90 protein-coding genes, 1 tRNA gene and 2 pseudogenes (1 of these 93 cut by a window edge) are annotated in these 115,343 nt (G+C 63.2%); 31 read left to right on the top strand and 62 right to left on the bottom strand.

The features are described from left to right. Nucleotides 1-131: 131 nt before the first annotated feature. The 8 genes from der to ndk form a co-directional block, all read right to left on the bottom strand. The gene (gene der, locus P0D71_RS03495; protein WP_091792934.1) at nt 132-1,469 is read right to left on the bottom strand and encodes a ribosome biogenesis GTPase Der; all 1,338 of its coding nucleotides are present in this window, start codon (nt 1,467-1,469) and stop codon (nt 132-134) included. A gap of 447 nt (nt 1,470-1,916) precedes the next feature. After that, nucleotides 1,917-3,062 carry an outer membrane protein assembly factor BamB gene (bamB, locus tag P0D71_RS03490; RefSeq protein WP_091792932.1) on the bottom strand — a complete coding sequence of 382 codons (1,146 nt, stop codon included), beginning with the start codon at nt 3,060-3,062 and terminating at the stop codon, nt 1,917-1,919. A gap of 86 nt (nt 3,063-3,148) precedes the next feature. Beyond that, a complete protein-coding gene (locus P0D71_RS03485; RefSeq protein WP_408301797.1) occupies nt 3,149-3,778 on the bottom strand; it encodes a YfgM family protein in 630 nt (209 codons plus the stop codon). 78 nt (nt 3,779-3,856) lie between these two features. Further along, nucleotides 3,857-5,197 carry a histidine--tRNA ligase gene (gene hisS / locus P0D71_RS03480; RefSeq protein ID WP_408185450.1) on the bottom strand — a complete coding sequence of 447 codons (1,341 nt, stop codon included), beginning with the start codon at nt 5,195-5,197 and terminating at the stop codon, nt 3,857-3,859. A 21-nt stretch (nt 5,198-5,218) separates the two neighbouring features. Beyond that, the gene (gene ispG / locus P0D71_RS03475) at nt 5,219-6,535 is read right to left on the bottom strand and encodes a flavodoxin-dependent (E)-4-hydroxy-3-methylbut-2-enyl-diphosphate synthase (protein ID WP_091792926.1); all 1,317 of its coding nucleotides are present in this window, start codon (nt 6,533-6,535) and stop codon (nt 5,219-5,221) included. Between the two features lie 86 nt (nt 6,536-6,621). Then, on the bottom strand, nt 6,622-7,734 hold the full coding sequence (locus P0D71_RS03470) for a RodZ domain-containing protein (protein ID WP_408479281.1): 1,113 nt from the start codon (nt 7,732-7,734) through the stop codon (nt 6,622-6,624). 217 nt (nt 7,735-7,951) lie between these two features. Further along, nucleotides 7,952-9,103 carry a dual-specificity RNA methyltransferase RlmN gene (gene rlmN / locus P0D71_RS03465; RefSeq protein WP_091800296.1) on the bottom strand — a complete coding sequence of 384 codons (1,152 nt, stop codon included), beginning with the start codon at nt 9,101-9,103 and terminating at the stop codon, nt 7,952-7,954. 161 nt (nt 9,104-9,264) lie between these two features. Continuing rightward, nucleotides 9,265-9,690, bottom strand: a complete 426-nt coding sequence (gene ndk, locus P0D71_RS03460; RefSeq protein WP_408479280.1) for a nucleoside-diphosphate kinase — start codon at nt 9,688-9,690, stop codon at nt 9,265-9,267. A 299-nt stretch (nt 9,691-9,989) separates the two neighbouring features. Here ndk and P0D71_RS03455 point away from each other — a divergent pair, with 299 nt between their 5' ends. Then, nucleotides 9,990-10,688, top strand: a complete 699-nt coding sequence (locus P0D71_RS03455; RefSeq protein WP_007181342.1) for a Bax inhibitor-1/YccA family protein — start codon at nt 9,990-9,992, stop codon at nt 10,686-10,688. Between the two features lie 145 nt (nt 10,689-10,833). Here the strand turns inward: P0D71_RS03455 and P0D71_RS03450 are convergent, their stop codons facing one another. The 10 genes from P0D71_RS03450 to P0D71_RS03405 form a co-directional block, all read right to left on the bottom strand. Then, nucleotides 10,834-11,607: an MBL fold metallo-hydrolase gene (locus tag P0D71_RS03450; protein ID WP_091792922.1), complete on the bottom strand. Its 774-nt coding sequence runs from the start codon at nt 11,605-11,607 to the stop codon at nt 10,834-10,836. Between the two features lie 7 nt (nt 11,608-11,614). After that, nucleotides 11,615-12,754, bottom strand: coding sequence for an NlpB/DapX family lipoprotein (gene bamC, locus P0D71_RS03445; protein WP_091792920.1), 1,140 nt, complete (start codon nt 12,752-12,754; stop codon nt 11,615-11,617). A gap of 132 nt (nt 12,755-12,886) precedes the next feature. Next, nucleotides 12,887-13,813: a 4-hydroxy-tetrahydrodipicolinate synthase gene (gene dapA, locus P0D71_RS03440; protein WP_408479279.1), complete on the bottom strand. Its 927-nt coding sequence runs from the start codon at nt 13,811-13,813 to the stop codon at nt 12,887-12,889. 43 nt (nt 13,814-13,856) lie between these two features. Further along, nucleotides 13,857-14,456 (bottom strand): class I SAM-dependent methyltransferase, encoded by a 600-nt coding sequence (locus P0D71_RS03435; protein WP_091792916.1) that lies wholly within the window; start codon nt 14,454-14,456, stop codon nt 13,857-13,859. 73 nt (nt 14,457-14,529) lie between these two features. After that, the gene (locus P0D71_RS03430; RefSeq protein ID WP_091792914.1) at nt 14,530-15,732 is read right to left on the bottom strand and encodes a tryptophan--tRNA ligase; all 1,203 of its coding nucleotides are present in this window, start codon (nt 15,730-15,732) and stop codon (nt 14,530-14,532) included. Nucleotides 15,733-15,738: 6 nt separating this feature from the next. After that, entirely contained in the window at nt 15,739-16,401 is a 663-nt protein-coding gene (locus P0D71_RS03425; RefSeq protein ID WP_091792912.1) for a site-2 protease family protein, read from the bottom strand. A gap of 47 nt (nt 16,402-16,448) precedes the next feature. Further along, the gene (locus P0D71_RS03420) at nt 16,449-17,084 is read right to left on the bottom strand and encodes an L-threonylcarbamoyladenylate synthase (RefSeq protein ID WP_408479278.1); all 636 of its coding nucleotides are present in this window, start codon (nt 17,082-17,084) and stop codon (nt 16,449-16,451) included. A gap of 157 nt (nt 17,085-17,241) precedes the next feature. Next, nucleotides 17,242-18,072 carry a 3',5'-nucleoside bisphosphate phosphatase gene (locus P0D71_RS03415; RefSeq protein WP_408479277.1) on the bottom strand — a complete coding sequence of 277 codons (831 nt, stop codon included), beginning with the start codon at nt 18,070-18,072 and terminating at the stop codon, nt 17,242-17,244. 148 nt (nt 18,073-18,220) lie between these two features. Beyond that, nucleotides 18,221-19,105: an alpha/beta fold hydrolase gene (locus P0D71_RS03410; protein ID WP_408347763.1), complete on the bottom strand. Its 885-nt coding sequence runs from the start codon at nt 19,103-19,105 to the stop codon at nt 18,221-18,223. Between the two features lie 83 nt (nt 19,106-19,188). Continuing rightward, nucleotides 19,189-20,127: a ferritin-like domain-containing protein gene (locus tag P0D71_RS03405; protein ID WP_408479276.1), complete on the bottom strand. Its 939-nt coding sequence runs from the start codon at nt 20,125-20,127 to the stop codon at nt 19,189-19,191. Between the two features lie 330 nt (nt 20,128-20,457). On the opposite strand from P0D71_RS03405, the gene P0D71_RS03400 reads away from it, so the two are divergent. The 3 genes from P0D71_RS03400 (at nt 20,458) to P0D71_RS03390 (ending at nt 22,582) form a co-directional block, all read left to right on the top strand. Then, a complete protein-coding gene (locus P0D71_RS03400) occupies nt 20,458-20,982 on the top strand; it encodes a gamma carbonic anhydrase family protein (protein ID WP_408185444.1) in 525 nt (174 codons plus the stop codon). Nucleotides 20,983-21,046: 64 nt separating this feature from the next. Continuing rightward, on the top strand, nt 21,047-21,997 hold the full coding sequence (gene hslO, locus P0D71_RS03395) for an Hsp33 family molecular chaperone HslO (RefSeq protein ID WP_091792907.1): 951 nt from the start codon (nt 21,047-21,049) through the stop codon (nt 21,995-21,997). Between the two features lie 195 nt (nt 21,998-22,192). Next, nucleotides 22,193-22,582 (top strand): hypothetical protein, encoded by a 390-nt coding sequence (locus P0D71_RS03390; RefSeq protein ID WP_408479275.1) that lies wholly within the window; start codon nt 22,193-22,195, stop codon nt 22,580-22,582. A gap of 121 nt (nt 22,583-22,703) precedes the next feature. Here P0D71_RS03390 and ftsB read toward each other — a convergent pair whose 3' ends face one another. The 10 genes from ftsB to P0D71_RS03340 form a co-directional block, all read right to left on the bottom strand. Further along, a complete protein-coding gene (gene ftsB, locus P0D71_RS03385) occupies nt 22,704-23,138 on the bottom strand; it encodes a cell division protein FtsB (protein ID WP_091792905.1) in 435 nt (144 codons plus the stop codon). 107 nt (nt 23,139-23,245) lie between these two features. Next, a complete protein-coding gene (gene eno, locus P0D71_RS03380) occupies nt 23,246-24,529 on the bottom strand; it encodes a phosphopyruvate hydratase (RefSeq protein ID WP_042322785.1) in 1,284 nt (427 codons plus the stop codon). Between the two features lie 165 nt (nt 24,530-24,694). Beyond that, a complete protein-coding gene (kdsA, locus tag P0D71_RS03375) occupies nt 24,695-25,549 on the bottom strand; it encodes a 3-deoxy-8-phosphooctulonate synthase (RefSeq protein ID WP_091792904.1) in 855 nt (284 codons plus the stop codon). Next, nucleotides 25,546-27,219 (bottom strand): CTP synthase, encoded by a 1,674-nt coding sequence (gene pyrG / locus P0D71_RS03370; RefSeq protein WP_408479274.1) that lies wholly within the window; start codon nt 27,217-27,219, stop codon nt 25,546-25,548. Before pyrG ends, kdsA begins: the two co-directional genes overlap by 4 nt. Nucleotides 27,220-27,393: 174 nt before the next feature. Next, nucleotides 27,394-28,197 carry an alpha/beta fold hydrolase gene (locus tag P0D71_RS03365; protein ID WP_408479273.1) on the bottom strand — a complete coding sequence of 268 codons (804 nt, stop codon included), beginning with the start codon at nt 28,195-28,197 and terminating at the stop codon, nt 27,394-27,396. A 143-nt stretch (nt 28,198-28,340) separates the two neighbouring features. Then, complete coding sequence (locus P0D71_RS03360) at nt 28,341-31,085, bottom strand: DNA internalization-related competence protein ComEC/Rec2 (RefSeq protein WP_408479272.1); 2,745 nt, start codon at nt 31,083-31,085, stop codon at nt 28,341-28,343. A gap of 110 nt (nt 31,086-31,195) precedes the next feature. Further along, the gene (locus P0D71_RS03355; RefSeq protein WP_408479271.1) at nt 31,196-31,984 is read right to left on the bottom strand and encodes a TatD family hydrolase; all 789 of its coding nucleotides are present in this window, start codon (nt 31,982-31,984) and stop codon (nt 31,196-31,198) included. Nucleotides 31,985-32,030: 46 nt separating this feature from the next. Next, entirely contained in the window at nt 32,031-32,774 is a 744-nt protein-coding gene (gene lolD, locus P0D71_RS03350) for a lipoprotein-releasing ABC transporter ATP-binding protein LolD (RefSeq protein ID WP_091792899.1), read from the bottom strand. Beyond that, the gene (locus P0D71_RS03345; protein ID WP_408185440.1) at nt 32,767-34,020 is read right to left on the bottom strand and encodes a lipoprotein-releasing ABC transporter permease subunit; all 1,254 of its coding nucleotides are present in this window, start codon (nt 34,018-34,020) and stop codon (nt 32,767-32,769) included. Before P0D71_RS03345 ends, lolD begins: the two co-directional genes overlap by 8 nt. Nucleotides 34,021-34,333: 313 nt before the next feature. Then, a complete protein-coding gene (locus P0D71_RS03340) occupies nt 34,334-34,579 on the bottom strand; it encodes a hypothetical protein (protein WP_091792897.1) in 246 nt (81 codons plus the stop codon). A 169-nt stretch (nt 34,580-34,748) separates the two neighbouring features. On the opposite strand from P0D71_RS03340, the gene P0D71_RS03335 reads away from it, so the two are divergent. The 5 genes from P0D71_RS03335 (at nt 34,749) to P0D71_RS03315 (ending at nt 41,676) form a co-directional block, all read left to right on the top strand. Continuing rightward, nucleotides 34,749-35,933: a regulator gene (locus P0D71_RS03335; RefSeq protein ID WP_408479270.1), complete on the top strand. Its 1,185-nt coding sequence runs from the start codon at nt 34,749-34,751 to the stop codon at nt 35,931-35,933. A gap of 40 nt (nt 35,934-35,973) precedes the next feature. Then, complete coding sequence (gene recJ / locus P0D71_RS03330) at nt 35,974-37,680, top strand: single-stranded-DNA-specific exonuclease RecJ (protein ID WP_408301747.1); 1,707 nt, start codon at nt 35,974-35,976, stop codon at nt 37,678-37,680. Between the two features lie 153 nt (nt 37,681-37,833). Then, a protein-coding gene (gene prfB, locus P0D71_RS03325; RefSeq protein ID WP_143048276.1) for a peptide chain release factor 2 occupies nt 37,834-38,938 on the top strand; the annotation gives its coding sequence in 2 pieces (ribosomal slippage) (nt 37,834-37,914 and nt 37,916-38,938; 1,104 coding nt in all). Between the two features lie 158 nt (nt 38,939-39,096). After that, complete coding sequence (lysS, locus tag P0D71_RS03320) at nt 39,097-40,653, top strand: lysine--tRNA ligase (RefSeq protein WP_408185436.1); 1,557 nt, start codon at nt 39,097-39,099, stop codon at nt 40,651-40,653. A 291-nt stretch (nt 40,654-40,944) separates the two neighbouring features. Continuing rightward, nucleotides 40,945-41,676 carry a glycine zipper 2TM domain-containing protein gene (locus P0D71_RS03315; RefSeq protein ID WP_408479269.1) on the top strand — a complete coding sequence of 244 codons (732 nt, stop codon included), beginning with the start codon at nt 40,945-40,947 and terminating at the stop codon, nt 41,674-41,676. A gap of 122 nt (nt 41,677-41,798) precedes the next feature. Here the strand turns inward: P0D71_RS03315 and iscX are convergent, their stop codons facing one another. The 10 genes from iscX to P0D71_RS03265 form a co-directional block, all read right to left on the bottom strand. Next, entirely contained in the window at nt 41,799-41,996 is a 198-nt protein-coding gene (gene iscX / locus P0D71_RS03310) for a Fe-S cluster assembly protein IscX (protein ID WP_007181290.1), read from the bottom strand. Between the two features lie 15 nt (nt 41,997-42,011). Further along, nucleotides 42,012-42,353, bottom strand: coding sequence for an ISC system 2Fe-2S type ferredoxin (fdx, locus tag P0D71_RS03305; protein ID WP_091792893.1), 342 nt, complete (start codon nt 42,351-42,353; stop codon nt 42,012-42,014). 159 nt (nt 42,354-42,512) lie between these two features. Further along, the gene (gene hscA / locus P0D71_RS03300; RefSeq protein ID WP_408479268.1) at nt 42,513-44,384 is read right to left on the bottom strand and encodes a Fe-S protein assembly chaperone HscA; all 1,872 of its coding nucleotides are present in this window, start codon (nt 44,382-44,384) and stop codon (nt 42,513-42,515) included. A 117-nt stretch (nt 44,385-44,501) separates the two neighbouring features. Continuing rightward, on the bottom strand, nt 44,502-45,029 hold the full coding sequence (hscB, locus tag P0D71_RS03295) for a Fe-S protein assembly co-chaperone HscB (protein WP_408479267.1): 528 nt from the start codon (nt 45,027-45,029) through the stop codon (nt 44,502-44,504). 161 nt (nt 45,030-45,190) lie between these two features. Then, nucleotides 45,191-45,514 carry an iron-sulfur cluster assembly protein IscA gene (iscA, locus tag P0D71_RS03290; protein WP_028199494.1) on the bottom strand — a complete coding sequence of 108 codons (324 nt, stop codon included), beginning with the start codon at nt 45,512-45,514 and terminating at the stop codon, nt 45,191-45,193. Nucleotides 45,515-45,665: 151 nt separating this feature from the next. Further along, the gene (gene iscU, locus P0D71_RS03285; RefSeq protein ID WP_007181285.1) at nt 45,666-46,079 is read right to left on the bottom strand and encodes a Fe-S cluster assembly scaffold IscU; all 414 of its coding nucleotides are present in this window, start codon (nt 46,077-46,079) and stop codon (nt 45,666-45,668) included. Nucleotides 46,080-46,159: 80 nt separating this feature from the next. Further along, entirely contained in the window at nt 46,160-47,383 is a 1,224-nt protein-coding gene (locus P0D71_RS03280) for an IscS subfamily cysteine desulfurase (protein ID WP_091792890.1), read from the bottom strand. A gap of 75 nt (nt 47,384-47,458) precedes the next feature. Beyond that, entirely contained in the window at nt 47,459-47,989 is a 531-nt protein-coding gene (gene iscR / locus P0D71_RS03275) for a Fe-S cluster assembly transcriptional regulator IscR (RefSeq protein ID WP_091792889.1), read from the bottom strand. Between the two features lie 142 nt (nt 47,990-48,131). After that, the gene (locus tag P0D71_RS03270) at nt 48,132-48,629 is read right to left on the bottom strand and encodes a low molecular weight protein-tyrosine-phosphatase (RefSeq protein WP_091792888.1); all 498 of its coding nucleotides are present in this window, start codon (nt 48,627-48,629) and stop codon (nt 48,132-48,134) included. 182 nt (nt 48,630-48,811) lie between these two features. Further along, on the bottom strand, nt 48,812-49,051 hold the full coding sequence (locus tag P0D71_RS03265) for a hypothetical protein (protein WP_091792887.1): 240 nt from the start codon (nt 49,049-49,051) through the stop codon (nt 48,812-48,814). 289 nt (nt 49,052-49,340) lie between these two features. On the opposite strand from P0D71_RS03265, the gene P0D71_RS03260 reads away from it, so the two are divergent. Continuing rightward, a complete protein-coding gene (locus P0D71_RS03260; RefSeq protein WP_091792886.1) occupies nt 49,341-49,904 on the top strand; it encodes a hypothetical protein in 564 nt (187 codons plus the stop codon). Between the two features lie 239 nt (nt 49,905-50,143). Here the strand turns inward: P0D71_RS03260 and P0D71_RS03255 are convergent, their stop codons facing one another. Continuing rightward, nucleotides 50,144-51,559 (bottom strand): lactate utilization protein B, encoded by a 1,416-nt coding sequence (locus P0D71_RS03255; RefSeq protein WP_408479266.1) that lies wholly within the window; start codon nt 51,557-51,559, stop codon nt 50,144-50,146. A gap of 82 nt (nt 51,560-51,641) precedes the next feature. Further along, entirely contained in the window at nt 51,642-52,364 is a 723-nt protein-coding gene (locus tag P0D71_RS03250) for a (Fe-S)-binding protein (protein ID WP_408479265.1), read from the bottom strand. A 180-nt stretch (nt 52,365-52,544) separates the two neighbouring features. On the opposite strand from P0D71_RS03250, the gene P0D71_RS03245 reads away from it, so the two are divergent. Further along, a complete protein-coding gene (locus P0D71_RS03245) occupies nt 52,545-53,351 on the top strand; it encodes an IclR family transcriptional regulator (protein WP_091792884.1) in 807 nt (268 codons plus the stop codon). 93 nt (nt 53,352-53,444) lie between these two features. Here P0D71_RS03245 and pbpG read toward each other — a convergent pair whose 3' ends face one another. Further along, a complete protein-coding gene (gene pbpG, locus P0D71_RS03240) occupies nt 53,445-54,617 on the bottom strand; it encodes a D-alanyl-D-alanine endopeptidase (protein ID WP_091792883.1) in 1,173 nt (390 codons plus the stop codon). A gap of 775 nt (nt 54,618-55,392) precedes the next feature. On the opposite strand from pbpG, the gene P0D71_RS03235 reads away from it, so the two are divergent. Continuing rightward, nucleotides 55,393-55,965: a phasin family protein gene (locus P0D71_RS03235; RefSeq protein ID WP_007181275.1), complete on the top strand. Its 573-nt coding sequence runs from the start codon at nt 55,393-55,395 to the stop codon at nt 55,963-55,965. Between the two features lie 349 nt (nt 55,966-56,314). On the opposite strand, the gene lpdA is transcribed toward P0D71_RS03235, so the two are convergent. The 3 genes from lpdA to aceE form a co-directional block, all read right to left on the bottom strand. Further along, nucleotides 56,315-58,123, bottom strand: coding sequence for a dihydrolipoyl dehydrogenase (gene lpdA, locus P0D71_RS03230; RefSeq protein WP_091792882.1), 1,809 nt, complete (start codon nt 58,121-58,123; stop codon nt 56,315-56,317). A gap of 262 nt (nt 58,124-58,385) precedes the next feature. After that, a complete protein-coding gene (gene aceF / locus P0D71_RS03225) occupies nt 58,386-60,035 on the bottom strand; it encodes a dihydrolipoyllysine-residue acetyltransferase (protein ID WP_408479264.1) in 1,650 nt (549 codons plus the stop codon). 87 nt (nt 60,036-60,122) lie between these two features. Further along, on the bottom strand, nt 60,123-62,819 hold the full coding sequence (gene aceE / locus P0D71_RS03220) for a pyruvate dehydrogenase (acetyl-transferring), homodimeric type (RefSeq protein WP_091792880.1): 2,697 nt from the start codon (nt 62,817-62,819) through the stop codon (nt 60,123-60,125). A gap of 275 nt (nt 62,820-63,094) precedes the next feature. Here aceE and fixL point away from each other — a divergent pair, with 275 nt between their 5' ends. The 5 genes from fixL (at nt 63,095) to folD (ending at nt 70,275) form a co-directional block, all read left to right on the top strand. Next, nucleotides 63,095-65,611, top strand: coding sequence for an oxygen sensor histidine kinase FixL (fixL, locus tag P0D71_RS03215; protein WP_091792879.1), 2,517 nt, complete (start codon nt 63,095-63,097; stop codon nt 65,609-65,611). Beyond that, the gene (gene fixJ, locus P0D71_RS03210) at nt 65,608-66,252 is read left to right on the top strand and encodes an oxygen response regulator transcription factor FixJ (RefSeq protein ID WP_007181270.1); all 645 of its coding nucleotides are present in this window, start codon (nt 65,608-65,610) and stop codon (nt 66,250-66,252) included. The genes fixL and fixJ overlap by 4 nt, the downstream gene beginning before the upstream one ends. Before the next feature lie 570 nt (nt 66,253-66,822). Next, nucleotides 66,823-68,214, top strand: coding sequence for a DUF3300 domain-containing protein (locus P0D71_RS03205; RefSeq protein ID WP_408479263.1), 1,392 nt, complete (start codon nt 66,823-66,825; stop codon nt 68,212-68,214). Nucleotides 68,215-68,232: 18 nt separating this feature from the next. Then, the gene (locus tag P0D71_RS03200; protein WP_408479262.1) at nt 68,233-69,174 is read left to right on the top strand and encodes a DUF2950 domain-containing protein; all 942 of its coding nucleotides are present in this window, start codon (nt 68,233-68,235) and stop codon (nt 69,172-69,174) included. Between the two features lie 240 nt (nt 69,175-69,414). After that, a complete protein-coding gene (folD, locus tag P0D71_RS03195) occupies nt 69,415-70,275 on the top strand; it encodes a bifunctional methylenetetrahydrofolate dehydrogenase/methenyltetrahydrofolate cyclohydrolase FolD (protein WP_408347701.1) in 861 nt (286 codons plus the stop codon). 170 nt (nt 70,276-70,445) lie between these two features. On the opposite strand, the gene P0D71_RS03190 is transcribed toward folD, so the two are convergent. Then, entirely contained in the window at nt 70,446-71,561 is a 1,116-nt protein-coding gene (locus P0D71_RS03190) for an acyltransferase family protein (RefSeq protein ID WP_408347698.1), read from the bottom strand. 326 nt (nt 71,562-71,887) lie between these two features. On the opposite strand from P0D71_RS03190, the gene P0D71_RS03185 reads away from it, so the two are divergent. Next, nucleotides 71,888-73,996: a M3 family metallopeptidase gene (locus P0D71_RS03185; RefSeq protein WP_408479261.1), complete on the top strand. Its 2,109-nt coding sequence runs from the start codon at nt 71,888-71,890 to the stop codon at nt 73,994-73,996. Nucleotides 73,997-74,096: 100 nt separating this feature from the next. On the opposite strand, the gene P0D71_RS03180 is transcribed toward P0D71_RS03185, so the two are convergent. Next, nucleotides 74,097-75,389 (bottom strand): amidohydrolase family protein, encoded by a 1,293-nt coding sequence (locus tag P0D71_RS03180; RefSeq protein ID WP_408301718.1) that lies wholly within the window; start codon nt 75,387-75,389, stop codon nt 74,097-74,099. A 215-nt stretch (nt 75,390-75,604) separates the two neighbouring features. Between P0D71_RS03180 and P0D71_RS03175 the strand changes: the two genes are divergently transcribed. After that, entirely contained in the window at nt 75,605-76,303 is a 699-nt protein-coding gene (locus P0D71_RS03175) for an aspartate/glutamate racemase family protein (RefSeq protein WP_408479260.1), read from the top strand. Nucleotides 76,304-76,491: 188 nt separating this feature from the next. Here the strand turns inward: P0D71_RS03175 and P0D71_RS03170 are convergent, their stop codons facing one another. Continuing rightward, on the bottom strand, nt 76,492-77,877 hold the full coding sequence (locus P0D71_RS03170) for a hypothetical protein (protein WP_408479259.1): 1,386 nt from the start codon (nt 77,875-77,877) through the stop codon (nt 76,492-76,494). An 871-nt stretch (nt 77,878-78,748) separates the two neighbouring features. On the opposite strand from P0D71_RS03170, the pseudogene tssF reads away from it, so the two are divergent. The 4 genes and pseudogenes from tssF to P0D71_RS03150 all read left to right on the top strand — a co-directional run bounded on the left by tssF (nt 78,749) and on the right by P0D71_RS03150 (nt 85,650). Beyond that, nucleotides 78,749-80,635: pseudogene (gene tssF / locus P0D71_RS03165) on the top strand (type VI secretion system baseplate subunit TssF). Nucleotides 80,636-80,723: 88 nt separating this feature from the next. Then, a complete protein-coding gene (locus P0D71_RS03160; protein WP_408479258.1) occupies nt 80,724-83,483 on the top strand; it encodes a type VI secretion system Vgr family protein in 2,760 nt (919 codons plus the stop codon). A gap of 38 nt (nt 83,484-83,521) precedes the next feature. Next, nucleotides 83,522-84,920: pseudogene (locus tag P0D71_RS03155) on the top strand (N-acetylmuramidase family protein). Continuing rightward, entirely contained in the window at nt 84,904-85,650 is a 747-nt protein-coding gene (locus P0D71_RS03150) for a hypothetical protein (RefSeq protein ID WP_408479257.1), read from the top strand. Before P0D71_RS03155 ends, P0D71_RS03150 begins: the two are co-directional and overlap by 17 nt. A 384-nt stretch (nt 85,651-86,034) precedes the next feature. On the opposite strand, the gene P0D71_RS03145 is transcribed toward P0D71_RS03150, so the two are convergent. Together P0D71_RS03145 and P0D71_RS03140 are read right to left on the bottom strand one after the other, a co-directional pair. Next, nucleotides 86,035-86,111, bottom strand: a tRNA-Met gene (locus tag P0D71_RS03145). 78 nt (nt 86,112-86,189) lie between these two features. Further along, on the bottom strand, nt 86,190-86,477 hold the full coding sequence (locus P0D71_RS03140) for a hypothetical protein (protein ID WP_091792866.1): 288 nt from the start codon (nt 86,475-86,477) through the stop codon (nt 86,190-86,192). A gap of 171 nt (nt 86,478-86,648) precedes the next feature. Here P0D71_RS03140 and xth point away from each other — a divergent pair, with 171 nt between their 5' ends. Beyond that, nucleotides 86,649-87,425, top strand: coding sequence for an exodeoxyribonuclease III (gene xth, locus P0D71_RS03135; protein ID WP_408479256.1), 777 nt, complete (start codon nt 86,649-86,651; stop codon nt 87,423-87,425). Between the two features lie 45 nt (nt 87,426-87,470). Here xth and P0D71_RS03130 read toward each other — a convergent pair whose 3' ends face one another. The 4 genes from P0D71_RS03130 to glnA form a co-directional block, all read right to left on the bottom strand. Continuing rightward, on the bottom strand, nt 87,471-89,552 hold the full coding sequence (locus P0D71_RS03130; RefSeq protein WP_408479255.1) for a prolyl oligopeptidase family serine peptidase: 2,082 nt from the start codon (nt 89,550-89,552) through the stop codon (nt 87,471-87,473). A gap of 154 nt (nt 89,553-89,706) precedes the next feature. Continuing rightward, nucleotides 89,707-91,221 (bottom strand): nitrogen regulation protein NR(I), encoded by a 1,515-nt coding sequence (gene ntrC / locus P0D71_RS03125; protein WP_408187249.1) that lies wholly within the window; start codon nt 91,219-91,221, stop codon nt 89,707-89,709. Between the two features lie 35 nt (nt 91,222-91,256). Continuing rightward, nucleotides 91,257-92,399, bottom strand: coding sequence for a nitrogen regulation protein NR(II) (gene glnL / locus P0D71_RS03120; protein WP_091792862.1), 1,143 nt, complete (start codon nt 92,397-92,399; stop codon nt 91,257-91,259). Nucleotides 92,400-92,598: 199 nt separating this feature from the next. Then, nucleotides 92,599-94,014 (bottom strand): type I glutamate--ammonia ligase, encoded by a 1,416-nt coding sequence (glnA, locus tag P0D71_RS03115; protein ID WP_091792861.1) that lies wholly within the window; start codon nt 94,012-94,014, stop codon nt 92,599-92,601. A gap of 441 nt (nt 94,015-94,455) precedes the next feature. Between glnA and P0D71_RS03110 the strand changes: the two genes are divergently transcribed. Beyond that, the gene (locus P0D71_RS03110) at nt 94,456-94,920 is read left to right on the top strand and encodes a rhodanese-like domain-containing protein (RefSeq protein ID WP_091792860.1); all 465 of its coding nucleotides are present in this window, start codon (nt 94,456-94,458) and stop codon (nt 94,918-94,920) included. Nucleotides 94,921-95,183: 263 nt separating this feature from the next. On the opposite strand, the gene P0D71_RS03105 is transcribed toward P0D71_RS03110, so the two are convergent. The 4 genes from P0D71_RS03105 to P0D71_RS03090 all read right to left on the bottom strand — a co-directional run bounded on the left by P0D71_RS03105 (nt 95,184) and on the right by P0D71_RS03090 (nt 99,162). Then, nucleotides 95,184-96,020, bottom strand: coding sequence for a competence/damage-inducible protein A (locus P0D71_RS03105; RefSeq protein ID WP_408187248.1), 837 nt, complete (start codon nt 96,018-96,020; stop codon nt 95,184-95,186). Between the two features lie 30 nt (nt 96,021-96,050). Further along, a complete protein-coding gene (locus tag P0D71_RS03100; RefSeq protein ID WP_091792858.1) occupies nt 96,051-96,884 on the bottom strand; it encodes an EI24 domain-containing protein in 834 nt (277 codons plus the stop codon). A gap of 201 nt (nt 96,885-97,085) precedes the next feature. After that, nucleotides 97,086-98,084: a sterol desaturase family protein gene (locus P0D71_RS03095; protein ID WP_091792857.1), complete on the bottom strand. Its 999-nt coding sequence runs from the start codon at nt 98,082-98,084 to the stop codon at nt 97,086-97,088. A gap of 58 nt (nt 98,085-98,142) precedes the next feature. Beyond that, a complete protein-coding gene (locus tag P0D71_RS03090; protein ID WP_408479254.1) occupies nt 98,143-99,162 on the bottom strand; it encodes a YVTN family beta-propeller repeat protein in 1,020 nt (339 codons plus the stop codon). Nucleotides 99,163-99,413: 251 nt separating this feature from the next. Between P0D71_RS03090 and P0D71_RS03085 the strand changes: the two genes are divergently transcribed. Together P0D71_RS03085 and P0D71_RS03080 are read left to right on the top strand one after the other, a co-directional pair. Continuing rightward, on the top strand, nt 99,414-99,695 hold the full coding sequence (locus P0D71_RS03085) for a hypothetical protein (RefSeq protein ID WP_408479253.1): 282 nt from the start codon (nt 99,414-99,416) through the stop codon (nt 99,693-99,695). 59 nt (nt 99,696-99,754) lie between these two features. Next, complete coding sequence (locus P0D71_RS03080) at nt 99,755-102,610, top strand: YadA-like family protein (protein WP_408479252.1); 2,856 nt, start codon at nt 99,755-99,757, stop codon at nt 102,608-102,610. Nucleotides 102,611-102,870: 260 nt separating this feature from the next. Here the strand turns inward: P0D71_RS03080 and hrpA are convergent, their stop codons facing one another. Then, nucleotides 102,871-107,265, bottom strand: a complete 4,395-nt coding sequence (gene hrpA / locus P0D71_RS03075; RefSeq protein ID WP_408479251.1) for an ATP-dependent RNA helicase HrpA — start codon at nt 107,263-107,265, stop codon at nt 102,871-102,873. 23 nt (nt 107,266-107,288) lie between these two features. Here hrpA and argA point away from each other — a divergent pair, with 23 nt between their 5' ends. From argA to proP, 3 genes are all read left to right on the top strand, one after another. Further along, nucleotides 107,289-108,677 (top strand): amino-acid N-acetyltransferase, encoded by a 1,389-nt coding sequence (argA, locus tag P0D71_RS03070; RefSeq protein WP_408301692.1) that lies wholly within the window; start codon nt 107,289-107,291, stop codon nt 108,675-108,677. A gap of 109 nt (nt 108,678-108,786) precedes the next feature. Then, nucleotides 108,787-109,059: an oxidative damage protection protein gene (locus P0D71_RS03065; protein WP_007181244.1), complete on the top strand. Its 273-nt coding sequence runs from the start codon at nt 108,787-108,789 to the stop codon at nt 109,057-109,059. Nucleotides 109,060-109,786: 727 nt separating this feature from the next. Then, entirely contained in the window at nt 109,787-111,289 is a 1,503-nt protein-coding gene (gene proP / locus P0D71_RS03060; protein ID WP_408187252.1) for a glycine betaine/L-proline transporter ProP, read from the top strand. 72 nt (nt 111,290-111,361) lie between these two features. Here the strand turns inward: proP and P0D71_RS03055 are convergent, their stop codons facing one another. The 4 genes from P0D71_RS03055 to P0D71_RS03040 all read right to left on the bottom strand — a co-directional run bounded on the left by P0D71_RS03055 (nt 111,362) and on the right by P0D71_RS03040 (nt 113,960). Next, nucleotides 111,362-111,850 (bottom strand): metallophosphoesterase family protein, encoded by a 489-nt coding sequence (locus tag P0D71_RS03055; RefSeq protein WP_408479250.1) that lies wholly within the window; start codon nt 111,848-111,850, stop codon nt 111,362-111,364. A 138-nt stretch (nt 111,851-111,988) separates the two neighbouring features. Then, complete coding sequence (locus P0D71_RS03050) at nt 111,989-112,798, bottom strand: hypothetical protein (RefSeq protein ID WP_408479249.1); 810 nt, start codon at nt 112,796-112,798, stop codon at nt 111,989-111,991. 206 nt (nt 112,799-113,004) lie between these two features. Then, nucleotides 113,005-113,421, bottom strand: coding sequence for a VOC family protein (locus P0D71_RS03045; RefSeq protein WP_408479248.1), 417 nt, complete (start codon nt 113,419-113,421; stop codon nt 113,005-113,007). Continuing rightward, nucleotides 113,418-113,960 carry a helix-turn-helix domain-containing protein gene (locus P0D71_RS03040; protein ID WP_408187242.1) on the bottom strand — a complete coding sequence of 181 codons (543 nt, stop codon included), beginning with the start codon at nt 113,958-113,960 and terminating at the stop codon, nt 113,418-113,420. Before P0D71_RS03040 ends, P0D71_RS03045 begins: the two co-directional genes overlap by 4 nt. 489 nt (nt 113,961-114,449) lie before the next feature. Here P0D71_RS03040 and P0D71_RS03035 point away from each other — a divergent pair, with 489 nt between their 5' ends. Continuing rightward, a protein-coding gene (locus tag P0D71_RS03035; protein ID WP_408479247.1) for a glucose/quinate/shikimate family membrane-bound PQQ-dependent dehydrogenase crosses the window boundary here: on the top strand, nt 114,450-115,343 show its start. The gene runs 1,527 nt beyond the window's last position; 894 of the gene's 2,421 nt are visible here — the first part of the coding sequence; the start codon lies at nt 114,450-114,452; its stop codon lies beyond the right edge, outside the window.

Below are 115,343 nucleotides of genomic sequence, written 5' to 3'. Positions count from 1 at the left end.
AGGTTGACTTAATTGACGACGAAGAAAAAGAGATCCGCCGTCAACCGCTACACTATAGCCGATTTTCATTTTTGCGCGAGCGACCTGGCCAGGCGGCCAAAGCCAGCACACACGCGGGTTTCAGCCTGGATTTAGCCTTTATCCGCGTAAGGGTTCGTCGACGATCTGAACTCTATGCGCAATGGAGTCCCAGTCAGCTTGAAAGTTTCCCGGAAGCGGTTTTCGAGGTAGCGTTTGTACGTTTCGGTGATCGCGTCGAGCGCGTTGCCGTGAATCACGATGATCGGCGGATTCTGTCCGCCCTGGTGCGCATAACGAAGTTTCGGGCGCACCGGACCACGCCGGCGCGGCTGCTGGAATTCAACGGCATCGATCAGCGCGCGCGTGAGCTTCGGCGTCGGCAGCTTGGCCATGGCGGCTGCGTACGCGTCGTCCACCGAGCGCATCAATGGGCCGATTCCGGTTTTTTCCGCAGCGGAAATGAAATGGAATTTGGCGAAGTCGAGAAATTTTAGTTTGCGCTCGAGGTCCGCCTTGGTGCGCTCGCGCACATGCGGATCGAGCCCGTCCCACTTGTTCACGCCCACCACCAGCGCGCGGCCCTGCTCCACCACGAAGCCCGCAATGTGCGCGTCCTGCTCCGAGATGTCCTGGCGCGCGTCGAGCAACAAGATCACGACGTTCGCGTCGGAGATCGATTGCAGCGTCTTCACCACCGAGAATTTCTCGATCGCTTCGAACACTTTGCCGCGGCGGCGCAAGCCGGCGGTGTCGATCAGCGTGTACGGTTTTCCGCCGCGCTCGAAATCGACATAGATCGAATCACGCGTGGTGCCGGGCATGTCGAACGCGATCACGCGCTCTTCGCCCACCAGCGCGTTGATCAAGGTCGACTTGCCGACATTCGGACGGCCGACGATCGCGATCTTCACGCCACGCGTTTCTTTCTCTTCGTCGCTTTCTTCCGGCTGACCGGCGTACGCGACTTCGAGCGCCTCGTTGATCATCTCCGTCACGCCGTCGCCGTGCGCCGCGGAAATCGCACGCGGGTCGCCCAGACCGAGTTCGTAGAAGTCGGCGGCGACCGTACTGTACTTCATGCCCTCGGCCTTATTGACGACGAGGAAGATCGGCCGGCCGACCTTGCGCAGGTAGTCCGCAATCGACTTGTCCTGCGGCGCGAGGCCATTGCGACCGTCGACGATGAACACGACGATGTCCGACTCCTCGACCGCCTGGCGGGTTTGACGCGCCATTTCGTGCAGGATGCCGTCTTTCGCGACCGGCTCGAAACCCCCAGTATCGACGACCAGATACGGCCGGTCGCCGGCGCGCCCTTCGCCGTAATGGCGATCGCGGGTAAGACCGGGCAGGTCGGCAACCAGCGCATCACGCGTACGCGTGAGACGGTTGAACAGCGTGGATTTCCCCACATTGGGGCGCCCGACGAGGGCAATAACGGGTTTCATCAGATGTTGTTCACGGTGAAACGCGGGATCGAAATCGACCGTCCGCGTAGCGACGCCATGCGGCCGCTACACGGCAGCGTTTGACGAAAATTATCACGAATTCGGCCAGCCCCGGATGTGCTGTCAATATGCGCACCCGGGCGGACGGGGGTTTGGCTGTATGGGGCGGCGCCAAGGGGCCGCCAGGTCTAGTCTTTCCTGCTCGACGGCTCGCACGCCAATTCGAATACGACGCTCCGCGATATTTGCGAAGATGCCGCCGATGGTGGCGCCGCAAGCAGCCACCGATGGCCACGTGGGCCCGTGTGCCATGTCTGATCCGACTTGCCGGACCAGCCAGTCCGGCGCAATTCTTCTACTTACTCTGCCCTGCAACACACTCTTCTAAAACGCGTACGGCCGGCGAAGCCGGCCTGCACGCTCAACGGCGATTGCCTCCCCGCGCGATCAGCGCGGGCGGTAGCCGTACAGATCGCCGTCGTGCGTCAGCACCACCAGCGTCTCGCCGGCCAGCACCGGTGCCGCGGTGATCGGGCTGCCGTCGGTCTTCAGGCGGGCGACGAGCGTGCCGTCGTCGCGGGACAGGAAGTGCACGTAACCCTGGTAGTCGCCCAGCACCGCAGCGTGACCCAGAATGAACGGCACGCTCAGGTCGCGATTCTTCAGCTTGTCGTTCTTCCACAGCGGCGCGCCGCTGCTGACGTCGAACGCCGACACCACCGACCAGTCGTCCGCCGCGACCACCGCGCGGTCATCCTGCGCCAGACCGCTCGTGCTGGAAAACGCCTTTTCCCACACCGCGCGGCCCGAGTTCGCGTCGAAACAGCCAATCTGCCCCTGGAACGTCACGGCGCAGGTTTCCGAACCGACCAGCGTGGGCGGTCCGGTCACGTCGTTGATCCGCTCGACTTCCGTCACGCCCTTCGGATAGGACACCGGCGTTTGCCAGTAGTTGTCGCCCGTCTGCAGGTTGATCGCCGCGAACGCGCCACCCGGGAACCCGGCCAGCACGGCTGCGTCGCCCGCGAAGGTCATGCCCGACGACACGCGCAGATTGAGCGGCACCGCGCGGTTGCGGTAGTTCCACTTCTGTTCGCCGGTTTGCGCATTGAACGCGACGATCTGGCCGTCGACCGTACGCACCACCACGAGTCCGTTGCCGACGAGCGGCGGCGAAATGATCTCGCCCGGCGCCTTGGCGGTCCAGAGTTGCTTGCCGTCCGCCCCGAGCACGTACACGTCGCCCTTCAGGCCGCCGACCGCCGTGAGCGTGCCGTCGCTGCCGACACCTGCCGAGAGGTCGTCGTGCAGCTTGACACGCCACACGTCCTGCCCGGTTTGCGCGTCGATCTTCGCCACCGAACCGTTCGCGCCAGCCGCGTACACCGCATTGCCAACCGCCACTGGCGAGAACAGATAGCGGCCCGCCTTACCGACGCTCGCCTTCCAGGCCTGCTGCACGTCGAGCACGGGTTTGAACTCGGTGAGCGGCGTCGGCACGCGGCGCTCGTCTTTCGTGGATGAGCAAGCCGCCATGGTAAGGACGGTCATCGCACAGGCAACGGGCACAGCGTAACGTTTCAGCAGATTCATCGGTGGACGAAGCATTCAGGAAATTAGTTAAAGGAGACCGGTTGGTCGTTACACGCGGCGCCGCTTATGGCGCTTGCATGCGGCGATCAGCCGCCCAGCGCGTCCAGCTTGAACTGAATCAACTGGCGTGCCGAGCTATCGTTTTTCGACAGCGAGTCGAGCGCGAGCTTGTAAGCCGCACGCGCATCGTCGCGCTTGCCTTGAGCGGCGAGCAGATCGCCGCGGCCGTTCGCCACGATGCCTTTGAACGCGTCGGACTGCGGTTCGGCGAGCAGCGCCAGACCCTGGTCGTAGGCCTTGTCGTCGAGCAACAGCGAAGCGAGGCGCAGTTTGGCGATCTGCTTGAACTCGTCATCTTTCGCGTGATCGATGGTCCATTGCAGTTGCGCCTTCGCGGCCGGTTCGTCGCCCGCGGCGTACAGCGCCTTGGCCGCGCTCAGCGCGGTCATCTGTGCATACGCGGTGCGGCTGAACTTGTCTTCCATGTCGGCGGCGACGCGGGTGATCTTCGCCTTGTCGCCCGATGCCACGGCTTGCTGCACCTGGTCATACAGCACGGCGGCTTCCGCCGCCTCGCGCCGTTGCCAGAAATTCCAGCCGTTCCAGCCGGCCGCGGCCACCAGTGCCACCAGCACGATCCATGTGGTTGCATTGCCCCACTGCGTCCACCATGCCTTCAGACTTTCAATCGATTCTTGTTCGTCGTGGTAACTCATTGCCCGGCGATTTCCTCTTTCTTGCTACGTGTGCGTGTCGAGCCTGATTGCGAACCAACCGGCTCGACGACATCGCGATCAGTCGTCGCCGTCTTCGGCGGTTGCAACCATCGCATTGATTAGAAATTCGGTCAAGTCTTCGGCGGGCACGTTATGTTGCTCGTTTTTACCGCCGTTAGCATTTGTATCGCGCAGCGGCTTCACACCGACCGTGCCATTGGCGATCTCATCTTCGCCGAGCACCACGGCGAAGGCCGCGCCGCTCGCGTCGGCACGCTTCATCTGCGATTTGAAGCTGGCCGTCTGACCGTCGGCGCTGCAATGTAGGATCACGTCGAGGCCCGTATCGCGCAGACGCTCGGCGATGATGAAGGCCTGCTCACGCGCCGCGTCGCCCTGATGGACCACGTACACGTCGCACCCTTCGTCTTCCGGCACAAGTTGCTCTTCTTTCAACAACTCGAGGATCCGCTCGACGCCCATTGCCCAGCCACATGCTCCCGTGGGCTTGCCGCCTAGCTGTTCGATCAACGGATCGTAACGGCCGCCGGCCGCCACGGTACCCTGAGCGCCGAGCTTGTCGGTCACCCATTCGAACACGGTCAGATTGTAGTAATCGAGACCGCGCACGAGACGCGGATTGATCGTGAACGGAATGTTGTTCGCTTTCAGAATGCGCTGCAGACCTTCGAAGTGCGCGCGCGATTCTTCGCCGAGAAAATCGATCAGCTTGGGCGCGTTCTGCGCGACTTCCTGCATGGCCGGATTCTTCGTGTCCAGCACGCGCAGCGGGTTCGTGTAGAGACGGCGCTTTGCCTCTTCGTCGAGCACGTCCATGTGCTTTTCGAGGTACGCGATCAGTTCGACGCGATGCGCCGCGCGTTCCTCGGCGAGACCCAGCGAATTGAGTTCGAGCTTGATGCCCATCAGCCCGAGATCGTCCCACAGCCGCTGGCACATCATGATGATTTCAGCGTCCGCGTCCGGACCGGCAAAGCCCAGCGCTTCCACGCCCACCTGATGGAACTGGCGATAGCGGCCGCGCTGCGGACGCTCGTGACGGAACATCGGGCCGATGTACCACAGGCGCTTCGGGCCGTCGTACAGCATGTTGTGTTCGATCGCCGCGCGCACCACCGCCGCCGTGTTCTCCGGGCGCATGGTCAGATTTTCACCGTTGAGCGCGTCCGTAAAACTGTACATCTCTTTCTCGACGATGTCGGTCACTTCGCCGATACCGCGCTTGAACAGCTGCGTATGCTCGATGATCGGCGTACGAATATTCTGGTATCCATACGAACGCAGCATCGACTTGACGGTCGTTTCGAAAAATTCCCACAGCCCGGCTTCCTGCGGAAGGATGTCGTTCATGCCCTTCACGCCGGAGAGCTTTTCGAGCTTTTTCTTCTGTTCAGTCATCTGTATGTCGAGAGCCGATATTTAGTTGGCTACCGTGGCGCGGCCATAGCTGCGCTCAACGTAGTCACTCACGATTTGCTGGAATTCTTGCGCGATGTTATCGCCGCGCAACGTCTTCACTTTTTCGCCGTCGATAAACACCGGCGCAGCGGGATTCTCACCCGAACCCGGCAGGCTGATACCGATGTTGGCCTGCTTCGACTCGCCCGGACCGTTGACGATGCAGCCCATCACCGCGACGTGCATTTTCTCGACGCCAGGATATTGATCGCGCCACACCGGCATCTGCGTGCGCAGATAAGTCTGGATTTGCGACGCCAGTTCCTGGAACAGCGTGCTGGTGGTACGGCCGCAACCCGGGCACGCGATCACCATCGGCGTGAACGAGCGCAGACCCATGGTCTGCAGAATTTCCTGGCCGACGATCACCTCGCCGGTGCGCGATCCGCCCGGTTCCGGCGTAAGCGAAATACGGATCGTGTCGCCGATCCCCTGCTGCAACAGCACGGACAACGCCGCGGTCGATGCCACGATGCCTTTCGAGCCCATGCCCGCCTCGGTCAAGCCGAGATGCAGCGCGAAATCGCAACGGCGCGCCAGTTCACGGTACACGGCGATCAGATCCTGCACGCCGCTGACCTTGCACGACAGAATGATCTGGTTGCGCGACAGGCCGAGTTCGACCGCCCGCTCCGCCGAGCCGATTGCCGACTGGATCAGCGCTTCGTACATCACGCTTTGCGCTTCCCACGGCGTGGAACGCGCCGCGTTCGCGTCCATCATCTTCGCGAGCAGATCCTGGTCGAGACTGCCCCAGTTGACACCGATACGGACCGGCTTGTCGTACTTCACCGCGGCTTCGATCATTTGCGCGAACTGCGTGTCGCGCTTCGCGCCGTGGCCCACGTTGCCCGGATTGATCCGGTACTTGGACAGCGCCTCCGCGCACGCAGGGTAATCGCGCAACAGCAAATGGCCGTTGTAGTGGAAGTCGCCGACGAGCGGCACCGACACGCCCATCCGGTCGAGCTGCTCGCGCACGGCCGGCACGGCCGCGGCCGCTTCCGGCGTATTCACCGTGATACGCACCAGTTCCGAGCCGGCTTGCGCGAGCTCCTTGATCTGGATCGCGGTGCCGATGGCGTCCGCGGTATCCGTGTTGGTCATCGACTGGACGCGCACGGGCGCGTCGCCACCGATGGTGACGAGCTGGCCGCCCCAACGGACGTCGACCGCATGCGACTTGCGCCGCGCAGCCTGGCCGCCGAACACCGGCTCGTCGGAAATAATCTTGCTACCAGATTGGGATTGAGCTTCGGAATGCATCGAAAAACCCATTTACGCCGCATGCGCCACACAAAAGACGTGGCGCCTGAATTGAAAAAGCGCCGCGGACCGGTTGGCCGCGGCGCATACCGTATTTGTCAAGGCAGTGCGAAACGCGCCACGTTACCTTTGGCAGCCGAATATTTCGACGGATCGACCGGCTGGCCATCGAGCGTCAGCGATTCAAGACCGGCCTTGTTGCCAACCGTGATCTTGAATGGTGCCGCGCCCGTCACTTCTTTCGTATCGCCTGCGTGCACGAGGCCGGAGAACACCTCCTTGCCATCCTTGCTACGCACACTGAACCAGCTGTCCTGTGTCACACGTAATGCGACGACTGACTCACCGGCAGCCGACGCCACCGTTGCCGCCGACGCGCCCGCAACCACCGCCGCCGACGCACTCGCGCCCGGCGCTGCGGCCACCTGGGCCTGCGAGCCTGCCTTGGGCGCAGCCATTGTTGCCGTGACCGCCGGCGCCGATGACGGCGTCGTGCCGGTGGCAAGCGGCGCGGGCATCGGCGTAGCCGACGCTGCGTTCTCTGCTGCCACCTGTGCCTCCGGCGCTGACGCAGACTCAGCCGCCGTTGCTTCGGAACCCGCCGATTGACCTTGCGCCACCGTACCCGATGCGCCCGTCACGCCACCAGCGGCACCGTTCGCGCTCGCTTTCAAACGCGCAAGCCATGCAGACGAATCGCCACCGTTGGTGTGCCACATGCCGAGCGCGATCACCGCGACGATCACCGCCGCCACGCCCCACAACCAGGAGCGGCTTTTTTGTCCGCTACCGCCCAGCGACAGCGACACCCGCCCGCGCGGCAAATCTTTTCCCGACGAAGCCGGCATCGACAGATCCGGCGCGGCCACACCCTTCTCGCGGCGCAGTACCGCCGTGAACGGCGCTGGATCGGCGCCGAGCATCTTCGCGTAGCTACGCATCACACCCAGCGCGAAGGTCGTGTCCGGCAAGTGGCTGATGTCGCCCGATTCGAGCGCGCGCAACTTGATGGCTGACACTTTCAGACGCGCCGACACGTCGTCGACCGTCCAGCCTTTCGATTCACGCAGTTGGGTTAAGCGCGCGCCCACCGCCGCCAACGAATCCATGCCCGGCTGCACGGCGGGCTGCACCACCGCCCGTGCGACCGGCGCCGGATGGCCTTCGTTCGTGTCTGTGTCCTGCGGCTGCGGGTGCTGCGGCTCACTCATCCCAAATCCTTTCGCGTCGATTCTTTTTCACTTGTGCAACCCCGACAGGCTCAAGCCTCACGTCCGAATCGCAGACCGTTTATAACAAAATGTGCGGCCTTGTGTGCCGCTTCCGATCGCTTCTGCAAACTTTCTTTTCAATCGACGCTGGCACCGCAGGTTTTCGCGCTTTCGGGGAGCATTCCCCGACCATCGGCGCCCTGCGGTCCCCGCGCGATTACACGGCGCGAACCTCGATAATCTTCGCTGCCTTCCCGGTGCGTTCAGCAAGGCGAGTGCGGTCTTTTACCGCACCGGCCAACTGACCGCAGGCAGCGTCGATATCATCGCCGCGTGTTTTGCGCACCGTGGTGACGACGCCTGCGTCCATCAACACTTGTGCAAACCGCTTGATCTGTTCCGGCTTCGAGCGGATGAGGCCCGATTCGGGGAACGGATTAAACGGAATCAGGTTGAACTTGCACGGCACGTCGCGCGTAATGGCGAGCAACTCGCGCGCTTGCGCCTCGCTGTCGTTCACGCCGTCGAGCATGCAATATTCAAACGTAATGAAGTCGCGCGGCGCGACTTTCAGATAGCGCTGGCAAGCCGCCATCAGTTCGCGCAGCGGATATTTCTTGTTCAGCGGCACGAGCATGTCGCGCAGCGGATCGCTAGGCGCATGCAGGGACACCGCGAGCGCCACCGGCAGATCGGCGCCGAGCCGGTCCATCATGGGCACGACACCCGAGGTGGACAGCGTGACGCGGCGGCGCGACAGGCCGTAGGCGTTGTCGTCGAGCATCAGGCGCATGGCCGGCACGACCGCGTCGTAGTTGAGCAGCGGCTCGCCCATGCCCATCATCACGACATTCGTGACGACGCGCTCGCCCTTGCCGTCACCGCCCGTGGCGCGACCGCCATCCACACCGCGCGACGCGCGCAGCGCGAACTCGGCCATACGCAACTGGCCGATGATTTCGCCGGTGGTGAGATTGCGGGAAAAACCCTGTTTGCCGGTCGAACAGAAACGGCAATTGACTGCACACCCGGCCTGCGACGACACGCACAGCGTGCCACGCGTTTCTTCGGGAATGTAGACAGTTTCAACCGCGTTGCTGTTGCCGACGTCGATCAGCCACTTGCGTGTGCCGTCGGTCGAAATATGGTCGCTGACGATACCGGGCATCGAGATCGTGGCGCGCCCTTTGAGCTTTTCGCGCAAGGACTTCGCCAGATCGGTCATGCCGTCGAAGTCGGCAGCGTTGTATTGGTGAATCCAGCGCTGCAATTGCTTGGCGCGAAACGGCTTCTCGCCCAGGCTGTCGCAGTAGGCGACAAGCCCTTGGGCGTCGAGGTCGAGAAGGTTGACGGTGGGACTGCTCGTCATATCGAATCCTGCCATTTCAGTGCGAGACTACGTTCATGCAACAAGCTGCATGAACGCAATGCCGTTCGCGCCCATTCCTGCTGCTTTTACCTTACTACTTTGCCGGGCGATTCGTGCGATAAATCCAATCGGCTGCACGAACCGCGCAGGGCAAGTCCTGCTTAACGCGAGTAGACGTTCACTTGCGGGAAGAAGAACGCGATTTCGACTGCTGCCGTTTCAGGCGCGTCGGAACCGTGCACTGCGTTCGCGTCGATGCTGTCTGCGAAATCGGCGCGGATCGTGCCCTTTTCCGCCTTCTTCGGGTCCGTGGCACCCATCAGGTCACGGTGCTTAAGAATGGCGTTTTCGCCTTCCAGCGCTTGCACGACGACCGGGCCCGAGATCATGAAATCGACCAGATCCTTGAAGAACGGACGTGCGGCGTGCACGGAGTAGAACTTCTCTGCGTCGGCGCGCGACAGGTGAACCATGCGCGAAGCCACGATCTTCAGACCAGCGTTCTCGAAACGGGTATAGATCTGGCCGATCACGTTCTTGGCCACTGCGTCCGGCTTGATAATGGACAGGGTGCGTTCGATCGCCATAAAAACTCCAAAAAATTAAGAGGTTACAGATTCAAATGAATCCGCTATTGTAGCATGTTCCCGTGTATGATTGCGATTGAACCCTTACAACACTGAAAGACTCCAAGCAGGAGTTTCCGAATACTGGTAGCGTTGGCCGTGTGGGTGCCAAGTCAGTATTTTCAGGGCATTGAAACTCCCTGCCCGCGCGCCAATCTTAGGGATGAGAGCGCCGCGCCGGTGACAGGGATGCCACGGCCCGGCTCGCTACAACCCGCTTCACAACCATACGCAACTTGCTTCTGAGGTAAGGAGAGACCATGAACGATCATCCGTATAGCTTTGGCCGCAATGGCGCGGTCAGCACGGTCGAAACGCGTAACCGCGTGCTACGGAACACCTACTGGCTGCTCGCGCTGTCCATGATTCCGACAGTGCTCGGCGCGTGGGTGGGCCTCGCCACGGGTTTCTCGCTGTTCGCCGCCACGAGTCCCGCCATGAGCATGCTGGCGTTCTTCGCGATCGCCTTCGGCTTTATGTTCGCCATCCAGAAAACCAAAGACAGCGCGGCCGGCGTGTTCGTGCTACTCGGCTTCACGTTCTTCATGGGCCTGATGCTGTCGCGCATCCTGAGCTTCGTGCTCGGTTTTTCGAACGGCCCGTCGTTGATCATGCTCGCCTTCGGTGGCACTGGTGTGATCTTCGCGTCGATGGCGACCATCGCCACGGTTAGCAAGCGCGACTTTTCGGGTCTCGGCAAGTGGCTGTTCATGGGCGTGATCGTGCTGCTGCTCGCATCGGTCGCGAACGTGTTCCTGCATCTGCCGGCGCTGATGCTCACGGTGTCGGTTCTCGCCATCGTGATCTTCTCGGCCTACATGCTGTTCGACGTTCAGCGCGTCGTGAACGGCGGTGAAACGAATTACATCACCGCCACCCTCGCGATCTACCTTGACCTGTACAACGTGTTCGTCAACCTGCTCGCGCTGCTCGGAATTTTCGGCGGTAACCGCAACTAAGGTTGGCAAACCAGCCTGATTCAGGGCGCGGCGTTCGAGACGCTCCGCCTTGAAGAAAAAGCCCATAACGAGTAATCGTTATGGGCTTTTTTCATGGAATCTCGGCGCCTGCCGCGCGGGGCAAGCATCAGGAATCAGGCGCGGATCAGACGCTCAGCCACGCAAACCCGTCGTCCTGCGAAGCCACCACCACTTCTGTAGGCGCCGCGCCCAGCACGCCGGCCATAGCGGCCTGCGCCAGTTCAGGCGAATTATTCTGCTGACTCAGATGCGCGGCGACCAGGTGGCGCAATCTCGAACGATCGAGCGAAGCCAGAATTTCAGCCGCCGCGTCGTTGTTCAGATGCCCATGATTGCCGCCGATGCGCGCTTTCAACGATTGCGGATAGCGGCTGCCCGCCAGCATCCGCACATCGTGATTGCATTCGAGCACCAACGCGTCGCATCCGCTCAGCACCGAGCTGATATGAGGCGTGGACGTGCCGACGTCCGTCAGCACGCCAAGCCGGCTCGCGCCGTTCGAGAGCACGTATTGCAACGGCTCGCGGGCGTCGTGCGGGACGGTGTAGGGGAGAATGCTGAGGTCGCCGATCGCCACCGCTTCGTCGCCCCAGAGCACCTGCAGGTCCACGTCGGCTTCGTCGGCGCCTACCGCGCGAGCGGTGCCCCAGCTCATGTACAAGGGAATCGACCACTTGCGCGCCAGCGTTAGCGCACTGCCAATGTGATCGCCATGCTCATGCGTGATCAGAATCGCGTCGAGACCTTCGACGCTCGCGCCAAGCCGCGTCAGCCGCCGCTCGACTTCTTTGGCCGAAAAACCGCAGTCGAGCAGCACACGCGTGGTGGTCGCGCCGCTTTGCGCTTCCACCAGCATGGCGTTGCCTTCACTGCCGCTGCCGAGACTCGCGAACCTCACGGTCCGCTTAGTTCAGTTGCGCGTGCAGCAGCGTCACGATGCGCTGCGCGTCGGACGAATTGTCCACCTGTCCGTTCGCGTTCAGCACGGCCACCTGCGTCACTGCATCGCCCTTCGAGCGAACGTTGACGAGGAATTCCTGACCCGGCTTCTTCGCCGTATTGCCGCTGTAGAACAGCTTGCCGAACAGCCCTTCTTTCTTCAGCTCCTGCATCGAATCCGCGTAGCGCACGTAGTAGATGCCCTTCGCACGATCGCGGTTGTCGACGGTGAAGTTGGTGCGGTCGAGCGCGAGGCCCACGCGCAGCCATGCGCGGTCGAACGACTCCTGCAGATCGAGCGTGGACGCGCCCGCGCTCTGGTCGAGCGTGGTCGGCGCCACCGCCGGACGCGCGTCGGTCAGCAACTGCTTCGACTGCGCTTCGGTCAGACCGAACTTCTGCATCAGCTTGGTCAGGAACAGCGCTTCCAGGGCCGGATCGCGAGGACGCTCTTCCCAACGCGAGGACGTCTTGTCCTGCCCTGTCATCACTTCTTCCATCGCGCTGTGCGTGATGGAAATGTCCGTTGTTTCGCCCGGCGCGCGCGACACGAGCGTGCGGAAGCTGTCACGCGTGCCCGACGAATACGCGAAATCGATGACCTTGCCGACCGTGCGGCGGAACCAGTCGTCCGGAATGTTGGCGCGGTTTTCAGCCCAGTCGGTCGTCATGATGCCGGTAGCCGGCGCGTCGGTCTTCAGCGCAAAGCCGTTCTCCTGCCAGAACTCCTGCAACTGCGACCAGAGTTGTTCCGGCGTGCGGCCGTCGACCACCAGCCAGCGGCGATCGCCGTCACGTTCGATATGCATGCCGAACGGATCCTGCGCGTTCGGCTGACCTTCGGTCGAATTGCCGGCGGCCGTGACCGCGCGCTGCTGCGCGCCGCCCAGCGCCAGATTGGCCGGCGGTGCGACATAGCGCTGATCGGTCGGCGTGGTGCTCAGATCGCCGGGAACGGCGAGCGCCGGCGCGCTGCCCGCGCCCTTGTAGTTGACGCGGTCGGAAGCAAACCAGTCGTTCAGCGTGTCACAGCCGGCGAGCGTCGTGAGGGCAAGCGCCAGCGCCGCCATGCGGGTTGCGTGGAGGGAAAGTGCGGAACGTTTCATGAGGTCCTTCGTGATGCTGGAACGCGGTGCCTTGGTTCTGTGTGCCGGGAACGTGGGCTGGATCGACGTCGGTTAAGGGAGTGCCGGTGGCAGGCTTTCGTTGGCGCTGGTGGTGCCGCGGACGCTGTCCGCCTAGCCCAGCAGGCCCGCTTCGCGCAGCGCGCCGCGCACCACTTCGTGGTATTGCGGATCGAGCGGCGTGAGCGGCAGGCGGATTCCGCCCTGCACACGACCCAATTGCTGCAGCGCCCATTTGGCCGGAATCGGATTCGATTCGATGAACAGGTTCTTATGCAGCGACAGGAGTTTCAGATGAATCTCGCGCGCGGTCTTAGCGTCCGCGGCGAGCGCAGCCTTGCAGAGATCACTCATGGCGCGCGGCGCGACGTTGGCGGTGACCGAAATATTGCCGTGGCCGCCGAGCAGCATCAGCGCGATGGCGGTGGGGTCGTCGCCGCTGTAGATGCCGAAGTGCGACGGCGCGGACTTGATCAGATGCGCGGCGCGATCGATATTGCCGGTCGCTTCCTTCACACCGATGATGCCCGGCACCTGCGCGCAACGCAGAATGGTTTCGTTGCTCATGTCCGCAACGGTGCGGCCCGGCACGTTGTACAGGATCACCGGCAGATCGACGGTTTCGGCGATCTTCGCGAAATGGCGGTAAATGCCTTCCTGCGTCGGCTTGTTGTAGTACGGCACGACCTGGAGCGTGGCGTCGGCGCCGACTTCCTTGGCCTGCTGGGTGAGTTCGATCGCCTCGGTCGTGGAATTGCCGCCCGAGCCCGCGATCACCGGAATCCGGCCCGCCGTATGCTCGACCGCGGTCTTGACCATCAGCACGTGTTCCTCGACCGACAGCGTGGCCGATTCGCCGCTCGTGCCGACCACCACGAGAGCGTTCGTGCCCTCTGCGATATGCCAGTCGATCAGTTTGCGAAACGCCGGCAGATCCAGGCTGCCGTCTTCGAGCATCGGGGTGATGATGGCAGGAATGCTGCCGCGAATCTGAACGCCGTCGTTGCTGCCTTGGTTGCTGCCTTGGTTGCCGTTAGTCATGAAACGCCATGAATTTGATCAGGTAAACCGCGATTGTAGCGGATTAGCCAGCCAACTCGTAACAAGGCGGAGCTGCCGCCTGCGCGGGGTCGACTGAGCGCTCCGCCTCCAGAATTGCGCAGATCCGCTGGACGTAGGCCGGGCGCGGCTGCGCGAGAAAACCATCTTGAAATGCGACCACCCGGAGCTGGCCGCGCACGCGCTCGAGCAGCTCGCCGGGCGCCAGTAGAAACGCCGGATTAGAGGGTTTGCCGACCCTTTCGTTTCCTTGCGCGAAGGTCTCGTAAACCAGCACGCCGCCGGGCGCGAGCGCGCGCAAAAGCTGTGCAAAGAGCGGGCGGTGCAGGTAATTCGTCACCACGACGGCGGCGAATTTCGACTCGGCGGGCAACGGCCACGCGGCGCCTTCGAGGTCGGCTTCGACTGGCGTGACGAGCGGCTCGCCACGCAGCATGCCGAGCGCCGCCGCGTCGCGGTCGATGGCGGTCACCGGATGCCCCAGCGACGCAAAGAACCGCGCATGCCGGCCCGCGCCGGATGCGACGTCGAGCACCGCGCCGCCCGGCGCGACCAGATGCGCCCAATCGCGCACCCAGGGGGACGGCTCGCCCAGTCCGTGCATGGCGGCAGCGGGCGTGCTCATCGACTTGCCCGCCGTTCAGCACGGCTCACCGGTTGGGTCACTCGCGTCAGTTGCTTCACTTGCGTCAGCTGCTTCAGTTGTAAGACAGGCCCATGGCCTCGCGAACGTCGCGCATCGTTTCCGTGGCGAACTTGCGGGCCTTGTCGCAGCCGTCGGCGACGATCGCGCGCAACAGCGACGGGTCGTCCATGTACTTCTGCGCGCGCTCGAGCATGGGCTGCTGCTCGCGCAGAATGCCCTCGATCACCGGCTGCTTGCACTCGAGGCAGCCAATGCCGGCCGACCGGCAGCCCTTCTCCACCCAGTCGTGAGTGGCTTCGTCGGTGTAGACCTGGTGAAGCTGCCACACCGGGCACTTGTCGGGGTCGCCCGGATCGGTGCGGCGCACGCGAGCCGGATCGGTCGGCATGGTGCGGACTTTCTTCGTGATCGTCTCCGCGTCTTCACGCAGGCCGATCGTGTTGCCGTACGACTTCGACATTTTCTGACCGTCGAGACCCGGCATGCGCGACGCCTCGGTCAGCATGGCTTGCGGCTCGACCAGAATGATCTTGCGCGAACCTTCGAGGTAGCCGAACAGACGCTCGCGATCGCTCATCGACAGGCTCTGTGATTCCTGCAACATGGCGCGCGCCTGTTCGAGCGCTTCGTCGTCGCCTTCCTGCTGGTAGGCATTGCGCAGTTCGTGATAGAGCTTGGCGCGCTTGCCGCCGAGCTTTTTCGCCGCCTCGTTCGCCTTCTGCTCGAAACCCGGTTCACGGCCGTACAGGTAGTTGAAGCGGCGCGCGATTTCGCGCGTCATTTCGACGTGCGGCACCTGGTCTTCACCAACCGGCACGAGCGAGCCGCGATACAACAGGATGTCCGCCGCCATCAACACCGGATAGCCGAGAAAACCGTAAGTGGACAGATCCTTGTCCTTCAGCTTCTCCTGCTGCTCCTTGTAGGTCGGCACGCGTTCGAGCCAGCCGAGCGGCGTGCTCATGCCGAGCAGGAGCGCCAGTTCGGCATGCTCGGGCACCTTGCTCTGAATAAACAGCGTGGCCTGCGCCGGATCGATACCCGCTGCCAGCCAGTCGGTCAGCACATCCCAGACGTTCTTTTCGATCACTTCGGGCGTTTCGTAATGCGTGGTCAGCGCATGCCAGTCGACCACGCAGAAGAAACACGGGTACTCGGACTGCAGCCGCACCCAGTTTTTCAGCACGCCGTGATAGTGGCCGAGGTGCAACGACCCGGTGGGCCGCATGCCGGAGAAGATACGGTCTGGGAACATGATTATTTAGAAAAGCGAAACAAGAGGAGTCAGAATGGCGGTGATCGCGCTATAGCCGATCGTGACAAGCGGGTTCAGCCAGTAGCGCGTCAGCGTGCCCGTCATGACGAGCGCCATTACGATGAAAAAACCGTACGGCTCGAGGCGCGACAGCGTGATGGATTGCCGCGGCGGCAGCAGCGCCATTAGCACACGGCCGCCGTCGAGCGGCGGCAGCGGAAACAGGTTCAGCACGCCGAGCACGAGATTCACGCCCACGCCGGCTCCCGCCATGCGCGTGAAGAACGGCTCGTCCACATTCATTACCGCGAGCGCGACACCGAACAGGCCCCAGACCAGCGCTTGCACGAAGTTGCAGGCCGGTCCTGCCGCCGCGACCCACAGGCTGCCCCAGCGCGGATTGCGCAGGTTGCCGAAGGCGACCGGCACCGGCTTGGCGTAGCCGAACATGAACGCGCCGCTGGTGGCGAAGTACAGCAGCAAGGGAATCGCGATCGTGCCGAGCGGGTCGATGTGCCGCATCGGATTGACCGACACGCGGCCGAGTACGTAGGCCGTGTTGTCGCCGAGCCAGCGCGCCACATAGCCATGCGCGGCTTCATGCAGCGTGATGGCGAAAATCACGGGCAACGCGTATACCGCAATGGTCTGTATCAGGGAAGAATCCATAACTCGCTATTGTAACAACGCGATTGCGTGCGTCTGTCCGCTTTCACTCATGCCGTCTCTTCGAGGCCGAACGGCGCGAGAGAGCCGCGCCCTGCCCGCACCAGCACCGGTTCCGCGCCCGTCAGATCGATCACCGTGGACGGCTCGCACACGCAGGGACCGCCGTCGATCACCAGATCCAGCTGCTTTTCCAGACGCGCGCGGATTTCTTTCGGGTCGTTCATTGGCTGGGTTTCCCCCGGCATGATCAGCGTCGAGCCGAGCAGCGGCTGGCCGAGTTCTTCGAGAATCGCCAACGTGATCGCATGATCCGGCACGCGCAGGCCGATAGTTTTGCGCGACGGATGCGAGAGGCGCCGCGGCACCTCCTTGGTAGCCTGCAAGACGAATACATAGGGGCCGGGCGTCACCGATTTGATCAGCCGGTACTGCCGGTTGTCCACCATCGCGAAATTCGAGAGTTCGGACAGATCGCGCACCAGCAGCGATAGCAGCTGCTTCTCGTCCAGTCCGCGAATGCGCCGCAGACGCTCGACCGCGTCCTTGTCGTCCAGATGGCAAGCGAGCGCGTAGCTGGAATCCGTCGGCAGCGCGACCACGCCGCCATCGTTGATGATCTGCACGGCCTGCTTGACGAGGCGCGGCTGCGGGTTATCAGGATGAAGCCGGAAGTATTGGGACATGGCTAACGTTGGCTGACGAATGAACTGCGGCTGAACGGCAAATGAACTGCGGCTGAAGACCGGCCGGAAGATCGCGCCCAAGCCTGGAGCCAGGCGCGTGCCGCGCGCCGCGCCCCGCCGGCTTTCGCGCTCGACGTGCCGTTACGGCACGGCGCGCTCACAGCCAGCGTTCCCAGACGGGCTTCAGATCGGAGGGCAGCGGCGGCAGCGTGCCGAGGTCGACACGGCCTTCGCCGGGTGCGTGGAAGTCGGACCCGCGCGACGCCTCGAAGCCGAAACGGCGCGCGACATCCGCGTATTCGCGATACTGGTCGGGCGTATGGCTGCCCGTCACCACTTCGATCGCCTTGCCGCCGAGATCGATGAATTCGGCAAAAAACGCGTCGAATTCGACCGGCGAGTAAGCATACCGACCCGGATGCGCAATGATGGCTTCGCCGCCGGCAGCCTGGATCCAGCCGACCGCGTCGGCCAGTTTGGCCCACCGGTGCGACACGTAGCCGGGCTTGCCGTCGCCCAGATAGCGCGTGAACACGTCTTGCGTGGAAGTGGCGTAGCCGTTTTCAACCATGAACCGCGCGAAATGCGTGCGCGAAATCATGTCGGGGTTCGATACGTATTTGAGGGCGCCCCGATAGGCGTCGGGAATGCCGAGCTTGGCCAGTTGCTCGCCGATGGCTTCGGCGCGCGCGGCGCGGCCGTTGCGGGTGCGCGCGAGACCGTCGATCAGGATCGAACTGGTCGGATCGATGCCCAGCCCGACGATATGCACCGTGCGCGACGCCCACGTCACCGAAATTTCGACACCGCTCAGATAGCCCATGCCGAGCGCTTCGGCGGTGTTTTTCGCTTCGTGCTGGCCGCCGAGTTCATCGTGATCGGTGAGCGCCCACAGCGTCACGCCGCCCGCGTGCGCGCGGCGCGCAACCTCGGCCGGCGCGAACTGGCCGTCGGAAACGGTGGAATGACAGTGGAGGTCGGCGTTCATCGTTGTCTTGAAAAGGATCTGCACTCATTTTACTGCAACGCAGTAAGTGGACGCAGAGCTATCTCGCGCAACCGCCGCCCGGAGGCAGTTCCCATGCGGGGCGTTCCGAAGGAAGCGCACTCTGCGATTCCTCCGCCTTTCGAGAACGCTACGCGCAGAACCCTTCGATCAGCGCGGCCACTTGCTCCGGCTGGTCGTGGTGAACCATGTGCCCTGCTTCGTCGATGATCTTCTCGCGCCAGTTCGGGAACGCCTGAAAGCGCGCCTTGAACTCGTCGAGCGGAATTTCGCCCGCGATCTGCGCAAGCGTCGGCGAGTTGGCGGCTTCCACGTGCAGCACCCTGGCGCTCACCTTGCGCCACGTCGCCATCACTTCGTCGAGACGGTACAGCGCGGGGCCGCGCAGTTTGTGCGCTGGGTCGGCGAGCAGCATGAAGCGCCCTTCGCCATCCGGCTTCGACCAATGCTGCGCGAGGAACTGCGCGCGCAGCGGATCGAGGCGCGGATTGGTCTTGATGAGACGCGCGGCGACGTCCTCGAGCGACGCGTAGCGCTTCAGTTGCGGCGGATCGCGCAATTCGTCGAGCCAGTTGCGCAGACGTTTGGGCGCCTGCGCCGCGTGCGAAGGCGCGAGGCCGAACCCTTCGAGGTCGACCACGCGCCGCACCCGCTCCGGCCGCACGCCCGCATACACGCAGGCAATGTTGGCGCCCATGCTGTGGCCGACCAGATTCACTTCGCCGGTCGGCGCATAGTGGTCGAGCAAGGCGTCGAGATCGGCCAGATAGTCCTGGATCCAGTAATTGCCGCCGCCGCGCTCCGCCACCGGCCAGTCCGACAGGCCGAAACCGCGCATGTCCGGCGCCAGCACCTGCCACTCGCCGCCCAACGCGTCGACGACGAACTGGAACGAGGCCGCGACGTCCATCCAGCCGTGCAGCATGAACAGCATCGGCGCATCCGGGTTGCCCCAGCGGCGCACATGCAGACGGATGCCGCGCACGGCGACGAATTCAGACTGGGAAGAGTTCATGAACGGCACGTCCAAAAAAGAATGGTCGTTCGATTATAACGAGATAGGCCGGCAACGCGCGGCGCCGGATTGCGAAGGAAACCTCAGTCGGCGGCGGACGGCGGCACCGCCTGCGGAGCGTCGAGGCCCGCGAGGGCTGTCAGCTCGGCCAGTTCCGCTTCGTCGAAGCCGGCCTCGCGGCGCGCCGCGAAATTGAACGGACCACGTAATTTCGGTGCGTGATACTGGTCGGCAAGACGCGTGTACGTGTCGTGAGGGTCGAATCCGCTGGCGTCGCACAGGTGCCGGAACCAGCGGTTGCCGATCAGCACGTGGCCGATTTCGTCGCGCAGGATCACGTCGAGAATTGCCGCCGATGCCTGATCGCCCGCCTGCAACAGGCGCGCTCGAATCGGCGGCGAGGCGTCGAGGCCGCGCGCTTCGAGTGTGCGCGGCACCAACGCCATGCGCGCCAGCACGTCGCCGCGCGTGCGCTCGCACATGTCCCACAAGCCGTCGTGGGCCGGGAAGTCGCCGTAGACGTGGCCGTACTGCGCGAGGCGCGCGGCCAGCAGCGAGAAGTGATAGGCCTCTTCGGCGGCGACTTTGAGCCAGTCCGTGTAGAACGCCGCGGGCATGCCAGCAAAGCGCCAGACCGCGTCGAGCGCGAGATTGATGGCGTTGAATTCGATGTGCGCGAGCGCATGCAGCAGAACCGCACGCCCTTGCGGCGATTGCATGCTGCGCCGCTTCAGCTGGCGCGGATCGACCAGTTCGGGCCGAGCGGGACGGCCCGGCAGACCGGCCGGTTCGACGAGTTCGAGGTCTGCGGCGCACACCATGCGGCCTTCGAGTACCGCCGCGTAGAGCCCTCGGGCCGCGGCGGCCTTGGCGGCCGGATCGGCTTCGCACAATGCGTGGAGCGCGGCGGCGCGCGCGCAATGCACTTGCCGTCCGGAATCGGCGACGGATGAATCAGACGGAGCGGACGGAGCGGACGGAGCGGACGGAGCGGACGGAGCGGACGGAGCGGCAGACATCATGGCAAGCGGATCGACAAAGGAAACAGCAAAAAGAGCCGAAGGCGCGGAGGCCAGGGAAACGGCAGGACGAGCCGCGGCCGATACATCGACCCGCGGCCTTCAAAGCACGAGCCGCGGCACGACCACGCATCCGGCAGCCCCAGGAGCGAAGCGGCGTATCGCGCCGCCGTATCAAGCGGCTCAAGCACACAACCGTTTACAATACTCGATTCGACGACCATCCAACGTGACCGAAGCCTTGGCGTGGCGGCACAGCCCGGCGGCGCAAGACATGCCGGCCCGTTTCGCGCCCTATTCCGCGCACGTAGCGACCGATCAAGAGGAGACACTGTGACCATTTACAAGCTTGGCGATGCCGCCCCGACCATCCATGAAAGCGTGTTCGTAGCGGATTCAGCGAGCATTATCGGCAACGTGACGCTCGAAGAGAACGCCAGCGTCTGGTTCGGCGCGACGATTCGCGGCGACAACGAGCCCATCACCATCGGCACGGGCAGCAACGTGCAGGAAAACGCCGTGCTGCACACTGACCCCGGTTTTCCGCTGACGATCGAGCCGAACGTCACGATCGGCCACCAGGTCATGCTGCACGGCTGCACGATCAAGGAAGGTTCGCTGATCGGAATTCAGGCCGTGGTCTTGAATGGTGCGGTGATCGGCCGCAACTGTCTGGTCGGAGCGGGCGCCATCGTCACCGAAGGCAAAGTGTTTCCCGACAATTCGCTGATTCTCGGCGCGCCCGCCAAGGTGGTGCGCGAACTGACCGAGACGGATATCGCCAACATGCAGCGCGGCGCGGCAACCTATGCCGAGCGCCGCGAATATTACAAGGCGCAGCTCGTGCGCATCGGCTAGCCAGCCGGTGCGCACGGCGCGCACGACGCGGCATCACGCTGCGTCATTTGACCGAGGAAAAGTTGTGAGCGACCAGTTGCAAAAATTCATGTTCAGCGCGGCGCCGGTGCGCGGCGAGATCGTTTCGCTGCGCAATACGTGGCAGGAAGTCCTGACACGCCGCGATTATCCGGCGCCGGTGCGCACGGTGCTGGGCGAAATGATGGCCGCGTGCGCGCTTCTGTCGGCGAACCTCAAGTTCGACGGCACGCTCATCATGCAGATTTTCGGCGACGGCCCGGTCAAGATGCTGGTGGTGCAGTGCGGCTCCGATCTGTCGATGCGCGCCACCGCCAAGCTGTCAGGCGAAGCGGCCAATGTGATCGGCGAGACGACCAGCATGGTCGACCTGTTGAACGCGAGCGGCCACGGCCGTTGCGTGATCACGCTCGATCCGGCCGACAAGCAGCCCGGTCAGCAACCGTATCAAAGTATCGTGCCGCTCTCGGGCGTGGACGGGCCGCTCAACTCGATGTCCGAGGTGCTCGAGCATTACATGCACCACTCGGAGCAGCTCGACACGCGCCTGTGGCTCGCGGCGAACACCGAACGCGCCGTCGGCATGCTGCTGCAAAAACTGCCGGGAGACGGCGGCATCGTCCCGCATCCGGGCGATCTGGACGCGGACACGTGGGAACGCGTCTGCACGCTGGGCGGCACGATGTCGCAAGACGAGTTGCTGAAGGAAGAACCGGAAACGATTTTCCGGCGCCTGTTCTGGCAGGAGAACGTTCAGCATTTCGAACCGGCAAAGACGCGCTTCGAGTGCACGTGTTCGCGCGAAAAGGTCGGCGGCATGCTGAAGATGCTGGGCCGCGAAGAGGTGGACGGCGTACTCGAAGAACGCGGTCACGTGGAGATTCATTGCGAGTTCTGCAACCAGCGTTACGAGTTCGATCCGGTCGATGTCGCGCAACTTTTTGTCGCCGAGGCGCTCTCACAAGGTGTGACGCCCGCGGCTGAACAGCGGCACTGAACGGGCCCGCCGGCGCGCGGGCTCCATGCGCGCCGAACGCCGGTCCATCACGCTTGTGTCACGGCAGACAATACCGTGTCGCCCGCTGCATTTTCAGGGCTCGGGCGGCACAGCATCGTCGAATATTGCGTTGAATCATTGGCGGGGCCAGGCGGCGCATGATTTGCTTAGGCATCCGACCGATGGAGATCGAACATGAACCACCCTGCTTCGTTGATGCCGCTGCTGCGTCACGCACGCGCAGCCGCCGTGCTGGCTATCGTCGTCGGCAGTGGCATGCTGGCCGGCTGCATGATGGACCCGCCGGGGCCGTCGCCGATCTATAGCCGCCTGCCCGCCGACCAGTCGGGCACGGCCGGCACCGCCCAACCGCTGACACCCGCAGAGCGCCAGCGCTATGACGCGATCGACCAGCAGGTCATGGCCGAGCAGAATCAGGCGATTGCCGCCGAAAACGCGGCGCAAGCCTGGTCGCGTTACTACACGCCGCCAGTCAGTGTGTACGGCAGCTACTACGGTGGTGGTTGGGGGCACGGCTGGGGTACGGGAATTGGCGTCGGTTACGGGCCGTACTGGGGTTGGTGAGCGGCGGCAAGCTCACGCGGCGCGAGAATCCGGCCCGACGAGCGAGCATAAAGAAAAAGGCACGGTACTCGCCGTGCCTTTTTTACGTCTCTCGTATTGCGCCCTTGAGCCGCGACGAAGCTCAGTGCGCAGGCTTCTTCTCGTTCGCAGCACCTTTGCCGCCGTGCTTGCGATCCGGCTTCGCGCGCGATTCCGGATTCGGCACCACATGCAGCGGCGCCGCCGACATCTCACCGCGCGTGGATGTGGTCACCGATGGCGTGTTCGCCGTCGGCAACGGCGCATTCGGCGATACGAACTGCACGAACACTTCGCCGTCCTTCACCATGCCCATTTCATAGCGCGCCCGCTCTTCGACCGCGGCCGTGCCGTTCTGCAAATCCTGCACTTCACCTTGAATGCGCTCGTTACGCAGCTTCGAGTCGGCATTCTTTTGCACCTGCTGCGCCAGTTGCTGCTGCAACTCGTGGACGCGCAGCCAGCCGCCATGCCCCCACCAGAGCGGGTACTGGATCAGCGCCAGTAGAACGATCAGGACAGCAGTGACAAGCCGCATGAAGTAAGCACAATAAATACACGCCGCCCTGCGCTATACGCAGGGCGGCGGGGTCAATCAGAAACGAAGGATAACCGGCTCATCGGTCGGCGCCAGCACAACAGCCATTAGCGCAGATTGTAGAACGCCGACTTGCCCGGGTAGCTGGCGATATCACCGAGGTCTTCTTCGATGCGCAGCAACTGGTTGTACTTCGAGATGCGGTCCGAGCGCGACAGCGAACCCGTCTTGATCTGACCGGCGTTCAGGCCGACTGCGATATCCGCAATCGTCGAATCTTCGGTTTCGCCCGAGCGGTGCGAGATCACGGCCGTGTAGCCCGCGCGCTTGGCCATTTCGATCGCCGCGAAGGTTTCCGTCAGCGTGCCGATCTGGTTGATCTTGATCAGGATCGAGTTGGCGATGCCCTTCTCGATGCCTTCCTTCAGGATGCGCGTGTTGGTGACGAACAGGTCGTCGCCCACGAGCTGAACCTTCTTGCCGAGCTTGTCGGTCAGAGTCTTCCAGCCGGCCCAGTCGCTTTCGTGCATGCCGTCTTCGATCGAGACGATCGGGAATTTGTCGGCCAGGTTCGCGAGGTAATCCGCGAATTCCGTCGAGGACAGTTGCAGGCCTTCACCAGCCAGCTGGTACTTGCCGTCGTGGTAGAACTCGCTCGCTGCGCAGTCGAGCGCGAGCAGCACGTCTTCACCGGCGCGGTAGCCTGCTTTCTCGATGGCTTGCAGGATAGTCGACAGGCATTCGTCGTTGCTGCCGAAGTTCGGCGCGAAGCCGCCTTCGTCGCCCACTGCCGTGCTCATGCCGCGATCCGACAGGATCTTCTTCAGCGCGTGGAACACCTCGGCGCCGCAGCGCAGTGCTTCGCGGAAGGTCGGCTGGCTGACCGGCACGATCATGAATTCCTGGATGTCCAGGCTGTTGTTGGCGTGCGCGCCGCCGTTGACGATGTTCATCATCGGCACCGGCAGTTGCATCGCGCCCGAGCCGCCGAAGTAGCGGTACAGCGGCAGGCCGGCTTCTTCAGCAGCGGCTTTGGCGACGGCCATCGAGACAGCCAGCATCGCGTTCGCGCCGAGGCGCGACTTGTTGTCGGTGCCGTCGAGCTCCAGCAGCGTCTTGTCGAGGAACGCCTGCTCGGAAGCGTCCAGACCCATGATCGCTTCGGAGATTTCGGTGTTGATGTGCTCGACGGCCTTCAGCACGCCCTTGCCGCCGTAACGGCCGGCTTCGCCGTCGCGCAGTTCGATCGCTTCGCGCGAACCCGTCGACGCACCCGACGGCACCGCAGCGCGGCCCATCGTGCCCGACTCGAGCAGCACGTCGCATTCGACGGTGGGGTTGCCTCGCGAATCGAGAATCTCTCGACCGATGATATCTACGATAGCACTCATGGTTTCCTCAAGAAATGACGTTGAATTCTTTACTGTGACACTGTATCTGGCGCAGACCGGTCTCCCCGGCAAACTGCTTGCGCGCCGATACGTTCGACGACCATTGCGTGCATTCGCCGCGTGCCGATTGTGCAATCCGATCGTGACACGCGGTGAATGCCTGAATCAGTTGAAATCGCTTTCGAGGAACGGCGCGCGCTTGACGGCCTGATCGAGCGTAACCAGCGTCTCGAGCAGATCGGCCATGCGATGAAGCGGCACCGCGTTCGGACCGTCCGATTTGGCTTCGGCCGGATTCGGGTGAGTCTCCATGAAGAGTCCCGACACGCCCACCGCCACCGCGGCACGTGCGAGCACCGGCACGAACTCACGCTGACCACCCGAGCTCGTGCCCTGCCCGCCCGGCAACTGCACCGAGTGAGTGGCGTCGAACACGACCGGCGCGTTGGTTTCGCGCATGATCGCGAGCGAGCGCATGTCCGACACGAGATTGTTATAGCCAAACGACACGCCGCGCTCACACGCCATGAAACGGTCTTCCGACAGACCCGCTTCACGCGCGGCATCGCGCGCCTTGTCGATCACGTTCTTCATGTCGTGCGGGGCGAGAAACTGGCCTTTCTTGATGTTGACCGGTTTGCCCGAACGCGCGCAAGCGTGGATGAAGTCCGTTTGACGGCACAGGAAAGCCGGCGTTTGAAGCACGTCGACCACCGAGGCGACCTGCTCGATCTCGTGCTCGGCGTGAACATCGGTCAGCACGGGCAGACCGAGTTGACGCTTCACTTCGGACAGGATGCGCAAACCTTCGTCCATGCCCAGACCGCGGAACGACTTGCCGCTGCTGCGGTTGGCCTTGTCGTACGACGATTTGTAGATGAACGGAATATTCAGCTTCGCGCAGATTTCCTTCAGCCGGCCGGCTGTGTCGATCGTCATCTGTTCGGATTCGACGACACAGGTGCCTGCGATCAGGAAAAACGGCTTGTCGAGCCCGATTTCGAAATCGCCCAGTTTCATGCTTTCTCCCCGACTGCGGTCGCCGTGCTTGCCTCGTGGTGCGCGAGCGCTGCTTCGACGAACGACTTGAACAACGGATGGCCGTCACGCGGCGTGGACGTGAATTCCGGGTGGAACTGCACGCCGACGAACCACGGGTGCATGCTGCGCGGCAATTCCATCATTTCCGGCAGATCTTCACTCGGGGTACGGGCGCTGATGATAAGGCCGCCCGCTTCGAGTTGGGGCACGAAGCGGTTATTGACTTCATAACGGTGGCGATGGCGCTCGTTCACGTCCTTGCCATAGATCTCTTCCGCCATCGTGCCGGGCTTGATCGGGCAGCGTTGCGAGCCGAGGCGCATCGTGCCGCCCAGATCCGACTCTTCCGTGCGCTTCTCGACGCGGCCTTCACGGTCGTACCATTCGGTGATCAGCGCGACCACGCGGTTCGGCGTTTCCTGATCGAACTCGGTGCTGTTCGCGTCTTTCAGACCCACCACGTCGCGGGCGAATTCGATCACCGCCAGTTGCATGCCGAGGCAGATGCCGAGATACGGCACCTTCGCTTCACGCGCATAACGGATCGCGGCGATCTTGCCTTCGGTGCCACGACGGCCGAAGCCACCCGGCACGAGGACCGCGTCCAGATGCTTGAGGCTTTCGACGCCTTGCGTCTCGATTTCTTCCGAGTCGATGTATTCGATGTTGACCTTGGTCGACGTATGCATCGACGCATGGCGCAGCGCTTCGATCAGCGACTTGTACGACTCGGTCAGATCGACATACTTGCCGACCATGCCGATCGTGACTTCATTCTTCGGATGCTGCAGCTTCTCGACCAGTTCGGACCACATGGACAGATCGGCCGGCTTCGGCGTGAGCTTGAGCTCTTCGCAGATGATCGCGTCGAGGCCCTGATCGTGCAGCATCTGCGGAATCTTGTAGATGCTGTCCGCGTCCCACACGGAGATCACGGCGTCTTCCGGCACGTTCGAGAACATGGAGATCTTCGCGCGCTCGTCGTCCGGAATGCGGCGGTCGGCACGGCACAGCAGCACGTGCGGCGAGATACCGATTTCGCGCAGCTTCTGCACGCTGTGCTGCGTGGGCTTGGTCTTCAGTTCGCCGGCCGTGGCAACCCAGGGCACCAGCGTGAGGTGCACGAAGCACGCGCTGTTGCGGCCCATGCGCAGGCTCATCTGACGGGCTGCTTCGAGGAACGGCAGCGATTCGATATCGCCCACGGTGCCGCCCACTTCGACGATGGCGACGTCCGGCTCACCGCACGTTGCGGAAGCCGCACCGCGTTCGATGAACGCCTGGATTTCGTTCGTGATGTGCGGGATGACCTGCACCGTCTTGCCGAGATAATCGCCGCGGCGTTCCTTGCGGATCACCGATTCGTAAATCTGGCCCGTGGTGAAGTTATTGGCCTTGCGCATCTTCGTGCTGATGAAGCGCTCATAGTGGCCGAGGTCGAGATCGGTCTCCGCTCCGTCTTCCGTCACGAACACTTCGCCGTGTTGAAACGGGCTCATCGTGCCGGGGTCGACATTGATGTAGGGATCGAGCTTGAGGAGGGTGACTTTAAGACCGCGCGATTCGAGGATCGCGGCGAGGGAAGCGGCGGCAATACCCTTGCCGAGGGAAGATACTACGCCGCCGGTGACGAAAACATATTTGGTCATCGCTGGATGCTCGCGGGAAAAACGGATTATACCGTAAAGCAGGGTCTCAACCCAGCAAAATCCGAGCGATGTCTGCGCGCGCATATGCCACGGCGGCGGCCGTCGCCGCAGGTCGATCATGCACCGTTTTTTGCGGCGCATGCGCGGCGGCCATGCGCTGCACTCAACGCGGCGTCAGGCGCGCCGCTCCAGTTCATGCAACATGCGTTGCACCGCGCGCGCGGTTTCGAGCGGTTTTTCCATCGGGTACAGATGACTGCCCTCGATCCATTCCACATGACCGCCGGTCGCGCGGCGGGTGGCCGCAAGACCGGCCTGGCGAATCTCCTTCGAACGCGTGCCGGCGATGAAACCCACCGGCACCGGTGCGCCCCGGGCGAGCCGCGAGCCGAGCGTATGCGGCAAGGTTCTATAGATCTGATACTCGGTGCGGCGATCGAACGCCAGCGAACGCGAGCCGTCCGGCGAAGTTTGCGGAATCCCGAAGTCGATGTAGTCGGAGAGCATGCGCTCATCCCAGCGCGCGAATGCCGGCTTCGAATGGAAATGCCGCCACGCTTCGTCGCGGCTCGCCCACTGGGTGCGGCGCGTACGGGTGGCGGCCGTGGGCGAGAGACGCTCGTCGAGCCCGGTCCATTGCGACACCCGCAGCATGCTGCTGCGCCAGCCGGCGATCACCGGCGAATCGAGCATCACGACCCCTCTCACCCACTGCGGCTTTTTCAGCGCGGCCATCAGCGACAGATAGCCGCCGAGCGAATGCCCCACCAGCCACACCGGGTGTTCGTACGTTCTGCCGATGTCGTCGAGCAACTGCTCGACCAGATGCGGCCAGTCCTGCGTCACCGGAAAGCGCGCGTCGTGACCGATCCGCTCGATGGAGCGCAGTTCGTAGTCGTCGGCGAGTTCGGCGAAGATCGTCCGGTAGGTCGACGCCGGAAAGCCGTTCGCGTGCGAGAAGTGGATGATGTTTTTCAACTGCGGCTATCTCCGTTCTGTTTTTTGCGCGCGGGGCTTCCGTGCGCGCTTGCGCGCAGGCGCTTTGCCCAGCAGCGCGCTTCTTGTGCGGTCCTGCTGCGTTTCGTCCGTCCATGCCGGCCGGCATTTCGCCGACAAGCCTGCTAGCGATCCATCCAGTAGCGGCGCTGCGTGTCGCGATAACGCTCGAGCGTCAGCCCGGCACTTTCGCTCGTGGCGCGAGTATTAGACCCGGCGTCCGGGTTCACCTCGACCCGCACCGCACCGTCCGTATCGCTGCGGCCAAGTTCGATCTGTCTTGCCTTGTAGCGCTCGAACACACCCGCATGCGGATGATGAAAACGGTTGCGATAGCCTACCTGAAATAGCGCGACGAGCGGGTCGATAGAGTCGAGGAACGGCTCGGTCGACGAGGTCTTGCTGCCGTGATGCGGCACGACCAGCACCTGAGCCTGCAATGCGCCGCGATCACGCGCGAGCAGAACGCGTTCCACGGGCGCCTCGATATCCGCCGTGAGCAAGGCGGTCATGACCGGCGGCGTTGTTTGAACGGGTTGAACGCCCGCGGTCGGCTGCCCGGTGGCGGGCGGCAACGTGCTGACCCGCAGCACGCAGCAATGCGCGTTCGGCTTGCCTTGCAGCGGACCGGCGTCGGGCCAGAGCATCGCGAACTCGACGCCGTCCCACTGCCAGCGCTGCCCAGCCGCGCAGGGCAGCGTGTCGGCGCCGTGCCGGCGCGCGTTCGACCACAGCGCATTCGACGGCGCCAACGCCGCCACCATTTGATGCACCTCGATCGCGTCGAGAACAGCGGGCGCGCCGCCCGAATGATCGGAATCGGCGTGGCTGACGATCAGCGTATCGAGCGCGTTCACACCATGCGCCTGCAAGAACGGCACGACCACCCGCTCGCCCGCGTGAGTCGATTCCGGTCCCGGACCCGTATCGAACAGCAACGTGTGACGCGCCGTTTGCACCAGCACGGACGTACCTTGACCGACGTCCAGCGCCGTGAGGCGGAAGCTGCCGTGCGGTGGCCCGGACGGCGCCGGCATGACGAGCGGCAGCCACGTCAGCGGTGCGGCCCAGCGCAACGGCCAGCCGCGCGGCGCCAGACACCAGAGCACGCCGAGCGCGGCGGCGGCCAGCGTCCACGCATCCGGTTGCGGCAGGCGCCAGAGCGCCCAGGCGGGACCCGACAGCCGCTGCAAGCCCGCGGCCAGGCACTCCAGCAAAGCATGCGCGACATGCCACGCGTAAGCGTCGAGCGGTGCAGGCAACGCGACGCCCGCCAGTACCGACGGCGTCACCAGCAGGCTCACCCACGGAATCGCGAATGCATTCGCGAGCGGACCGATCAGCGGAATCTGCGCGAACCAGTAAACGGTGAGCGGCGCGAGCGCGACCGTCACGGCGAACTGCACCTGCGCCGCACTGCGCAGTCTTTCGCCTGCACCGCGCACGCGGCGCGGCAATCCGGCACGCAGCCTCGATAGCCAGGACGGTGACTCACCGTTCTCGTTTGCATCGTCGCGGTGCTGTTCGTGGTCCCGCACTTGCGGGCGTCCCGACATGGCGAACAGGATCGCCGCGACCGCGCAGAAGGACAACCAGAATCCCGCCGACACGACCGCCCAGGGATCGATCAGCACCACGAGCCCCAATGCCCAGGCAAGCACCGCGGACCGCGCCACATTGCGCCCGCTGACGAACGCGAGTGCGACCACAGCCGCCATCCACAGCGCGCGCTGCGCCGGCACATTGAAGCCGGCCAACGCGGCGTGCAGCGCGGCGAACAGCGCACCGCCCGTCATCGCGACGACTTGTGCGGGCAGCCGCAAGGGCCAGTCGCGGCCGATCCAGCCGGAGCGCCGCCACAGCGCTCCCGCGAACCAGCCCGCGAGGCCCGCGACGAAGCCAATGTGCAGTCCCGAAATCGCCACGAGATGACTCGTGCCCGTGCCGCGCATCAGCAGCCAGTCAGCGGCGCTGACTTCGTCCTGCGCGCCGATGGCGAGCGCCACGACGATCCCGCGGTGTGGCGCATCCCCGAGTACCGCGCCGATCCGCGCGCGCAGCGCCGCCCGCCAGCGGTCCACCGTCACGCCGATCCCGCGTGCGTGGCCACGCAATCGCACCGCGCGAGCCGGCGCGCTCACGTAGCCGGTGGCGCGCACGTTGCGGGCGAGCAGATTGGCCTCGGCATCCCGCACGCCGAAGTTGGCGTTGCCATGCGGACGTTTGAGCCGGACGGTCAACTGCCAGCGTGCGCCGGGTTCGAGGATCGGCGGCGGCGCATCTTCGGCAATCCACGATAGCTGGATCACGCGCGGGAAATTGGCAATAGGCGCGTCGGCCGATTCGACGTCGAATAGAAAACGCGCGCCGTTTTCGTCGCGTGACGGCAAGCCTTTGATAGTGCCGGAGACTTCGATATCGCGGCCTTCCCATGCAGTCGGCAAGCTCACCGCGAGGCGCATCTCCGCGCGCAGGGCGGCGTAGCCGAAGCCCGCGCACAACGCGGCGCACCACACGGCGCCCCAACCGGCGACTGAACGCAGGCGCGGGGTAAAGCGGACGCGAGTTATGAGTGAAGCGAGCTTCGCGGCGCGAGCGTACGCGCCAAACGTAGGCGCGGCGGTTGGCGGCGGCGGCGACGCGGGAGCCGGAGCTAAACACTCCTTCGCGCCAGCAGCCAAACCGGCTGCCGCACCCACCGCCCCATGCCCCTCCACCAACCCCTCAGCCCCGCCCAACCCCCACACCGCCACGACAACCGCAGCGCACACGACCATCACCAGCCCGCACATCGCCACCCAATCCGGCAGCGCCGCCTGCCGCTGCAGCCAGACCACCCCCAACGCAAACCCGCACCACCATGCCCGCATCCGCCCTCCGCCAGCAGACGCCGGACGACACAACGCCTACGCGCGGGCGTCAACGAACCCGCCGGGCGTGGGTGTCGCCCGGCGCGAACCACTCAGACCATCGAGTTCAATTATGCAGAGGAAAGTGCGAGCCGCGGCAGCGCGGCGAGCGCGTTAGCCGTTGTGCCTAGGGCGGCTTCATCGGCTGTCATGCCGCGCAGTTGCGCGAGGCCCGCGCCGATCGCCGGAATCTGCTCCGGCGAATTGCGCTGCTTGTAAATCCAGGCCGGCGCGATGTCCGGCGCATCGGTCTCGACGACCAGTGCGTCGAACGGCAACTGTTCGGCGAGGCGGCGGATTTGCCGCGCCCGCTCGAACGTCAGATTGCCGCCGAAACCGAGATGCATGCCCTGGTCGATATACGCCTGAGCCTGCTGAAAACTGCCGTTGAATGCATGCGCAATGCCGCGATGAATCTGATGCCGCCGCAGCCCCTTGATCACCTGATCCTGCGATTTGCGCACATGGCAGATCACCGGCAGGTCGAATTCGCGTGCGAGTCGCAACTGACCGTTGTAGAAGAACTGCTGGCGCGCGTCGTCGAGACCGTCGACGAAATAATCCAGCCCGATCTCACCGATACCGACAAACAGCGGATCGTCGAGACTCGCCTCGATTTCCATGCGCAACAGATCAAGATCGCTCTCTTGCGCCGACGGCGTGAACAACGGATGGATGCCGAGCGCATACGCGCCGCCGGCGACCCGGTGCGCCAGTTCGCGCACCCTGGCGAAATTCTCGCGTCCGATCGCCGGAATCACGATCCGCCCCACGCCCGCGCGCTGCGCCGCCGCCGCGACCTGCGCGCGGTCGGCGTCGAATTCCGAAGCATCGAGATGACAGTGCGTATCGATCCACATGGCGTGCCTCGCTAACGGCTCAGCCCAGGCTTTCGGTGTCCGGCAATCAGACCGGCACCACCGGCTCTTCGTGCAGCACCCCGTCGCGCAGCCGCATGATGCGGTCGCAACGTCCCGCCAGTTCTGGATCGTGCGTGACGATCACGAAGCTCGTTTCGAGCGTTTGCGACAGTTCGAGCATCAGGTTGAACACGGTGTCGGCGGTGCCGCCGTCGAGATTGCCGGTCGGTTCGTCGGCCAGCACGCAGGCGGGCTTCGTCACCAACGCGCGCGCAATCGCGACACGCTGACGCTCGCCGCCCGACAACTCGCCCGGACGATGCTTCGCGCGATGCCCCATACCGACGCGCTCCAGCACCGCGAGCGCTTCGCGGCGCGACGCTTCGGTGGACATGCGGCGGATTCGCAGCGGCATCGCGACGTTATCGAGCGCGGAAAACTCGGGCAGCAGGTGGTGGAACTGATACACGAATCCCAGCGCGCGGTTACGCAGGTCGTTGCGCTCGCGCTCGGAGAGCCTGGTGAACGGTTTGCCCATGACGGAGACATGCCCGGCGCTCGGGTCGTCGAGGCCGCCGAGCACATGCAGCAGCGTGCTCTTGCCGGACCCCGACGCGCCGACGATCGCCAGCTTCTCGCCGCGCCGCACGTTCAGTTCCGCGTTGTTGAGCACCGTCACGTTCAGACCGCCCTGCACGAACGACTTGGAAATGCCGGTCGCTTCCAGCACATAGGGATGCAGCACGGTATCTGAAGAAGCCATGGATAGAGTAGCGGAACGGTCATTCATAGCGCAGTGCCTCCGCGGGACGGACTTTCGCACCACGCCAGCTCGGGTACAAGGTTGCCAGCGCCGACATCACGAAGGCGATGATGCCGATCCGCGCGACGTCGGCCGGAATCAGTTCGGACGGCAATTCGCTGATGAAATACACCGACGGCGGCAGGAACTGCACGCCGAGCATGTGCTCGATCATGGGCACGAGCCACGGAATGCTCCACGCGATCAGGCAACCGAGCGCGACGCCGGTGGCCGTGCCGATAAAGCCGATCGTCACGCCCTGCACGACAAATATCTTCATGATCGAGCCGGGCTGCGCGCCGAGCGTGCGCAGAATCGCGATGTCGGCCTGCTTGTTGGTCACCGTCATGACGAGCGACGAGACCAGATTGAACGCCGCCACCGCGATGATCAGCGTGAGGATGATGAACATCATGCGTTTTTCGATCTGCACCGCCGAGAACCAGGTCTTGTTCTGCTGCGTCCAGTCGCGAATGTACAGATCACCGGACAGCGTGCGCGCGAGCTGATGCGCGACTTCTGGCGCGCGCTGCATGTCGGTCAGGCGCAACCGCACGCCGGTCGGCGCGGGCAGCCGGAACAGCGCCTGCGCGTCCTTGATGTTGATCAGCGCGAGCGTGCTGTCGTATTCGTAATGCCCCGACTCGAAGATGCCGACCACCGTGAACTGCTTGAGCCGTGGCAGCATGCCGGCGGGTGTGATCGTGCCTTCCGGCGCGACCAGCGTGATCTTGTCGTTGACCGTGACGCCAAGACTGGTGGCGAGATCGGCGCCGAGCACGATGCCGAAATCGCCCGGCACCAGCGCGTTCAGACTGCCGCCTTTCATCTCCTTGCCGATATCGGACACCTGCGGCTCGAGCGACGGCTCGACGCCGCGCAGCGCCACCCCGCTCACCGCGTCCTGACGCGTGAGCAGCGCCTGCGCTTCGACATACGGCGCCGCACCGATCACTTCCTTGTTCTGACGGGCTTCCTGGGCGGTCAACTGCCAGTTGGGCATCGACCCGGTCGGCGAGAAAATTTCCACGTGCGCAAGCACCGACAACATCCGGTCGCGCACCTCTTTCTGAAAACCGTTCATCACGGACAACACGACGATCAGCGCCGCGACGCCGAGCGCGATGCCCGACATCGAGACGAGCGCGATGAAGGAGATGAAGCCGTTACCGGTCGTGCGTTTGCCGGCGCGGGTGTAGCGCCAGCCAATCTGCCATTCGTAGGGAAATTTCAAGCGAATCCTTTTCTGCGTTTCTTCGGCTTTGTGCCGCGCACGAAGGCGTGAAGCGCCTGCCGTGCGGCCCGAGCGTCGTGATTATTGGTGTCGTTGCGCAGCGGATGGTTCCGGCATGACGCGCCATGCCCATAGCAATGGGCGCGCCACCCCGATCCGCGGCGGTCTGGAAGACGCCCGCCGCCGCTGGCACCGCCACTGCCACCACCAATCAAGCGCGAAGTTTGCCATACAATGCCGCCGACTCGCGCAAAGGCAGTCTGGAGCGGAGCGCAGGCGCAATGGCCGGCCCCGAAACGCACGCCCATTCCACCTACCGCAGGTTGTAACGCCCGCGCAGCTCATTGATGATGCCCGCGGCGGCGCTGTTGGCGACCCCGGCCACGTCGGCGTCCTTGCGGTCGCGGTGCAGATGGCTGATGTCCCAGTTGCAGCCGGTCTCGTCGTCCACGGTTTCGTGGAAACCGGTTGGAATCCAGCCGGCCGTGGCCGGGTTGGCATCGAGCGCCTTGACGACCAGCGCCAGCAGTTCCTGTTCGGTTTTGAGTTCACGCGACATGACGGTCTCCATCGTCCTCTGCGCGGTGCCGCCGCGCGCGGCTGTTGCTCCACGCTTCAGGCCCGGGTCTGACCAGGCCAGGCTGATACGGCGGCGAACGCATGGCCCGCCGCCGCGGCTTCAGCAAGCGGGAGCTGATGGACGGAATACTCGCACTCTTTGCCCTACAATGCGCAGCATCATGCTCGCCAACCGCCTCCATCTTCTCCTGCCCTTCGCGCTGCCCGCCGCAGCGGACGCCGCAACCGCCCTTCACGATATCCGCAGTCCCGCCCTCGACCGGCTGATTTCACGCGCGACGCTGGTGGAGCGCGTGATCGGCGAAGACTTTCAGCGCACGCTGCCGCACGAGCGCTGGGTGGCGCGCCAGTTCGGCGCGCTGCCGAGCGGCGCGGCCGCCGCCGACGAAGCGCCGCTCGCGCCCTACATGCTGCGCGCCGACGGCGGCGAACCCGGCAACGCCACATGGGCCTGCGTGCAGCCGGTGCACGTGCGCATCGCGCACGACCATCTGGTGCTCATCGATCCGGCCTCGCTCGATCTGTCCGATGCGGAAGCCGGCGCCCTGCTCGCGGTCGCGCGGCCGCTGATCGAGGAACTCGGCGTGCGTATCGAAGCGCCGCGGCCCGCGCGCTGGTATCTGTCGGGCGAAGGGTTCGGCACGTTGGCCGGCGCGTCGCCGTTGCGCGCGAGCGGACGCAACATCGAAATCTGGCTGCCGCACGAGGCGCATTCCGGCGAGCGTTCGCGCGCCTGGATGAAGCTGCAGAACGAAGTGCAAATGGCATGGTTCGAACATCCGGTCAATGAAGCGCGCGAAGCGCGCGGCCTGCCGGCCGTCAACTCGATCTGGTTTCACGCGCAAGGCGCGGCGCAACCGGTGCGCAGCCCGTTTGCACGGGTGTTCTCCGACGCCGCCGCCACACGTGGCCTCGCGATGACGGCGGGCGTCGCGGCGGCTGCGCCGCCGGCGTCGTTTGCGGCGCTGCGGGCGGCGGGCGCGACGCGCGGCGCTGCGGATAACGCGCTGCGTGGCACGTCGGGCGGCGCGCCCGCGCTCAACGCCAACGCCAACTCGAATGCAAACACGAACACGAGCGGCTCCACGCTGGTCGAACTCGATCCGTTCTCCGCGGCCTACATCGAGCAGGATTGGGCGCGCTGGAACGACGCCTTCGCCGCCTTGCAAACGGACTGGTTCGAACCGGCACTCGCCGCGCTGCAATCCGGCGAGCTCGACGAACTCGGCCTGACCCTGTGCGGCGACACCGGCTCGGTCACGCTCTCCGTCACGCGCGGCGATCTGCGCAAATTCTGGCGGCGGCGCGTGCTCGCCTCACTCTTCATCGAATAAATGATCGACTGACCCAACGAATGATCCACGGCCTTTCCGAATGACTCGAATCGTTACGCGCACCTGTTCTCCCGTCGACGCTGAAATTCTCACCCGCCACGGCCTGCATCCGGTGCTCGCGCGCCTCTACGCGGCGCGCGGCGTGTGCATGCCCGACGAGATCGAAACGGGCCTCGCGCGGCTCGTGCCGCCGGTCGCGCTCAAAGGCTGCGAAGACGCCGCCGCCCTGCTCGCCGACGCGATCCAGAACCAGCGTCGCATGCTGGTGGTCGCCGACTACGACTGCGACGGCGCCACCGCCTGCGCGGTCGCCGTGCGCGGCCTGCGCATGTTCGGCGGCCGGATCGACTACCTGGTGCCGAACCGTTTCGAGTACGGCTACGGCCTGACGCCGGAGATCGTCGAGCTGGCGGCGCGCAATCCGTCGGGCAAACCGGAACTGCTGATCACGGTGGATAACGGCATCGCCAGCGTGGACGGCGTGGAAGCGGCCAACGCGCTCGGCATCGACGTGCTGGTCACGGATCACCACCTGCCCGGCGACGAACTGCCGCCCGCCCGCGCGATCGTCAATCCGAACCAGCCGGGCTGCACGTTTCCGAGCAAGTGCATTGCGGGCGTCGGCGTGATGTTTTATGTGCTGCTCGCGTTGCGCGCGGAATTGCGCCGCCGTGGCGCGTTCAACGATAACTTCCCCGAACCGCGCCTCGACGGTCTGCTCGATCTGGTCGCGCTCGGCACGGTCGCGGACGTGGTCAAGCTCGACGGCAATAACCGCGTGCTGGTCGCGCAAGGGTTGCAACGCATCCGCAAAGGCAAGATGCAGCCGGGCATCGCCGCGCTGTTTCGCGCCGCCGCGCGCGACGCCCGCAGCGCGTCGGGGTTCGACCTCGGCTTCGCGCTCGGGCCGCGCCTGAATGCGGCGGGCCGCCTGTCGGACATGTCGCTCGGAATCGAATGCCTGACGACCGACGACATCGGCCGCGCCTGGGACCTCGCGCAGCAACTCGACACGATGAACCGCGAGCGCCGCGAAATCGAAGCCGGCATGCAGCAACAGGCGCTCGACGACCTCTCGGCGATCGACCCGGACGGCAGGACCACCATCACGCTCTTCAATCCCGACTGGCACCAGGGCGTGATCGGCATCGTCGCGGGACGGCTGAAGGAGAAATTCCACCGGCCCTCGTTCACTTTCGCGCTCGCCGACGACAGCGGCCAGACCGTCAAGGGCTCGGGCCGCTCCATTGCGGGCTTCCATCTGCGCGACGCGCTCGACCTGATCTCGAAGCGCGAGCCGGGCCTGATCGTGAAGTTCGGCGGCCACGCGATGGCCGCGGGCCTTACGCTCGCCGCCGCCGACGTGCCGCGCTTCACCGCCGCGTTCGAAGCGGTCGGCCGCGAATGGCTGTCCGAAGAGGCGCTCTCGCGCACGGTGGAAACCGACGGCGAGCTCGAGGACGCGTACTTCACGCCGCAATTCGTCGAAATGCTCGACGCCGCCGTGTGGGGTCAAGGCTTTCCGGCGCCGGTGTTTTCGGGCGAATTCGATATCGCGTCGCAGGCGCTGGTGAAGGACAAGCACCTGAAACTGCAACTCGTGCGCGGCCGCCAGCGCTTCAACGCAATCTGGTTCAACCACACGGACACGCTGCCCGCCCGCACCACGGTCGCCTACCGTCTCGCGAGCGATACGTGGAACGGCGTATCGCGCGTGCAGTTGATCGTCGAGCACGCGGCGAGTTGAAGCTCGCGCAGCGCGCCGGGGTCCGGCGTCCTGAAAACGTCGAAAATCTCCACAAAATCAACCCCAAACACGCGCCGGATCGCTCAACAGCCTCCGGCGCGCCGCGCCGATCGGCTATAATTTCGTCTTTTTACGAAGCTATAAAAGATCGACATGGAAGCGGAACGTCTCAACGCGATCGAAGCCTCACTGGCGGACCTGCGCACTCGCGCGGACTCGCTACGGGGGTATCTTTGACTACGACGACAAAGCACTGCGTCTAATCGAAGTCAACCGGGAACTCGAAGACCCGGACGTCTGGAACGACTCGAAGCACGCCCAGGCCCTCGGCCGGGAAAAGAAGCTGCTCGACGACACGGTCGGCAAACTCACGTCGCTCGATAACGACCTGCGCGACGCGCAGGACCTGTTCGACATGGCCCGCGAAGAAGACGACGAGGAAACCCTCCTCGCCTGCGAAGCCGACGCGCAAGGCATCGAACAGCGCGTGGCCGACATGGAATTCCGCCGCATGTTCGCGAACCCGGCCGATCCGAACAACGCGTTCCTGGACATCCAGGCCGGCGCCGGCGGCACCGAGGCGTGCGACTGGGCGTCCATGCTGCTGCGCCAGTATCTGCGCTACTGCGAGCGCAAGGGCTTCAAGACCGAAGTGCTGGAACAGACCGACGGCGATGTCGCGGGCATCAAGAACGCCACGATCAAGATCGAAGGCGAATACGCGTACGGCTTTCTGCGCACCGAAACCGGCGTGCACCGCCTCGTGCGCAAGTCGCCGTTCGACTCGTCGGGCGGCCGTCACACGTCGTTCTCCTCGGTGTTCGTGTACCCGGAAATCGACGACTCGATCGAAGTGGACATCAATCCGGCCGATCTGCGGATCGACACGTACCGCGCGTCCGGCGCGGGCGGTCAGCACATCAACAAGACCGACTCCGCGGTGCGTATTACGCACATGCCGTCGGGCATCGTCGTGCAGTGTCAGAACGACCGTTCGCAGCACCGCAACCGTGCCGAAGCCATGGCCATGCTGAAATCGCGCCTGTACGAAGCGGAAATCCGCAAGCGTCAGGAAGAGCAGGACAAGCTCGAAGCCGGCAAGACCGACGTGGGCTGGGGTCATCAGATCCGCTCGTACGTGCTGGACAACAGCCGTATCAAGGATCTGCGCACCAACGTCGAAATCAGCAACACGAAGAGTGTGCTCGACGGCGACCTCGATCCGTTCATCAGCGCCAGCCTGAAACAGGGCGTCTAAGCGCAACCGGCGCGGCCTGAAAAGCCGCGCCGCATCTTCGCCGTCTTCTACTGCTTCTTTCTGTTTCTTCGCTGTTTCTTTACACCGCCTGAGGTTTTTACTGACTGGCCACCCGCAAGCGCGCCACTCGCGTGCGGGCCACCGAATACCAAATCATCATGACCGAACCGACCCAGCCTAACGCGGCCCAGCCTGACGCGGCCCGACCGAATGCCGTGCCCGAGGTGGACGACAACAAAATCATGACCGAGCGCCGCGAAAAGCTGCGCGAGTTGCGTGAGCAAGGCGTCGCCTATCCGAACGATTTCCGCCCCACGCACCACGCCGAAGATCTGCAGTCGCAATACGAGCACGCCGACAAGGAAGCGCTCGAAGCGAATCCGCTCGAAGTCGCGATCGCCGGCCGCATGATGCTCAAACGCGTGATGGGCAAGGCAAGCTTTGCGACGGTGCGCGACGGTTCGGGTCAGATCCAGTTCTTCATTACGCCTGCCGACGTTGGCCAGGACACGTACGACGCCTTCAAGAAGTGGGACATGGGCGACATCGTCGCGGCGCGCGGCGTGCTGTTCCGCACCAACAAGGGCGAACTCTCGGTGCGCTGCACGGAACTGCGCCTGCTGTCGAAGTCGCTGCGTCCGCTGCCCGACAAGTTCCACGGTCTGGCCGACCAGGAAATGAAGTATCGCCAGCGCTATGTCGATCTGATAGTCACGCCGGAAACGCGCAAGACGTTCGTCGCGCGCACCAAGGCGATTTCGTCGATCCGCAAGTTCATGTCGGACGCCGACTTCATGGAAGTCGAAACGCCCATGCTGCACCCGATTCCGGGCGGCGCGGCGGCCAAGCCGTTCACCACGCACCACAACGCGCTCGACATGCAGATGTTCCTGCGTATCGCGCCGGAGCTGTATCTGAAGCGCCTCGTGGTCGGCGGCTTCGAGCGTGTGTTCGAGATCAACCGTAACTTCCGCAATGAGGGCGTGTCCGTGCGCCACAATCCGGAATTCACGATGATCGAGTTCTACGCCGCGTACACCGACTACAAGTGGCTGATGGATTTCACCGAGCAGCTGATCCGCCAGGCCGCGATCGACGCGCTGGGCACGGCTACCATCACGTATCAGGGCCGCGAACTCGATCTGGCGAAACCGTTCCATCGCCTCACGATCACGCAAGCAATCCAGAAGTACGCGCCGCAGTACACGAACGAGCAACTCGCCGACAGCGCGTTCCTGCGCACCGAGCTGAAGAAGTTCGGCGTGGATGCGTCGCAGCCGCAGTTCCTGAACGCGGGCGTCGGTTCGCTGCAACTGGCGCTGTTCGAAGAAACCGCCGAGTCGCAATTGTGGGAGCCGACTTACATCATCGATTATCCGATCGAGGTGTCGCCGCTCGCGCGCGCGTCGGACAAGGTTGAAGGCATTACGGAGCGTTTCGAACTGTTCATCACCGGCCGTGAAATCGCCAATGGCTTCTCGGAACTGAACGATCCGGAAGACCAGGCAGCGCGCTTCAAGAAGCAGGTCGACCAGAAAGACGCCGGCGACGAAGAAGCGATGTTCTACGATGCGGACTATATTCGCGCGCTGGAATACGGCATGCCGCCGGCCGGTGGTTGCGGCATCGGTATCGACCGCCTGGTCATGATGCTGACCGACAGCCCGAGCATCCGCGACGTGATTCTGTTCCCGCATCTGCGCCGCGAAGACTGATCGCTGCGCGGTTGAAGTTGCGGTTGAACACACCCCAAGCGCCCGGCATGAGCCGGGCGTTTTTCTTGCTGCTCCGAAGACGTGTGGCGGCTGTCAAGTTTGTAACCATCGGTAAAAACTGCCCACCCTGCCGGGCTCGGCTGTATGAGTTCACCATTCGAGCACCTGCCTTCGGCGCGGCGCCGTCAGGATGGTTGCCCGGAAATCGTTACAAATTGAAACCCTTGCGGAATCGATTTGTCAGACACTTTGCCTTACTAAAAGTCGACTCTGCTAAAGACGGAGGCCAAAATGGACAATCCCAACACGCAACCCACTACGCAATCTCAACAGCCTGCGCAACAACGCCGGATACACCCGCTGGTCGCGACCGCTGCCGGTGCGGTGATCATCGCGAGCCTGGCCGCCACGGCGGCCGTTACGGGCCTGTTTCCGAAGGCGTCCAGCAATGGCGCGCAAAACGATCAGACTCAGGCGGCGCAAGTCTCTACGCAAGGCACACAGCCGGGCGTAGTCGATTCGGCAGCGCCCGCCAACCCGACGGCGCAGCAGGCTGCCCAGCAGCAGGTGGCTCAGCAACCGCAGCCTGCACCCGCCCCCACACCCGCCCAGCAGCAGCAATACGCTCAGCAGCAACAGGCTCGACCGGCACCTGATTACGCCCAGCAACAGCCCGCACAACCGGCCTACTGCTCGACATGCGGCACGGTCGAAGCCATCTCGGCGGTACGTCAGGAAGGTCATGGCACCGGTATCGGTGCAGTCGGCGGCGCGGTAGCCGGCGGCGTGGTCGGCAATCAGTTCGGCAGTGGCAACGGCCGCACCGCGATGACCGTTCTCGGCGCGCTCGGTGGCGGCCTTGCCGGCAACTCGGTCGAAAAACATATCCGCAGCACCACGTCGTACTCGGTGCGCGTGCGGATGGAAAGCGGCAAGACGCGTTACTTCACCTACCATGAAGCGCCGCCGTTCCAGCAGGGTCAGCGCGTTCGTGTTGAGAACGGCACACTCGTGGCAAGCTAGACACCCACTGAATACGTTTTCGATAGACGCAAAAAAGGCGATTCCAATGGAATCGCCTTTTTCTTTGCCGTAACCGGAGGGGCGAGCAGAACGCCGACCGGCGCCGGAAAACTCAGTGACGCTCAGTAATCCGCGTCTTCAATCCATGCAGCCTGAATCGCCTCGAGGATCTTTTCGTTCGAACGGTTAGGATCGTCGTCGAATCCTTCCAGTTCGGTAACCCAACGGTGCAAGTCGGTGAAGCGCACCTGTTGCGGATCGATGTCCTGGTGCTTGTCAGTCAGGGCCATCGCGATGTCTTGCGTATCGGTCCACTTCATGGCTGCATCCTCCTGTTAGTGGTTTTCCTTCGCGTGATTGATCGAGTAGCGAGGGATTTCGACAACCAGATCCTGCTCGGCCGGCACCATGGCCTGGCATGACAGGCGCGAGGTCGGTTCGAGCCCCCATGCCTTGTCCAACAGATCGTCCTCGTCTTCCTCGGATGGCGTCAAGGCGGCGAAACCCTCACGCACGATCACATGGCAGGTCGTGCACGCGCACGACTTCTCGCACGCGTGCTCGATTTCAATGCCGTGCTCGAGCAGGCTGTCGCAGATGCTCTTGCCGGGCACGGCATCGATCACCGCGCCTTCCGGGCACAGTTCGACGTGAGGCAGCACAACGATTTGAGGCATACATTTTCCGTTTGGGTCTGAGGCACGGCGGCCTCAAACAGGCTCCGTACCATTTTACTGGCGACGCGAGGACTTTTTAAGTCCACGCGGCGCGATTCGAATTTTTGCAGCGGCGGACAACGCAGGCCGCCTGCCGCTGCTGCAAGGCTCGGGTCGAGCTCAGATCTCGTCGAGCTTGCGGCCGGCAAGCGCGCGGCGAATGCCCTTGTTCATGCGGCGGGCGGCGAATTCGTCGGTGCCTTCAGCGAGGGTTTTCGTGGCGGCTTCGATTGCATCCACGTCGTCGCTCTGCGCGACATTGCGCAATGCATCGAGCAGCGTGTCGAGTTCGGCGCGCTCGCTGTCGTCGAGGAGCTCCGCGTCGGCGGCGAGCGCCGCGTCGGTGGCTTCCACGAGACGCCGCGCTTCGACTTGCGCTTCGCGCAGCGCCCGTGCCCGCATGTCGACCTCGGCGGTCGAGAAGCTCTCTTCGAGCATTTTCGCGATGTCGTCGTCGGCGAGACCGTAGGACGGCTTGACTACCACCGACGCTTCCACCCCCGAGCCCTGCTCACGTGCGAACACGGACAGCAGGCCGTCGGCGTCCACCTGGTAGGTCACGCGAATGCGCGCGGCGCCCGCGGCCATCGGCGGAATGCCGCGCAGCTCGAAACGCGCGAGCGAGCGGCAGTCGCTGACGAGTTCGCGCTCGCCCTGCACGACGTGGATCGCCATGGCCGTCTGGCCGTCCTTGAAGGTCGTGAAGTCCTGCGCGCGCGCGACCGGAATCGTCGAATTACGCGGGATGATCTTCTCGGTCAGACCGCCCATCGTCTCGACGCCGAGCGACAGCGGAATCACGTCGAGCAGGAGCCACTCGTCGCCGTCCGCGCCGCGGTTGCCCGCGAGCAGATCGGCCTGGATCGCCGCGCCGAGCGCGACCACCTGATCCGGATCGAGATTGATCAGCGGCGGCTGGCCGAAGAACGACTCGACCGCGCGTCGGATCACCGGCATGCGCGTCGCGCCGCCGACCAGCACCACGCCCTTGATGTCTTGCGTCGTGACCTTGGCGTCGCGCAGCGCCTTTTTCGTCGGGCCGAGCGTGCGCTGAACCAACGCCTGCGTGATGGCCTCGAAAGTGGCCTCAGCGATCGTCAGATCGATCCGGGTGCCGTTCGAGAGCGTGACCTGTAGCTTCGTATCCGGCGCGTCGGACAGCGCCTCCTTGGCCACACGCACGCTGTCCAGCAGCAGGCGGACGTCTTCGGGTGCGAGCGTTTGCGGCGCGATGCCCACCTGCTCCAGCACGTAGCGATACAAGGCGTGATCGAAATCGTCGCCGCCGAGTGCGGAGTCGCCGCCCGCCGCGAGCACTTCGAACACGCCTTTGGTGAGCTTGAGAATCGACAGGTCGAAGGTGCCGCCGCCCAGGTCGTACACGGCGTACAGCCCCTCGGAACCGTTATCGAGGCCGTAGGCAATCGCGGCCGCCGTCGGTTCGTTCAGCAGGCGCAGCACATTCAGGCCAGCCAGACGCGCGGCGTCTTTGGTCGCCTGACGCTGGGCTTCGTCGAAGTAAGCCGGCACCGTGATGACCGCGCCGACGAGTTCATCGCCGAGCGTGTCCTCGGCGCGCTGGCGCAGCGTCGCGAGAATTTCGGCCGACACTTCGACGGGGCTCTTCACGCCGTCCACGGTGCGGATCTGCACCATGCCGGGTGCGTCGACGAAATCGTACGGCGCGTTTTCGGCGCCTTCCACTTCCGCCTTGCCACGGCCCATGAACCGCTTGACCGAAACGATGGTGTTGCGCGGATCGCTCGCCGCCTCGGCCTTGGCCGTACGGCCGATGCGGCGGCCGCCCTTTTCCAAGTAGCGCACCACCGACGGCAGCAGCGCATGGCCGTCTTCGTCGGGCAGCACGTCGGGCACGCCGCTGCGCACGGCGGCGACGAGGGAATTGGTGGTGCCGAGATCGATGCCGACCGCCAGACGCCGCTGGTGGGGTGCCGGCGCCATGCCGGGTTCGGAGATTTGCAGTAAGGCCATCTGGGTCTTCTCGGGGCCGCTCGGCCCCGTCCTGAATTTTCGCGTTGCTGGATATAAAGCTACGGCTCGGCTGGCGAACGTGGCCGCGCTCCCGCTGCTGCGCGCGGCGCGAGCTCGCTAGGTGTCGAGCCGCTCGATCTGCGTACCGATTTCCGACGCCACCCGCTCGATGAACATCAACTGCCGCACGGCCTCGCCTGCGGCCTGATTCGCGCCGCTGTCGAGCAACGCGCCTAGCTTTTCGAAACGCATGCGCTCTTCGTCGCGCAGTTCCGTGAGCAAGGCGTCGAGCGCATCGACGTTCTTCGCCGCAGCCGCGTCTTCGATCCCTTCGCGCCATTCCATTTGCTGCATGAGGAACGCCGGCTCCATCGCCGTATTGTTCTCCGCGCCGACGTCGATGCCGCGCAGATGCAGCAGATAAGTGGCGCGCTTCAACGGATCGCGCAGCGTCTGATACGCCTCGTTGGTGCGCGTCGCCCACTGCATCGCAATGCGCTTTTGCGCGTCGCCGGCCGCCGCGAAGCGGTCCGGATGCACTTGCGCCTGGACCGTGCGGTAGGCGTGATCGAGCGCCGCCGCGTCGAGCGCGAATTGCGCCGGCAGGTCGAACAGGTCGAAGTGGCTGTCGTTCAGCGAGGCCATCGGATAGAAGAAGTCCGTTCAGGAAAGCGCACCGGAGTGCAGTCTAAAAACTCGGCTCGGTGGAGCGTGAAGGCAGCGTGGCCGCGCAGGCGAATGCGTGGATCAAACTAAAAAGGCGGCCCGCGCCGCCTTTGATCCGCTGCACGCGGAAATGTCCGGAATTACACGCGGAACGATTCGCCGCAACCGCATTCGTCCTTCACGTTCGGGTTGTTGAACTTGAAGCCTTCGTTCAGCCCTTCACGTGCGAAGTCGAGCTCGGTGCCGTCGATATAGGCGAGGCTCTTCGGGTCGACAATGATCTTCACGCCGTTGCAATCGAAGACTTCGTCTTCGGGCGCGAGTTCATCCACGTACTCGAGTTTGTAGGCCAAGCCGGAGCAGCCGGTGGTGCGCACGCCGACGCGCAAGCCGACGCCTTTACCGCGCCGGGTCAGATACTTCTGGACGTGCTGTGCTGCCTTTTCGGTCAACGTAATTGCCATAGCGTTTCTCATTGCGCAGTGCGTGCCGGCCGTTCGTCTGCCTTCTCACGCGCTGCTACCCTGCCTGCATCAAATATCGCTCGTGTCGGACGGTTGCGTTGAATTCGCGCCGTCCGTTTCCATTCACCTGAAACCGCGCCGCAACCGCCGCTTAAGCGTGTTGCTTCTCGTCCGCGACGACTGCTTCACCGTGACGTTGCTTGTAGTCGGCGACCGCTGCCTTGATCGCGTCTTCCGCGAGGATCGAGCAGTGGATCTTCACCGGCGGCAGCGCCAGTTCTTCGGCGATCTGCGTGTTCTTGATCGACATGGCCTGATCGAGCGTCTTGCCCTTCACCCATTCGGTCACGAGCGAGCTCGACGCGATGGCCGAACCGCAGCCATACGTCTTGAACTTCGCGTCTTCGATAATGCCGTCCGCGCCCACGCGGATCTGCAGCTTCATGACGTCGCCGCATGCGGGCGCGCCGACCATGCCGGTACCGACCGCATCGTCGTCCTTCGCGAAGGAACCGACGTTGCGCGGGTTTTCGTAATGGTCCAGAACCTTGTCGCTATAAGCCATGATGACACTCCTTGATTCGTTTCAACCTGCAATTCGTGCAATTCGCAATTCGATAAATTCGACGTAGTCCAAACGGCGCGTCAGTGCGCTGCCCACTGGATAGTCGAAATGTCGATCCCGTCCTTGTGCATTTCCCACAGCGGCGACAAGTCGCGCAGCTTCGAAATCTTGGTCTTCAGCAGGTTGATCACGTAATCGACATCCTGCTCGGTCGTGAAGCGGCCCACCGTGAAGCGGATCGAGCTGTGCGCCAGTTCGTCGTTACGGCCCAACGCGCGCAGCACGTACGACGGCTCCAGCGAAGCCGACGTACACGCCGAGCCCGACGACACCGCCACGTCTTTCACCGCCATGATCAGCGACTCGCCTTCGACGAAATTGAAGCTGATGTTCAGGTTGTGCGGCACACGCTTTTCCATGTCGCCATTCACATATACCTCTTCCATTTCCGACAGGCCGCGCAGCAGACGGTCGCGCAACATGCGGATACGTTCGTTCTCCGTCGCCATTTCTTCACGCGCGATCCGGAACGCTTCACCCATGCCGACGATCTGGTGCGTAGCCAGCGTGCCCGAGCGCATGCCGCGCTCGTGACCGCCGCCGTGCATCTGCGCTTCGATACGGATACGCGGCTTGCGGCGCACGTACAACGCGCCGATGCCCTTCGGTCCGTACGTCTTGTGCGCCGAGAACGACATCAGGTCGACCTTCAGCTTTTGCAGGTCGATCGCGATCTTGCCGGTGGCTTGCGCGGCGTCGACGTGGAAAATAATGCCCTTTTCACGGGTGATCTCGCCGATCGCCTCGATGTCCTGAATCACGCCGATCTCGTTATTGACGGACATGACCGACACCAGAATCGTGTCCGGACGCAGCGCGGCCTTGAATTTCTCGAGGTCGATCAGGCCGTCGTCCTTGACGTCCAGATACGTGACTTCGAAGCCTTCGCGTTCGAGTTCGCGGCAGGTGTCGAGCACGGCCTTGTGCTCGGTCTTCACCGTGACGATGTGCTTACCCTTGCTCTTGTAGAAGTGCGCGGCACCCTTGATCGCCAGGTTGTCCGACTCCGTGGCACCCGAGGTCCAGATGATTTCGCGCGGGTCGGCGTTCACCAGCGCGGCGACATTCTCACGCGCTTCTTCGACTGCCCGCTCCGCGTCCCAGCCATACGAGTGGCTGCGCGATGCGGGGTTGCCGAACTGCTCGCGCAGATACGGAATCATCTTGTCCACCACGCGCGGATCGATCGGCGTCGTCGCGCTGTAGTCCATGTAGATGGGCAGATGGAGAGTGTCGTTGTTCATCAATTGCTCCGGGGACGTCATGTGCTCTGGCTTCTGGGTTTCTGATCAGGCTGCGGTTTCTGCTTGATACCGCGCCTAGGAACCGGCCATGTTGAAAACGGAATTCGGCCCTTTCGGCGCCACGCGGACAGGTTCGACCGCCGGCGCCTCGTTGCGCCTGTCGCGCAATACGGCCGGCGCGCCTTCGCGCGAACGCTGCTGGTCGACCAGATCCTTCAGGGAGACCGAATCGAGGTACTCGACCATTTTCTGGTTCAGCGTGGACCACAGTTCGTGCGTCATGCAGTGGCCGTCGTGCTGCTTGGTACCCTCGCAGGAGCCTTTGCCGCCGCACTGGGTGGCGTCGAGCGGCTCGTCGACCGCGATGATGATGTCGGCCACGGTCACGTCTTCAGAGCGGCGGGCCAGATTGTAGCCACCGCCCGGCCCGCGCACGGACTCGACGATTTCATGACGACGCAGCTTGCCAAACAGCTGCTCGAGGTACGACAGGGAGATATGTTGGCGCTGGCTGATACCCGCAAGCGTCACCGGGCCCTGCTCCTGGCGCAGTGCCAGGTCAATCATCGCCGTGACGGCGAAACGGCCTTTCGTGGTGAGTCTCATATGTAGGGGAACCGCAATTCTCGACAAGTTTTGTCAAGTATAAATACATGAGCGATTTAGTCAAGTATCCCTATCGCGATTTGGGTCATTCGCTTAATTGCGAGATAGGCTCGGCGCACTAACGCCCTCGGCCGCCAAACGCTTAAGCCAGCAAGTGCGGGCGCAACGCCGCGATCAGGCCACGGCAGGCCGCTTCGCACTGATCCAGCACCTGCTCGAAACCTTCCGCGCCGCCGAAATACGGATCCACGACTTCGCGGGCGCCGCCCCAGCGGACGTCCGCCTCGGGGACGAACTCCATCAGCAGACGAATCTTGTCGTGCTGTTCCGGCGCGCAGACCTGGCGCAGGGCGGCGACGTTTTTGTCGTCCATTGCGATCAGCAGATCGAAACGCTCGAAGTCCGCAGCGGCGATCTGGCGGCCGCGCAACGCGGCCAGTTCATACCCGCGCCGGCCGGCCGCGTGCTGCGCGCGCTCGTCAGGCGGCTCGCCGATGTGCCAGTCGCCCGTGCCTGCGGAATCGATCAGAATGCGCTCCGCGAGCTTCGCCTCGCTCACCAGATGGCGCATCACACCTTCCGCAGTCGGTGAACGGCAGATGTTGCCGAGGCAGACAAAGCAGATCGACACGGTTTTCATCAGAGGCTTTTCCGGCGCGCCAGCGCTTCGGCCGACGGTTAGCAAACAGTTGCCGCGATTATACAAAGCCGGCCGGAATTTCGCCGGAAGCCCGGCGCGCGGCAGTTTGGGATGGCGCGGCGCTACGCGGCGATGACACTTGCGCCGCTGCGGTCGCGCGTACCTTGTGCTTACCTTCGTGTTTACGACGCTTCCGCGAGCGGCATCGCGGTGACAGCTCGCATCGGTTTCGCCGGCAGCGCCGAGGCGGCATCGACCATGCCGTACGAGACGGCGCGAGCGAGTTCAGCCGTCAGTTGATCGGCAGCGAGCGGGGCTTGCGACGCGTGCGATGCGGTGTTTCCGCAAATGTGCAGATAGGCAGCCGCAGCGAGCGGCACAACGATGGCTAATGGCCAGTACACCGATATTGTCTTTTTCATGATGTCGTTTCTTCCGATTGTGGGCGGATGAGCTTGTAGCCCACTATGCCCAGTCCAAATCCTATAGGAATATGCAATCGGGAAAAACCCAACGCCGCGAGACAGATCGTTGCTCTCAATGAAACAGTCGATCGGCTGTTTGCGGCGCGCGTCGCGGGCGTCGCGGGCGTGCGGCTTGCGACAGAAAAAGAAATCCTTACAAACGCATACAAAGCTCTTGTGACGGATGACGATAATAGCGGTCTTAAAAATACATGCCCTCGTACTGGTCTATCTTGGTCTATCTCACATGAAACGCTTCGCACCAATTGTCTGTCTCGCGGCCGCCGCCCTGCTCGGCGGCTGTGCGGTGTATCCGGACGGCACGCCGATGTACGGCAATGCCAATGGCGGATACAACGGCTATAACGCCTATGACGGGTACGACGGGTACGCCACTGGCGTGCCGGTCGTGCCGCAAACCAACGTCTACATGGGCTACGGCAACTACTCGGAACCGGGCTACTACGGCGGCCCGGGCCGTTATTACGGCCCCGGACCCGGTTATGGCGGCTATCCCGACCACGGTCGGCCGAATAACGGCAACTATGGAAATAACGGCAACCACGGCGACAACGGCGGCTGGCATGGTCAGCCCGGTGGCGGTGGATCGCACGGCGGACCGCCGCCTCAAGGCGCGGCGGGCGGACCGCGGGGGCCGAGCGGATCGAATGCGCCGCGCCCGGGAGCCGGCGCCCCGCCACCTCCGCCGCCGCCTCAACAGGCAGGGAATGGCGGCCATGGCAACGGCAACAACGCGGCACCCGTGCGCGGGGTGCCGGGCCGACAGTCCGGCCAGATGACGGACCATTAAGGCAAGCGTTCGCGTTGGAGTTCCGACGCGAACGTGCGAATCCGCCAGGCGACCGCGCTCCAATTGACGGCTACGGGAGCGCACTTGAGCCTACTCTGCGGCTTCGGCTGAGTTCATCCGAAGCGCCAGCCAGAAAGCGAGATGAGCAATCAGACAGCGCGATGCCGGAATCTACGGCTCGCGCACAATGCCGCGAGACATCGGACCTACGACACCAAGCCCCGCTTGCCCCTATCCGCTCAGCCGATATGACTGCGTTGCGCGGCGTACAACTCCCTGAACGTCCGTCCGACCGGTGCGGGCATATCCCGCGTATCGGTCCAGCCCGCGCCACCTAACGGCAGCCTGGCAATCGACCGGTTCGTGCCACCCATGCGCTCGAGCACCCGCACGGCCAGCTTCGTAAAGAGCGCATAAGCATCCGGGTGCAGCGCCAGAAAACCCCACACGGCGAGCCCCACGCGTTCTTTCCAGGGGCGCAGCCGCCGCTCCACCTGCTTCTCGCGCAGCTTGCGCAACAGATCCGACAGCGGGATCCCCACCGGGCACACGCTATTGCACTCGCCACACAAGGTCGCGGCCTGCGGTAAGTCCAATGCCTTGTCGATACCGACATAGCTTGGGGTCAACACCGAACCCATCGGCCCTGGATACACCCAGCCGTACGCGTGGCCGCCCACCTTCTGGTACACCGGGCAGTGGTTCATGCACGCGCCGCAGCGGATGCACCTCAACATTTCCTGGAAGTCGCCGCCGATCAGCCCTGTGCGCCCGCCGTCGACGAGCACCACGTACATATGTTCGGGACCGTCCTGATCGCCCTCGCCGCGCGGCCCGGTCAACACGGAAAAGTAGTTCGAGGTCGCCTGCCCGGTCGCCGAGCGCGGCAGCAGACGCATGGCCGTAGCCAGATCCTCGAGCGTGGGCAATACTTTCTCGATTCCGGTCACGGCCACATGCACGCGTGGCATGACCGTGCACATGCCTTCATTGCCTTCGTTCGTGACCAGCACGACCGAGCCGGTTTCCGCCACCACGAAATTGCCGCCTGTCACACCCATGTCCGCCGTCATGAAATGCGGACGCAGAATCTCGCGCGCTTCGCGCGTCATGTCGGTGATTTCGGTCAGGCGCGGCCGGTTGTGAGTCTTTGCGAACAACTCGGCGATTTCGTCCTTATCTTTGTGGACGACCGGCGCGATGATGTGGCTCGGCGGCTCGTTGTCGTTGATCTGGAGGATGTACTCGCCCAGATCCGTTTCGATGGATTGCACGCCCATTTGCCCGAGCACTTCGTTCAGGCGCATTTCTTCGGTGACCATCGACTTGGTCTTGATCACCTTCTTTACCGCGTGACGACGGGCAATGTCGCCGACGAGCCGCGCCGCCTCCTGAGTCGTCTCGGCGAACAGGACGGTCACACCACGCCGGGCCGCCTCGCGCTCAAAGGTTTCCAGCCACACGTCGAGATTGTCCAGCGCGCGATTGCGGCGCTCCTTCAGCGCGGCGCGCGTGGCCGGAAAGTCGATCTCGGTCATGGCCGAGGCACGGGCCGTGACGAATTTGGTCGACAGCTTGGTCAGGTTCTGCTGCAAGCGCTGATCGGCGAGCTTTTGACCAGCGCGCGCCTTGAATTGCATGGATTGGACTTGCATGGCGGCCTTGTGCGGAATCGGGCAAAACGCGCCTGAAAGCTGAAGCGCGAATCTGAAACGGCGGGGAATGCGGCGAACAGCGTTACACGTCGCCGGCCAGGACCTGGGCGATGTGCAGCACCCGCGTGGTGACGTCGCCGGTACGCCGCAAACGGCCTTCGATATTCAGCATGCAGCCCAGGTCGCCGAGCACCACCGCGCCGGTTTCGCTCGCCCGAATGTTCGCGCATTTTTCGTCGACGATCGCCGTGGAAATATCGCCGTACTTGAGCGCGAACGTGCCGCCGAAGCCACAGCAATGCTCGCAGTCCTTCATCTCGCTCACCGTCACGCCGACCTGCGCCAACAGCGCGCGGGGCTGCGCTTTCACGCCTAATTCGCGCAACCCTGAGCAGGAATCGTGATACGTGACGCGACCCGCGAACTCACCCGGCTGCAACTGCACTTTGGCCACGTTCACGAGGAAGTCGGTCAGTTCGAACACTTTGGCGCGCAGGCGGCCGAAGCGGTTCATCAGTTCGGGATCGTCGGCGAAAAGGTCGCCGTAATGCGCGCGGATCATGCCGCCGCACGAACCGGACGGCACCACGACGTAATCGAACTGTTCGAACTCGCGCAGCGTTTTCTCGGCCAGATCGCGCGCGATGCGCCGTTCCCCTGAGTTGTAGGCCGGCTGCCCGCAACAGGTTTGGGCAGGCGGCACCATCACCTCGAAACCCGCGGCTTCGATCAGCTTGATGACCGAAAACCCGATCTCGGGACGCATCAGGTCGATCAGGCAGGTAACGAACAATCCGACTCGCATGAGCCCTCCTTCGGGAAAACGTCCCTGATTATCCGCTGTTTGGCGCACAATACCAACGGCCGGAAGGCATAGGACACAGATCAAGTCCGATTGGAATAGCGCCTCCAACCGCTTTCTTTTTTTTCACAATACGGGATACAATCAATTTCCGCTGTTTGACGCGTCAACCGATTCCTCCCCATGAGCGATACGAACCCGGATCCCAAGACTTCGATCCAGGTGATCGAACGCATGATGCGCTTGCTCGACGCCCTTGCTGCGCATAGCGACCCGGTCAGCCTGAAAGAACTCGCCATCCGCACCGAGTTGCACCCTTCCACCGCCCACCGCATCCTGAACGACATGGTGATGTGCCGGCTGGTGGACCGGTCCGACCCCGGCACTTACCGTCTGGGCATGCGCCTGCTCGAACTCGGCAATCTGGTGAAAGCCCGCCTGTCGGTACGCGACGCGGCGCTCACGCCGATGCGTGAATTGCACCGTCAGACCGGCCAGACGGTGAACCTGTCGGTACGTCAGGGCGACGAGATTGTCTATATCGAGCGTGCTTATTCCGAGCGTTCCGGCATGCAGGTGGTGCGCGCCATCGGCGGGCGGGCGCCGCTGCATCTGACGTCGGTCGGCAAGCTGTTCCTCGCCGCAGACGAATCCACGCGCGTGCGCGCCTATGCAACCCGTACCGGCCTGTCGGGCCACACGCAGAACAGCATCACCGACCTGACGAAACTGGAGCGCGAACTCTCGCACGTGCGTCAGCAAGCCTGCGCGCGTGATAACGAAGAACTGGAACTCGGTGTGCGCTGCATCGCCGCCGGCATTTACGACGACACCGGCAAACTGGTCGCCGGTCTGTCGCTGTCCGCGCCGGCAGATCGCCTGCAGGATTCCTGGCTTGGCCAACTCAGCCAGACCGCGCTGATGATCTCCGAGTCGCTCGGCTACCGGCCGCAACCGGCGCAAGACCATTCGCATAGCCATCACGCGTAAGCTGGCGCCTGACTTTCAGCGCAATAAAAAGCCTCGCAAATGCGAGGCTTTTTTCTACAGGCCGATCCGGAAACCGGCCGCTCACGAGCGGCTTCAGGTACCCGAACCGCCGGCGTCCGCGCTGGTAATGCGCGGCTGGTCGCCGCCGTTGTCCAGCCACGTGCGCAGACGCGTTGCGTCCGCGAACCGCGAGTACTTACCCGACGAGTCGAGCAGCACCATGATCATCGGACGGCCGTGAATGGTCGCCTGCATCACGAGGCACTCACCCGCTTCGTTGATGAAGCCGGTCTTTTGCAGACCGATGTCCCAAGTCGGGTTACGCACCAGCGCATTCGTGCTGTTGTACGCCAGCGAACGCTTGCCGGTGTACACCTCGTAGCTGTGATCTGTCGAGAACTTGCGAATCACCGGATACTGATACGCGGCGTTGACCATCTTCACGAGGTCGCGCGCGCTCGATACGTTCTGGCTCGTCAAACCCGTCGGGTTTTCAAAGTGCGTGTCGGTCATGCCAAGTTGCTTGGCCTTCGCGTTCATGGCCGCGAGAAACGCGGGACGGCCGCCCGGGAAGTAACGCGACAGCGCTGCCGCCGCGCGATTTTCCGATGCCATCAGCGCGATATGCAGCATGTCTTCACGCGAGAGCACGGAGCCCACCGACAGACGCGAGCCGGTGTTCTTTTCGTAGTCGCGGTCTTCGTCGGTGACTTCGATCTGATCGGTCATCGGCTCTTTCGAGTCGAGCACCACCATCGCCGTCATCAGTTTCGTGATCGACGCGATCGGCACCACGGCGCGCGAATTCTTGTCGAACAGCGGTTCCCCGGAGTTCTGATCGATCACGTAGGCGACGCTGGAGCGCAGCATGAGCGCGTCCGGCGTTTCGTGCAGGCCGAAAGCCTGGCCGACGCTCGGCGAACGCGGTTCATACGCGACACGGCGCACCACCGAGTGGTGACGGCCATTCGACGTATAGGTTACGCGCTTGCGCTTGACGCCCGCGCGTGGCGCGTCGTCCTCAGCGGCTACCGACTTTGCAGCCGCCGCTTTCGATGCCTTCGACACCTTGGCGGGGGCGGCAGCCGGCTTTTTGGCTGCTTTCGCGTGTTTGGAGGTTTTTGCAGGTGCAGCGGGCGTGGCGGCAAAAGCGCTCACAGGCGTGGCGAACGCCGCTGCGATGACCATGGAGGCGGCCACCGACAGAGCGGTGCTGCGGGCCGCGCCGTGGATCACTTTTAGCGACGAAAACATGTCGGTTTTCATGGGTGTTCGGTAGGGAGCGGCGAGAGGTTTTCCGCAAGTGTAGTAAAACAACGAAAAATTAGCAATTTGAAGCACTTATACGCGCTCCTTAAACCGGCTTGTAAGCTCCGATCGCAAAAACACGAATAAGTGCCACGCCTCGATCGAAAAAAACGATCGCCCAGGCGTTTCGCCTCGCGGCTGCCGCCATACGCCAGAATCGAGGTGATTCTTCCAGCATAACGGCAATTTCGAGACAACCTTGATCAGGGGAAATACGGTCAGAGCACGGGCGAACGGGTGCTGCCAGTGCCACAGTACGAAGTTGGGATCAATCCAGCGGCGTGTTAAACGTCCACTGGAAACCGCCAACGCGCATTCGACCGGATTCAGTCATTAACGTTCCGTGACACTTTCCGGTTTACATCGATTTGCATTTGCGGCGTTTTGTTAATTGTCGGATGTTACCGGCTTCCCTTGCTGGCGTGTGACGGGAGGTCGAAATGCCCCACAACGCGGCAATAACGACAGTATTTCGTTAGCACCAGCGCGGTGCAGCGCTCAATTTGACCTGCGTCACGCGAACGTCATGCCCAACGCATAACATCTTGTTTTATCAGCGGTTTCTTAATATGGTGCGACGCACAAAAAACACTTGACATTCGTCGTGGCCATCCTAAAATGGGAACCATTGCTGCGATGCACCATACATCGCGGTCCGGCGGGACGCACCAATGTGTCTCACCACCCACCAATGCGGTCCGCACAGACAGACCGCGATCCAGGAGCGTAAACCATGACTCTGCTGACCCCTGAGCAATTCGCCGCAGCCCAGAAAGCCAACTTTGAAACGCTGTTCGGCCTGACGACCAAAGCATTCGAAGGCGTCGAAAAGCTGGTTGAGCTGAACCTGCAGGTCGTGAAATCGACGCTCGCGGAAAGCCAGGAAAATGCTCAACGTGCGCTGTCGGTGAAAGACGCGCAGGAACTGCTGGCACTGCAGGCAAGCCTTGCACAGCCGGTAGCCGAAAAGGCGCTGTCGTATGGCCGTCACGTGTATGAGATCGTTTCGGCAACGCAAGGCGAATTCGCCCGCGTCGCGGAAGCGCAATTCGAAGAGCAAAACCGCAAGGTTCAATCGCTCGTCGAAAACGTTGCAAAGAATGCCCCGGCTGGTTCGGAAACCGCTGTCGCCGTGATGAAGTCGGCTATCACCGCCGCCAACACCACGTACGAAACGGTTCACAAGGCAACCAAGCAAGCAGTCGAAATCGCTGAAAGCAACTTCAATGCAGCTGCAACGGCCGCATCGAAGGCAGCTTCGCAAGCTGCAGCACAAGCGTCGCGCTCGGCCAAGAAGGCCGTCTAAGCTTCCGTCTCAAGCATCACCTCTGCAGGCAGCATTCAACGCCGGCACAGCTCACCGCTGTGCCGGCGTTACCGCAAGCAACAGCGTCGTGCCGTTGCCGCTCACACGGTGTTAATTGGCCGAACGCTCCGATACGTTGAACAGCGTATCGTTTGCCCGGCGCAAGGCCGGGATTTTTTTACCCGCCGCGTCTGTTCCGGCGCCGGTGACGTCGAGCGGATTTGATACCGTCGTCGTTGCACGGTAATGGCCCTGCCCTGCTGTCCGAAAGAAAAACGGCGCGTCCTTTGCGGGACGCGCCGTTTTTTTCTCCGGACCACCCGCATGAATGCGGGCGGGCCAGAGCGCATTACTTCTTTTTCTGCGGCGGCAAGTCGGTACACACGCCTTCATACAACTCGGCGGCCATACCGATCGATTCGCCGAGCGTCGGATGCGGGTGAATCGTCTTACCGATATCCGTTGCGTCCGCACCCATCTCGACCGCGAGACACACTTCGCTGATCAGGTCGCCTGCATTCAGACCGACGATCCCGCCGCCGATCACGCGATGCGTTTCCTCGTCGAACAGCAGCTTCGTGAAGCCTTCGTCGCGGCCGTTGGCGATCGCGCGGCCGGAAGCCGCCCACGGGAACACCGCTTTGCCGTACTTGATGCCGGCTGCCTTCAACTGGTCTTCCGTCTTGCCAGCCCATGCCACTTCCGGGTCGGTGTAGGCCACCGACGGAATCTGCAGCGCGTCGAAGTACGCTTTCTCGCCATGCGCGGCTTCGGCGGCAACGTGGCCTTCGTGCACGGCCTTATGCGCGAGCATCGGCTGACCGACGATATCGCCGATCGCGAAGATGTGCGGCACATTGGTGCGCATCTGCTTGTCGACGTCGATGAAGCCACGATCCGTCACCGCGACCCCGGCCTTGTCGGCACCGATCTTCTTGCCGTTCGGCGTACGGCCGACGGCGACCAGCACGAGGTCGTAACGCTGCGCTTCGGCCGGGGCTTTTTCGCCTTCGAACGACACGTAGATGCCGTCGTCTTTGGCTTGCGCACCGGTAGTCTTGGTCTTCAGCATGACGTTGGCGAAACGCTTGCTGTTGTACTTCTCCCAGACCTTGACCAGATCGCGGTCCGCGCCGGCCATCAGACCGTCGAGCATTTCGACCACATCGATTTTCGCGCCAAGCGTGGCGTACACCGTGGCCATTTCCAGACCGATGATGCCGCCGCCGATCACCAGCATGCGCTGCGGAATCTGACGCAGTTCGAGCGCGCCGGTCGAATCGACCACACGCGGATCTTCCGGAATGAACGGCAGCTTCACCGCTTCCGAGCCCGCGGCGATGATCGCCTGCTTGAACTTGACGACCTTCTTGCCGCCCTCGGTCTGCACTTCCATGTGGTACGGATCGACGAACGAGCCGTTACCCGTCACGACTTCGACCTTGCGCATCTTCGCCATGCCGGCGAGACCGCCGGTGAGCTTCTTGACGACGCCCGACTTGAAGTCGCGCAGCTTGTCGAGATCGATTTGCGGCTTGCCGAACGTGATGCCGTGCGCGCCGAGCGCTTCGGCTTCGTCGATCACGAGCGCGGTGTGCAACAGCGCCTTCGACGGAATACAGCCGACGTTCAGACACACGCCGCCGAGCGTCGAGTAACGCTCCACGAGCACGGTCTTCATGCCGAGGTCGGCGGAACGGAACGCGGCGGAATAACCACCGGGGCCCGAACCGAGCACGAGCATGTCGCACTCGATGTCCGCGGAGCCGGAATAGCTGCCGGCTTGCGGCGCGGGTGCTGCCGCCTTGGCCGGAGCCGCCGCAGCCTGGGCCGCCTGCGGTTTGGCTTCCGCTTGAGCGGGCGCTTTCTCGGGTTCTTTGGCCGGAGCCTTCGGTGCATCTTTCGCGGGCGCCGCGTCTGCCGATGTTTCGACGAGCGCGATCACCGTACCTTGCGAGACTTTGTCGCCGGCTTTGACGCGGACTTCCTTGACCGTGCCGGCGGTATCGCTCGGCACTTCGATGGAGGCCTTGTCGGACTCGAGCGTCATCAGCGCCTGTTCATTCTCGATGACATCGCCCGGTTTGATATTGACTTCGATGACATCGACGTCTTTGAAGTCGCCGATATCCGGCACTTTTACTTCGACGAGACTCATTAGTGTCCCCTTCTCTTATTGACCGTGATGAAGGAAGAACCTCAAAAAAGCAGCCTACAAGCTGGCAGCGCGGCGAACAGAATCATCCTTTGCAGTCCGCCGAAGGACGCGCCTTTCTTTTGCCTACTTTTCTTTGGAAGACAAAGAAAAGTAGCTGCCGCCCCGCACAGGGGCGACACTAATAGACCGACAAGAAAGCAGGTTCTACAGAGAGACGCGGATCACAGAAAAACAACCCGCGCCCCGCACAACCATCACCAAATCAAAGAATCACACGCCGGAAATCGGCAAGAAGCGCCCCGAGATACGCATTGAACCTGGCCGCCGCAGCACCATCGATCACCCGATGGTCATACGACAAAGAAAGCGGCAGGATCAAACGCGGCACGAACTGCTTACCATCCCAAACCGGCTTCATCGCACCGCGCGACAGACCAAGAATGGCGACTTCAGGCGCATTGATAATCGGCGTGAAGTTCGTGCCGCCAATGCCACCCAAAGACGAAATCGAGAAGCACCCGCCTTGCATCTGATCCGGCTTCAACTTGCCGTCGCGGGCGGCCTTCGACAGCTCGGCCATTTCCTTGGCGATATCGATCAAGCCCTTCTTGTCCGCATCGCGAATGACAGGAACGACCAGACCATTCGGCGTGTCAGCCGCAAACCCGATATGGAAGTACTGCTTGAACACCAGGTTGTCGCCGTCGAGGCTGGCATTGAACGTCGGGAACTGCTTCAAGGCCGAAACAACAGCTTTGATCACGAAAGCCAGCATGGTGATCTTCACGCCTGCCTTTTCGTTCTCCTTGTTCAACTGCACGCGCAGCGCTTCGAGATCGGTGATGTCCGCTTCGTCGTTGTTCGTGACGTGCGGAATCATGACCCAGTTGCGATGCAGATTCGCGCCCGAAATTTTCTTGATGCGCGACAGCGGCTTCGGATCGATCGGACCGAATTTCGTGAAGTCGACCTTCGGCCACGGCAGCAGGTTCAGTTCGCCACCACCTGCCGCAGCCGGCGCAGCAGCGCCGGCCGGCGCCGCACGCTGGCCGGTCATGACGCCCTTGATAAAGGCGGTCACGTCGGCTTGCGTGATGCGGCCCTTCGGACCCGTGCCCTGCACCTGTGTCACGTCGACGCCGAGTTCACGCGCGAACTTGCGCACGGACGGCGACGCATGGCTCGCGTGACGCGCGCCACCTTCGCCGGCCGGAATGACCGGTGCCTGAGCGAGCGCCGACGGCGCCGCCGGAGCCGGCGACGGCGTGGCCGGCGCATCGGACGGCTTCTCGACGGCTTCCTGCTTCGGAGCCGGCGCCGGCGCAGCCGCGCCGCCTTCCGCTTCCACCACCACGATCACCGAGCCTTCCGAGACGGTATCGCCGACCTTGACCTTCAGTTCCTTGACAATACCGGCAGCCGAGCTCGGCACGTCCATGGTCGCCTTGTCGGATTCGAGCGTCACGAGCGACTGCTCTTTCTCGACGCGATCGCCGACCTTCACCGCGACTTCGATCACGGGAATGTCTTTGTAGTCGCCGATATCCGGTACTTTGACTTCCTGCAGACCGCCGCCGCCCGCAGCGGCCGCGGGTGCGGCAGCTGGTGCCGGCGCCGCAGCCGGAGCCGGTGCAGCGGCAGGCGCCGGAGCAGGCGCAGCCGCGCCGCCTTCAGCGCCTTCCAGCACGACGATCAACGAACCTTCCGAGACGTTGTCGCCGACCTTGACCTTCACTTCCTTGACGACGCCGGCGGCCGAGCTCGGCACGTCCATGGTCGCCTTGTCGGATTCCAGCGTAGCGAGCGATTGCTCTTTCTCGACGGTGTCACCCGCCTTCACCAGCACCTCGATCACAGGGATGTCCTTGTAATCGCCGATGTCCGGCACCTTGACTTCGATCGCTTGACTCATTGTTAGTGTCTCCTGGGCCGCGCACGCGCCCGGCCCCTGTCGATCAGGGGGCGGCCGCGCACGCCGTGGCACACGGGGAAGGATGCCTTAGACGGTCATCGGGTTGGGTTTGGCGGGATCAAGGTTGTATTTCTTGAGCGCCTCGGCGACGACCTTGCGTTCGATCGTGCCTTCATCTGCCAGTGCATTCAACGCGGCAACCGTGACCCAGTAGCGGTCGACTTCGAAGAAGTGGCGCAGCTTTTCGCGCGTGTCCGAACGGCCGTAGCCATCCGTGCCCAGCACGACGAACTTCTGCGGCACGAACGCGCGAATCTGCTCGGTCAGCGCGCGCACATAGTCGGTCGAAGCGATGACCGGACCTTGCGCGTCCTTCAGCAGCTTCTCGACGTGCGAGAGCTTCTTCTCTTCGGTCGGGTGCAGCAGGTTCCAGCGCTGCACTTCATGGCCTTCGCGCGCGAGTTCGGTGAAGCTCGGCACGCTCCACAGATCGGCGGCGACGCCCCAGTCGTTCTTCAGCAGGTCGGCGGCGGCGATCACTTCGTTGAAGATCGTGCCCGCGCCCATCAGTTGCACGCGCGGCGCCTTCTTGTCCGCTTCGGCCTTACGGAACGCGTACATACCCTTGATGATGTCGGCCGCTACAGCGTCGCCCTGCGGAATCGCCGGGTGCTCGTAGTTCTCGTTCATCACCGTGATGTAGTAGTACACGTCTTCCTGATCCGCGACCATGCGGCGCAGGCCGTCCTGCATGATGACCGCGAGTTCGTAACCGAACGTCGGGTCGTAGCTGATGCAGTTCGGCACCGAAGCCGCCCACAGCAGCGAGTGGCCGTCTTCGTGCTGCAGACCTTCGCCGTTCAGCGTGGTGCGACCCGCCGTGCCGCCCAGCAGGAAGCCGCGCGAGCGCATGTCGCCCGCTGCCCATGCCAGGTCGCCGATGCGCTGGAAGCCGAACATCGAGTAGAAGATGTAGAACGGGATCATGATCTCGCCGTGCGTCGAGTACGACGTCGCGGCTGCGATCCAGTCGGCCATACCACCGGCTTCGTTGATGCCTTCCTGCAGGATCTGACCAGTTTCCGACTCACGGTAGAACATGAGCTGGTCGGAATCTTCCGGCACATACTTCTGGCCGTCCTGATTCCAGATGCCGATCTGACGGAACAGGCCTTCCATACCGAACGTACGCGACTCGTCCGGCACGATCGGCACGATGCGCTTACCGAGTGCCTTATCCTTCAGCAGAATGTTCAGGATCCGCACGAACGCCATGGTCGTGGAGATCTCGCGGCCTTCGCCCGTGCCCTTGAGCAGCGGCTCGAATACCGACAGCTCCGGCACCGGCAGCGACTCGGCCTTCTGGCGACGCGCCGGCAGATAGCCGCCGAGGTCCTGGCGGCGAGCACGCATGTACTCCAGTTCCTTCGAACCTTCTTCGAACTTGAGGTACGGCACGTTGACGAGATCTTCGTCGGAGATCGGCAGGCGGAACTGGTCGCGGAATTTCTTCAGCTGATCCACGTGCAGCTTTTTCTGCTGGTGGGTGATGTTCATGGCCTGGCCGGCTTCGCCCATGCCGTAGCCCTTGATCGTCTTCGCGAGAATGACGGTCGGCTGGCCCTGCGAATTCGACGCTTCCTGGAACGCTGCGTAGATCTTGTGCGGATCGTGGCCGCCGCGGTTCAGGTTCCAGATTTCCTCGTCGGACCATTCGGCGACCAGCGCCTTGAGTTCCGGCGTGTTGAAGAAGTGTTCGCGCACATACGCGCCCGACTCCGACTTGTACGTCTGATATTCGCCGTCGACCACAGCCATCATGCGGCGCATCAGCGCGCCCGACTTGTCGCGTTGGAACAGCGCGTCCCAACGGCTGCCCCAGATGACCTTGATGACGTTCCAGCCGGCGCCGCGGAATTCGCTTTCCAGTTCCTGGATGATCTTGCCGTTGCCGCGCACCGGACCGTCGAGACGCTGCAGGTTGCAGTTGATCACGAACACGAGGTTGTCGAGGCGTTCACGGCCAGCCATGCCGATCGCGCCGAGCGATTCCGGCTCGTCCGTTTCGCCGTCGCCGAGGAACGCCCAGACCTTGCGGCCGTCGGTCTTCGCAATGCCGCGCGCCTGCATGTACTTCATGAAGCGCGCCTGATAGATCGCCATGATCGGGCCGAGGCCCATCGAGACGGTCGGGAATTGCCAGAAGTCCGGCATCAGCCACGGGTGCGGGTACGACGAGATGCCCTCGCCGCCCACTTCCTGGCGGAAGTTGTCGAGCTGGTTCTCGGTCAGACGGCCGAGCAGGAACGCGCGCGAGTACACACCCGGCGACGAATGGCCCTGCACGAACACGAGATCGCCGCCATGTTCAGCCGACGGCGCATGCCAGAAGTGGTTGTAGCCGACGTCGTACAGCGTGGCGGCCGAAGCGAACGAGGCGATGTGGCCGCCCACGTTGGTTTCCTTGCCGGCGCGCAGCACCATGGCAATGGCGTTCCAGCGGGTGTACGAGCGGATACGGTGTTCGATGTCCTGATCGCCGGGGATCTTCGCCTGGCGCGAAACGGGAATCGTGTTGATGTACGGCGTGTTGGCGGAGAACGGCAGATGTTCGCCATGCACGCGGGCGAACTCGATCTGTTTCTCGATCAGGTAGTGAGCGCGATCGGGGCCCACAGCAGAAATCACGCCATCCAGCGCTTCAAGCCATTCGCCGGTTTCCTGGGGATCGTCGTCTTTTTCAGCAGCGACATATTTCATGACTTCGTCGGGTACAGCGGACATGCTCGTCTCCTGGATGTAGAGGAACGCTCTTTGAACAGACGACGCGGACGAAGCACGGCCGCGGCAGCTTCGGCCGATTGTAATAAGGGTCCCGACGTCCGCGCAACAAAATTTTCGAATTACGAGATCGATTCTCATAATGCGGAAAATTGTTGCGACGCAACCTGATTTGACTGCCGATCGACGAATACGTCGGCTAGTTTGCGCCGATTAATGGCACTTTCAGCGCTTTTTTGCGCCATTTACTAGCTTCACGCTGCGCTACAATGCCTCGCATGTTGACCGAACGGCTTTTCGCACGCTCGGCGCGCACCGCCGGTTCGCCTGCGGATTCGACGCCGTCCTCCCGCTGGCACCACGGACCGTGGTGGTCCAATTCCTATTTGCTCACGCCGCTCCTGTCGATCCTGGTGTTTCTGGTCGTCATGAGTCTGATTCTGTGGAGCCTGAACCGGCGCGAACAGCAACAGCAGGAAGACACGCTTTACCGTAATGTGGCGTGGGCGCAGCAGCAGATCCGTCTTTCCATGACCGGCGCGCAGGAACAGATCCAGGCGCTCGCGCGCGATCTGGTCGCCGGCCACGCCGATCCGCATTCGTTCCAGGTGTCCACCACGGACATCATGCAGGGGCATCCCGAGATCCTCTACATGAACTGGTACACGAGCCAGCAGCAGCCGCGCTGGCCCAATACGGCGCTGCCGGTGTTCGGCCAGCGGCTCGCGAGGCCGAACGACACGCAGATGGACGAAGCGGTCAAAGCCGCCTTCACCGAGGCGCGCAATACGCGCCGCCAGGTCTATTCGCCGCTCATCTACGACGACCTCGGCAACGGCTACATCACGCTGCAAACGCCGGTGTTCCGCGACCGCGACTTCCTCGGCACGATCGCCGCGGTGTTCTCGGTGGAAGGGATCCTCAAGCACGACATTCCGCCCGAGCTCTCGGCGAAATACAAAATCTCGATCATCGATGTGAACAACCGCGAGTTGACCACCACGTCGACCCGCCCGCGCCTGCCGCGCGACATGTTCTACGACCTGCCGCTCGACCCGCCGGGCCAGGGCGTCTCGGTGCGCGTCTACGCGTTCCCGCAGATGACCAACTTCACCAACAACACACTGGTGTGGCTGGTGGCGGGTCTGTCCTGTTTCGTGTTGTGGAGCCTGTGGAGCTTGTGGAAACACACGCGCCAACGCTTCGAGGCGCAGCAGGCGCTGTATGCCGAGGCGTTCTTCCGCCGCGCGATGGAAAACTCGGTGCTGATCGGCATGCGCGTGCTCGACATGCACGGGCGCATCACCCACGTCAATCCAGCGTTTTGCCGCATGACCGGCTGGGACGAAAGCGATCTGGTCGGCAAGAACGCGCCGTTCGCCTACTGGCCGCGCGACGCTTATCCGGAAATGCAGCGCCAGCTCGACATGACGCTGCGCGGCAAGGCGCCCTCGTCGGGCTTCGAATTGCGGGTGCGCCGCAAGGACGGCTCGCTGTTCCACGCCCGCCTCTATGTGTCGCCGCTGATCGACAGCTCGGGCCGCCAGACCGGCTGGATGTCGTCCATGACCGACATCACCGAGCCGAAACGCGCGCGCGAAGAACTCGCCGCCGCGCACGAGCGCTTCACCACCGTGCTCGAAAGCCTCGACGCGGCCGTGTCCGTGCTGGCCGCCGACGAAGCCGAACTGCTGTTCGCCAACCGCTATTACCGGCACCTGTTCGGGATTCGCCCGGACGGACATCTGGAATTGGCGGGCGGCGGGTTCGATAGCGCACAGGCGTCGTCCGATTCGATCGATATGGTGGACACCTATGCCGGGCTGCCCGCCGCGGCGTTGACCGAAAGCACCGCCGATGCGCAGGAAGTCTACGTGCAAAGCATCCAGAAATGGTTCGAAGTGCGCCGCCAGTACATCCAGTGGGTGGACGGCCACCTCGCGCAGATGCAGATCGCAACCGACATCACGACGCGCAAGCAGGCGCAGGAATTGTCGCGCCAGCAGGACGAAAAGCTGCAGTTCACCAGCCGTCTCATGACGATGGGTGAAATGGCCTCCTCGCTCGCCCACGAGTTGAACCAGCCTCTCGCCGCGATCAATAACTATTGCTCCGGAACCGTCGCACTGGTTAAATCCGGTCGGACGACACCTGACAATCTGCTGCCCGTGCTCGAAAAGACGGCCCAGCAGGCGGTGCGTGCCGGCATGATCATCAAGCGCATTCGCGAGTTCGTGAAGCGCAGCGAGCCGAAGCGTCAGGCCACGCGCGTGGCCGATATCGTCGCGGACGCGGTGGGTCTGGCCGAACTCGAGGCGAGAAAGCGCCGCATTCGCATCGTTACGGATCTGCGCGCGCGCCTGCCGGTGATCTACGTCGATCCGGTGCTGATCGAGCAGGTGCTGGTCAACCTGCTGAAGAATGGCGCCGAAGCGATGGCCGAAGCCCGTCCGAACGCGGTTGATCCGGTGATCCGCGTGGTCGTGCGGCTGGAAGGCGGGTTTGTCTGCATCAGCGTCGTCGACCAGGGGCCGGGCGTCGACGAAGCAACAGCCGAGCGGCTGTTCGAACCGTTTTACAGCACCAAGTCCGATGGTATGGGCATGGGGCTGAATATTTGCCGTTCGATTATCGAATCGCACCGCGGTCGTCTGTGGGTGGTGAACAACGTCGAATCTGACGGCCACATCACGGGCGCCACGTTCCATTGCAGTCTGCCTATTGGAGAGCCTGACGGCCCGAGCAACGGCGGGTCACAGGCGCCGACACCACAAACCGTTACGGGAGAGCTATGAACAGCCCAGTCACCACACAGGAAACTGTCTTTGTCGTCGACGACGACGAGGCCGTGCGAGATTCGCTGCGCTGGCTGCTGGAGGCGAACGGCTACCGCGTGCAATGCTTCTCCAGCGCCGAGCAGTTCATCGACGCATGGCAGCCGCACACGCATCCGGGCCAGATCGCCTGCCTGATCCTCGACGTGCGGATGTCCGGCATGAGCGGGCTCGAATTGCAGGAACGCCTGATCGCCGACAACGCGTCGCTGCCGATCATCTTCGTGACGGGTCACGGCGATGTGCCGATGGCTGTGTCCACAATGAAAAAAGGCGCGATGGACTTCATCGAAAAGCCGTTCGACGAAGCCGAGTTGCGCAAGCTGGTCGAGCGCATGCTCGACAAGGCGCGCAGCGAAAGCAGCAGCGTGCAGCAGCAGCGCGCCGCCGCCGAGCGTCTGGGCAAGCTGACCGCGCGTGAGCACCAGGTGCTCGAACGCATCATCGCGGGCCGCCTGAACAAGCAGATCGCCGACGACCTTGGCATCAGCATCAAGACGGTCGAAGCGCACCGCGCGAACATCATGGAAAAGCTCAACGTCAACACGGTCGCCGACCTGCTGCGACTCGCGCTGTCGAACAAGCCGCAACCGGCGCAATAAGCCGCACCTGCCGGCACGCCCGAAGGAAGTCCCCTCGTGGGACTCGCCACCGGAGCAGTGCCGCGCATCAATGGCCGGACTATCCACGAGTCCGGCCCGCCTCGCCCTCTCCCGCCTGTTATTCCCTCAGCACCCTTCAGCGCCTCGCACACTTCTCACGGCCATCAACGCGAACCGCGTTAAATCGACGCATCTCCCGGAAAATAATACGCATTACTCAGCAAATGCTTACCCGATTGCGCAACAATTTCTTTCCTCAGACAAGATTGACGGACTGATCCGCACCCTTTAATTTACGCAGAACTCCTTAGCGGATGTCGTCGATAGCGCGATCAACGCGGGAATGACGTGCTGCAAAACGCCGCACGCCGTATCGCCTGGTGGTGCGAAACAATCGGATAGGATCGAACGTTTCCCTCTAGCAGCACGTGTTTTCGCCGAGCCACTTCACGGCAAACCGGACGCCTGCTCGCTCCGCCCCTCCATGGCAGATTCCATTGCGACGAACCGACGCAGTCAGTACTGCGAATCCACGTCGCGTCTTATCAACACCACCGGGAGGAATTCATCGTGAAACGATCCGGAGCACACCACTCGCGTGCGTTGTTCGTCTGCGCGGTTCTCGCGGGCGCGCCGCTCTTCAGCGGGCTCGCCACGCCGGACGCCGTCCATGCACAAGGCGCCACCAGAATGTCGAACCAGCAGCTCGATTCGCTGGCTGCTCCCGTCGCGCTTTATCCGGACGCCCTGCTCGCCCAGGTGCTGATGGCCTCGACCTTTCCGCAAGACGTGCGGGCTGCGGCCGCGTGGTCCAAAGCAAACGCCAGACTGCAGGGCGACGACGCGGTCAGAGCGGTCGCAGCCGAGCCGTGGGACGCGAGCGTACAGTCACTCGTCGCTTTTCCGCAGGTGCTCGCCACCATGGCCTCGAAATCCGATTGGGTCGCGCAACTCGGCACCGCGTTCCTTGCCCAGCCTGGCGACGTGATGGACTCCGTGCAGCGTCTGCGCAGGCAAGCGCAAGCGGCCGGCAATCTGAAAACGAGTGCGCAGCAAACGATTGTGGTCGAGCAGAGCACGATTCAGATCGTGCCGGCCAATCCGCAAGTGGTGTACGTGCCGACCTACAACCCCACGGTGGTCTACGGCGTGTGGCCCTATCCCGCGTATCCGCCCGTTTATGTGCCGCCGCCGCCCGGCTACACCATCGCCACCAGCTTCATGGCCGGCCTCGCATTCGGCACGGGTATCGCCGTCGCGAACGCACTGTGGGGCGGCTTCAACTGGAACTCGCATGACGTCAATATCAACGTGAACCGGTACAACACGATCAACGTGAACAACCGGCTCAACGTGAACGGCAGCACGACGAACTGGAATCGCAATAGCAACGTCAACAACGCGAATCTCGAACGCAACCTGAACAACAACGTCGGCGGCACGCAGCGCGAGGCGTATCGCGGCCGGGACAACGCCCGCGCTCAGGCACAGCAGACCTTGCAGAGCCGCACCGGCCAGAATCTGGGCGGCAGCGCGAGCGAGCGCCTGCAAGGGATCCGCCACGGCGGCACGGCGAACCCCGAATTGCAAAACCGCGCGCAGAACGCCAATCGCGACAACGCGCTGCGCGGCGCCGGCGACGGCAACGCCGCGCGACAGGACACGCAGCGCGGTCAGACAAGCCGCGACGCGCTCGCCAGCCGCAATGGCCAGCAGTACGCGGCAGGAGATCGCGGTGCGAACGCGGGCGGCCTGCAACACTCGCACGCCGCGCCCGGTGCAAACGGCGGCGGTCAGCAGCGCACGTCGGCAGGTCTCGGTGCAAACGGCAGCGGCCAGCAGCGCACGTCGGCAGGTCTCGGTGCAAACGGCAGCGGCCAGCATGGCAGCGGAATCGGCAATTGGAGTGGCGGATTGGGCGGCGGCGGCGCAGGTGAGCACCACTTCGGCCGCGGCCGTTGAACAAAAAAGGAGTCTCTGATGATGCGTCTATTCTCAACGCGCACGCTGCGCGCCAACGTCCTGACAGTGGCGGTCGCTCTCGGCACCACTGCCACGCTGCTCCTTGCTCCGGTGCTGCTGATCAGCACGATCCCGGCCCATGCCCAGGCGATCTACCCTAGCGCCAACGACGCCGCCAACGCATTCGTCGAAGCGCTCGCCCGTAACGACGAGGACGCGCTCAAGCACGTGCTCGGCAGCGACTTTCAACGTGTCATTCCCACCGAAGGCATCGGCGAGGACGACATCTACCAGTTCCTCGGCGAATGGTCGAAAAACCATCAGATCATCGAGGAGCCGGCTATCGACAGGGGGCGCGTCACCGCGCATCTGACGGTGGGCTACAGTGGCTGGAACCTGCCGATTCCGCTCGTGCAGGCAGGCAACGGTTGGCGCTTCGACCTGCCGGCGGCACGCGACGAGATGCTGACGCGCCGCATCGGCCGCAATGAGCGCGCCGCGATCCTGACTTCGCTCGCCTACCTGGATGCGCAATACGACTATCGCAATCTGACCCAGCGCTACGCACAACGCTTCGTCAGTACGCCGGGACAGCATGACGGACTGTATTGGACAACGGCGCCAGGCGAACCGGAAAGCCCGTTTGGACCGCTCGCCGCCACCATGCCGAACGGCACGCTGCCTCAGGAGGCCTATCACGGTTATCACTACCGCATCCTCACGGCGCAAGGGCCGCACGCGAAGGGTGGCGCGCAGAACTACTTCGATCACGGCGTGCTGTCCAAAGGCTTCGGGCTGATCGCCTCGCCGGCCGAATACGGCAAGACCGGTGTGATGAGTTTCATCGTCAACCAGGAGGGGCAGGTGTATCAGAAGAACCTCGGGCCGCAAACCACGCGTGCGGCGGCGGCGATCAAGACGTTCGATCCGGACTCGGGTTGGCAAGCGGTCCAGCCGTAGCGAGCCGGCGCGACGGCGTACGCGTCTCCCCCCGCAACGCCGCGATGCAACCGGCCATCCGTGCGCGGCGCACGAGGCAGGGCCGGTATAATGTCGGACTTTGCAGCGCCGCTTAACCCCGATTCGCGCCGCGCGCTTTTCACGTGCCGACCTATTCCCGATGAAAAGCGCCATCGCGCGTGGCCCGCTCGAGCGTCTGCGCCCTGCCCCGCTTTCCAAACTGCCCATCTCGACCCGACCATGACTGCCAAACTGATCGACGGCCTCGCCCTTTCCAAGACCCTGCGCGCCGACGTCGCCGCACGCGCCGCCGCCCTCACCGCCCGCGGCCATCAGCCAGGCCTCGCCGTGGTGCTGGTCGGCGACAATCCGGCTAGCGAAGTGTACGTGCGCAACAAGGTCAAGGCGTGCCACGACAATGGCCTCGGCTCGTCGTTCGATCGCTATCCGGCCGACCTGCCGGAAGCCGAACTGCTCGCGCGCATCGACGAACTGAACCACGACCCGCGCATCCACGGCATTCTGGTGCAGCTGCCGCTGCCGCCGCACATCGACAGCCATAAGGTGATCGAGGCGATCGCGCCGGAAAAGGACGTGGACGGCTTTCACGTCGCCAACGCCGGCGCGCTGATGACCGGCCAGCCGCTGTTTCGCCCGTGCACGCCGTACGGCGTCATGAAAATGCTCGCGGCCTACGAGATTCCGCTGCAGGGCGCGAACGCGGTGGTGATCGGCCGCTCGAACATCGTCGGCAAGCCGATGGCGCTGCTGCTGCTCGAAGCCGGCGCGACCGTGACGATCTGCCACAGCAAGACGCGCGATCTGGCCGCCCACACGCGCAACGCCGACGTGGTGGTCGCCGCCACGGGCTTGCGAAACATTCTCACGGCCGACATGGTGAAGCCCGGCGCGGCGGTGATCGACGTGGGCATGAACCGCGACGAAGCCGGCAAACTGTGCGGCGACGTCGACTTCGCGGGCGTCAAGGAAGTGGCCGGCTATATCACGCCGGTGCCGGGCGGCGTCGGCCCGATGACCATCACCATGCTGCTCGTCAACACGATCGAAGCCGCCGAGCGCGAAGCAGCAGCGAACGCGTAAAGCGGAGAATGTCAGGCGGTGAACGTCAGGCGGAAAGCCGGCAGAGCGCAGAGCCGCTCCGCCGGCATCGAAACCTTGCAGGCCCTGGCCTCGCGCCAGGCATCGACCATGATCGGCGCCACACCGCGCCACCTTCGCGCCATATACCCGCCCCACACGCGCCGCATATCTCAGCGCACGGCTTGATCGCTTGCCGGCATACCCGTCGCTAGCGGCGTCGAGCGGCGCGCCAGACGCCCGCGGCACCACTTCAGCACGGGCCGTTCCACGAAGTGCCACGACAGCGCCGCGCACAGCAGGATGAACGGCGCGGCGATCAGGACCGCCGCCACATGGCTCAATTGCGGCGCGAGATTCGCAACGCATTGCTGCACCATGAAGCCGTACAGATAGATGCCGTACGAGTAATCGTGACGCGGCACGAGGCGCCGCAACAACGGCGTCGTTCCGACCCACAGCACCCCATACACGAAGGCCAGATAAAACAGCGGCTGCGCGCCGGCCGTGTCGCGGAACACCAGAAACACCATCGTGAGCGCCAGCGCCGTCAGACCGTTGATGTCGATGCGTTCACGCCAGCCGTACAGCAGCATGCCCAGCATGAAAAACGGCTCCGGCCAGAATGAATATCCGCCGGGCGTTTCGCTGAAATCGCGCAAGCCGACCTGCCAATGCGACAGATTCACGCGCAGTACGAACGCGGCGCAACCCAGCGCGGCAGCGAGCGCCACGCCGCGCGAACTGGACAGCAGTCCGACCATGCCAGTCACGAGCACGATCAGATAGCACCTTACTTCGAGCGGCAGCGTCCAGAGCGGCGCGCAGACGTCGACGGGAAAGCGGTTGTGCTCGAACACGCCCGGCAGCGCCCAGCCGGTTTTCAGCACGATGGTCGAGAAATTGTCGAGGTTGGCCCACGTCATGCCAGAGGCGAAATACTCGCGCAGCGGCAGCGTCGTAAACAGCGGGCCGACGATGAACACCGTCACCAGCGAACCGGCCGCGATCGCTGGCCACAGGCGCGCGATGCGCAAGACGGCGAAGCGCGGCACCGAGCGCTGCCGGTCGAAGCTGGCGGTGACCAGCATGCCGCTCAAGAGGAAAAAGGCGTAGACGCCGAGCGCGCCAAAACCGTCGAAACCGAGCGCGTTCTGGACCCAATCCGTGGTGCCGTCGGGCGCCTGGAGCAGATAGGAATGACCGTAGACGACGGCGATAGCGGCCAGCAGCCGCACGAGATCAAAGTTGTTGCCCTTGCGCGATAACGCATCCGAAAGCGGGTTCATCCATACCTCTTTTACGAAAAACGCCGCTGACCGGTAGCGACACCCCACCTTGCCGCATAGCAGCAATTGGAACCGTTCGTTTTCGCACAAAGCACAGTGGCGCTTTTGCCCCCGCGCCGCGCTTGTCCCGCTTGTCCTGCAACCCGCACGGCACGGCGACATCTGATAATTTGTCTGCCGACGGATTGGAATCGGCGCGCCCTGCCCCAATAATGTCTGTATCGGCTGCGACAGGGCGTCGTCGCGCGCGCCCCGAAGGGCGTTGCCCAAGGGGACACCCGTCCATGCACCGATTACCCGTTCACCCGCGTCAGACAGGAAGCCTCATGTCCACTACCGCCTCGAATCACGACAATCCGCTCCTCGATTTCTCCGACCTGCCGCGCTTTGGCCAAATCCGTCCCGAACACGTCACGCCCGCCCTCGATGTGCTGCTCGCCGACGCTGCCGCCGCCGTCGAGCGCGCCGCCCAGCCGATCACGCCCGCCTCGTGGGCCGACGTGGTCGAACCGGTCGAGCGCGCGACCGAACCGCTGTCGCGCGCCTGGAGCGTGGTCGGCCATCTGAACGCCGTCGCCGATACGCCCGAGTTGCGCGCCGTGTATGGCGAGAATCTGCCGCGTGTCACCGAATTCTGGTCGAGCGTTGGACAGAATCTCGCGCTGTACGAAAAGTACAAGGCGCTGCATGCCAGTAGCGATTTCGCCTCGCTGACCGGCGAGCGCAAGAAGATCCTCGGCAATGCGCTGCGCGATTTCCGCCTGTCCGGCGCGGAATTGCCGGAAGACCAGAAGCCGCATTTCGCCGAATTGCAGGAACGTCAGGCGGCGCTCTCGAAAGCGTTTTCGGATCACGTGCTCGACGCGACCAATGCGTATGCGTATATCGTCGAAGCCGGCAATGAGGCGCAACTGGCCGGCCTGCCCGAAGACGTGGTCGAAGCCGCCAGGGAAGCGGCCGAGCGCGAAGGCAAAACCGGCTACAAATTCACGCTGCATTTCCCGTCGTATTTCCCGGTGATGCAGTACTCGGAAAATCGTCCGATGCGCGAGGCGATGTATCGCGCGTACGTGACGCGCGCTTCCGAGCTCGGCCCGCAATACGGCAACGGCAAGCCCGAGTGGGACAACACGGCGGTGCTCGCCGAGCAGTTGAAGCTGCGCGCTGAAGAAGCGCACATGCTCGGCTTCAACAACTTCGCCGAAGTCTCGCTCGCGCCGAAAATGGCCGAGTCGCCCGCCCAGGTCATGAGCTTCCTCGAAGACCTCGCCACGCGTGCGCGTCCGCATGCCGAGCAGGACTGGAAGGAGCTGCGCGAATTCGCCGCGAACGAACTCGGCATGAGCGAGCTGCAACCGTGGGACATGACGTTTGCCGCGGAGCGTCTGCGTCAGAAGCGTTATTCGTTCTCCGAGAACGAGGTCAAACAGTACTTTCCGGAAGACGCTGTCTTCAAGGGTCTTTTCAAGGTCACGGAAACGCTGTTCGGCGTGCGCATCCGCCGCGACGAAGCGGCCGCGTGGCACCCGGACGTGCGCTTTTTCCGCGTCGAGAATCAGGACGGCGGGCTCGTCGCGCAGTTCTACCTCGATCTGTATGCGCGTGAAGGCAAACGCGGCGGCGCCTGGATGGACGACGCGCGCGGCCGTCACAAGCACACGCATGGCAGCGTGCAAACGCCGGTCGCATATCTGACCTGCAACTTCTCGGCGCCGGTCGGTGGCAAGCCCGCCTGCTTCACGCACGACGAAGTGATCACGCTGTTCCACGAGTTTGGCCACGGCTTGCATCACATGCTCACGCGTGTCGATGAGCTGGGCGTGTCGGGCATCAACGGCGTGGAGTGGGACGCGGTCGAACTGCCGTCGCAATTCATGGAGAACTTCTGCTGGGAGTGGGACGTGCTGAGCGACATGACTTCGCACGTCGAAACCGCCAAACCGTTGCCGCGCGAACTGTTCGACAAGATGCTCGCCGCGAAGAACTTCCAGAGCGGTCTGGGCACGCTGCGCCAGATCGTATTCTCGATGTTCGACATGCAACTGCATACCGGCTTCGACGCCTCCGGCACGAAGAACGCCACCGAACTCGCGAGCGAAATCAACGAGCGCTTCCACGTCGTGCCGCAAGCGCCGTTCTCGCGCTGGCCGAATACGTTCAGCCATATTTTCGCGGGCGGCTATGCGGCGGGCTACTACAGCTACAAATGGGCTGAAGTGCTCTCTGCCGACGCCTACGCGGCATTTGAAGAAGCGGCGCAAGCGGCGAGCGGCAGCGTGCTCGATCAGGCGACCGGCATGCGTTATCGCAAGGAGATTCTGGAAGTGGGCGGCAGCCGTCCGGCGATGGAATCGTTCAAGGCATTCCGCGGCCGCGAGCCGAATATCGACGCACTGCTGCGTCACAACGGCATGACGCCGGGCGCGGCGCATTGAGGGGTTAATGCGAGCGTCGGCGCTTGCGTCGTCCGATGAAAGCCGGTGACTTGCTTAACGCAGGCACCGGCTTTTTTCTTTGTCAGCGCTGAACGCGCAACTAGGCGCGATGCAGTTTGAAATCCACTTCCGATGGCCGCCCTTCGAGCGACAACGCGGCACGCGCAGCCGGCGCGCGGCTCACCACCTTGCCGCGACTCACCACAGCAAGACGCGCCGCGCGCAAGCGGATTGCTTCCACCGGATCGCGCGCGTCGAGCAACACGAGATTGGCCGCGCAGCCCGGCGCGATGCCGTAGCCTTCGAGGCCGAGAATGCGCGCGGCGTTCACCGTCACCGCGTCGAAGCAGGCGCGCATGCCTTCGACACCCGTCATCTGCGCCACATGCAAACCCATGTGCGCGACTTCCAGCATGTCGCCCGAGCCGAGGCTGTACCACGGGTCCATCACGCAATCGTGGCCGAACGCGACGTTGATGCCCGCTGCCATCATTTCCGGCACGCGTGTCATACCGCGACGTTTCGGATAGGTGTCGCTGCGGCCTTGCAGCGTGATGTTGATCAGCGGATTCGCAATCGCCGCGACGCCCGCCTCGCGCATTAGCGGCAGGAGTTTGCTGACATAGTAGTTGTCCATGGAATGCATCGAGGTCAGATGCGAGCCGGTCACGCGCCCCTGCAAGCCGAGCCGATGCGTTTCGGCCGCGAGCGTCTCGATGTGACGCGACATGGGGTCGTCCGATTCATCGCAATGCATGTCCACGCGCAAGCCCTGCTCCGCCGCGTACTCGCACAAGAGACGCACGGACTGCGCGCCGTCGGCCATGGTGCGCTCGAAATGCGGAATGCCGCCGACCACATCCACGCCCATCGCGATCGACCGTTTGAGATTCTCGAAAGCGCCCGCGCTGCGCAACACGCCGTCTTGGGGAAAGGCCACCAGTTGCAGGTCGAGATACGGCGCGACGCGGCGCTTCACTTCGACCAGCGCCTCGACCGCGAGCAGGCGCGGATCACACACATCCACGTGGCTGCGGATGGCCAGCAGCCCGCGCGCGACGGCCCAGTCGCAATACTGCAACGCGCGCTCGATCAGCGCCTCCTGCGTGAGGTCCGGCTTCAGTTCGCCCCATAGCGCGATGCCCTCCAGCAGCGTGCCCGATGCGTTCACGCGTGGCAATCCGTACGAGAGCGTCGCGTCCATATGGAAATGCGGATCGACGAACGGCGGCGTGACAAGTGAACCGGCGGCATCGATTTCTTCGCGCGCGCTCGCGGCCAGATTCGGTTCGACGGCGACGATGCGGCCCGCTTCGATGCCGATGTCGACCGGCTCCTTGTGCTGCGGCGCGGCGCCCGGTGGCAACGTCGCGCGGCGGATGATCAGATCCATGTATCGCTCCCTTTGGCCCTTCCTGATTGATCACGATTCTATCGGCGTCAGAAAGCGTGTGGCGACGTTTATCCGGCGTTTTTTTCGCGCATTTTTTCATCTGGCCGTACCGGCGAGCGGCGCGCGATCCGTACCGGCTGCGCGTCCGGCCGCCCGCCTATACTCGCCGGACAGACGGTCGATGCCGCGCCGTCATTCACTCAGGGAGCAGGCACATGAAAACAATTGGGGTGATCGGCGGGATGAGTTGGGAATCGTCCACCGAGTATTACAGGCTCCTGAACCGCCACGCCAAAGCGCGCCTGGGCGGCCACCACAACGCCCGCAGCCTGATGCTCACCGTCGACTTCGCGCCGGTCGAAGCGCTCCAGCGCGCGGGCGACTGGGACACGCTTGGCCGACAGTTGGCCGATGCCGCGCGCCAACTCGAACGCGGCGGCGCCGATCTGGTGCTGCTCGCAACCAATACGATGCATCGCGTGTATGAATCGATCGAAGCGGCGATCGACGTGCCGTTCCTGCATATCGCCGACCCGACCGGCAACGCGTTGCGTGCGGCCGGCGTCGAACGAGTGGGTTTGCTCGGCACGCGCTATACGATGGAGCAGACTTTCTACACAGGGCGCCTGCGCGAGCGCTATGGCCTGACAACACTGGTTCCGGATGAAGCCGAACGTGCCGAGGTGCACCGCATCATCTACGACGAGCTGTGCCACGGTAAGGTGAATGACGCTTCACGCGCGGTGTATCGGCGTGTGATCGAGGCGCTGGCCGCGCGTGGCGCGCAGGCGGTGATTCTCGGCTGCACGGAAATTACGTTGCTGATCAAGCCGGAAGACTCGGTGTTGCCCGTGTTCGATACGACCGCGTTGCATGCGCAAGCGGCGGTGGAGTGGGCGATTGGTGAGGAGTGAGGGCAGCACGGGCGGAGCGGAAGACTTCGGCGCACGCGTCCGCGCCCAGCTGCCCCTGGCGGTGCTCAAGGCACATGACCATTTCGCGGCGCGGACGGCAAGATCTTCCTATTACCCGGGCGAACGGTTTGATTGCCCTGCGTGCGGGGCTGCGACTCGGCTGCCCCGCAAGCGGGTCAGAAAAACCGTCAGGCTTTAGCCGCGCCTGCTTCCTTTGGCGGCTGCAACGTGACGTCCTTGCCACGCATGCCGTTCCTGTCAACTATATGGGCAGTCTCGGAACCGTCGGCATTGACAGTTGCGACTGTCCGGCTACCGTCTTTGTGGTACTCCACCAGGAACGTATCCTTACCATTCTCGTCAAGGTCACGCGACAATACGGGCTGTCCATCGCGATCGTACTGGAACTGCGCCCGAACACGTCCTTCTGCATCATAGTTGGACACCGTACGCCCGCCGTCCGTTGACTTGCGATCCTGAACTGCGAACTTTCCCGTTTCTGGAACGATATAATTCGCTTCGATTTTCTCTCCCTTGCCGTCGAATTGGGCAATCTGCGTGTTGCGGTTTTTCGCATCGAACGAAGTGGCTTGAGACGAGTTATCGCTCGCATAATCGCGCACTGTTCCTGACCTGTCCGCATTGAACTCGGCACGCTCAGTTTCACGCCCCGCGCCGTTCCTGACGTCGACCGAATAGGCACCGTCCTTTGCGTAACTATAGGCCGCTGTCGAGGTTAATTCGCCGTGAGCGTCCGCGAGTTCTGCAGTCTGGATTTTGCCTCTTGAGAACGTCTGCGTGCCGACATCGCCGGACGCCCAATGCTCAGTCATCGAATTAATGTCACCCTGCTCGTCGCCGGTGAACTCTACCTGCTTGATACTGCCGGTTTCAGGTGCCGGCGCGCGACTGCCCTCCCCGTAGTATTGGTAGTAGGACTTACCGGTCGCGGTGGAAGGATTTGCATTAACATAGGCGTTCATCCCGGCAACGATAAGATTATTGCGATCCTCCGCGCTCGACTTGCCTGCGCCTACATCGACTGCGTGCAGGGCATCGAGTTTTTCCTGGAGGCCCGGGAGTCCGCTAACTTCGATCTGGGTTCCGGGCGCGTTCTCAGTGGCCGTGCTTTTCTGGATTTCCTGTTGAATCTGAAAGTTATTCGCGACCGCCTCCCCTTCTTGATGAGCACCGGTTAGCGCCGCCACGTTATAGGCCTGGGGATCGCGCGGATTGACGGCATACTGCGACTTGAACGCTTTATCGTTCGCGCGATTCTCGTAGTGGCCAATTTCATGCGACAAATGACCCAGCACGGAAGCGTCAGACATCGTCGAGTGTTGATATTGACCGACTACGATGTGCCTGCCGTCGAAATACGTGGCGATGTCTTTGCCCCTGCTCATCGGATCCATATTGCCCGAACTCACGTCACTGCCATAATCGAATAATTGAGATCGAAACTGGGGGCTCGCATTGACGAGCCTGATCTGCTCGGGTGTCAGCTTCACTTCACCAAAGTAGGATTCCTGACCAGTGACCACGTTCTTTCCCACACTCAAGTTCGATGCCATATCCATCCATCCGTTAGCCATTGAGGAGCCTCTCGCGATCCGCTTGCCTGTGCACGTAGCGCGAGAGGGCCGTGCGCCTGGCGCGACAAGATGGAGTGTGCCGATCTGTTTCTCGCACGGGTGGTGTTTGCTCACCCGCTTCGCTTCCCAACACCTGGCCGGCATGTGCACGACTCGGAACAAGGCCGTTGACGAACACCTTAATTGGCAAATGGATTGTCTTGCTGAACGGTGGTGGCTTGTCCGCAGCGGCAACGGACATGGCCGGATGCCGTCACGACGTGATTCGGTTCCCGGCTAGCTTTGCAGCCTCGCTGTGCGCCGCAGGATAAGAATCGCCGTGCCGCTATCGAAGGTAGCGATCAGATTTCGCTCATCGCGAATCATGCAGGTTCTCACAGCGCTCACGGCGACAGCATCGCTTTGCTGATTCATCTGCGTCGTACACGTCATATTTAAACGGCACGAACCCAGATTGTCGACGGCCGGTTTGACGAAGTGTCGCAACGGGTCACGGCAAAACACAGGAGCCTGGAGAGGCCGTAACCGCTGACTCGACCAACGACGCAAGGCAAATCATTGCGACGCTAATGGGACCGATCAGGAAAGCAGTGCGCGCTGACTGCGCGCAGCCAATTCGCACTGTGTTCGACGCGTGCGCCCAAAGGGAAATATCTCCCGCCCTTTTGTGAATTTTCCGATGGCAGGATGGGCCGGCTTACGATTCAATGACGGTTCTGGTCTGTCTTTCAACTCAAATAATAAGGATGACATAGCGATGGGATATGTAGAGGACACGCGTGTCCACCCCTGCAACGGACGCACCCTTCCGTTTGCCTTGCCAAGGCGCTGCCCGAGATAATGTGCACAGATGCACCCGCGACTTCTTGAGCACTACAACGCCGAACTGCTCTACATGCACGAACTGGCGCAGGAGTTTGCCAACGCGCATCCGAAGATCGCGAAGCGACTCGGCATGCAGGCGGGCGAAGTCGGCGATCCCTTCGTCGAGCGCTTGCTCCAGTCATCGGCCTTCTCGACCGCGCGCATGCAGATGCGCCTCGATGAAACCTTCGCGGAGTTCACCCAGCCGCTGCTGCAAACCCTCTATCCGAACTATGTCAGCCAGACTCCCTCAATGGCTGTCGCGCGTGTGTTCCCGCTCGTACGAGGAAAGCAGTTCGCCAACGCAACCGTGGTGCCGCGCGGCACCGCCTTCATGTCACGCGTGCCAGACGGTGAGTTGACGGCCTGTGAGTTCCGCAGCAGCCAGGACGTGACGTTGTATCCACTGGAAATCGCGCAGGCACGGCTAACCGGCATCCCGCCCGACATTCCGGGGCTCGGCCGCTACGTCGCCCAAGACGTGCAGATACAGGGCGCGCTGCGGCTTCTTCTGCGAACGATCAACGGCGCACCGATCTCAAGTCTCGCGGAACTCGACCGGCTGACGGTCTGCCTGGCCGGCGACGAAGCGAGCGCCTCACACCTGTTCGAACTGGTTCACGCGGCCGGCGTGGCCACCATCACGGGCGTACCCGGCGAGTTCACGACCGGCACGCTGCATGTCGTCACCGAGAATGCGGTCGTGCATGATGCACTCGAACCGGAACAGAGCCTGCTGCCCGCCGTTCCTCACAAGTTTCACGGGCACAACCTGTTGCAGGAGTATTTCAGCTGTCCCGCACGCTTCTGGTTTTTCACGCTCACCGGCCTTGGCAAGGGGTTGTCCGCCATCGGCAGCACTGAGGCTGAAATCATCGTGTTACTCGACCGCCGCGTGGACAAGCTGGCAGAGACGGTCGACGCGTCGCATTTCGCGCTGTTCTGCACGCCCATCATCAACCTGTTTCCACGGCGCACCGAGTGGCTGGCGCTTGGCGCTCGGGCAGCTGACCACCCGCTCGTGCCTGTGGCCAAATTTCCGCGCGACTACGAGGTGTATTCGGTATCGGGTGCCTAGGGACAGGTTTCGGAACATGCCGAAGCGCTGCGACTCCATCCCCTGCACGCGCGCTACCGGCATGGCGATGGTCAAAGCGGGCGCTACTTTACGATACGGCGCGAGTTGACCCGCCCGGCTGATGACTCCCGCCACTACGGCAGCCGCCGGCCGTTCACGGAAACACGCACGTTCCTCTCGCTGGTGGACGAGAACGGAATGCCTGATGCAGAAGGCATTCGCAATGTGTCGCTCGAAGCGCTCCTGACCAATCGTGACCTCCCGTGCGTGGTGCCGTGCAACGGCGTGTCCGACCTGTCTGTGGCGAGCTCGATTCCCCAAAAGAGCATTGGCCTGCTGCGCGCGCCGACGACGCCCCGGCCACCGCTTGCGTTCGGTAAGCGCGCATGGCAGTTGATCGGGCAACTGAGCTTCACCTACAGGGCGTTCGATGGCCGGCCGGATCAACCGTGCGCCGCCGACGGACTGCGCAGGCTGATGGACCTGTACCTGGGCACCGAGTCTCATGAATTGCGGCGTCACGTGGCGGGGCTAGTGGGCGCAACCGCCACGCCTGTCAACCGTCGTCTGGCGCTCGACGGCGATCACATGTTCGGCCGCGGGATTGAATGCGAGCTGACTTTCGACGAAACGGAGTTCGGTGGCGTGAGCCCGTACACGCTTGCGCTCGTGCTGGAACGCTACGTGGCCCGCCATGTGTCGCCTCGTTCGTTCACCACGACCGTATTGCGCTCGAAGCAGCGCGGGCGAATTGGACGCTGGCCACCGCGCGCCGGCACGCGCGACGCGGTTTGAGCGGCGTGACGATCTCATTTTCCAGTGCCTGATTTACCACCCTATCTGAGTTGCTCGCCAAGGGAGTTGCTGATGATTGGAGTCGCCGATGTCCTGGTTTAAACAGCCGCGCACGCTGGAAATGAGCGGCAAGGCGCTGCCGCAATGGGCAGGCGAATCACTGTTCGTCGTTGGCCGGCTGGCGGGGAAAGAGAAGCTCGGCCGTCTGTACGACTACGATGTCGATGTCAGCACGATGGATGACGCGCGGCTGAGCGTTGTCGAGGCGCAGCGGCTAGTCGACGTCGACTCGCTGATCGGCAAGGAAGTCACCGTCAACATCGCTATCGAGGGCAGTGGCGCCTCAGATCCGGGCCGCTCGGGCACGGCAGCGAACTGCGGCGCGGACGTGCGCAAGCTGACAGGGCTGATCGTCTCGGCGAAGTGCGTCGGCGCGGATGAGCGGCGTGCGTACTACCGCCTTAACATTCGCCCCTGGTTATATCTCGCCACGTTGAACCGTGATAGCCGGATCCTGCAAGACAAGGACGTGACCGAGATAACGCGCGAGGTACTGCAGAAATACCCGTACCCGTTCGACATGCGCCTCGCCGGTCCCGGCGCTGCGCGCCGCCCCTATCCGAAGCGCGAGTATCAGCGGCAGTGGTGGGAGTCGGATTTCGCGTGGCTGTCCCGGCTGTGGCAGGAATGGGGCATTACGTTCTTCTTCAACGAGAGCACGCTGGTGTTGTGCGACTCGCCTGGCGCCTATCAGAAGCACCCGCCCGCTTATCAGACGCTGCGCTTTCTCGACCGCGACGGCCAGCGCATCGACGAAGAACATGTCCACGCGTTTCGCGTTTCCCGGCAACTGACGACGGGCCAGGTGACGCTGGTCGACTACGACTACACGCAGTCACTTGCGGCGCTGACGGTCGAACAGGCGGACCACAGTCAGCGCTCATGCGACAACGCCGAGGAATATGCGTGGGGCGACTACTCGCAGCCCATGGAAGGACCGAACGGTGTCGATCCTTCGTGGCGCAATGATCCCGACTTCGACAGCAAGCACCTCGCACGCGTGAAAGTCGAAGCACACCGTTCGAAGAGTCTGCGCGCGAAAGGCAAAGGCAACCTGCGCGGACTGATGACGGGCTATACGTTTGCCCTCCAGGGCTATCCGCTGACGCCCGGCGACGGCGAATACCTGGTCGTGTCCACCCATACCGAAATCGTCAACAACGACACCGTCTCGCAGCATGGCAGTCTCATGCGCCCGTACAGTTGTGAAACGAAGTTTATGGCCGTGCCCGCCGCTACGTTCTACCGTGCGCCGCAAAAAGCGAAGAAGCCCCGCGCTTACGCCGAAGCGGCCGTCATCACGGGGTACGGAGAAGAGTCAACTTACTGTGACCAGTACGGGCGCGTCAAAGCTCATTTTGTCTGGGACAGGATCGGGCCGACCGACCAGGACGCAAGCTGCTGGCTGCGGGTCGCGTCGCCCTGGCATGGCGCCGAACACGGCGCCATGTGGCTGCCGCGCGTCGGACACCACGTTCTGGTGGGCTACTACGACAGCGACCCGGACCGGCCCTACATCATGTCCGAGCATACGACAGAGCTTCACCAGGCTCCGTGGGCCTTGCCGAAGAACGATGCGCTGTCGGGCTGGCGCAGCCGGGAACTGAAAGGCCACTCGGCCAACAGCGTCGTGACGGACGACACTCCTGGACAGTTGCAGGTTCAGGTTGCAAGTGACCACGCGCAGTCGCGGCTCGTGCTCGGCTTTAACACGCGTATCGACGGACACCAAGGACGCGACGAGGCGCGCGGTGAAGGCTTCGAACTGGCAACGCAGGCGCACGGCGTGGTGCGTGCAAACCAGGGCATGCTGGTGACGACCGAACCACGGGCCGGGGCAATGTCGCCCGTCAAGGACATGGGTGAAACGGTGCAGCGTCTAACGCGGGCGCGCGAACAGCATGAAGACCTCGCGCAGCTTGCGCAGCGGCACAACGCCCAACCCATCGAAGCAAACCAGAACGACGCAGCCCGCTCGATCGGCGCGCAGAACAACGCGCTCAACGGCGGCGCAAGAACCTGCGAGAACCCGTCACCGGAAATGACGCGCCCCGATTTGCTGCTGGCGAGTAGCGCGGGCATCGCGACCTCGGCGGCCGACGGCACGCACATGGCGAGCGCAAATGATCATGCGGTCACGGCGGGCCGCGACGTGAGCGTGTCATCAGGGAGGTCTTTACTCGCCTCGGTGCGCGGTGCGATCTCCATGTTCGCCTACGCGCTCGGCATGAAGCTGATCGCGGCGAAAGGCAGGATAGACATCCAGGCGCAAAGCGATGAACTGGCGCTTGCCGCTCTCAAGGACATCACCATTGGCAGCACAGACGGCAAGATTGTTCTCACCGCCGCGAAGGAAGTCTGGATTGGCGCGGGCGGTTCGTACATCCAGATCAGCGCGGGCGGCATCGTCAACGGCTCGCCCGGGCCCATTCTCGAAAAGACCCCTCACTGGGGCAAACCAGACGCATCGTCGATGCGCGCGCCACTGCCCGTCCTTCCGCTCGCCCCGCTCGTTCAGAATCCGGCCGGCATTTACACCCAGACGTTCGACGTGAGTACCGTCGCCAGGAATCATGGCGTCGGCCTAAGGCTGGCAGACCAGTCTTATCGAATTTATCTGCCCGACGGCACGATCCAGCAGCAGGGGATGTTGACGAACGGGGCCACGCTCACCGTCACCACGCCGGCATCGACCCAAGTGAAGTGCGAAGTTGGCGCGGGCGACTGGCGCGTCGCGGAAGACGCGTACGACCATGACGAGTCCGACGATAGCGACGCGTCGGCGTGAGTCGTGTGTGCAAACGAACAACGAACCTGCAAGAACCTATGGCTCATCACAAGCATCCAGCAAGTCAGCCGAAGGGATCGGCTGCACCCTACGTGCAAGCTACCCTTGTCTTTCGTGACGTCCTGCAGAAGCCCATTGAAGGACTCTCCGTGCAGATCAAGGCGGGTGCGGGCGCGCGGCCCGCTCCGCAATGGACAACCGGCGCGCAGACCGACGCTGCCGACGCATCGGCAACGCTGGCCACGTCCGCTCCCGCTGTCGCCTCCGCGGCTACCGCGCCTCCTCCGCCTGCAATTGCAAACACCATTGAAGCGACAACGGACAAAGACGGCTACGCGATCACGATTCGCAATGCCGCACGGAACCAGCCGATTGACGTGCTGGTGAAGAACCGTCGAGGCGAGTTCGTCTGGAAGGCCACGGTCACACCGAAGAAAGACATCAGCGTATTTACGGTCACCAGCCCCGAATACCACCTGGAAGCCACGACGAAGCTCACGCCGAAGGAGGAATTCGAGCAGGAATTGAACCTTCCTGTGGTGCAACACGATGAAGTCATGACCGTCGAGCGGCTCGTGGGCGAGTTTGGGCCTTATATCGGTTGGTCGCAGAAAGTCACTGAGCAGGGCAAAGTCAAAAGGGATACGCCGACACGCCATAAGGAAACCACGATCGACGACAAGACGAAAAAGGAAAAGACGACCGTGACCATTGACCACTACTACACGGTTGTCGATACCGGCAAGCCGACCACTGTCGCATTCAACGTGCTCGGATCAAAGCTCAACTATCCCAAAACGCTCGAAATAAGCGAGAAGAAATACGCTGAGGCGGCGAAGACTCTCGGCTGTGAGGCGGCTGCCATCAAGGCGGTCGCGATGACCGAAAGCGATGGGGTGGGATTCTGTGACAACGGCTTGCCAAAAATTCGCTACGAACGTCATGTCTTCTTTCGATCCCTCTTGCCGAAGGACAAGAGAAATGAAAAGCCGGCTTTATTAAAAAAGCAGCCGAATCCTTTCCCGGCATTTCCTAATCTTTGCCTGCCGATTCAAGGCGGATACACGGCTGGCGAAACTGACGATCATGGCTGGTCGCACAGCGATGAAAAAGTCATGCACCAATACGAGCGTTTTGTTCAGGCATGCGCGTTGAATCGTGATGCCGCGATCATGGCCTGCTCATGGGGAGCATTCCAGGTGTTGGCCTTTTTCTACGAAGAAATGGGCTACGCAAGTCCCATCGAGTTAGCCAACCTCGAAATGCAGGGCGTTGACGAGCAATTTGATCTTTTTGTCGCCTACGTCCATGAACAGTTCAGCAAAAAAAGCACTGCAAGAGAAGAACTGGGAGTCTTTTGCATATTATTACAACGGCCAACATTATCCTCAAAAATATCCTGACTCGATGAGAAAATTTTATGAAAAATTCAAATAGAGGGCTTTTCAAAGCGATTGCATCCTGCTTCCTTATGTTGGCCTGCCAAATCGCCACCGCCGGTGTCGCGACGACATACGACGAACTGAGTTTCGTAACCTATCAGTCGGGGGAGGATATCGTCGGCTATTACCGCGCCCAGGAAACCCCATTCTCATGCGGGTTCCTGTTCATGGCGAACAGAGATGAGGGAGTCAAAAGCGCGGACGGAACAGAGGTGTTGCGAATGAAGACGTTCGACTTCATTCCCTATAAAGGAATGTTCTCCTATGCTCAACGCGACCCACGGGCGGAAATCGACGGCACGCTGTATCTGCACGACAATGAAATCGCGCTAAAAACAGATCGTCCGCACGCGGGGTGTCAGAGTGCAGCGGGCTTGTTTAATGCGGCGCCCGGAGAACGTGGCGCTAGTCAGTATTCGGCGACTGAACGATTCGACGCCGTTGGTATCGCCGTTTCCACCAACAAAACCTATTTCTATGAAAAACCGGGCATCGGCAAACGGCGACAGTATATTTTGCCAGGAGATCTCGTCACATTACTTAGCCGGCGCGAAGGTTACTCGTACGCGCGATACGTGAGTCCCGATATGTCGATTGACGAAACAGACTCTCGTAAGATCGTGACCGGATGGCTTCGCAACCGCGACTTGACCAACCCCTTCCCTGCTTCCGCGGCAAGCGAGTCCGTACGAACGACCAAAATAGCGAGACAGGACAATGATTGAGCTGGTGCGGCTCAGGTGACGCCATCCATCGCGAACGCAGCGTACGGCGCGAATTTGCGTTAATCCTCGTCCGCGTCTGGCGCGAGCTGGTGTAGCGCGTTGAGATCGTTCACGACGTTCAAGTGATATCCCTTCGTTTGCAAGACCGCTGCCGCGAATGGTTGCAATGCATGCCGCCTCGCACGAGCAGTTGTCGAATGCGTGAGCCAGCGGGTCTCAATAGGTCAGATGCGGAAAACAAAAAACCCGCCGTAGCGGGTTTGATGTTTTGCGATATCTTGCGATTTTTTTTGGACACTCACGCCTGAACTACATGACGATTGCCCTGCAAGCAAAGAACCTTTTGCATGCTACCCAGCTATCGCGACACTCACTACTGGGCTTTGGTTGCGGGGGTAGGATTTGAACCTACGACCTTCGGGTTATGAGCCCGACGAGCTGCCAGACTGCTCCACCCCGCGTCAGAGAAAACGAATTGTATAGAGATGTTCTCAATACGTCAAACAAACGCGCGAATTATTTCGCGCTCGCGAAACGACTCACAGATCCTGGACCGTCGCGCCTTCCACCTTGCCGTCGATGATATCCGCGCCGTACTGGCTCGCGCTGCGCTTGGCCACACCAAAATCGGAAAACGTGGACGGCCGCACGAGACGAAACACGCGGCTCGCCGTCGAGCCGCTAATCGCGCCGGGCCGGCAAACGCGTACCGCGACGTCGTAACCTTCGGCATGACGCTTGTGGCCGTCGAACTTGTCGAACGTCCGCGAAAACACCAACGGGTGCACTTCGAAGTCCTTATAAAGAGCCGGATAAAGTTCAGCCATGATGCCTCCCCCGATGCGCAAGAATGCGAGTGTGTGTGATCCCACTATACGCCGCAGCGGGACGGCACCGCCCTTTTATTTTCGTTGCCGCGCCAGGGCCATTTTCACCGCCCCCTCTCCAGCGCGATAAGATGCGGGACTATCGGAATCACGCAAGCTTGTGAGAATGTCATGAAAATCGCCACCTGGAACGTCAACTCCCTCAAAGTCCGCCAGCAGCATGTGATCGACTGGCTCGAAACCAGCGGCACCGACGTGCTGTGCCTTCAGGAACTGAAGTTGCCGGACGAAAAATTTCCCCGCGCCGAACTCGCGGAGAAAGGCTACCGGAGCTGGTTCGCCGGCCAGAAGACTTACAACGGCGTCGGCATTCTGGTGCGCGACGGCCTGACGGTGGATGAAAGCAGCGTCGTGCGCAACATTCCCGGGTTCGAGGATCCGCAGCAACGCGTAATTGCAGCGACCATTGAAGGCACGCGCGTTATCTCCGCCTATTTCCCGAACGGCCAGGCGCCGGGCACCGACAAGTTCGCCTACAAGCTGCGCTGGCTCGCCGCGCTGCACGACTGGATCGCGAGCGAAATGGCATTGCATCCGAAGCTCGCGCTGCTCGGCGACTACAACATCGCGCCGGAAGACCGCGACGTGCACGATCCGAAAGCGTGGGAAGGCCAGAATCTGGTGTCACCCGAAGAGCGCGCGGAGTTCGTGCGTCTGATCGAACTCGGCCTCGTCGACGCATTCCGCCAGTTCGAGCAGCCGGAGAAGCTCTACTCGTGGTGGGACTACCGGATGATGGCGTTCCGCCGCAACGCCGGACTGCGCATCGATCACATTCTGCTGTCGAAGGCGCTGGCTGAAGTGTGCTCGTCATGCGACATCGACAAGGTGCCGCGCAAGTGGGATCAGCCGTCGGACCACGCGCCGGTTGTCGCGCAACTCGGCTGACGCTCGCCTGGCCGACTGACTGGATCTCACGCGCCCGCGAGGCGCTCAGGTGGCACGCCGCTCGCCGTCACCCAGGCACGACCACAAGAACTCGAGGACAAGAGCGTCCTGCACCGCCATTTGCAGCCCGTCCGCGGCTGCGTGGCCGCCCTGTGTGTCCTCGAAGTACCAGACCTGCGCGGCGCCGAGCGCCTGCATTCGTGCGGCCATCTTGCGGGCATGGCCGGGGTGTACACGGTCGTCGTCGGTGGATGTCATGAACAGCACGGGCGGGTACTGCCGGTTAGCCGACACCTGATGGTAAGGCGAATACGCGGCGAGCACGCTCGCGTCCTCCGGGACATCCGGATCGCCGTATTCTTCGAGCCATGATGCCCCTGCGTGCAGAAGATGGTAGCGGCTCATGTCCAGCAGCGGCATCTGACTGACCACGGCACCGAACAACTCGGGCCGTTGCACCATGCACGCCGCCACCAGCAGGCCACCGTTGCTGCCGCCCTGAATGCCCAGTTGCGCAGGCGTCGTCACCCCGGTGTCAATGAGCGCCTGCGCGACAGCGATGAAGTCGTCGAACGCGCGCTGCCGGTTGGGACCCACCGCCGCGGTATGCCAGGCAGGGCCGAACTCCCCGCCACCACGCGTATTCGCCACCACGTAGACACCGCCGGCCTCCAACCAACCGAGACCGACCCCGGTCATGTAGCCCGGCGTCAGCGAAATCGCGAAGCCGCCATACCCGTTCAGCAAACACGGCCGCGGTTGCTCTGTGCGCTCTCGCGGCCCGATCAGGGTATAGGGCACCCGGGTGCCGTCCGCCGACACCGCATGAGCGCGCGTCACCGCGAAAGGCGTGGCATCGAAACTGGCAGGGTATCGGTCAATCAATTGCCACTGCGAGAGATCATCCTGTGCGAGATCGACAATCCAGCAACCACCGGGCTGAAGATAGTCCTCCACACTGACATACGCCTCGTCGCCGATGGTCGACTCGATCGGCGAAACACCGACCTGCACGTTCTCCTGCAATGGAAACTCGCGCGATATCCACTCCCAGGACGCATCGCCCGACGGTCTTGCATGCCACAAAACCGTGCGCTGCTGCACGTCGTCGAGATATGAAACGATCAGCTGGTGCTGCGTGATCGAGTAGCCGCAGCCCGAAGTTGTCGGCGTGGGCACGAAGAGTGGCACGCAATCGCGCTCACCGCGCAAGAATGCCGCCTCGCGAACGGCGAGCAATGTGCCGCCGGCATAGACGACCCCGCCGCAATCCCAGGGAAGGCGCGGTTGAAGCAGCAGCCAGCCGGCCCACGCCTCGATTGCGACGTGCGTCGGCGCGTCGAAACGCTGCCACTCCTGCGAAGCGGAAAGATAGTAGGTCTCTGAATCAAATGAATCGACGGCGACGGACAGCGCGTGGCGCCGATCGACGGGCTCGTAAAATGCGCAAACCGACACATTGTCGAATTCTGCGCGGAACACGACCGGTGCGTCCGTTATCGGTGTGCCGCGCGCCCAGCGCCGCACTTCGCGCGGGTAGCCGGAACGCGTCAGACTCGCGCCGCCGTTGTCCCAAGCAAGATAGACAGTGTCACGATCGATCCAGAAAATCGAATGCTTGCCTGGTCCCGGAAGCGCGAATCCATCATCGACAAAACGCAGTGTTTCCAGATCGAACTCGCGCACGACGAGCGCATCCGCCCCACCGGGCGAGAGGAAGATCAGCGCCCGGTCGCCATCCGGATCGAGGATCTTCTCGTTGACGCAGACCCACGGCATCTGCTCTTCTTCGCAAAGCAGATCGAGATCGAGTAATGTCTGCCAGTCGGATTGGCCTGCACGCCAATTCGCCCATAAAGTGCGGCGCCAGATACCTCGGGGATTGTGTTCGTCCTGCCAGAGATCGTAAGCCCAATCCCGCCATCGCCCGGGGATGACCGGGCGATCGTCACGCAAGTAAATCGCGGCGAGCCGGTCTTTGGACGCGCCAAAGCGCGCCCCGCTCCCCCATTCCGCAAGCGTACGCGCGTTCTGCCGCTCCACCCAATCGAGCACCACCGGATCGTCGAGCGCTTCGAATGCGAGGAAGGTGTCGGGGGAAAGAGGCCAGGAAAACGGCGTCGACATAACGGCTCCCGAAATAGAAAGGAGAACCGATTATGCCGCTCGCTCTGCAGGTGAACTCGTTAAGGCGACATCGTGCCGCACCATGCGCGCCAAAGCGCCCATGGTGCCAGACATCAAGTTCAGAATAGATAGGATTACCGACCAGGCAATCCCTTTAAGGCTCGAGATTCAGTTCCTGAATCTTGCGAGTAATCGTATTGCGGCCGATGCCAAGACGCTCGGCCGCTTCCACCTTGCGGCCGCGCGTGAAGTCCAGCGCCTCGCGAATCACCGCTGCTTCGAACCGGCGCGCGAGTTCGTCCATGACGTCCGCCGCGTTCTCGCGCAACATGCGCGCGACTTCGGTGCGCAAGCCGCCTTCCCAGGCGCTGACGGGGCTCGCAACCGGCAATCCGCCCGCCGCGGCCGGATGCACCACAGCGCTCGCGCCGTTGACCGGCGCGCCGCCGGCCAGGCTCGCCTCCCCCGCACCGATCGCGCCGCCACCGCCGGCCAGATCGGTCACGCCTGCTTGCGCGGGCCCGAGGTCGGGCGGCAAGTCCTTGATCTCGATGGTCTGCGCGGGCGCCATCACCGTCAGCCAGTTGGCGAGGTTCTCCAACTGACGCACGTTGCCCGGAAACGGCAGCGAAGCGAGATAGGCCAGCGCCTCTTCGGACACGCGCTTCGGCTCGACGCCGAGATCGCGCGCGCTCTTTTGCAGGAAGTGGCGCGTGAGGAGCGGAATGTCTTCGCTACGTTCGCGCAAGGCCGGCAAACGCAAGCGGATCACATTGAGACGGTGATACAAGTCTTCCCGAAACAGACCCTGACGAACACGCGATTCGAGATTCTGGTGCGTCGCCGCGATCACGCGCACATTGGCGCGCAGCGGATTGTGGCCGCCGACGCGATAAAACTGCCCGTCCGACAGCACGCGCAACAACCGCGTCTGCAAATCGAACGGCATGTCGCCGATTTCGTCGAGAAAGAGCGTGCCGTTCTCAGCCTGCTCGAAGCGCCCCTGGCGCATGGCCTGCGCGCCGGTGAAAGCGCCCCGCTCATGACCGAACAATTCGGATTCCAACAGATCCTTTGGAATCGCCGCGGTGTTCAGCGCGATGAAGGGACCGTTCGCGCGTGGGCTATGTCGGTGCAACGCACGCGCGACCAGTTCCTTCCCGGTGCCTGATTCGCCGGTAATGAGCACGGTTGCAGCAGAATGGGACAGTCGGCCGATCGCGCGAAACATGTCCTGCATGGCCGGCGCCTGGCCGAGCATTTCCGGTGTTTCGGTGACGCGCTCGTCCCACGTCTGTTCGCCGCGCATGCTTTCGTCCACCGCGCGGCGAATCAGTTCGACCGCCTTGTCGACGTCGAAAGGTTTGGCGAGGTATTCGAACGCGCCGCCCTGGAATGCGGCGACCGCGCTATCCAGATCGGAGAATGCCGTCATGATGATGACGGGCAAGCCCGGCACCTTGTCACGGACGGTTTGCAGCAATTCGAGGCCGGAGCCGCCAGGCATCCGGATATCGGAAACCAGCACCTGCGGGCTGTCGTGATCGAGCGCGGCCGACGCTTCGCGCACGTTCGCGAAGCTGCGGGTCGCGAAGTTTTCGCGGGCCAGTGCTTTTTCGAGCACCCAGCGAATCGATTGATCGTCGTCTACTATCCAGATCGGCTTCATATGGGTCGGTCAGAAGTCTTGAGATACATATCGTGTTAGCAGTCGAGCGGCAGCAGAATCTGAAACTCGGTGTGGCCCGGGCGGCTATCCACTTCGATCAAACCGTCGTGCTGTTGCACGAATGTCTGCGCGAGCGTCAGTCCGAGACCACTGCCGTCCTCGCGCCCCGACACGAGCGGATAGAAAATGCGGTCACGGATTTCTTCGGGAATGCCTGGGCCGTTGTCAGTAATACGCAAGTCCAATGCCAGCTTACATAAACGTTTCGACACGGTGATCTTGCGGGCCACGCGAGTGCGCAATTCGATCCGCGCATCGCCTTGCGAAATCCGTTCGCGCAATGCTTCGGCCGCGTTGCGCACGATGTTCAGGAGCGCCTGGATCAGTTGCTCCTTGTCGCCGCGCAGGTCCGGCACGCTCACGTCGTAATCGCGCTCGATGGTGAGGCCGCGCGGAAACTCCGCGAGAATCACCTGGCGCACGCGCTCGCACACCTCGTGAATGTTCACGTCGCCGACGATATGCGGATGGCGGTGCGGTTCGAGCAAACGGTCGACCAGCGTTTGCAGCCGATCCGATTCCTTGATGATGACCTGCGTGTACTCGCGCAACTCATCGCGCTGACGCTCGCCGAGTTCGAACTCGAGCAGTTGCGCCGCACCGCGAATCCCGCCCAGCGGATTCTTGATTTCGTGCGCGAGATTGCGGATCAGTTGCTTGTTGACCGCCGTGAGGTCGTTGATGCGCTCCTCACGGTCGGTGCGTAAATGCCGCTCGTTCTCGAACAGTTCGAGCAGCACATAGTCTTGCGCGCTTTCCAGAAAGCCGACGATCGCATGCACATGCAGCGGCTCGTGGCCCGGACGTTCGAGCACGGCGTCCAGATGCGTCGCGTGAAAACGGTGGGCGGCGATCGCGGAAATGGTCGCGACCAGTTCGTCGGCATTCGAAAAGATGTCCGGCCACGCCATCTGCGTGAGTTGCCGGCGCGAGAGATCCAGCATCGACTCCGCTGACGGATTCGCAAACGCGACGCGCAGCGTGCGCTTTTCGAGCACCAGCACAACCGTCGGCAACGCCTCGAAGCCGGGCAGCAATCCGGAGCTGACGAGTTGAGCGTCGTCCGAGAGCGTCTGCTCGTGCCCTTTCCTTGCCTTGATCAGATTCTTTAGAACCATCTTGCAGTCTGGCCGATAGGAGATGGTGATAAATCAGGTAGTCCGCGTGTTGCCTTGCTCGATACCTCTACCACGCCCGTACGCCGCAAACGTTGTGCTCGGCCTAACAAAAAAGGGACGGCGCCGCCGTCCCTTCGTGACCGATCGCGAGCGTCGGGCAAAGCGCTTCGCCGTGTGAAGGGCGAAGCGCCATTGCCGCTTACAGCGAGTAGTACATTTCGAATTCGATCGGGTGCACCGACTGACGATAGCGTTGCAGCTCGCCCGTCTTCAGTTCGATGTACGCGTCGAGCATCGAATCCGTGAACACGCCACCGCGCGTCAGGAACTCGCGGTCGCCGTCCAGCGCGTCCAGAGCCTGGTCGAGGCCGGCGCACACGGTCGGGATCTTTGCATCCTCTTCCGGCGGCAGGTCGTACAGGTTCTTGTCGGCGGCTTCGCCCGGGTGAATCTTGTTCTGCACGCCGTCCAGACCCGCCATCATCAGCGCGGAGAAGCACAGGTACGGATTCGCCATCGGATCCGGGAAACGCGTTTCGATACGGCGGCCCTTCGGGTTCGACACGTGCGGAATGCGGATCGATGCCGAACGGTTGCGTGCCGAGTAAGCCAGCTTGACCGGTGCTTCGAAGTGCGGCACGAGGCGCTTGTACGAGTTCGTCGACGGGTTCGTGATCGCGTTCAGCGCGCGAGCATGCTTGATGATGCCGCCGATGTAGAACAGCGCGAATTCCGACAGACCTGCGTAACCGTTGCCTGCGAACAGGTTCGTGCCGTCTTTCCAGATCGACTGGTGAACGTGCATGCCCGAACCGTTGTCACCGACCACCGGCTTCGGCATGAACGTTGCCGTCTTGCCGTACGTGTGCGCGACGTTGTGGATGATGTACTTCATTTGCTGCAGCCAGTCAGCGCGTTGCACCAGCGTCGAGAACTTCGTGCCGATTTCGTTCTGGCCTTGGCCCGCGACTTCGTGGTGGTGCACTTCGACCGGAATGCCGATCTGTTCGAGCAGCAGACACATTTCCGAACGGATGTCCTGGAAGGTGTCGACCGGAGCGACCGGGAAATAGCCGCCCTTCGTGCCCGGACGGTGGCCGGTGTTGCCGCCTTCGAAGTCCATGGACGACGACCACGGTGCTTCTTCCGAACCGATCTTGACGAACGTGCCCGACTGATCCGTGCCCCACTTGATCGAGTCGAAAATGAAGAATTCGGGTTCCGGACCGAAGAATGCCGTGTCGCCGAGGCCCGTGCTCTTCAGATACGCTTCAGCGCGCTTTGCCAGCGAGCGCGGGTCGCGCTCATAGCCCTTGCCGTCCGCCGGTTCGACGACGTCGCAGGTCAGCACGAGGGTCGATTCTTCGTAGAACGGGTCGATGAAGGCCGTGTTCGCGTCCGGGACCAGCAACATGTCCGATGCTTCGATGCCTTTCCAGCCGGCAATCGACGAACCGTCAAACGCATGGCCGCTTTCGAACTTGTCTTCATCGAATGCCGACACCGGCACCGAAACGTGTTGCTCTTTGCCGCGCGTGTCGGTGAAACGGAAGTCGACAAACTTGACGTCTTCGTCTTTGACGAGTTGAACGACGTCGGCCACGGATTTACTCATAACCTATCTCCTGATTAACGAATTCGGCGGATTCAGCCGCCGCCCAATCTAGCTGACCCGTCCCGGCACGTCCACCCCTCAATGCCTCAGGATGAATATAAAACTATGCTCGGACAAATCGATCGGCACCAATAAAGCAGCTTCTGTGCCATGTATGCGCCAACCCGGCGCAAAACCACACCACGCGCGCGTTTGCGGGGAATGGGCGCACCGCGCCACATGCAGCCCTAAAAACTTTGGGCTCTGCGTCGCACCAAATACGTGCATTCGCCAAATCGGCAACATTCATCTTCTTTATTTTGGTGCATGCACGGAAATCCGCACCAAGTTCGCGCGCACCTCCCGTCGCGACGATCACGCCGTTGTGCGCCGTTCGAGCCATGCATGCGCGACCTTGCCGCGCGCTAGAATGATTATTTGGCCCGAAGGAGATTTGCGCTCATGAGCTCGCTCGAACAGTTGTACGCAGTCGCGGACAAGCGCCGCAACGAGAACCAGTTGCCGTACGCGGGCGCAGTGTCGCCGGCGGAAGCATTCGAACTGTTGCAGCTCGATCCGCGCGCCCGCCTCGTCGACGTGCGTACCCGCGCCGAACTCGACTGGGTCGGCCGGCCGGTTATCGGCGACGGACAATACGCGCACGTCGAATGGACACGTTATCCGGGCGCGGTGCCTAATCAGGAATTCCTCCAGCAATTGAATCAGGTGGCCACGCCCGATACGCCGGTGCTGTTCCTGTGCCGCAGCGCCGCGCGCTCCAAGCTCGCCGCGATTGCCGCCACGCAAGCCGGCTTCAACAAGGCGTACGACCTGCTGGAAGGCTTCGAAGGCGACAAGGACGGCCAAGGGCATCGTAAGACAGTGTCGGGCTGGTGCTTTCGCGGGTTGCCGTGGATCGGCGCGTGAATGACGGGATGTCGCACCGCGATTGCGGCCTCGTTTTTGCCTGAAGTGTTAGCGCAGGTGTTGCCTGATCCCTGGCTGTTGCCGAGGTTCGTCGAGGCCGGTGCAATACCGCCTTGATTCGGGCGCGCCTGTGAGAACAGGCACATCGTCTGCGCCGAATGTGACAGGCCGATGATGCGCTCAAGCCGCGCTCGAATCAAAGACGGGCGCGGTGAAAAATGGGCGCCGCAGCGCCCGAACCCACCTGAAAAATGCCGCGCGGCTCAGGCGCGCGGTTTCGCCGCCGCGGCCGCCGCCTCGGGTTCGACGATATCGCCGCCCAGCAGGTGCACCCCCTCGCGCAGCTTGACGAACGCCGCCGCTACCGCCTCGGGCTCGCCCTTCACACCCAGATCGATGTGATGCCGCGCATACACGCCGCCGCGTTCCGCATCGCCCACGCTCGGCAGGCTGAAGACGCGCACGCCCGGGAAATCGTGTTCGATCTTTTCCATCAGCGGCGTGAGGCGCGACTCCGGCAACTCGAACACCAGTAGCGACTTCTCCGCGTGCGGCATGGCGTGATGCAGATGCGCGTACTGCGTATCCAGCACCCATTCGATCATCGGCCACGCCATGACCGGAAAGCCCGGCACGAAGTGATGCTGGCGAATCGAAAAGCCCGGGATCTTGTTGTAGCCGTTCGGAATGATCGACGCGCCCTGCGGATAAGTGCCCATATTCAGACGATGCAGGTTCTCCGGCGACTGCAGATCGAGCGGCGCCGCCGAGTTAGCCGGATGCATGTCGCGGATGCGCTCCTGAATCAGCCTCGCGGCCTCCGGGTGCAGTTCGAGCGGCACACCGAGCGCGGCCGCCGCGCATTGGCGCGTGTGGTCGTCCGGCGTGGCACCGATGCCGCCCGTGGAGAACACGATATCGCCCGAAGCGAACGTGCGCCGCAGCGTCGCCGTGATGCGCTCGGGGTCGTCGCCGATGTATTCCGCCCAGCCGAGCGACAGCCCGCGCGCGCCGAGCAATTCGATGACCTTCGGCAGATGCTTGTCGATACGCCTGCCGGACAGGATTTCATCGCCGATGATGATGACGCCAAATGCCATTGCCGCCTCTTTTGCTTAGTCAGTAATTCATCAGTAAGGAACCGGCGCCGCGTGCCGCACGCCGCCGTGCTCTTCCGCGCGCATGCGTTGCAGCGCGCGCAAACAGTAGTAGCCGAACCACAGCGCCGAGAAGACGAGGATGAACGCATAGATCCAGATCGTCACGGCCGTGATCACCGGGAACAGCACGATCAGCCAGACCGACGACGCCCACAGCAGCGTGGGCAGCGAACCCAGCAAACCGCTCGCAATGCCGATCAGCAGCAGCGGCAGGCGGAATCGCCGCACCAGCGCGCGCCGCTCGTCGCGCGTGGCATGCAGCGCGAGCGCGTCGTAGGTCATCACACGATACGTGAGCCAGCCCCACAGCAGCGGCGGAATCAGCGCGAAGAACGGCGGCACGAGCCACAGCGGCAGCGTGACGATCAGCAGCACCAGACAGACCAGCGTGGTCCATAACGCCTGAGCGAGGCTACCGTACCACGTTCCGCCGCGACGCATTTCCAGGCTGGGGAATTGGCGCGCTGACAGGAAGCGGATCACCGAGGGCATCGACAGCGTGGCGATCAGCAGCAGCACGGTGACGACGATCAGCGGAATCGCCATCGCGATAACGATAAACGGCGCGATTGCCGTGTGCAGCGCCGCAAAACCCAGCCAGTCGAACAGATGATAAAGCGTGAGCGTAAACGACCAGCCTTCGAGCCAGGTGCGGGTCGCGCCGATCAGCGTCTGCCAGGAAAACCACAGGATCACGCCCCACCCGACCGTTGCCGCGAGAAACGGCATGAAGGTCAGCCAGAGCATGCGCGGGTGGAGCGCGCTTGCGAGCGCGCGCCCGAACGAGCGCAACAGATCATTCATGCGAGCCAGTGCCGGTGAGCGAAACAGTGGAACAAAGAGAACCGCGCGACGAACCGGCCATGCGGCCCGCCGCTCGCCCCACGCAGGGACATCCCGTGGCGCGGCCCTCGAGGGGATTTACCGCGGGACGTGCGCAAACGTGAACAGGATAAACCACGTGACGCGCCGCCGGGGAAACCGGCGGCGTGGGAGGAGGCGCGCTCAAACGGCGGCGGCGTCGTTACTTTCGGTGCGGCGCTTCGGCGAAAGGCGCCCGGCGATGCGCACAAAGGCGAGCCAGTGCTGCGCCCAGAAACCGTCGCCATAGCGGCGGCCTTCGAGCTGATCGCTGATGCCGGTCGGCTCCATCTCGCGGCTCCAGGACACGCTGCGAAACAGCATGTCCCACCACGGAAACAGCACGCCGAAGTTGCAACCGTATTTCAAGCCTTCATGACCGTAGCCGATGGCATGGTGACGGCGATGGAAGGTCGGACTGACCAGCAGACGCTCGCCGAGCCAGCCGAAATACAGACGGATGTTCGCATGCTGGACGCTCTGCGCGAGATTCGTGATAGCCACCAGCACGACGAACTGCGACGGCGGCACGCCGATCACCAGCGCGATCACCGCGAAGAACGAGGCTTGCAGCAGACCGTCGAGCAGATGGTTACGGTCGTCGGACCACAGTGACATCTGCTGCTGGCTGTGATGCACCGCGTGCAGTTCCCACCACACGCCGATCCGGTGTTCCCAGCGGTGATACCAGTAACCGGCGAAGTCGAGCACGAGCAGATACATCACGAACGTGACGAGCGGCTGTGTGGTCACGCCCGGCCACAGATTGTCGAACTCGATATTCGAGATGTTGTGCAGCCGCAGCCACGCCTGCACGTTGTCGAAGAACGGCTGCAGCGCGAAGAAAAAGAACAGGTTGAGAATGCCGAGCTTGGCGATCCACGTGTAGATCACGTCGACGCGCACCGCCTTGCGGCTCTCCCACTGCTCCACCGGACGCAGCGCTTCGAGCGGGCGCAGGATCGCGTACATGGCCAGCACTTCGAAAACGCCCACGATCACCCAATACAGGCTGTCGTAAGTGTCTTCGTCGTAGTCCATCAGGTTGAAGCGGAACAGCAGCGGCTGCACCACGTCGACGTACAGCAACGTCTGCACGGCCGAGACGAAGCTGTCGAGAGAAGAAAAAATCAGATGGAACATGGTGCTGGCCTGTTACTTCATCCGTGTCGGTTCGCCTGGTGCGGCATAAGCCCCTGCATCAGGCGCCGTTCGGCGCCGTGATCGGCGCGCGATTGAAGAAATAGATGCCGTGCGGCGAGCGGCCTACGGCAATCGTCTGGATCAGCTTACGCGTTGTCAGGTCGATGATGCCGACGTGCTTGGCGAAGCGGAACGTAACCCACAGATAGCGTTTGTCGGCGGAAAGTTCCATGTCGTCGGGTCCGGGCATCAAGCCGGTGATGTCGCCGACGTTGGTAAGCGAGTCTTCGTCGATGATGCTGATGGTGCTCGCCACGCGGTTCGACACCGCGACGTGCTTGCCGTCGGCCAGCGAACGGAAGTTATGCGCGCCGTTGCCCGTGTGGATCGTCTTGACGATCTTCTGGTTGCGCCAGTCGACTACCGCGACGTAATCCGCGCCGGTCATACCGATCAGCAGGTATTTCTCGCCCGGCGTCATCCACAGGCCCGCCGGCACCTTGCCGACCTTCATCTTCCACTTGACTGTTTGCGTGGCCAGGTCGATCGCGGCCAGTTCGCCCGAAACCTGCAGCGTGACGAAGACCGTCTTGCTGTCGGCCGTGAACGCCATATGGCTCGGCATGACCGCGAGCGGCAGGCGCGAGGCCAGCGTCATCTGGTTCTTCTGGCCGTCGAAGTGGTAGATATCGAGACGGTCCAGACGCAGGCCGGTGGTGACCAGCCATTTGCGGTCAGGCGAGAAGCCGATCTGATACGGATCTTCGATGTTTTCGACCCAACGCTGCACCTGGCCGGTTTTCGGATCGACGAACATCAGATTGTTCGACACCGAATTCGCGACGATTAGCGACGAATTGTCCGGCGTGGCCATCAGGTGGTGCGGCTCCTTGCCCGTGGGCACGGTGCCGATGACCTGGCGGCTGGTCTCGTCGATCAGGCTCAGCGTGGCTTCGCCGGAATTGAGCACGATCACGTTGTTGGCGTGGGCCGCCGGAGAAAAAAAACCTGCGGCAGCGACCAGCGCCGTAGCCGCGGCGAACGTGGCAGTCAAGCCGGGAAGAAAAAATTTGCGCATGAAAACTCACTTCGGAGAACAGCCATCATTGTAGAACGTTTGCCAGGGCCAGCGGTTGACGTAGGTCGCTATCCGCGTACAAGAGAAATCGGGGGCGCGATGCCGCCTACCGCCGCTCGGCGGGCGCCATCGCGATGGGCGCTCAAGCCATTCTGAAATGGCCTTCAATGAGTAGCGCGCTTGAGATTTCGAATCTCACGAAAGACGTATAAATACAAGAACACACTCAGATTATAAAAATAATTATCAGATTGAATGCGACCATTCCTTGTTTAATCTATTTTCCCACACCAGCGAATCGAGCGTTAAACACACAAAAGGATTTTTCCTCGCTGCCTTCGGATTTACCTGAATTCTCGCCGCACCGCCGGATTAGACAATCCCGCAGCCTCATCGCCCACGCAATCAGCCCGGTGGACGCGCAGGCATGTCGCGGGCGTTTCGTGCGCGCAAAAACTCAAGGCATTGCCAGGAAAACCGAAACCTGCGGGCCTTTATTTTTTGTGCAATTTATCAGGGCGATGAATCTTTAATTGGCTCCCCCGCGTTGATGCGCCGTCCACTTACGCAATACCGCGGAGTTTCTAGAACAATGAATTGCAATAACCCATTGGCTTGGTGTGACGCGACGCAAACGTCGCTGGCGGCACCGGCGCCGGCAAGATCGAAGACAAAGCGAGTAACGGCCCGGAAGAAAGCGATTGCCCAGGCAGTACTGCTGCTGACGGTTTTGGCGGCGGGCGCGCCGGCGGCGCATGCCGCCACCATCTATTTCGCGGCGGCGCCGTTCAATCCCGCTACGGACACGAATGCGATGGCCATCGGTGCAGGCTCGATTGCAGCGGGTATCGCGGCACAGTCGGTGGGCCCCTATTCCATTGCCTACGGCATGCAGGCGAACGCGGGCGGCAGCCATTCGGCAGCACTCGGCGCGGGCTCGCAAGCGCTGAACGAAAGCTCGATTGCAATGGGCTTTCAGGCCACGGCGGCAGCCGCTTTCTCGATGGCGACGGGCGTGCAGTCGAACGCGCAGGGCTTCGGCTCGATTGCGGCAGGCGTGCAAGCGAGTGCGCTGGGCGACAAATCGAGCGCAACAGGCCTTCAGGCCGATGCCGAGGGCGACAATTCGGTCGCGACCGGCGCGCAAGCAAGGGCGATCGGTACGAGTTCTGTCGCGATCGGCTACCTGTCGACCGCGCTCGGCACGAGTGCCTTCGCGGGCGGCAATCTGGCGCTGGCGGCGGCTGACTACAGCACGGCGATCGGCAATCAGGCCTTCGCGAACGGCGTGGGGGCGATGGCATTGGGCGCGTTCGCGCAAGCGACCGGCGAGAATGCCACCGCGCTCGGCGCCAGTTCGAGTGCCTCGGGAACCGGCTCAGTTGCGCTCGGGGTTAATGCCTCTGCCTCAGGAACAGGCTCGGCCGCGCTCGGCGCCAATTCCGCAGCCTCAGGAGCAGGCGCGGCAGCACTCGGCGCCAATTCCTCTGCCTCAGGACCAGGCTCAGCTGCGCTCGGGGTTAATTCCTCTGCCTCAGGAGCAGGCTCGGCCGCGCTCGGCGCCAATTCCTCTGCCTCAGGAGCAGGCGCGGCAGCACTCGGCGCCAATTCCGCAGCCGCGGGAACAGGCGCGGCCGCGCTCGGCTCCTACGCATCCGCAGCGTCGGCCGGCAGCATCGCGATTGGTTACGCCGCCGTTGCCAACAACGCCGACTCGATTGCGCTCGGCCGTGACGCGCATGCTTCGGCGGACGGTTCGGTCGCCCTGGGCCAGGGTTCGCTGGCCGGCCGCGCCAATACCGTCTCAGTCGGCTCCGCAGGCAACGAACGGCAGGTCACGAACGTCGCAGCCGGCACCCAGGCGACCGACGCCGTCAACCTGAGCCAACTGCAAGCCGTAAGCGTAAACGCGTCACGCTATTTCAAGGCAAACGGCCTGAACGACGGAACCGACGACGCATCGGCCACCGGCGCCAACGCAGTCGCCATCGGCAGTGCGGGGCTCGCCGCGGGACAAGCGAGTGTTGCCGTCGGCACCGGTTCGCAGGCAAACGGCGATTTCAGCACGGCAATCGGCGGCTTCGCCACCGCTCAGGCGGACGGTTCCACTTCTATTGGCAATCAGGCGAGCGCAATGGCGGCCAACTCCAGCGCGCTTGGGTATCAAGCCACGGCCTCAGCAGTCAATTCCACCGCGCTTGGTTATCAAGCCACCGCCTCAGCCACCAACTCCACCGCACTTGGCTATCAAGCCACCGCCTCAGCCGCGAATTCCACCGCGCTCGGCTATCAATCCAGCGCAGTAGCCGCCAACTCCGTCGCACTCGGCCAGGGCTCGATAGCCGACCGGGCGCGCACCGTCTCCGTGGGCGCCGCCGGCCAGGAGCGCCAGATTACGAACGTCGCGGCGGGTGCCGCCGACACCGACGCCGTCAATGTCGCGCAATTGAAAGCCGTGAGCGCCCAAGGCGCGGCCACCGCCGCGAAGCTCGACGGCGCGGTGATGTACGACAAGAACCCCGACGGCAGTGTGAACCGCAACAGCGTCACGCTCGGCGGCGACAACTCGGGCGGCGGCACCGTGCCCACCAGCTTCGCAGCAGGTCTGAACGCGGCGAGCGGCGGCACCATGATTCACAACCTCGCGGCGGGCGTCGCCGGGACCGATGCGGTCAACGTGGATCAGCTGAACGCGGCCATCTCGGGCGCCGTCAACAACGCCGTGGTCGATGCCGCCGATCCGTTCTTCAGCGCGCAAGGCAATCGCGATACCGAAGCCGCCGTGTCATCCGGCGCGCACGCCGTCGCCATGGGCGCGAGCGCTCAGGCCACCGCCGCCAACGCCGTCGCCATGGGTGCGAGCGCGCAGGCCACCGGCTCCAACGCCATCGCCATGGGTGCGAGCGCTCAGGCCACCGGCTCCAACGCCATCGCCATCGGCACAAGCTCGGTTGCCAGCGGCAACAATGCCACCGCGCTCGGCGCGGCGGCGAATGCCGGCGCCGACAACTCCGTCGCGCTAGGCCAAGGCTCGGTCGCCGATCGGGCGAACACGGTGTCGGTCGGCGCGGCGGGGCAGGAGCGTCAGATCACCCAGGTCGCAGCCGGCGTGCAAGCGACCGACGCCGTCAACGTCAGCCAGTTGCAGCAAAGCACCAGTGGCGCGGTCAGCCAGGCGAACAGCTATACCGACGACCAGATCCGCTCGGCTCGCCGCGACGCCTACGGCGGCACGGCATCCGCCATGGCGATGGCCGGTTTGCCGCAGGCTGTGCTACCGGGTCACGGCTTGGTCGCCATGGCCGGCGGCACCTATGCCGGCCAGTCGGCGTTCGCCATTGGCGTATCGCAGCTCTCGGAAACGGGCAAGTGGGTCTACAAGCTGCAAGGCACCACGGATTCGCGCGGCCAGTTCGGCGCGTCGATCGGCGCCGGCATGCACTGGTAGGCCAAACCGGCAGGACGAGTCCGGTCAAAGCTCATGGCGGCCATGGGCCGGGGATCGATCTAGCGGGTGTCTCAGGCGCGGGTCCGAACAAAGGCCCGCGCCTTTTGCGCGTGACGTCATTCTCAAAAGGCATGGCGTCGCGCGCCTTTTTATCCGTGCCGCGACCGCGTGCCGGCGCCACGTGAGCCGCCACCTCAGCCGCCCGCGAGACGTCCGCGAGGCGGAGCAGGCATGGCGCCCCGCCCCGCTAATCGCGGCGATCAGCGCTGCATCGACTCCCACACCTTATGAAGGCGCTTCACCGACACCGGCATCGGCGTGCGCAATTCCTGAGCAAACAGCGATATCCGCAACTCCTCCAACAGCCAGCGGAATTCCGACAGACGCGGATCCAGCACGCCGCCACGCTGCGCCACCGCGCGCTGATAGTTCTGCAACAGCGGCTGGAACTCGGCGAACTGCCGGGCGTCGCGCGCGGGGTCCGCTTTCAGCTTGTCGATGCGCAGCGCAATCCCTTTCAGATAGCGCGGGAAATGCGCCAGTTGCGTGTACGGCGTATCGACCACGAAACGCTTGCCGATCAGTCCGTCGAGCTGATTGTGCAGGTCCGCATGCGCTGCCGTGAACGACTTCGCCTGCACCAGCTTCTTGGTCACCGTCGCGTATTCGCCGAGAATCTGTCCGACCAGCCGGGCAATTTCCTGAGCCAGCAATGTCAGGCGGCTGCGGCCCTCGTCGCGGCGCGTGTGGAAAGTGACGTCGTCGTCGGGCAACGGGTCTTGCAGGCAGGCACGGTCGAGCGCGGTGTCGATCAATTGATCGCGCAACTCTTCCTGAGTGCCGCGCGGCATGAACTGCATCGCCATTTCGCGCAAGCCCGGCAGATTCTTTTCCAGATACTTGATCGGTTCCTTCAACTGCAACGCGAACAGCCGGCGCAATCCCGCGCGATGGATTCGCGCGGCTTCGTCGGGTGAATCGAACACTTCCACGTCGCAATGCGTGGCGCGATCCACCAGCGCCGGATAGCCGAATAGCGTCTGGCCGCCGCGACGGATTTCAAGCAGCTCGGGGAGCTTGCCGAAGTTCCAGGTCGTCAGCTTTTCATACAGCGCCGTGCCCTGCGCACCGTCTTGCGGCGCGGTCTGCGGACCCGACGCCGGAGCGCCCTTGCCGCGCTGCGCCGCGGCGTTTGCCAGGCCAGACGCTTGCGACGGCGTCGCGACACTGCCGCCGCCCGCGTCCGCCAACGCCGCGCCCGCCGCGCTCGAAGCGATCTTCTGGAAATGCTGCTGCGCCTGGCCGCCGAGTTCGGCGCGCAGTTGCGACAGGTTGCGGCCCATCGCGAGTTGACGCCCGTGCTCGTCGACGACCTTGAAGTTCATGAACAGATGCGGCGGCAGCGTTTCGAGCTTGAAGTCCGACTGCTTCATCGCGACCTGGGTCTGCTCGCGAATATCGGCGATCAGCGACTCGAGCAAGCCGCCCGCGCCGAAGCGCGGACCACTATGCCGTTCGACGAAGCCCGCCGCGAACTCAGGCAGCGGCACGCAATGACGGCGCAGTTTCTGCGGCAGGGATTTCAGCAGCAGCTGCGCCTTCTCCTTCAGCATGCCGGGCACGAGCCATTCGCAGCGGCGCGCGTCGACCTGGTTCAGCGCATACAGCGGCACGGCGAGCGTGACGCCGTCGCGCGGCGAACCCGGTTCGAAGTGATAGGTGAGCGCCATCTCGACGCCCGCCATCGTCATCCGTTTCGGGAACAGGTCGGTGGTCACGCCGGCGGCTTCGTGCCGCATCAGATCGTCGCGAGACAGGTACAGCAGGCGCAACTTGTCTTCCGGTTGACCGCTCTTTTTCACCTCGTCGCGATACCAGCGCTCGAACGACGCGCCGGTATAAATGCCCTTCGGCAACGCCTGATCGTAGTAGGCAAAAATCAGCTCGTCGTCGACCAGCACGTCCTGACGGCGCGACTTGTGTTCGAGCTGCTCGATATCGGCAAGCAACTTGCGGTTGTGCGCGAAGAACGCGAGCTTCGTATCGAACTCGCCTTCCACCAGCGCGCCGCGAATGAACAGCTCGCGGGCGCGCGCCGGATCCTGTTTGCCGAAGCTCACGCGCCGCCGGTGATAGATCGGCAGGCCATACAGCACCGCGCGCTCGAATGCCGAGACCTGCGCCGCGCGCTTTTCCCAATGCGGCTCGGAAAGCGACTTCTTCAACAGATGCGAGCCGATCTTCTCGATCCACTCCGGCTCGATCTTCGCGATGCACCGCGCGTACAGCCGGCTCGTCTCGACCAGTTCGGCGGCCATCACCCACTTACCGGCTTTCTTCACCAGCGCCGAGCCCGGCCACAGATAAAACTTGATGCTGCGCGCGCCGAGGTAATACGGTTCGTCGTCGGCTTTCAGGCCGATGTTGCCGAGCAAACCGGTCAGCAGCGCGAGATGGATCTGCTCGAAGGTCGCTTCCGCTTCGTTCAAGCGCCAGCCGTGCTCACGCACCACCGTGAGCAGTTGCGAGTGCACATCGCGCCACTCGCGAAGACGCAGCTGCGACAGGAAGTTCTTGCGGCACTCCTCGTGCAACTGTTTGTTCGACTTCTTGTGCGCGATCGCTTCTTCGAACCAGTTCCAGATTTTCAGCCATTGCAGGAATTCCGAACGCTCGTCGGCGAACCGGCGATGCGCCTGATCGGCCTGCTCCTGCGCTTCGATCGGCCGGTCGCGCGGATCCTGCACAGACAGGGCGCTGGCGATGATCAACACTTCCTTGAGCGCCTGCTGGTCGCGTGCAGCCAGAATCATCCGGCCGACGCGCGGGTCGAGCGGCAGGCGCGCGAGTTCGCGGCCGAGCGGCGTGAGCTGGTTGTCGTCGTCGACGGCGCCGAGTTCGTTGAGCAGCTGATAACCGTCGGCGATGGCGCGGCCCGGCGGCGGTTCGATGAACGGGAACGTCTCGATCGCCGTCAGATGCAGCGACTTCATCCGCAAAATCACCGAGGCCAGCGACGAGCGCAGAATCTCCGGATCCGTGAAACGCACGCGGCCCTGGTAGTCGCTTTCTTCGTACAGGCGAATGCAGATGCCGTCGGCGACCCGGCCGCAACGCCCGGCCCGCTGATTGGCGGCGGCCTGCGAGATCGACTCGACCTGCAACTGCTCGACCTTGTTGCGATACGAGTAGCGCTTCACCCGCGCGAGCCCGGTGTCGACCACGTAGCGAATGCCCGGCACCGTCAGCGAGGTTTCGGCGACGTTGGTGGCCAGCACGATACGCCGCGCGTTCGACGTGCGGAACACGCGCTCCTGTTCGGCCGCGGAAAGACGGGCGAACAGCGGCAGAATTTCCGTATGCGGCGGATGGTGCTTGCGCAGCGCCTCGGCGGCGTCGCGAATTTCGCGCTCACCGGGCAGGAACACGAGCACGTCGCCCGGACCTTCGCGGCAGAGTTCGTCGACGGCGTCGACGATGGCTTCCATCAGATCGCGATCGGTTTCGCGCTGGGTTTTCGGCCGCTCGCCTCGCGGCGCGGAGGAAGACGCGTTGCCTTCGGCGGCCTTCACCGCGGGGCTGTCTTCCGCGACGGGCCGGTAGCGCACCTCGACCGGATAAAGCCGCCCGCTCACTTCGATGACCGGCGCGGGCTTCTCTTCGCTGCCGAAGTGGCGCGCGAAACGGTCCGCGTCGATCGTCGCCGAGGTCACGATCAGCTTCAGATCGGGACGCTTGACGAGGATTTCCTTCAGATAGCCGAGCAGAAAGTCGATGTTCAGGCTGCGCTCGTGCGCCTCGTCGATGATCAGCGTGTCATACGCTTTCAGCAACGGATCGGTCTGCGTTTCGGCGAGCAGGATACCGTCGGTCATCAGCTTGACGGAGGCGCCCGGCGACAGATTGTCGGTAAAGCGCACCTTGTAGCCGACCACCTCGCCGAACGGCGTGCCGAGTTCTTCGGCGATGCGGCGGCCCGTCGCCGAAGCGGCGATCCGGCGCGGCTGCGTGTGGCCGATCAGACCGGAACCGCCCGCACCGAGCCCGCGGCCGAGTTCGAGGCAGATCTTCGGCAGCTGGGTGGTTTTGCCGGAGCCGGTCTCGCCGCAGACGATCACGACCTGATTCTGCGCGATCGCCTTGGCGATTTCCTCGCGGCGGCCCGATACGGGCAACGCTTCCGGATAGGTGATCGGCGGAATCGGATTGGGCTCGACGACACGCGGTGCGCGCGCGGCGCGGGGCGGCGCTTGCTCGCGGCGCGACCCGCCGTCTCGCGAGTCCGCTTGACGTGGCTGATCGCCACGAGCGGCGCTTTTCTGCTGGTTCGCGCCAGACGCGCTCTGCTGCCGCGCACGCCCGGGGTTGTGGTCTGACCTTCGGCCTTCCCTGCCCTCACGCGGCTGCGGCTCGCCACTTTCAGCGGGTTTCGCCTCCTCGCCACTTTCCTGATTGTGGGCTTCGCGGCGCGGATGATTTCTCTGCGCCGACGCTTGCGCATTTTCCGCGGCGCGCCGCGGCTCGCGCGCCGTGTGCGGCGCGTTCGGTTCGGCGTCCGGTGCTGTGCGGCGTGCGGCGTCGCCGGCCTTCGGTTGATCGGCGGCCGGCGCCGGATTCTCGTTCGCCGCAGCGGGACTTTTGGGTACATTCGACATGGGGGCGCATTATAATCCCCGGCATGAATTCCCAAACCGACCTCGTCCCCGCGCCCGCGAGCGTTCCGGCCCCCGCCGGAGCAACGGAAAACCTCGCACAGCACGCGCAATTCGTCGACTGGATGCGCTCAGTCGCCCCTTACATCCATGCGTTCCGTAACAAGACGTTTGTTGTCGGTTTCGGCGGCGAGGTGGTGCATCAGGGGCTCCTGAATGCGCTCGTGTCCGATATCGCGCTGCTGCAAGCCATGGGCATCCAGATCGTGCTGGTGCACGGCTCGCGGCCGCAGGTCGAAGAGCAGATGAGCCTGCACGGCGTGGAGTCCGAGTTTTCGCACGGCATGCGCATTACCGACGCGCGCGCTTTGGAGTCCGCGAAAGAAGCGGCCGGCGAAGTGCGTCTGGATATCGAGGCCGCGATCAGCCAGGGTCTGCCGAATACCCCAATGGCGCACGCGCACATCAGCGTCGTATCGGGCAATTTTGTGACAGCGCGCCCGGTCGGCATTCTGGATGGTGTCGATTTCGCCCACACCGGCGTGGTGCGCAAGATCGACGCCGATTCGATCCGTCACTCGCTCGCGAGCCGCAAGCTGGTGCTGCTCTCGCCGCTCGGCTTCTCGCCCACCGGCGAGGCCTTCAATCTGGCCATGGAAGACGTCGCGTCCGCCGCGGCGATCGCGCTGCGCGCCGACAAGATCGTGTTCCTGACCGAGACGCCGGGCCTGATGGAAGCCGGCGAAGACGGCCCCGTACTGGTGCGCGAACTCTCGCTCGACGACGCCTACAAGCTGCATGAAAGCGGCGAGGTCACCGGCGACGCCGGCTTCTATCTGAAGCACTCGATTCGCGCCTGTCGCGGCGGCGTGGCGCGGGCGCACATCATCCCTTACGCGCTCGACGGCAGCCTGCTGCTCGAACTGTTCCTGCACGACGGCGTGGGCACGATGATCTCGTACGAGAATCTGGAAAGCCTGCGCGAAGCCACGCCGGACGACGTCGGCGGCATTCTCGCGCTGATCGAGCCGCTCGAATCGGACGGCACGCTGGTGCGGCGCGGCCGTCACCAGATCGAACGCGACATCGACCATTTCTCGGTGATCGAGCACGATGGCGTGCTGTTCGGCTGTGCGGCGCTGTATCCGTACACGTCCGAACGCATCGGCGAAATGGCGTGCCTCACGGTCTCGCCCGAAGCGCAAGGCACCGGCGACGGCGAGCGCCTGTTGAAGCGCATCGAGCAGCGCGCGCGGGCGCGCGGCCTGACGCGCATTTTCGTGCTCACCACGCGTACCGAGCATTGGTTCCTCAAGCGCGGTTTTGTCAAGGTCACCGTCGACGATTTGCCGGAAGACCGCCGCAGACTCTATAACTGGCAGCGCAAGTCGCTCGTGCTGATGAAACAGCTCTGAGCGGCCCTATATAGCGACTGCCTGTCCCGGCATCGACACATCAACCCATTTTTACGGGACCGGAGTCAGTGCTGAAGCACTCACCCGGTCGACAAAGGAGAAGCACAGCATGACTCGTATGGTTCAATGCGCGAAGCTCGGCAAGGAAGCCGAAGGCCTCGATTTCCCGCCGCTGCCGGGCGAACTTGGCAAGCGGATCTACGAAAGCATTTCGAAGGAAGCCTGGCAGGCCTGGTTGAAGCAGCAAACCATGCTGATCAACGAAAACCGCCTGAACATGGCTGATCCGCGCGCACGCCAATACCTGATGAAGCAGACCGAAAAGTTCTTCTTCGGCGAAGGCGCGGATACGGCGCAAGGTTACGTGCCGCCTTCGGCGTAATCGAGCGCTTTCGCGCTTCAGGCCGCATCACCGAAATCCGCGCCGCGTGCGCGGATTTTTTTCGTCCGCGCCGCCGCAAATCCCCTCCATCACGCAACGTTTGTTTGATCGCTCGAACGAAGCGGCAAAATTCTCCAAACGATACATTTCAGGCCATTTTTAAGCCGCTTCTTCAGACCGCCAGGATCCGCCCAATCCCCCGCCCCGCAAGGGATTGAACGCCCCCGCCCAAGTCCCCCGCGGACACCCGGTTTGCACGATCCTCCGCTATCGTGCTATTATGTGCATCGTTCCAACAGCATTTCACCTTCATTCACGTTCTCTTCAATCTGGCCCGCAGTGCATACACAGTACGTATCGCAATGTGTTGCCACTCCGAATTGAACAGTTTTTATACAAGAAGGCTTGTCGGTCGTTTCCCGTCGCATGTCTCGGCATGAGCGGCGAATACAGCACCGGCCTTTTTCGTTTCAAGCCTTCCAGCGGCGCGTGGGCCAGCTTTCAGCCACCCAGCGTCCTCATGCATCTGCCCCCCTTCCACGGCCACGCAGGTGCAACAGTCAGCACAATCTAGACGAGTGTTTTTTCGCGACCTGTCTCGCGAGGCACGGGCGTTGTGTTTTTTTCGCGCCCAACTCTGTCGCCCTTCGACGGTGACGAAGACGCCTTTCGCCTTGCTCGCGACACTGCACTTCCCAGCAACCGTGGCGGAACGTTCATGCGCATCATGAGTTTCGTCGCAGTCATTGGAGTTTTCACCTTGACCGCTTCCAGCAACGGCTTCTGGCGACATCACAAAGAAGAACAACGCCTCTCTCTGGACGACATCACCGTCGTCGACAAATCTCTCCTCAAGCGGGCCGTCGGCGCCATGGCGCTCGGCAACGCGATGGAATGGTTCGATTTCGGCGTGTACAGCTATATCGCTGTCACGCTCGGCAAAGTGTTCTTTCCGTCGGCGAGCCCCGCGGCGCAGCTGATCGCCACCTTCGGCACGTTCGCCGCGGCGTTCCTCGTGCGGCCGGTCGGCGGCATGGTGTTCGGGCCACTCGGCGACCGCATCGGCCGGCAACGCGTGCTGGCGATGACCATGATCATGATGGCACTCGGCACCTTCGCGATCGGCCTGATCCCCAGCTACGCGAGTATCGGCATTTTCGCGCCGGTGCTGCTCTTGGTGGCGCGTCTGGTGCAAGGCTTTTCGACCGGCGGCGAGTACGGCGGCGCGGCGACCTTCATCGCCGAATTCTCGACGGACAAGCGCCGCGGCTTCATGGGCAGCTTCCTGGAGTTCGGCACGCTGATCGGCTACGTGCTCGGCGCGGGCACGGTGGCCGTGCTGACCGCGACGCTCTCCAACGAGGCGCTGCTCTCATGGGGCTGGCGCGTGCCGTTCCTGATCGCGGGTCCGCTGGGTCTGGTGGGTCTGTACATCCGGATGAAGCTCGAAGAAACGCCCGCGTTCAAGAAGCAGGCGGAACAACGTGAAGCCGAAGACAAGGCGCTGCCCAAGCAGTCGTTTCGCGAATTGCTCATGCAGCAATGGAAGCCGCTTCTGCTGTGCGTTGGCCTCGTGCTGATCTTCAACGTCACTGATTACATGGCGCTTTCGTATCTGCCGAGCTATCTGTCGGCCACGCTGCACTTCAACGAAACGCATGGCCTGTTCCTCGTGCTGCTCGTCATGGTGCTGATGATGCCGATGACGCTCGCCGCCGGCCGCCTGTCCGACACGATCGGCCGCAAGCCAGTCATGCTGTTCGGTTGCGTGGGTCTGTTCGCGCTGTCGATTCCCGCCCTGCTGCTGATCCGCATGGGCACGGTGCTGCCGGTGTTCGGCGGCCTGATGATTCTCGGCGTGCTGCTGTCGTGCTTTACCGGCGTGATGCCGTCGGCTCTGCCGGCGCTGTTCCCGACCAGGATCCGCTACGGCGCGCTCGCGATCGGCTTCAATATTTCGGTGTCGCTGTTCGGGGGGACGACGCCGCTCGTCACGGCGTGGCTGGTGAACAGCACCGGCAATCTGATGATGCCCGCGTACTATCTGATGGGCGCTTCGCTGATCGGTGTCGTCTCGGTGCTCGCGCTGCGCGAGACCGCCCGTAAGCCGCTGCTCGGCTCGGGCCCGTGCGTGGCGACGCGTGCGGAAGCGCATGCCGTGCTGCGTGGCGAGCGTGAAGCCGCGGAGATCGACGAAGGCTATGCGGCAACCGCCACGGCACGTGCCTGAGCATGTGGTGCGCCTCGGGTAGCGCAAACTGAGTGGTGAGCACGGGCCGGCAAATCTTTGCCGGCCCGTTTTTTATGGCACCAGCGAATCGAAGCTCGCGCTTGCGCTCGCCCCTTCGACGATCAGGATTGCGGCCGAAACCGGCAGTTTGAAACGCCGTGGCCCGGCGCTGCCCGGATTGACGAACAGCACGCCGTCGCGCTCGCTGATCGACGGTTTGTGCGAATGGCCCGTCACCACCACGCCGATTCCCTGGCTGCGCGGATCGGCGCCCACATCGGCGATGTCGTGCACGACGAGGATCGCTACCTGCTGCACGGTGAGTGTGACGTGCGTCGGCAGCGACGCGGCCCAGTGGCCGGTGTCGTTGTTGCCGCGCACGGCCGTGACCGGCGCAATTTGCGTTAGCGCTTCGAGCACGGCCGGGTTGCAGATATCGCCCGCATGGATGATCGCGTCGCAACCGGCGAGATAGTGCAATGCCTCCGGGCGTACGAGGTTGTGGGTATCGGAAATGAGGCCGATTCTTTTGCACGTGGTGGGTCGATCGCGCGAAGTCATGTTGGCAGTATCGGACAAAAGGGTGGGACGTGTGCGCGGTCGTTTCGCTCGTGAGCAGGTGGGCCTTGAACCGCTCAGAACGCAACGAGCGGGTACGAACTGCGATGAACCGCCGCAAGTCTCGGCGAACCCTCGCGCTCAATCCGCCGCCTGCCGCTCCACGATCTGACGCGCCGCAACCTGCGCCGGCCGCTTCGCGTTGAGCATCCGCCTCGTCGCGCCATGCACGAGCGTCGAAACCACCGCCGCGCACAGAAAGCTCAGCCACACGCCGTACCGCGGCAGCATGCTCGCGGTCACGGCGAAGAATGCCGCGAACGACGCACGGCCGATCACCATGCCGCGCATCAGCAACGCGACGAAGTCCGCGCCGTGCGCGCGCTGCGCCGAGACCGCGAGCACGATGCCGAGCAAAGGAAACACTGAGAGCAGTCCGCTCCATGTCGCGCCCATCGACGCGGACAGGGTGGTCACCGCGACCGTCAGCAGCGCGCCGGCGAGCATGCGGACAGCGAGGTCGCCGAGTCCGAGGCGCGCCGCCGGTACGTGACCGCTCACGCGCGGCAAGCCGCTTTGCGACACCGCCACGGCCACGCAGGCCGCCACCGCCGCGCATGCGAGGCCGGCGGGAAGCTGCGTCAGCAAACTTGCCACGCCGATCCAACCCACCATCCCTACAACCAGCGCGAGGGGCCACGCAAAGCGCCGGCAGGTCCACGCGTAGGCGAAATTGAACGCTTCCGACGCGGCGATCGCCGCAATCGAGGCCGCCGACGCTTGCGCCGCGAACGTCGAGCCGCGCTCCAGCGCAAGCAGCAAGACGATCGGCCCGGCAACGACCGGCAGCCCCGCGAGCCACCCCGCCACCGTCGGCCCCCATATGCGTCCCGCCACCGTCAGCGCGGCGAGAAACGCGGGCACCAGCACGAGTTTGAGCGCGAGCAGCATGCCTATGCTTCCTGCTTGTAGTCGATGCTTCCAGATAAGCGGGGCAAGCTAATTCCCATCACGACATTCCCTCTCAAAGACAATCGCCTGCTCATGCGAGTCGGCAGCACAGGCTCGTTCCCGGCGAATAACGGTGCTGCCGCTTATCCGCCAGCGCAACGCCGATGGATACCCGGCCACCCGAAACGACGATCCCGCTGCTGGCGTCACGTCGAGTTCCTCGGTGCCTGGATCATCTTCCAGCCATTGCCGGCAGGGTCGCGAAAACCGGCATCGACGCTGCCGAAGCGGTCCACCGGCTCCTGGGTGAATTCCACGCCGCGCGCTTTCAGGCGGGCGTAGCTCGCACGGCAGTCGACCACGGAGAGAACCAGAGGCGGCATGGCCCCTTTGGCGACCATGGCGCGCAAGGTTTGCGCGGTGGCTTCGTCGTGGATGGGCGGGCCGGGTGTGAACAGCCCGAGCTGAAACGCGGGCTGATCGGGATGCTGGACCGTGAGCCAGCGATAAGCGCCGTTGCGCACGTCCGTGTGGACGCGAAATCCGAGCTTGTCGACGTAGAAAGTGAGCGCTTCGTCCTGGTTGTCGACGTACAGGCCCACCACATTGATACCCTCGTTCATGACACCTCCCTGGTTGATGGCCAGACTGTATCGTCGGCCGCGCGGCGGCGCTTCTCCGAAACTGCGGTGGTGAGATCGGGGCGCTGCGCGGCCTTCGCCACGCAGGCGGGCATGCGGTCAAGTCGCGGCATGTTGGCCTGGCTCTCGACGCGCATGGCGCTGGGGCTTTTCCCGGTGATGTCGTGGAAGATTCTGCCGAAGGTCCCCAGGCTCTCCCAGCCGGTGGCAAAGGCAATTTCCGTGATGCTGAGCCCGGTGTCGCGCAACAGGGTGACGGCCTGCTCGATGCGGCGCGTCAGCAGGTAGCGGTGCGGCGGGACCCCGAAGGCCCGTTTGAAGGAGCGCGCGAAATGAGCTTGCGTGACGCCGCTCACCTCGGCAAGGCGCTTGACGGGCCAAGCCTCGTGCGACGCGGCGTCCATGCGGTCCTTGGCGCGCAGCAGCCGGCGCAGCAGGACCGGATCTTGCAACGCGTCAGCGCCGCCCGGTGCGGGGGACGAGGCAAGCGGCCGGGCGCGAGGGTCTTTGCGAGGAGGCATAAGTCCGGGAGGGCTGACGGAATGCGTAGTTTAGGCTCGCGCGAGCGCTTCGTGGGCGCGAACTTGGGCGCGTGCAGAAGTGCTGGAGCCACAGCGTCGGCTGCATCCGGGCAGGAAGCGGCGGCGCATCGCCATGCCGAGTCGGCCACGTGATGCTTGATGCACTTCGCCGCCTACAACCTACAATTTGAACGCGCGCCCCTCCTTGTGCGGTACGGTTGCATAAATTGAAAGACGGCAGTTGAAAGACGGCGGGCACCGCACCTTCGCGGCGTTCGCGGCCCCGTCGGAATCGAACCGGGCCGCCTGCGGATCGCGGGCCGTCCAACATTGGGGTAATGCAGGTGTTTGCGTGACTGTTTTACCGCCTTGCACGAGCGCGGCGAACCGGCCGGATGCCGCCCTTGCGTTCGCGTCGGCGTATGAGCGCTGCGGGCATCGCGTAACAGGCGATGCAAGCGGCACCTTAAGAAAAAGATTGAGGTCACCATGTACAGACAATCGACATCGCCGGGTTTCATCGCCGTCATCACGTTGCTGTTCACTGCGCTCACCGCGCTCTATCTGCTGATAGGCGGGGCATGGCTGCTCTCGCTCGGCGGCTCCGCGTATTACGTCGTGACCGGCATCGTGCTGCTCGGTGTGAGCTGGCTGCTGTACCGTCGCAGCGCGGCGGCGCTCGCGCTCTACGCGCTCGTGCTGGTCGGCACGGCGGTCTGGGCGCTGTGGGAGTCGGGCCCCGACTTCTGGGCGCTCGCGCCGCGCTCCGGCGTGCTCGTCGTGTTCGGCGTGTGGCTGTTGCTGCTCGTGAGCCGGCGCCTCGACGCGCCGCGCAAGCTCGGCGTGACGTCGCTCATCGGCGCGCTCGTGATCTGGGCCGGCGTGCTCGTCTATGCGAGCTTCAACGATCCGCAGACGCTCAACGGCACGCTGAGCGCGGCGGCCACGACGCCCGCGGCCAACCCCAACGGTATCGATCCGTCCGACTGGCCCGCGTATGGCCGCACCCAGGAAGGCACGCGCTATTCGCCGCTGCAGCAGATCACGCCCGAGAACGTCAAGAACCTGCAGGTGGCCTGGACCTTCCGCACCGGCGACATGAAAGGTCCGAACGACCCCGTCGAAATCACCAATGAAGTCACGCCGATCAAGATCGGCAATCTGCTGTATCTGTGCTCGCCTCACCAGATCCTGTTCGCGCTCGATGCAAAGACGGGTGAGCAGAAATGGAAGTTCGATCCGAAGCTGCGGGCCGACCCGTCGTTCCAGCACGTGACCTGTCGCGGCGTGTCGTATCTCGACCTCTCGGCCAGCGCCACGACCGTGCAGCCCGCCACGCCCACGAGCGACGCCGCCGCGGCAGCCACGGTGGCGTCCACGGCC

Origin of the sequence: Paraburkholderia sp. RL17-383-BIF-A (assembly GCF_046028015.1) — a bacterium.
In the GTDB taxonomy this organism is placed as follows: Bacteria; Pseudomonadota; Gammaproteobacteria; order Burkholderiales; family Burkholderiaceae; genus Paraburkholderia.
This window is presented reverse-complemented; position numbering and strand designations above follow the sequence as displayed.

Excerpts from the sequence above, each read along its gene's own strand:
- der (WP_091792934.1), bottom strand. The coding sequence starts at position 1,469 with ATGAAACCCGTTATTGCCCTCGTCGGGCGCCCCAATGTGGGGAAATCC.
- bamB (WP_091792932.1), bottom strand. The coding sequence starts at position 3,062 with ATGAATCTGCTGAAACGTTACGCTGTGCCCGTTGCCTGTGCGATGACC.
- P0D71_RS03485 (WP_408301797.1), bottom strand. The coding sequence starts at position 3,778 with ATGAGTTACCACGACGAACAAGAATCGATTGAAAGTCTGAAGGCATGG.
- hisS (WP_408185450.1), bottom strand. The coding sequence starts at position 5,197 with ATGACTGAACAGAAGAAAAAGCTCGAAAAGCTCTCCGGCGTGAAGGGC.
- ispG (WP_091792926.1), bottom strand. The coding sequence starts at position 6,535 with ATGGGTTTTTCGATGCATTCCGAAGCTCAATCCCAATCTGGTAGCAAG.
- P0D71_RS03470 (WP_408479281.1), bottom strand. The coding sequence starts at position 7,734 with ATGAGTGAGCCGCAGCACCCGCAGCCGCAGGACACAGACACGAACGAA.
- rlmN (WP_091800296.1), bottom strand. The coding sequence starts at position 9,103 with ATGACGAGCAGTCCCACCGTCAACCTTCTCGACCTCGACGCCCAAGGG.
- ndk (WP_408479280.1), bottom strand. The coding sequence starts at position 9,690 with ATGGCGATCGAACGCACCCTGTCCATTATCAAGCCGGACGCAGTGGCC.
- P0D71_RS03455 (WP_007181342.1), top strand. The coding sequence starts at position 9,990 with ATGAACGATCATCCGTATAGCTTTGGCCGCAATGGCGCGGTCAGCACG.
- bamC (WP_091792920.1), bottom strand. The coding sequence starts at position 12,754 with ATGAAACGTTCCGCACTTTCCCTCCACGCAACCCGCATGGCGGCGCTG.
- dapA (WP_408479279.1), bottom strand. The coding sequence starts at position 13,813 with ATGACTAACGGCAACCAAGGCAGCAACCAAGGCAGCAACGACGGCGTT.
- P0D71_RS03435 (WP_091792916.1), bottom strand. The coding sequence starts at position 14,456 with ATGAGCACGCCCGCTGCCGCCATGCACGGACTGGGCGAGCCGTCCCCC.
- P0D71_RS03430 (WP_091792914.1), bottom strand. The coding sequence starts at position 15,732 with ATGTTCCCAGACCGTATCTTCTCCGGCATGCGGCCCACCGGGTCGTTG.
- P0D71_RS03425 (WP_091792912.1), bottom strand. The coding sequence starts at position 16,401 with ATGGATTCTTCCCTGATACAGACCATTGCGGTATACGCGTTGCCCGTG.
- P0D71_RS03420 (WP_408479278.1), bottom strand. The coding sequence starts at position 17,084 with ATGTCCCAATACTTCCGGCTTCATCCTGATAACCCGCAGCCGCGCCTC.
- P0D71_RS03415 (WP_408479277.1), bottom strand. The coding sequence starts at position 18,072 with ATGAACGCCGACCTCCACTGTCATTCCACCGTTTCCGACGGCCAGTTC.
- P0D71_RS03410 (WP_408347763.1), bottom strand. The coding sequence starts at position 19,105 with ATGAACTCTTCCCAGTCTGAATTCGTCGCCGTGCGCGGCATCCGTCTG.
- P0D71_RS03405 (WP_408479276.1), bottom strand. The coding sequence starts at position 20,127 with ATGATGTCTGCCGCTCCGTCCGCTCCGTCCGCTCCGTCCGCTCCGTCC.
- P0D71_RS03390 (WP_408479275.1), top strand. The coding sequence starts at position 22,193 with ATGAACCACCCTGCTTCGTTGATGCCGCTGCTGCGTCACGCACGCGCA.
- ftsB (WP_091792905.1), bottom strand. The coding sequence starts at position 23,138 with ATGCGGCTTGTCACTGCTGTCCTGATCGTTCTACTGGCGCTGATCCAG.
- eno (WP_042322785.1), bottom strand. The coding sequence starts at position 24,529 with ATGAGTGCTATCGTAGATATCATCGGTCGAGAGATTCTCGATTCGCGA.
- kdsA (WP_091792904.1), bottom strand. The coding sequence starts at position 25,549 with ATGAAACTGGGCGATTTCGAAATCGGGCTCGACAAGCCGTTTTTCCTG.
- pyrG (WP_408479274.1), bottom strand. The coding sequence starts at position 27,219 with ATGACCAAATATGTTTTCGTCACCGGCGGCGTAGTATCTTCCCTCGGC.
- P0D71_RS03360 (WP_408479272.1), bottom strand. The coding sequence starts at position 31,085 with ATGCGGGCATGGTGGTGCGGGTTTGCGTTGGGGGTGGTCTGGCTGCAG.
- P0D71_RS03355 (WP_408479271.1), bottom strand. The coding sequence starts at position 31,984 with ATGTGGATCGATACGCACTGTCATCTCGATGCTTCGGAATTCGACGCC.
- lolD (WP_091792899.1), bottom strand. The coding sequence starts at position 32,774 with ATGAATGACCGTTCCGCTACTCTATCCATGGCTTCTTCAGATACCGTG.
- P0D71_RS03340 (WP_091792897.1), bottom strand. The coding sequence starts at position 34,579 with ATGTCGCGTGAACTCAAAACCGAACAGGAACTGCTGGCGCTGGTCGTC.
- P0D71_RS03335 (WP_408479270.1), top strand. The coding sequence starts at position 34,749 with ATGCGCAGCATCATGCTCGCCAACCGCCTCCATCTTCTCCTGCCCTTC.
- recJ (WP_408301747.1), top strand. The coding sequence starts at position 35,974 with ATGACTCGAATCGTTACGCGCACCTGTTCTCCCGTCGACGCTGAAATT.
- lysS (WP_408185436.1), top strand. The coding sequence starts at position 39,097 with ATGACCGAACCGACCCAGCCTAACGCGGCCCAGCCTGACGCGGCCCGA.
- P0D71_RS03315 (WP_408479269.1), top strand. The coding sequence starts at position 40,945 with ATGGACAATCCCAACACGCAACCCACTACGCAATCTCAACAGCCTGCG.
- iscX (WP_007181290.1), bottom strand. The coding sequence starts at position 41,996 with ATGAAGTGGACCGATACGCAAGACATCGCGATGGCCCTGACTGACAAG.
- fdx (WP_091792893.1), bottom strand. The coding sequence starts at position 42,353 with ATGCCTCAAATCGTTGTGCTGCCTCACGTCGAACTGTGCCCGGAAGGC.
- hscA (WP_408479268.1), bottom strand. The coding sequence starts at position 44,384 with ATGGCCTTACTGCAAATCTCCGAACCCGGCATGGCGCCGGCACCCCAC.
- hscB (WP_408479267.1), bottom strand. The coding sequence starts at position 45,029 with ATGGCCTCGCTGAACGACAGCCACTTCGACCTGTTCGACCTGCCGGCG.
- iscA (WP_028199494.1), bottom strand. The coding sequence starts at position 45,514 with ATGGCAATTACGTTGACCGAAAAGGCAGCACAGCACGTCCAGAAGTAT.
- iscU (WP_007181285.1), bottom strand. The coding sequence starts at position 46,079 with ATGGCTTATAGCGACAAGGTTCTGGACCATTACGAAAACCCGCGCAAC.
- P0D71_RS03280 (WP_091792890.1), bottom strand. The coding sequence starts at position 47,383 with ATGAACAACGACACTCTCCATCTGCCCATCTACATGGACTACAGCGCG.
- iscR (WP_091792889.1), bottom strand. The coding sequence starts at position 47,989 with ATGAGACTCACCACGAAAGGCCGTTTCGCCGTCACGGCGATGATTGAC.
- P0D71_RS03270 (WP_091792888.1), bottom strand. The coding sequence starts at position 48,629 with ATGAAAACCGTGTCGATCTGCTTTGTCTGCCTCGGCAACATCTGCCGT.
- P0D71_RS03265 (WP_091792887.1), bottom strand. The coding sequence starts at position 49,051 with ATGAAAAAGACAATATCGGTGTACTGGCCATTAGCCATCGTTGTGCCG.
- P0D71_RS03260 (WP_091792886.1), top strand. The coding sequence starts at position 49,341 with ATGAAACGCTTCGCACCAATTGTCTGTCTCGCGGCCGCCGCCCTGCTC.
- P0D71_RS03255 (WP_408479266.1), bottom strand. The coding sequence starts at position 51,559 with ATGCAAGTCCAATCCATGCAATTCAAGGCGCGCGCTGGTCAAAAGCTC.
- P0D71_RS03250 (WP_408479265.1), bottom strand. The coding sequence starts at position 52,364 with ATGCGAGTCGGATTGTTCGTTACCTGCCTGATCGACCTGATGCGTCCC.
- P0D71_RS03245 (WP_091792884.1), top strand. The coding sequence starts at position 52,545 with ATGAGCGATACGAACCCGGATCCCAAGACTTCGATCCAGGTGATCGAA.
- pbpG (WP_091792883.1), bottom strand. The coding sequence starts at position 54,617 with ATGAAAACCGACATGTTTTCGTCGCTAAAAGTGATCCACGGCGCGGCC.
- P0D71_RS03235 (WP_007181275.1), top strand. The coding sequence starts at position 55,393 with ATGACTCTGCTGACCCCTGAGCAATTCGCCGCAGCCCAGAAAGCCAAC.
- lpdA (WP_091792882.1), bottom strand. The coding sequence starts at position 58,123 with ATGAGTCTCGTCGAAGTAAAAGTGCCGGATATCGGCGACTTCAAAGAC.
- aceF (WP_408479264.1), bottom strand. The coding sequence starts at position 60,035 with ATGAGTCAAGCGATCGAAGTCAAGGTGCCGGACATCGGCGATTACAAG.
- aceE (WP_091792880.1), bottom strand. The coding sequence starts at position 62,819 with ATGTCCGCTGTACCCGACGAAGTCATGAAATATGTCGCTGCTGAAAAA.
- fixL (WP_091792879.1), top strand. The coding sequence starts at position 63,095 with ATGTTGACCGAACGGCTTTTCGCACGCTCGGCGCGCACCGCCGGTTCG.
- fixJ (WP_007181270.1), top strand. The coding sequence starts at position 65,608 with ATGAACAGCCCAGTCACCACACAGGAAACTGTCTTTGTCGTCGACGAC.
- P0D71_RS03200 (WP_408479262.1), top strand. The coding sequence starts at position 68,233 with ATGATGCGTCTATTCTCAACGCGCACGCTGCGCGCCAACGTCCTGACA.
- folD (WP_408347701.1), top strand. The coding sequence starts at position 69,415 with ATGACTGCCAAACTGATCGACGGCCTCGCCCTTTCCAAGACCCTGCGC.
- P0D71_RS03190 (WP_408347698.1), bottom strand. The coding sequence starts at position 71,561 with ATGAACCCGCTTTCGGATGCGTTATCGCGCAAGGGCAACAACTTTGAT.
- P0D71_RS03185 (WP_408479261.1), top strand. The coding sequence starts at position 71,888 with ATGTCCACTACCGCCTCGAATCACGACAATCCGCTCCTCGATTTCTCC.
- P0D71_RS03180 (WP_408301718.1), bottom strand. The coding sequence starts at position 75,389 with ATGGATCTGATCATCCGCCGCGCGACGTTGCCACCGGGCGCCGCGCCG.
- P0D71_RS03175 (WP_408479260.1), top strand. The coding sequence starts at position 75,605 with ATGAAAACAATTGGGGTGATCGGCGGGATGAGTTGGGAATCGTCCACC.
- P0D71_RS03170 (WP_408479259.1), bottom strand. The coding sequence starts at position 77,877 with ATGGCATCGAACTTGAGTGTGGGAAAGAACGTGGTCACTGGTCAGGAA.
- P0D71_RS03160 (WP_408479258.1), top strand. The coding sequence starts at position 80,724 with ATGTCCTGGTTTAAACAGCCGCGCACGCTGGAAATGAGCGGCAAGGCG.
- P0D71_RS03150 (WP_408479257.1), top strand. The coding sequence starts at position 84,904 with ATGAAAAATTCAAATAGAGGGCTTTTCAAAGCGATTGCATCCTGCTTC.
- P0D71_RS03140 (WP_091792866.1), bottom strand. The coding sequence starts at position 86,477 with ATGGCTGAACTTTATCCGGCTCTTTATAAGGACTTCGAAGTGCACCCG.
- xth (WP_408479256.1), top strand. The coding sequence starts at position 86,649 with ATGAAAATCGCCACCTGGAACGTCAACTCCCTCAAAGTCCGCCAGCAG.
- P0D71_RS03130 (WP_408479255.1), bottom strand. The coding sequence starts at position 89,552 with ATGTCGACGCCGTTTTCCTGGCCTCTTTCCCCCGACACCTTCCTCGCA.
- ntrC (WP_408187249.1), bottom strand. The coding sequence starts at position 91,221 with ATGAAGCCGATCTGGATAGTAGACGACGATCAATCGATTCGCTGGGTG.
- glnL (WP_091792862.1), bottom strand. The coding sequence starts at position 92,399 with ATGGTTCTAAAGAATCTGATCAAGGCAAGGAAAGGGCACGAGCAGACG.
- glnA (WP_091792861.1), bottom strand. The coding sequence starts at position 94,014 with ATGAGTAAATCCGTGGCCGACGTCGTTCAACTCGTCAAAGACGAAGAC.
- P0D71_RS03110 (WP_091792860.1), top strand. The coding sequence starts at position 94,456 with ATGAGCTCGCTCGAACAGTTGTACGCAGTCGCGGACAAGCGCCGCAAC.
- P0D71_RS03105 (WP_408187248.1), bottom strand. The coding sequence starts at position 96,020 with ATGGCATTTGGCGTCATCATCATCGGCGATGAAATCCTGTCCGGCAGG.
- P0D71_RS03100 (WP_091792858.1), bottom strand. The coding sequence starts at position 96,884 with ATGAATGATCTGTTGCGCTCGTTCGGGCGCGCGCTCGCAAGCGCGCTC.
- P0D71_RS03095 (WP_091792857.1), bottom strand. The coding sequence starts at position 98,084 with ATGTTCCATCTGATTTTTTCTTCTCTCGACAGCTTCGTCTCGGCCGTG.
- P0D71_RS03090 (WP_408479254.1), bottom strand. The coding sequence starts at position 99,162 with ATGCGCAAATTTTTTCTTCCCGGCTTGACTGCCACGTTCGCCGCGGCT.
- P0D71_RS03080 (WP_408479252.1), top strand. The coding sequence starts at position 99,755 with ATGAATTGCAATAACCCATTGGCTTGGTGTGACGCGACGCAAACGTCG.
- hrpA (WP_408479251.1), bottom strand. The coding sequence starts at position 107,265 with ATGTCGAATGTACCCAAAAGTCCCGCTGCGGCGAACGAGAATCCGGCG.
- argA (WP_408301692.1), top strand. The coding sequence starts at position 107,289 with ATGAATTCCCAAACCGACCTCGTCCCCGCGCCCGCGAGCGTTCCGGCC.
- P0D71_RS03065 (WP_007181244.1), top strand. The coding sequence starts at position 108,787 with ATGACTCGTATGGTTCAATGCGCGAAGCTCGGCAAGGAAGCCGAAGGC.
- proP (WP_408187252.1), top strand. The coding sequence starts at position 109,787 with ATGAGTTTCGTCGCAGTCATTGGAGTTTTCACCTTGACCGCTTCCAGC.
- P0D71_RS03055 (WP_408479250.1), bottom strand. The coding sequence starts at position 111,850 with ATGACTTCGCGCGATCGACCCACCACGTGCAAAAGAATCGGCCTCATT.
- P0D71_RS03050 (WP_408479249.1), bottom strand. The coding sequence starts at position 112,798 with ATGCTGCTCGCGCTCAAACTCGTGCTGGTGCCCGCGTTTCTCGCCGCG.
- P0D71_RS03045 (WP_408479248.1), bottom strand. The coding sequence starts at position 113,421 with ATGAACGAGGGTATCAATGTGGTGGGCCTGTACGTCGACAACCAGGAC.
- P0D71_RS03040 (WP_408187242.1), bottom strand. The coding sequence starts at position 113,960 with ATGCCTCCTCGCAAAGACCCTCGCGCCCGGCCGCTTGCCTCGTCCCCC.